This window comes from Moraxella porci DSM 25326 (genome assembly GCF_002014855.1).
Taxonomy (GTDB): domain Bacteria; phylum Pseudomonadota; class Gammaproteobacteria; order Pseudomonadales; family Moraxellaceae; genus Moraxella; species Moraxella porci.
Genome location: NZ_MUYV01000002.1, coordinates 1 through 115,343, shown reverse-complemented (window position 1 = coordinate 115,343; position 115,343 = coordinate 1). Strand labels below are relative to the sequence as shown.

The window sequence follows — 115,343 nt, the reverse complement described above, 5'->3', positions numbered from 1 at the left end:
TTGGTGTCACCAGAGATGGTTTGTTTGACGGCATCACAACCTGCGACTGCAGCCGTTGCCATCATCAGCGCCACAAATGAAAGTTTTTGCATGACTGTCACATCCAAAAAAAGAGCCAAAACAGGTCTGATCATAAAGGTAGTTTATGATAGTGTCAGCCTGCCATCGCGTCAATACTTGGGTACAAAAATATACCAAAGCGCAAGACTTTTACCCAAATCTGCCTTGATGATTGCCAGCAGTGTGCGCTCAACTGCTGCTGGTGAGACGCTCAGAATCTGGATGTAGGCGCATCAGGCATTCTTGTTGGGTGGTGGCGATCAGCTGACCATCTTGCCAAAATTGGCCATGGTTTAAGCCCTTGGAATGACTGGTGGTGTCGCTCCACATGTCATACAGCAAGTATTCGCGGATATCAAAGGGACGGTGAAAATGCATGCTGTGGTCGATGCTGGCGGCTTGCAGTCCACGCGTCATAAAAGTGATGCCATGACCGATCAGCGCCGTTCCCGCCAAATAAAAATCCGACACAAATGCCAACAGCGCCTGATGAATCGCCACAGGCTGCTCACCAATGTCTGCGATGCGCAGCCAATTGGCTTGATGCGGCCGCGCTGGTGCTGGATCGACAGGATCCATCGGTGTGACAGGACGAATCTCCACATGGCGCGGGCGCAGGTAGCGTGCCTGTAGGATCTCTGGGACTTTATCCAGATATTGAGCCTTAAGCTCTTGTTCGGTCTTAAGCGTTTCAGGTGGCGGCACTTGCGGCATGTCTTGTTGATAATTTAATCCGCCTTCCATCGGCGAAAATGACGCAATCATCGAAAAAATCACCTGTTCTTTGGTCACTTTCTCGCCATCATCATTCACTGTTTCAACATATTGCACCGCGATGACCTCGCGCGCTGACAGACTGCGACCATCGCGTAGGCGACGCACTTGATACACCACAGGCAGGCGAATGTCACCGCCTCTTAAAAAATAGCCGTGTAAGCTGTGACAAGGTTTATCATAGCTCAGCGTTTTGGCCGCTGCCAGCAAAGCTTGCGCCAAGACTTGGCCACCAAAGATGCGTGGGCCAACATAATCAAAACTTGCGCCTTGAAACACATCTGGTGACAGCTCGGTAAGCTTGACGGTATTTAAGAGATCCTCGACTTTTGCCTGCATGGCATCGGGCGTCAGTGCGTAGCGTTCAAAAGAAGTTTTCATAAGGCTCTGCCAAGATTAACGGTGAAAGTGATTGGGAAATTTGGATTTAAAAAAATGTAAAATTGCCAAAATTATAACATTTTTTGTCAAAAATTCACCCAAAGAATGATAAAATAAAAGGTCATATTCCTTTGTTGATAGATCGATCGATTTATGTTAAAAATTTCTAATTGGCTCAAAAAAGACCGCGCCCAAGACAAAGATTTAGCATCAACTGGCGCCAATCGCCTGCCCAGCCCTTATCGCCGCGCATCGGCCAAAGGATTGTCCTTGGCGGTCAAGCCAACAGTCATCGGTGAAGTGCCACAGCTTGATCCATCGATTCCGACCTTTTATGTCATCCGCTCGTACTCTCGATCAAACAGCCTGCTTGTCGGGATGCAGACCGATGTGCTTGGTTTGCCATCAGCACTGGCTGAAGTGCGTGCCGATGGCATCCATGAGACTTCGGCGATGATTTTTTTGCGCGATCGCCGATCGGATGCGATCAATGGCAAAGTGCCGCGGCTAGAGCGCTTGATCGCAGCTTGTCTGGCCAATCCACAGCTTGAGATTCAGCTGGTGCCTGTGACGATCTTATGGGGGCGGGCGCCTGATAAGGAAGATTCATTATTTCGCCTATTGATGGCCGATGAATGGGCAGTGCCATCGAAGACCAAGCAGCTGTTTAACATCGGTGTGATGGGGCGTGATACCTTTGTGCGATTTAGCGAGCCTAAGGATCTACAATCACTCATCCGTGATGCTCAAGCAGGCGTGGGCGAGGATCTGAGCGTGACCATCGCCATGCGCCTAAAAGGCTATCTGGATAAGCAGCGCACGAGCATCGTCGGCCCTGACTTATCGGATAAGCGCAATATTGCAGGCACGATCCTGTCATCGCCTGTGGTCGCTGATGCCATCGAAAAGCACGCCGCCGAGACCGGCAAATCCATCGCCGCTGTCAAAGCTGAAGCCCAAGGCTATTTGGGCGAGATCACGAGCGACTATTCGCATTCGGTGGTGCGTTTTTTTGATCATTTCTTGACATGGCTATGGACGCGCCTATATGACGGTGTGGAAGTGCGTCATTTTGAGCGTGTGCGTGCTTTGGCACCTGATTATCAGATTGTCTATGTGCCATGCCATCGTAGCCACATCGATTATCTATTATTGTCTTATGTGATTTATAAGCGTGGTCTGCGCATCCCGCATGTCGCTGCCGGTGAGAACCTAAATATCCCCATCCTAGGCGAGATCTTACGCAGTGGTGGGGCGTTCTTTATGCGTCGTAGCTTTAAGGGCAATGCCTTATACAGCACGGTGTTCAAAGAATATGTGCACAGCCTGATGCAGCGCCAAGCACCGATCGAGTACTTCATCGAAGGTGGCCGCTCTCGCTCGGGTCGTCTGCTGCCACCGAAACTTGGGATGCTGGCAATGACGGTCAATAGCCATCTGCGTGAGCCTGCCAAGCCTGTGGTATTTATCCCGACTTATATCAGCTATGAGCGCATCATGGAAGGGGCGACTTATGTCGGTGAGCTCAAAGGCAAGCCAAAAGAAAGCGAGAATTTATTAGGCTTACTAAAAACTGCCCGTAAGATTGAGCGGATTTTTGGTACGGTGCATTTGGCTTTTGGCGAGCCGTTGTATCTCAATGATTTTATGGCTAAATTCGATGTTGCCATCCAAGATGGTAGTGATGAGAATACCGCCAAGACGCACGCCATGGTACAAAACCTTGGCGTCAAAGTGATGCAAAACATCAACAAAGCCGCCGTGGTCAATCCTGTGTCGCTGCTGGCACTGGTGCTGCTGTCTACACCCAATGCTGCACTTGATGAAGCCCAATGCCTTGAGCAGATCAAGCTGTATCAGCACATCGCCCAAGCGCTGCCTTATGATCCTGATACCCATGTCACCGACATGAGCCCAAAAGAGATCTTAGAATACGGCATTAAGCTTAAGCTTATCGAGCGTACACCACACATCCTAGGCGATATGATCCGTGTGGCGGATAAGCAAGCACCGCTACTGAGTTATTTTAGAAATAATATCTTGCATGTGTTTATCATCGCAAGCTTCCTTGCGGCATTGGTGCAGCGAAATGGCCGTATCTACCGTGAGAAGCTTGAGAGCATCACCGAGCTTTTGTATCCATTTTTACAAAGTGAGCTGTTCCTAAAAACTGCCCTACGCAATATTGCTGATCAAGCCGAACGCGTGCTAAATCTGCTTATCGAGCGTGGCGTCATCGTCGATCTGGGTGATGGCGTGGTCGGCAGCCCCGAGGGCAACTCTGAAGCGTATCAGCAGCTGATGGTACTGGCAAGCCCCGCCCAGCAAAGTCTTGAGCGCTATTTTATGGCACTGACATTGCTGTCTGAGCAAGGCTCAAATCGCCTAAACACCGAGCAGGTAGTCAATCTGTGCTATGTGCTTGGTCAGCGTGTGTCAGTGCTACATGCTGATGATCTGCCAGATATGTTTGATAAGGCATTGTTCACAAGCTTTATCGATACGCTGGTACGCGTCGGCTATGTCACCATCGATGACAAGACGGGGCTCTTGACCTTCGATGAGCGCATCGATAAGATCGCTGAGCATGCCAAGTTCGTCCTGCATCCTGATATGATGCAGCTACTACGCCACACGGCAAGCCTAAGCCGTGATGAGATTACGCTTGCGATGCAGGAGATTAAGAAGAAGCGGTGGCGGTAGAGCTCTGTGTCGAAGCGGTGTATTTTTACAAGCGTGATACAGAAATGTGTATTGGATACATTATTTACACCAAACCATCAAAAAAGTATGCAGATGTTACAATTGGTATCCATAGCTGCTAAATTTATCGAATCTGGTTTAATAAAATTTGCTATAATGAGATATTGAGCCATTGTATCTCTTGGCTAGATTTTGGACTAGAAATCATTCCCATATTTTGGCATACCAACGGCGTATTTGATTTATGCAATATTTAGATAAAACTATTTTTAAGTGCTCCAATTTCTCTGCAAAGGGAATTGTAGGATTGGGCTTGATACTGATTTTGTCAGGCTGTCAAGCAGTGAGTAATTGGCAGGCCAATTCTGGTCCAACACGCGGTCAAATTTTCAAAAATCCGAATGCTGTGATTGTGCCCTCATCTAGCAATCCAACAAATAACCCAAGTGATAATTATGGCTTGCTGGTAATCGATATTGATTCTCAAGTTGCAGGCAGATCAAAAAATCTGACACCTAATGTTGCCTTTTCTAACTATTTTGCCAATGCGCAAACGGCTATGAATCGTATCTCATCTGGTGATGTTGTGGATGTCACGATTTGGGAGGCACCACCAGCGTTATTATTTGGTACGGCGAGTGATTTGAATGGTTTCTCGGGCACAAAAGAAACGAAACTGCCTGAGCAAATGGTTGATAAGTCAGGCTATATCAGCGTACCATTTGTCGGTAAATTAAATGTCATTGGCAAAACGCCACAGCAAGTGCAGGATATGATCATTGCTGGATTGCGCAAAAAAGCAAATCAGCCAAGTGCTATTGTGCGTATCACTAAGAATAACTCAGCCGATGTAACTGTGATTGGCGAAGTGAATAATAGCACAAGAATGCCACTGACAGGCAAGGGTGAGCGTATTTTGGATGCCATCGCAGCGGCAGGTGGTGCCAAGCAAGCTGCGGAGCGAGTGAGCGTGCAGCTAACTCGTGGTGGGCAGGCAAGAGAAATGCTGCTGTCACAGATTATCAACGACGCTCGCCAAAATATCCGCCTACAACAAGGCGATGTAATCTCGGTCAAATACAAAACCAACAGTTATATGGTGATGGGCGCAACCGCCAAAAATGACGAAATTGATTTTGAAGCCAGTGGCATTTCGTTGATGCAGGCTTTGGCACGAGCGGGTGGTTTGAATGACAGCCGTGCTGACGCTCAAGGTGTTTTTATTTTCCGCTTCGAAAACCCGGCAGTCTTGACTGCTGAGCAACTACAAAGCGTCCCAGTGCAATTTCATCATACATCAGTGCCAGTGGTATATCGTCTGAATCTTAAAGATCCATTGAACTACATCATTGCTCGTGATTTTGAGATCCACAACCAAGATGTAATCTATGTCTCTAATGCGCCTGCGGTTGAATTTGGTAAATTCTTGGGCATGATTAGCCAAAGCGTTTATTCCATTGTTAATATTCGCGATCTTGCAAATTAATTAGGAATTGATGACAGTGTATAAAAACGACAAAAGAAGCTTTCTAAAGAAACAAGATCCCTTGTTTTGGTTGTGTGTAGTTTTACCAACTGTATTATTGGCGATTTATTATGGACTTATCGCTTCTAATCAATATGTCTCAGAGTCCAAGTTCGTCATTAGAAGCCCTAATAAGCAATCAACCTCTGGTCTAAGCGTGATGCTACAAAACATCGGCTTTAATGCATCATCGGATGATAGTTATTTGGTACGAGATTATATGACATCTCGAGATGCGGTGGCGAACCTAAATAATGACTTGCAAATCAAAGACAGTTATTCAAGCGATACTATCGATCCCTTTAGTCGCTTTGGTAGTTTTTTTCAAAGTCCAACAGATGAAAACTTCTATAAGTACTTTAATGGCAAGGTAAAAATTGTTTATGATCCTGCATCGTCAATTTCGCAGTTGCAGGTTCAGGCATTCAGTGCCGAAGAAGCTCAAAAGATCAATGAGCAGCTGTTAAAGATGGGTGATGTCGTCATCAATCGCATTAATAATAATGCCAAAAATGACATCCTAAAATACTCAGCCGAAGAAGTAGAGCTCGCCAAACAAAAGTCTAGAGAGGCGGCAGATAAACTGGCTCAGTATCGCACTGATAACAAGCTGTATAACCCTGAAGGGCAGTCAACCATTGCTTTGCAAGAGATTTCAAAACTGCAGGATGCCTTGATTCAAGCACAGTCGCAGTTGGCACAAGCAAAAGCATTGACTCCAGAAAATCCGCAGATTCAGCCGCTGGAGGTGCATATTAAGACGATTGAAAAGTCGATTGCCGAAAAGACGGCCAAGATCACTGGACCCTCTGATGTGTCGTACAGCAACCGTTCTGTTGAGTACCAAGGCCTACAGCTTGAGAAACAGCTCGCTGATAAGCAGCTGGAAGCAGCGATCAGCAGCTATGAATCCGCCAAAAGTGACTTTAACCAAAAGCAGCTTTATCTTGAGCTTTTGGCCAAGCCATCACTGCCTGATGAAGCTGCTAAGCCAGAGCGAATTAAGAATGTCTTATCTGGTTTTGTATTTGGCTTGTTGCTTTGGGGTGTATTAAGACTGTTTGTAGCTGGTGTGAGAGAGCATCGTGATTAGCGATATGAATGAAAAAACATCCTATACAAAAGAAATGGCTGAATTTTTTAAATCATTAAAAATTCAGCTACGGGTGATTTATGCACTACTGATGCGTGAAATCATCACACGCTATGGGCGGCATAATATTGGTTTTGCTTGGTTGTTTGTTGAGCCAATGATTTTCACATTGGGTGTGGCTGCGCTTTGGCATTTCTTAAAAGATGCACATGGAGCTTCATACTCGATTATTCCTTTTGCAATCACAGGCTATTCAACAATCTTGATGTGGCGTAATAGTGCAAATAGAGTGGGCAATGCGGTCGAGGCAAATATTGGCCTTTTGTACCACAGAAATGTAAAAGTTATTGATGTGTTTGTAGCTCGCGCACTGCTAGAGTCTGTAGGAGCAACTATTTCTTTAGTTGTGCTACTCTTGGGTTTTATAGCTATAGGCAGTATTGATTTCCCAAGTAATTTTTTATTGATGGTATATGCTTGGATCTTGCTTTTTTGGTTTACTATTGCGCTATCATTGGTGGTAGGGGCAATTTTTCAATTGTCTGATGTGCTTGATAGGTTGTGGCATGCTGTTACATATTTGTTGTTTCCAGTATCTGGTGCAGGGTTTTTTGTACATTGGTTGCCGGTCAATGTTCAAGAAATAGTTTTGTATTTACCTATGGTTCACACAACCGAAATGTTAAGGCATGGATACTATGGTGATTTGGTGCCCACATATGAAAATCCAAGCTATGTGATTTGGTTTAATATCTGTTTGTCGTTTATCGGCTTGGTTTTGGTAAAACATATTAGTAATAAATTGGAAGCGAGCAGTTGATTAGATTAGAAAATGTTGTAAAATCTTACCCGGTTCAGAGCGGAAGAAGGAATGTTTTGGATGGTGTCAATCTAACCGTAAAAATGGGCGAGAAAATAGGTATCTTAGGTAGAAATGGTGCTGGTAAATCAACTTTGATTAGATTGTTGGGCGGTGTTGAACTGCCAACATTTGGATCAATCACTAGAACTATGAGTATCTCATGGCCATTGGCCTTTAGTGGAGCGTTTCAGGGTAGTTTAACTGGAGCTGATAATGTTCGTTTTGTGTGCCGAGTATATAACACTGATTATGAAAAAGCTATGGAGCTTGTAGATTCGTTTGCAGAACTTGGTAAATATTTATACGAACCCGTTAAGGTGTATTCATCAGGTATGCGAGCAAGATTGGCGTTTGCTATCTCTATGGCGGTTGATTTTGACTGTTATTTGATAGATGAAGTCATCTCTGTGGGAGATGCTAAATTTCATCAGAAATGCCAAGAAGAGTTATTTGAAAAAAGAGCCCATAAGGCAATGATTATTGTTTCGCATGAACTGCATAATATTAGAGATTACTGTGATAAAGTTGCTATCTTGGATAAGGGCAGAATTTTTGTTTTTGATGACATAGATGAAGCAATATCTGTTTATAATTTTTTGTAGAGATTATTATGCTAGTTGAAAATATTATCAATAGTCGATGGGCTATTTACATTAATGGTTGGTATCAAAATAGTAATATTTCTTTTCTAGAAAACGGTACTATTGAAAGTGATGGCACAGAAGGATTTGCGAATTGGCTACATTCTAATGGTGAGCTGATTATTTCTGATGAGCTTAACAAGGTAAGCTACAAGTTGTCTTACATTCAAGAAGCTAATATTTGGTTGAGTGTTTCTAATTTTCGGAAAAGCAATAATAATGTCTTGCTTTCATCTCTAGATCTTGGTGAGCATTTGATTGATACAGCAAACCCAGTTACTTCTGCTATTGCTAATAAAAGCGCTTTATATAAGAGCCCTAAGGGAGAGGTGTGGGGTTCTTTGTTTTTTGGCATAGATGGCAAAATATACAATTATCATAATGACAATGAAAAGTATTGGAAAGTTGAAAATGATAAATTGTATATTTTAAACCAAAATATGGAAAATAACTTGGTTTCTCAAAAAATTACACTTGGGCAAAAAATTTTGTCATTAGCAATGAATCAGATTCATGGGGATGCAAAACACCATTTGACTTTCACTCAAGAATATAACTCCAATAAAGCACTGAATTATTTAAAGGTTGACCTATCTTTTAGTAATAAAAGTGATACCTTGATGGTTATTTTTAATTCTGCCGGAGAGGAGTATAATGGACATAGTGTACAATATGAATTTTTTAACACCCCATTGATGCATGATTTGGATTATATCAGGGTGGCGCAATCAGCACCGTCAAGGTGGTATCTGGATGATATGGACATAATCAAGCAGCTGATAAAATCAAGAGAATATAAAAACATTGTATGTATTGGTATGTCTATGGGTGGATATGCTGCGATGTGGATTGCTGAAACTTTATCCCAAGAGGATAAAATCACTAGTTATCATGCAATTGCCATTCAGGTTTTGTCTTCTATTGATAAGTTATTTTTGATAGACTTGAAGAAAAAAGAGAGTGATGAAAAGCGCTCAAAAACCCCAACATATGATATTGTAGATGACTATGCAAAAGAGGGTGTTGAGCTTGATATTGTTCGTTTTTTAAAAGTAAAAAAGAAAAATGTATCGCATTACGTTGTTTTTGATGCATTGAATGAGACGGAAGAATTTAATGCGCTTAGATTGTTTTCCGATAGGGTAAAAACAATCTCTATGCCCTATGGTACTGATCATTCAGATGGTTGCTATAGGATATATCACGCTGGTGTCGTAGATAAGATATTGGGTAAAATTTTAGAGAGTTGAAAAATGTTTTTGACAATTGTTGCACCTTATTATAATTGCAGTGCGTACATCTATTCGTGTTTAAAAACTATTGATGATACTCTATCGGATTTGGATTTAGAAAAAACACCAGTTGAGATTATTGTAGTAGATGACTTTAATGTTGATACTGAAGTTCGTGCATTAAATGATGCGATATCCATCTTAAGAAATTATGAGTGTTTTCGAGTGCTTAGACCAACTCAAAATCTTGGTTTAAGCGATGCAAGAAATTTTGGTGTACGGCATGCAAAAGGCGAATATATTTTCTTTTTGGATTCTGATGACTATATCAATAAAAATAACCTAAAAGAAATTATAGAGACTCTATTTTCCGTTAGAACTGACATGATTTATTTTGGTAGTCATACATTTTCAAGTGAACATGATTGGAGGGAAATGAGTAAGTTTTCATTTCAGCCAAGATGTATAGTGCAAGTTGATGATTCTGTGGTTGCTCAATATTTGGAAGACTGCACATTTTATGCTTGGAGATTCTTTGTAAAAAGATCTATCATGCAAGATGTTAGATTTCATTCACGATTGTACATGGAAGACATTGCAACGACACCGTTAATTTTATCTCATAGTCAAACTATTTGGTACGAGCCATTGAGTGTTGTTAATTATCGTATCAGACCTAATTCTATTATGACAACATGGAATCCTCAAAAATATATAGATATGGTGAGGGCGCCATCCTTGATTAATGATGATCTTGCTTTGCGTTATGCAGGTTCGCCAGCTATTGCGCACCAATCTAGGATTTTGGGATACAAATTCTTTTATTGGTCAATATCTGATGCTAGAAAGGCCAATAAAGACAAGGTGGATATTCAATATTATAATCAAATCAAAAATTTATATGATCGTAATTTTGGAAGTTTTAATATTGCAAAAGACTTTTTTTTATTAAAAAATACTTTTGATTTCAAAGGTGCTTTAAAGTGGATTTTGCTTTATCGGTCATACTATTTATATCATAGAACAATCACACCAAGCGGGCATCTCAAATATCGTGCTCTTAGAAGAAAAACCCTTAGTTATACAAAATTAGTTGTAAAAGCGGTTTTTTGTTTAATTATTATTCTGCTATTTTTTATGAATGTATATCAGTTATTTTTTGCTTATGGTTAGTCTCTCATGTGGATAGATTCTTTCAAAACATTGAGATTTTATACGAAGCGGTATGCCAAAAACCAGCATTTTGATAAAATCAGACGAAATCAGAGAAGCGCAATAAGGGGCTGTAATACTGAAAAAAAAGTATTAGTGTGTATGCATTCCTTGGATTGGGGGGGAGCGGAGAGATTTGCTTATGAGACTCTACTGTTTCTTAAAAAACACAAAATACCATACTTGGTTTTTATTGAGAAGAAAACAGAAATAGCCGGTCATTTTTTGAGCATACTTGACGCTGCTAAAGCGATTGTTTATGGACAAAGGTATCAAAAATCAGAAAGTCAGTTATTGGAGCTTATTAATTCAACGGAACCAAACTTCATCTTTATCCATCATTCTTTAAGTATGTACCGCGCCTTACCATATATGCCGCGAGATATTTTTATTATAGACTCTTTGCATATTGTTGAGTATCAGACTGGCGGTTATCCATATTTGAGCGCCAAAAATAGTAGATATATCAATGTGCATCATGTAGTTAGCAAGGGGCTTACAAATTATATTATTGAAAATCTTGGTGTCCCTAGACATAAGGTACAACTTGGATATCTTATTAATAAAAGCATTATCAAGAAAAAAAAGCATCAAAAAAATGACAATAAAATAGTGGTAGGTTTTTTAGGTAGACTTGAAAAACAAAAAAGACCCGAATTGTTTGTGGAGCTCGCAAAGAAATTTAGCAAAGATAATAGTGTATCATTTTTGGTTCAAGGCAATGGATCGCTACTAAAAAAGACACAGATTTTGGCACAGCGACACAAGCTTGGGAATATAAGCTTTGGTGGAGCAAGTGAAGACATTGGTTTATTTCATCAAAAAATTGATATATTGGTTAACTGTGCAGAAAATGAGGGTTTGACCCTTGTTGGGTTGGAGTGTTTGCAATATGGAACAATATTTATTAGCAGTAATGTTGGGCAGCAAAATGAAATAACGAGTAAGCACTGTTTGGTCTCTGCTAAACCTAAAGAATTTATCGAGCAGACATCAGAATTAATTCAAAAGATTTCAAAAAATGAAGATTTTAAAAATATGATTTTATCTGAGCAAAATGAGATTTTTGACAATATGAAGCACATTTGTTTTGCTGATACTATTTTAAAAAAGTATATGCTACAATAGTAAGATTGCGATGCTAAATGATGTTGTAGTTTTAATCATCGGTGCAGGTTTCTCAGGTGCGGTTATCGCTCGAGAACTTGCAGAAAACGGTTATCAAGTCAAGGTAATTGACAAGCGTAGCCACATTGCAGGCAATTGTCATACTGAGCGTGATGATGAAACCAATGTCATGGTGCATCATTATGGCCCACACATTTTCCATACCGACGATCAAGAAGTATGGGAGTATGTGACCAAGCATGGTGAGATGATGCCTTATACCAACCGTGTCAAATCCACGGTTGGTGGTCAGGTGTATTCTTTACCTGTAAATTTGCATACCATCAACCAATTTTTTGGCAAAGCGTTTCGCCCGCAAGAAGCCCATGATTTTATTGTCAATGAGCAAGCCGATAAGAGTATTGATGAGCCGCAGTCGTTTGAAGAGCAGGCACTCAAATTTGTTGGTCGTGATTTGTACGAAGCCTTCTTTAAGGGTTACACCCAAAAGCAATGGGGAATGTCACCAACCAAATTGCCAGCCAGTATCCTAAAGCGTTTGCCAGTACGATTTAATTATGATGATAATTATTTCTTTCATAAATACCAAGGCATGCCAAAAGATGGCTATACCGTCATCGTAGAAAGTATCTTAAACCACCCAAATATCACTGTAGAATTAAATCGTGAGTTTGATCACGCTGAGTTAGGTGGATTTGATCATGTATTTTATACAGGACCTTTGGATGGGTTTTATGATTATCGCTTAGGTCGCTTGGGCTATCGCACGCTAGACTTTGAGCGTCATGTAGATGAAGGTGATTATCAGGGCTGTGCGGTGATGAATTATGGCGAAGAGGGTGTGCCATTTACACGCATTGCTGAGCATAAGCATTTCACGCCTTGGGAAAAGCATGATAAGACAGTGTATTTTAAGGAGTATAGTCGTCTATGCGGTGAAGAGGATATCCCTTATTACCCAATACGCTTGGTTGATGAAAAAACCATGCTAGAGCAATATGTAAATCTGGCTAACCAAGAAACCAAAGTAACGTTTGTTGGCCGTCTTGCGACTTATCGATATCTTGATATGGATGTGACCATTCGTGAGGCACTGGATGTGGCAAGAGCATTTTTGACCGCTAAGGAAAAGGGCGATGCCGTTCGTCCGTTTTATGTGAATATGCTGTAATTTATGAAAAAAATTGCTGTTGTTATTACCACTTTTAATTCTGCCAAATGTATTGGGCGACTGATTGATAAGTTATTATCACAGTCATATCCAGTCAGGCGGATTATTATTGTGGATAACAACAGCTCAGATAATACTTGTAGTATTATTAATGGCTATCACAATGATAAAATCTATCTACATCAACTGGGCGCAAACTTAGGCGGTGCTGGTGGATTCGCCAAGGGGTTTGAGATTGCCAAGAATGACGATTGTGATTATATTGTCAGTTTTGATGATGATGCTTATCCCTATGATGAGCATTTTGTTGCTGATATGGTTGCCATCAAACAAACCTATAATCACGATGTTGTTTCGGCATTGGTGGCGGATATGGATAATCACCATTTGTCGGCTTATGAATACAAGGTTAATGGTGAAAAACTGACACAAGTTGACAAGATTAAATACATTGAGCTATTGGATAATGAGATTAAACTGTTTAATGGTGTGTTATTTGATAAAAAAGTGGTAGAAAAAATTGGTGTGCCAAGAGCGGAGTTTTTTATTCGTGGCGACGAACAAGAATATAAAATGCGAATATTAAATGCAGGTTATAAAACAACCGTTTATACCAAGGTAATCGTATTTCATCCCACCTCTGTCAATGAGTATTTTTACCTTAAGGGTAAGCGTTATCATCATTTGGATTCGCCATTTAAACTATTTTATTCCACGCGCAACCAAGCGTATATGCTAAGACTGCGTCAGGACATCAATTTTTTTAAAAAATCCAAGATTGTCTATAAGCATTGGTGGCGATATACTTGGTTTTATTTGGTGTATAAAAAAGATGTTAGAAACTATTGCTTATGGCTGAAGGCATTTATTTATGGACTTGTCGGTTATATGAATAACGATTTTAAAGGTTGAATTATGAAAAAAATCACTCACGCCATTATCCCTGTTGCAGGCTTTGGTACGCGTATGTTGCCATTATCCAAGGCAGTGCCAAAAGAGCTGTTGCCACTGGGCAATAAACCTGCTATCCAGTACGTCATCGAAGAAGCCATCGCTGCCGGGATCAAAAATATCGTCCTAGTCAATCACGCCCAAAAGATGGCGATTGAGAACTATTTTGATATCAATAGCGAGCTGGATACCCAGCTGCGTAGCAAGGGCAAAGATGCACTTGCTGACAGCCTAAGCTTCTTGCCTGATGATGTCACCATCACTAGCGTCCGCCAAGGCAAACCATTGGGGTTGGGTCATGCGGTGCTACAAGGTCGTGCGGTGGTGGGCGATAACCCCTTTGCCGTGCTACTGCCTGATGTGGTGCTAAACCCTTATGCGTCTGGCTATGAGATGCATAACCTTGCCTTTATGATGGCTGAATTTACCAAGACAGGTCGTAGTCAGATTTTGGTCGACCCTGTGGCAATGGCAGACATTCATAAATATGGTATCGCCCGCCTAGCCGACACCCAAACCATTGAAAAATCAGATAACAATATCTGCTTTGATGTCAAAGGCTTTGTCGAAAAACCATCGGCCGATGTCGCACCGTCCAACTTGGCAGTGGTGGGTCGCTATGTGTTTGATAATGCGATTTTTGAGTATCTTGCCAAGACCGCCCCAAGCGTCGGTGGCGAGATTCAGCTGACTGATGCCATTGATGCACTGATTGGCACACAGGGCATGGATGTAGTGACGATGGTGGGCAACAGCTTTGATGCTGGCGATATGACAAGCTATATGCAGGCCTTTGTGTATTTTGCTGATAAATTGGGTGTCAAGTCTGCGAATTAAGGATAATTCATGAGCCATACCACCAATACCGCTTGGCAAGCCCTACAAAATCTTGCTACCACCACGCCAAATATCGGTGAATTATTTGCCGATAGCAGTCGCAGTGAGCAATTTAGTGCGACTGCCTGTGGGATTTATATGGATTATAGCAAGCAGGCACTGGATAATGAGCGTCTGTCGGCATTGATAGCCCTTGCCAAATCCAAAAATTTATCTCATAAAATCAATGAGTTATTATCAGGTGTCAAGGTCAACGACACCGAAAATCGTGCTGCCTTGCACACGGCTCTACGCTTGCCAAAGGGTGAGTCTTTGCTGGTGGATGGTGTGGATGTCGGTGGGCAGGTGCATGATAGTCTAGACAAGTGCGAAGCGATCGTCAGCCGCATCCGTACAGGTGTGTGGCGTGGCTATTCGGGCAAGGCAATCACCGATGTGGTCAATATCGGGGTTGGTGGCTCAGACCTTGGACCACTCATGGCGGCGACGGCACTGGAGGAATGGGCAGATACGGACATTCGAGTGCATTTTGTTTCCAATATGGACGGCACGCAGCTCGACGGCTTGCTTAAGAAACTCAATCCGCAAACGACACTGTTTATCATCTCGTCCAAATCTTTTGGTACGATTGACACATTATCAAACGCCAAAACTGCCAAAGCGTGGCTACTCTCCACCGGTGCCAAAGAACAAAGCCTGCTGCGTCGGCATTTTATCGGCATTTCTACTCGCACCGATAAGATGAGTGCGTGGGGCATTCATACGGACAATCAGCTCTTGCTGTGGGACTGGGTGGGTGGTCGCTTTAGTATGTGGTCAGCCATCGGGCTTGCCATCGCCATTCGTATTGGCATGACTGGCTTTCGTGCACTGCTGGCGGGTGCTTATGCGATGGATACACACTTTGCCACTGCTGACTTTGAGCACAATCTGCCTGTGCTGCTTGGCTTGATTGGTGTGTGGAATTCTACCTTTTTGGGGATCAATGCCCATACGGTGTTGCCTTATGATGGGCGATTATCATTTTTTCCCAATTATCTGACCCAGCTTGAGATGGAGTCCAATGGTAAATCGGTGGCGCGTGACGGCGTGGCGGTGGATTATGCCACCTGCCCGATTCTGTGGGGTGATATTGGTTCAAACGCTCAGCACGCTTTTTATCAGTTACTGCACCAAGGCACGCAAAGGGTGTCGTGCGATTTTATCACGCCGATTCGTCGGTATGACAATCAGCAGCACCATCACGATGCCTATTTAGAAGAACAACACAAATTATCCTTGGCAAACTGCCTTGCGCAGTCGCAGGTGCTTGCCTTTGGTAATGGGGCATTGGGCGAAACCGCTCAAGAAGAATTCAATGAGTTTAAACGCTATCGCGGTAATCAGCCGTCCACAACGCTACTGCTCGATAGTTTAAGCCCATCCACTTTGGGCGCACTAATTGCCCTATACGAGCATAAAGTGTATGTGATGAGCGTGTTGTGGGGGATTAATCCTTTTGACCAATGGGGCGTGGAAGTGGGCAAAGTGATGGCAAACAGTGTGTTTGATGCTCTAAATGATGGCAAGGCGGACGGCTTTGATGGCTCAACCAATGCTTTGCTTGCCAAGATTCTACAGGCTCAAGCCGCGCAAGGGGGTGTGTGATGACTGATTCTATCCTACTGATCGGCTGTACCAATGAGTCCATCAATACTGCTATTTGGCTGGCCAGTCTAAATAAATCGGTGCAGTTACTCGCTGATGACAGTGCGGTGTCGCACACATTGGCAAGCTATAAATTTGACCATCAAATGTCAGCCCTGTGGCAAATGTACACGCAAACAGGGCAAATCACGGTGGTGGATAGGCTTGCTGATATGGCTTATGTGTGGCTGTTTTTGGATGCCCAAGGTGTTGATGAATATTTGTCATCATTGCTTGAGACCACTGCCCAAGTCATTTTAAGTGGCTCGGTGGCTATTGGTGATGTGGCAACTTTGGCAAATGAGTTTGCCACCAGCCAAGTTTGCTATGTGCCGTTTGTCTTTATGAAAGATGGTACGGGTTTTGGTTCGCTGTCGTCACCCGATATGGTGATGATTGGTGAAAAGACCTTGGGTGTGCATACGACCAATGAGCTGCTACTCATGCTGTTATCTCGCACGGATAAGCAGTTTGTGGGTGATATTAAGACGGTGGAATTTGCCCGTGCAGGGATTATGGCGATGCTTGCCACGCGCTTAAGCTTTGTCAATGAGATGGCACGCCTAGCGGATGCCAGTGGCGTGGATATCACCACGGTGCAGACAGTGATGGGACTGGATAAGCGTATTGGCAAGGATTATCTGTCGGCAGGGTGGGGTTTTGGCGGTCAGGCACTACCTACCGAAGTTGAGCTACTTGATCAATTTTTTAAACAAAATCAAGTCCAAAGCCGTCTATTATCCACTGTCTGTCAGATTAACGAAGACCAAAAAGAGCTGATTTTCCGTAAATTTTGGCGATATTTTGATGGTTTTATTGATGGTAAATCCGTGATGATTTGGGGTGCAGGCTATCGCACCAATACGGGACGCACGACCAATTCTGCCATTCATCCACTTCTAAAGCTGTTATGGTCATATGGCATCGAAACCACAGTGTATGCCCCAAATGCAGGCTTTGAGCTGACGCAAATTTATGGCGATGAGCCGTTGTTTGGTCTGTGCGATGATGCTTATCAGCTTTCAGGATGTGATGCCTTGTTTATCCTAAACTGGTCAGAAGTAGTACTGCCAAATATTGAGCAATTAAATCAGTTTGGCTTACCGATTTTTGATGCCAAAAATATCTTGAATAATCAATTGATCGCACAGTATGCGGGCGATTATCATGGTATTGGGCGTAATTATAGCAAAGTGGAAATATGATGAAAAAAATTCTCGTTACCGGTGGTGCAGGCTATATCGGCTCGCATACTTTGATTGAATTGATTGCGGCAGGCTTTACACCTGTGGTGTATGATAATCTGTCCAATTCAAGTCCTGTGGCAATTGCGCGAGTTGAACAGATTACAGGACAGTCTGTAGAATTTATTTTGGGTGATGTGCTAGATAAAGGTTTGCTTGCCAAAACCTTTGCTGAGCATGACTTTTTTGGCGTGATTCATTTTGCGGGATTAAAGGCGGTGGGTGAGTCGGTCGCAAAGCCCATCAAATATTACCAAAACAATGTCGCAGGTACGCTCAACTTGCTAGAAGTCATGCAAGCATACGGGGTGAAAAACTTTATTTTTTCATCATCGGCAACTGTCTATGGCGACCCTGAAGTACTACCAATCGTTGAGACCGCCAAGCGCTCTTGTACCAATCCGTACGGACAGTCTAAATTGACGGTTGAATATATCTTGGAAGATTTGGCAAAATCGGATGATCAGTTCAATGCTGTATCCTTGCGATATTTTAACCCTATTGGTGCGCACAAAAGCGGCTTGATTGGCGAAGACCCAAGCGATATTCCCAATAATTTAATGCCCTATATCAGCCAAGTAGCGGTAGGTAAGCTTGAAAAGCTGTCTGTTTTTGGCAATGATTATGACACCATCGACGGCACGGGTGTGCGTGATTATATTCATGTGGTCGATTTGGCAAAAGGTCATGTGGCGGCACTGGAATATTTGGTCAAGACCCCAAGCGGTGTCGGCTTTTGCCCTGTCAATCTAGGTACAGGTAATGGCACATCGGTATTGCAGCTTGTGGATGCGTTTGTGGCAAATACAGGACAAACTGTACCATATGTCATCACTGATCGCAGACCTGGCGATGTGGCGGCTTGCTATGCCAGCAGTGACAAGGCACGAGAGCTGTTCGGTTGGACGGCAGCACTGGGCATTAATGAGATGTGTGCTGATACATGGCGTTGGCAAAGTGGCAATCCAAACGGTTATCGCCAAAGCTAAAGATAAAGAAAAGATCCTTTGTCAGCAAAGGATCTTTTAATACCATACAGCGATCGCTGGCTTATTCCACCGTCACCGACTTAGCTAGGTTACGGGGTTTATCGACATCGGTGCCACGCACCAAGGCGACATGATAAGACAGTAGCTGTACGCCAATGGTGTGTACAATCGGTGATAGCACACCGACATGGCGTGGGGTGCGGATGACATGGATGCTATCGCCAGCGGTGAAGTCGCTATCTAGGTCAGATAGGACAAACAGCTCACCGCCACGAGCACTGACTTCTTGCATATTGGCTTTGACTTTATCAAGCAGGCCATCATTTGGCGAGATGACGACAACAGGCATATTTTCATCAACGAGCGCCAATGGGCCATGCTTAAGCTCGCCAGCTGGATAGGCTTCAGCATGGATGTAGGTCAGCTCTTTGAGTTTTAGAGCACCTTCTAGGGCGATTGGATAATGAATACCACGACCTAGGAATAGTGCTGATGGTTTGGCAGAGAATTTTTGTGCCCATGCACCAAGCTGCGACTCAAGGTTCAAAGCGTGCTGAATACTGCCTGGTAGTAGGCGCAGCTCTTCGGCGTATTGCTCAGCGGTCTCATCGCTGATATGACTGCGGATTTTACCCAAAGTCACTGCCAAGCCAAATAGTACCACAAGCTGTGTGGTAAATGCTTTGGTACTTGCCACGCCGATCTCAGCACCGGCACGGGTATAGATTGCAAGCGTTGAGTTGCGAGGTAGGGCTGACTCCATCACATTACAGATGGATAGGCTGTATTTGTGCCCTTGGGTCATGGCAAACTTCAACGCTTCCATGGTATCAAGCGTCTCGCCCGATTGGCTGATGGTCACGATCAGCTCGTTTTCATCACCGATGACATCACGATAGCGATATTCGCTGGCGATCTCGACATCGCAGCGGATTTTGGCGATACTTTCAAGCCAGTATTTACCTGTCAAAGCAGCATAATACGAAGTACCGCAGGCAAGAATCTTGATGCTATTGATTTTGCCAAAAATCTCAGGCGCATCATCACCAAAGTTCTCAGCGATAAAACCGCCTTCCAAGAAAATCTCAGCGGTATCCGACACGGCACGAGGCTGCTCATAAATCTCTTTTTGCATAAAGTGACTGTATGGGCCAAGCTCAAGTGAGGCAAGCGATAGCTCAGATGTCTTAATGATACGCTGGGCTTCATTGCCTTCTTTATCAAGCAGTTTATCGATACCATTGGCGGATAATAGGGCGATATCACCATCTTCTAGATAGCTGACGCGACGAGTGAACGCAATCACGGCTGAGACATCTGAGGCGATGAACACTTCTTCATCACCAAAAGCCACCAGTAGTGGACAGCCCATGCGAGCGACAACCATTTGATTTGGCTTATCATTGGCGATGACAGCGATGGCATAAGCCCCATGAAAGCGAGATGTGGCAGTCTGCACCGCACGATATAAATCGCCGCCATTGGCCTCATATTCGTGATGCACGCTGTGGGCAATGACTTCGGTGTCGGTTTGTGATTCGAACACATAGCCGAGCGCTTCTAGGCGGCTGCGTTCAGCTTCGAAGTTTTCGATGATGCCGTTATGCACGACCGAGATCAGTCCTGCTGAGATATGTGGGTGGGCGTTTGGTTCGGTCACGCCGCCATGTGTCGCCCAGCGGGTATGCCCGATGCCGGTATGACCATAGATTTCTTTGTTTTTGGCGGCTTCTTCCATCAATGCCACACGACCAACACGACGCACACGGCGAATCCCTGTTTCGGTCTGCACGGCGATGCCTGATGAGTCATAGCCACGATATTCTAGGCGTTTTAGGCCATCTGTGAGAAAATCAACCACATTATGATGTGCACGAATGGCACCGACGATACCGCACATAAGCTGTTCCTTAGTATCAAATTAGTCAAAGATAACAAAGCACCACTTTATCCCAAATCGTTAGATAAAGCATGCTGATCAAGCCCTTTATTATAGCATGGCGTATTTGGTGGAGCGTGTAAATTTTTTTTAATAAAAAGTAGGCAGCGAAATGGATTGGGGTGGATAATTTTTTCACACTGAATGTTGTCTGTCTTATTTATCGCTGCGTGTAATTTAGCGTAAATAAATGGTTAATTCATGTAAAAACGCTTGTAATACATATTTTGTTACATATAATAGCACTCATAGGATCGGACAGTTGTTCACTGAGTTGATCATTTTATCATCTTTTAAGGACTATGTGATGAAAGCATTATTCAAAACTTTGGCGATGGGTTCTGTTGTGGCGATGGCGTTTGTTGGCACAGCACACGCAGGCGATGTGACTTGTTCATCAACGCTTGGTAAGCAGCGCATCGATGGTGATGTCGTGGTGCGTGGCACTTGTACGCTCAATGGCACAACCGTTGATGGCAATGTCAAAGTTTATCAAGGCGGCAGATTGACCATCAAAAACGCCACCATCGATGGCGATATCCAAGCAGACAAGGCAACCTCGGTGTCAGTCACTGGCGGTGCGGTCAATGGCAATATCCAAGTCAAGCAGTCAAACAGTGTGCGCATCAATGGCGTGCGTGTCGATGGCGATATTCAGCTGTTTGATAATCGTGGCAGTGTACGTGCCGAGCGCAACATCGTCGATGGCAATAAAGAAGATCAGTGCAAAGCGCTATAAGCCTATTTTTGACAAATTAAAACTAAGTCATCTGATGGCTTGGTTTTTTGTTTTATGTGGCAAATGATTTGTAAAATCACCCATCATCCCCATATAACTGGCATCTTATTTATTTGCTAATTTGGATCATATTATGACAACCGATCTCAACAACTACCGTCAGCGTTTTTTTATCAATCATTCTGCCGTGCGTGGTGATGTGGTGCGTCTGACCGATGCTTATCAAACCGTCATCGACCAAAAGGCTTATCCCGCCGCCATCAAGGCATTGCTTGGTGAGATGTTGGTGTCGGCAAGTCTCTTGATCAGCACATTAAAAATCGATGGCAAGCTCTCCATTCAGCTACAAAGCTCCGATGCGCATGCCAAGCTGAACTGGGCGATGGCAGAGTGTGACCACACAGGCGCGGTGCGTGCTTTGGCAGGCTTCGATGCTGGCAGTGAGGATGATCAAGCATTTTGGCAGTCATTGAGCAGCAGTAATCAAGCCTTTGCCCAGCTGGGTGCAGGCGTGCTGTTTATCAGCATCCACCCTGAGCAAGGTGAGGCGTATCAAGGCATCGTCGAGCGCGTCAGTGATGATTTGGGCGAGTGTTTGGCGCATTATCAAAAGCAATCGGCGCAGATCCCAACCATCATCAAGCTTGCTACCAGTGAGGCATCGGCAGGCGGCGTATTGGTGCAGCTGTTGCCGCAGACGGATGCCGACAAAGAAAATGATCCTGATTTGTGGGATCGCTTGATCGCGTTGACCAGCACGCTAAAAGATGAGGAAATTACCGATTTGCCTGCCGATGAGATCTTATATCGCTTATATCACGAAGAAGAAGTGGTGCTGCCAGAGCCGACGCCATTGCATTTTGCCTGTACCTGTTCGCTCGAAAAAAGCCAAGGCGCCATCATGCAGCTGGGCTATGATGAAGCCAAGCAAGCGGTCGCGGCACACGGCGGCGTATTGGTGCTTGACTGCGGTTTTTGTGGTAAAGAGTATCCTTTTGATGAACAGGCCATCGAAGCGCTGTTTGCTGATGCGTGATGCAGTGAGTGATAAGCCCGCCAAGCAGCGGGCTTTTTTTAATGATTCAAATCACTAAGTCATCGGGGCAAAGCTAAACACGATAATCACCGTGATCATCCCTGCGATGATGCCTGCCAGCACATCATCAAGCATAATCCCAAAACCACCTGAGACATGCTTATCTGCCCAGCTGATCGGTGCTGGCTTTAGTATATCAAACAGTCGAAATAACCCAAAACTTAGCACGATAACAATCCAAAAAGTGATGGAATTTGGATAAAAATCACTCAACTGCCCAAACTGATGCAGTACAAACACCGTCGGCAATAAACTTAGCCACATCCCCACCCATTCATCCCAAACGATGTGCGGATCATCGTCGATGCCCATGAGTCTAGATGTCTGACCACAAATAAAGCTACCGACAATCAGTCCGATGAGCGTCACCACTACAAACACCCAAAATCCCGCCCAAATCATAGGCAGGGCAACAACAAGACCGCCCACCGTACCCCAAGTGCCGGCAGCACGGCGTGGCAGTCCTGAACCAAGACCAATACCTAGCCAATAAATGCACTTGTCAAAAGTGCTGGCAGTTGGTGGGCAAGGCGGACAGTGATTGGATTGGTAGATATCGGGTTTGGTTTGGCTCATGAGTTTCCTATTTGACAAAGTCACGCTTATAGGCGATGTGGTTTTTGATGTTATTGACAGCGTCGTTTTCGTCCCAAATTTGTAGTTCCCACGGATAATAAAAGTTACTGGCATTTTTAAAATACACATGGATGCCAATATAGCCATCTACATCTCGCAGATACCAGTTTTTTAGACCGTATTTTTCTTTAAACCGATCCAAATTTTCTAAAATCAGGGCAATGTCTTTGGATGGCAAAACAATACGCGCACCAAAAATATCATTTAAGATATTATTTACAGGATATTGATTTTGCCTCGCTAAATGGCGTGCGATTTTATCTTGGATGCTTTCAGAAGTCTTGACCCGATAATAAAAAGTAATATCTTTGGTGTTGGCAAAGAGTAGATAGTCATTAATCGATTCGTGTAGGTTTAGCCGATAGGATAAAATATGCTCAATCGGCACATTTTTTAGTGTACGACTTAAATTAAGCTTGGTCACTTTGCCTGTTTCAAAATAATCTTGTGAATATTTGGCGTGAATCAGATTAATTTCACGGATTAGGCGTTCGGTTTTTTCAAGATTATCACTCATGTCATCATCCTAAAAATGCTCAAATCCTTTGATATCAAACGCGACCGCTTGCCCATGCTCAAATAACTGCACACCACCATCCGCCACAATCTCACCAATGGCATGGATGGAAAAATGGGGAAAATTAGCCTGAAATTGGTCAAATTTTTCTTTGTTCATCGTAAAGCATAACTGATAATCATCACCGCCATTTATGATATGCTGATATTTTTGGGCAAAGGGTAGATGTTCTAGCAGGGTATGACAGGGGATTTTATCCAAATCAAGTCGGGCGCCGACACCGCTTGCTGCTAAGATATGCCCCAAATCCTGCCCTAAGCCATCTGAGATATCAATCATACTATGGGCATAACCACGCAATGCCTGCCCAAGTGCTACCTGTGGCTCGGGATAATCAAGCTTGTCGCGTAACTGACTGGGCTGATTTTGCAGAATTTGGGATAAGGCAAAACTTGCTGAGCCGATATGACCGCTGACACAAATCACATCATCGACCATCGCACCATGACGCGTGATGGCTTGGTGTTTTGGAATATAACCCACCGCTGTCACGCTAATGGCCGTCGTCGGTGCATAAGTGGTATCGCCACCGATGAGCTTGACGCCATAGCGATCGCAAATCGCATATAGTCCATCGGCAAAGTCTGCCACCCAGGCTTCATCATAGCTTGGTAGGCTTAACGCAAGGGTAATGCTATGCGGTGTCGCCCCCATTGCAGATAGGTCGGATAGATTGACCGCCACTGCCTTATGCCCGATGGCGTGCGCTGGTGTGTCGCTTGGATAATGGCGATTTGCCACCATGGTATCGGTGCAGATGACCAGCTGATGACCGACAGGCACATCGACGACAGCACAGTCATCACCGACGCTGATGGCGATATCATTCGTCGCTTGATGACGGCTAAAATGCTGTGCGATGAGCGAAAATTCGGACATAAGTCAGTTGGCAGATTTTTTGGCTTGGTCGGCGTTGACTTCGGCTTCACGCACGACTTTGGCGTATTGATCCAACACGGCATTGATTAGCTTATGTGCATCGGTTGCTCCAAAGTGAGTGTTCAACTGCATGGCTTCATCAAGGACGACTTTATAAGGAATATGTAGGCTGTGTTTGAGTTCATACGCACCGATCAGCAATACTGCTTTTTCGATGGTATCAAGGCGATCAAAGCTACGATCGATGTAGCTTGAGATGTCGAGCACCAATTGATCTGCTTGCTCTGGAATCTGACGCATCAGCTCATGATAATAGCCCAAATGCACAGTATGCATGGCATTGTCCGCACGAGTACGAGCGGCGATGGTGTGTGGCTCGTTGCCGCCCATCAGATGACGATCGATTTTTGAGAAGCGATAATCGGTCAATAGCCACTCATAAAGACCCTGTAGGGCAAAACGGCGCGCCTTACGCACGGCGGTGTGAGAAGTCTTATAGCCTGTGTCTGATGGGATAATATGGTCTGTCATAAACGATGTCCAGTAATGGCAAAAGGATGCATATGGCTTACTATACCATAAATTCGCCAGTGCATAAATTGGCAAATTAAGCAAATTTGCAAGGCGTGCCAAGCATCCGATTGCAAAGCAAAAGATCAATTGAAGCTATTAAATAGTGCAGAATGATGACTCATTCGTGATGCGTCGCCAAAACGCACCGAGCATACCCACCCAACGATGGATATGCCAAGAGGGAAAAACTTAGATGGCTTTTAGGACTGAGACCATCTCAAGAGCGGTCATCGCGGCTTCATAGCCTTTGTTGCCTGCTTTGGTGCCGGCACGCTCGATGGTCTGCTCGATGTTTTCGGTGGTCAAGATGCCGTTAATGACAGGCTTGCCTAGGCTGAGTGCGACTTGGCTTAGGCCTTTGGCAGACTCATTGGCGACGATGTCAAAATGCGGTGTCGCGCCACGGATGATGGCACCAAGTACGATGATGGCGTCGTATTTGTCCGACTCAGCCAGACGCTTGGCGGTGAGTGGTAGCTCAAATGCACCAGGTACACGCACTACATCGATATTTTCGCCTTGCACACCGTGGCGTACTAGGGCATCGATAGCACCTTCAACCAAGCTTTCGACCAAAAAGCCATTAAAACGGCCAACAGCGATACCGATGCGTACAGCAGTGTTATTGTCCAAAGCGCCTTCGATGTGCGTGATGGCGGCTTTTTGTGCAGTATAAGTTGTCATTGTCTTATCCTAATTTTAAAAATATATGAATGATTGTCATGAAGCTATTGTAGCATACATTGGCTGTGTTTTTAAGCGTCATTTTGCAACCTTTGATTGCAAAATTGCTCATGATTCAGCTGTCTGATTGGCTAATACAAACTGGCTTAACTTGCCTTATCGTGGCTCAACCAATCGCATGGGAATGCCTTGGGCTGCCATAAACTCTTTGGCTTGACGGATGGTATAATCACCAAAATGAAAAATACTCGCTGCCAACACCGCATCAGCACCGCCTAGGGTGACACCATCTGCCAAGTGCTGTAGATTGCCCACACCGCCCGATGCGATCACGGGAATATTGACACGATCAGAAATGGTGCGAGTCAGCTCAAGGTCATAGCCACGGCGTGTACCATCGCCATCCATACTGGTAACAAGCAGTTCGCCTGCACCGCGCTTGGTCATTTCTACCGCCCATTCGATGGCATCGATGCCTGTGGCTTTGCGTCCGCCATGAGTGAAAATTTCAAAGCCTGTGCTACCATCAGGCTTGGTGACTCGCTTGGCGTCGATAGAGGCGACGATGCACTGATTGCCAAAACGAGCCGCGGCATCATTGACCAAATCAGGATTGGTGATGGCAGCAGAGTTGATGCCGACCTTGTCCGCACCGGCATTTAGTAGATTGCGAATGTCTTCGATTTTGCGTACGCCACCACCGACGGTCAGTGGAATGAAGATGGATTTGGCAATCAGCTCAACGGTATGATAAGTGGTGTCACGGCCATCGGAAGTGGCGGTGATGTCCAAAAAGGTGATTTCGTCGGCACCTTGGTCGTTGTAGCGTTTTGAGACTTCGACAGGATCGCCTGCATCTTTGATATCAACAAAATTTACGCCTTTGACGACGCGTCCATTTTCGACATCAAGGCAAGGGATCAGGCGTTTGGCAAGCATGGCGTATCCTATGGCAGATTATGGGCAATGGTTGGCAGTAATTGGCGCTTATGCCAGAAATAATCACTGCTTAATCCTAAAATAACTTGGCAATTTTATCAAAAAATCATTAAAATATCAGCAAGTTTTTATTCTGGGCGATTTGCCCGATGTTGTGTCAATTGTAGGAAATCTTATGTCTGTTTATACCCATTTGTCCGAAGATGAATTTTTTGCGTTTTGTGGTTTGTTTGGCGTGAAATTCAAAAAAGCCATTCCCATCGTCCAAGGCGTGAAAAACTCCAACTGGTTTGTACAGACAGATGGCGACGAAGGCGATGATTTTTCTTATGTATTTACCCTATACGAAGAGCGTGTGCCTGCCGATATCATGAAAATGGCCACCGTCATGCATGCCTTAAAGGACAAATTGCCGATTGCACCACCCTTGGTTAAGCTCACCGCCAAAGGCAATCAAATCGGTGAAGACTGTGTGATGCGTTATGAAAATAAAGCCATTTTGGTTGTGCCAAAATTGGCAGGTAGACATCCAACGCAGACAGATGCCGTGATGTGCTATGAGATGGGTAAGGCATTGGCGGTACTGCATGACACCTTGACCACGCTACAGCCTGCCGAAGACTATGGCGTGCCACTGTATGACTGGGCAAGGGTCAAAGAGCGTGAAACTGCCTTTATGCCGACCGATGAAGCGCGCTTGATGAACGATATTTGGACAGCATATGCCAATTTGCCAAGCGATCTGCCAAAAGGGCTTTGCCATCTGGATATGTTTACTGACAATACCTTGTGGGATTTTAGTGCACAGACGCCACGCTTGACAGGCTTACTTGATTTTACTGAAGTGTCTGTTGAGCATTATTTGATGGACATCGCCATCACTATTAACGATTTTTGTACCACTTGGGGTAATGCCACCAATGGCGAGAGCGTGAATTTTGATACCACCAAGATGGATGCCTTTATCAAAGGCTATGAGACTGTACGAGCATTGACAGCGGACGAAAAACAAGCCCTGCCTGTGATGCTTGCCTATAGCGCGACCATATTTTGGCTACTACGCCTCAATGTCATCTATTATAACCGTGAGCAAGGGCGTACCGGCGATGATATTATGGTCAAAAATCCTGATTTGATGAAACGCTTGGCGAGTTTTCATTGGGGGCGTGTCTAAGCAAGGATCAGGGACGATAAATACGCCAAGATGGATGGATGATGATTGCACCGATTATAAATAGCTTAATCCCATTGGGTCTGTGTATTTTGACAGGCTTTGTGCTAAAGCATCAAGGGTTTTTGAGTGCCAAGACTTGGCAGCAGTTAGATAGGCTCAATTATTATTTGCTGTTCCCTGCGCTATTGTTCCTAAACTTGGCGACAGCGGACATGAACTTGGCGAAGTTTGCGCTGGCGTTGTCTGTGGTGTTGGCGGTGCTGCTGCTGGCGAGTATTGCGATTTTTGTGGCGCATCGAGTATTTGACATTCATCCACAAGACATCGGCGTGTATATGCAAAGCGCCATCCGTTTTAATACCTATGTGGGGCTGGCGCTGGTGGCATCACTGTTTGATGAGGCGGGCATGGTGATCTTTTCGCTGATCATCGCTTTGTTCATTCCGCCGATCAATGTGATCTCTGTCATTGCGCTGAGCCTACAGCATGGCTTTGATGCCCGGTTATTGCTGATGAATGTGCTGAAAAATCCGCTGATTGTGGCATGTGCATTGGCGCTTGCGTTCAATGCCTCATCGCTGACTTTGATGGCAGGCGTTGAGGGATTTTTTGGGCAATTGGCCTCAGCCAGCTTGCCTTTGGGTCTGTTGTGCATCGGTGCAGGGTTGCAATTTCGCCTAAAATCGAGCGAGCTTGGCATCATCATCGCCAACAGCCTGATTCGCCTGCTGTGCATGCCAGTGCTGGCCTATGCGCTGTGTACGATGATGGGTGTGGTGGGCATTGAGCGGCAGATCATCACGCTGTTTTTTGCGCTGCCGACCGCGCCAACTGCATTTTCATTGACCCAAGCGCTGGGCGGCAACCACCCATTGATGGCGAACATCATCAGTATGCAGACGCTGCTTGCGATGCTGACTTTGCCTGTGATTTTATGGCTAGTGCTATAATGTTTTTTTAATTAGAGATTGATTATGTGCCAACTATTAGGAATGAACTGTAACACGCCCACTGACATCGGTTTTAGTTTTGCTGGCTTTCGGCAGCGTGGCGGATTGACCGACCATCACGAAGATGGGTTTGGGATTGCGTTTTTTGAGAAAACGGAGATGGGCGGCATCGGGCTGCGCCAATTTCATGATGATAAACCCAGCCATCAATCACCCGTGGCGGATTTGATCAATAACTATCCCATCCGTGCGATGAATGTCATTGCACACATCCGCAAAGCCACCACAGGCGGACACGGCCTTGCCAACATCCATCCGTTCGTGCGTGAGGTGTGGGGTGAGCAGTGGGCATTTGCGCATAATGGGCAGATGACCGACAGTTTTGTCAAGCGTACCGAGCGACTGATGACCAACGGCAATGCTGAGCATTATGCGCCTGTGGGGACGACGGACAGCGAGCTGGCGTTTTGTTATCTACTAAACCGCCTAAAAGCCACCTTCAAAAGCCGTCCATCGGATGAGGCTTTGTTTACATTTTTGACCGCGCAATGTCGTTATCTGTCTGCCAATGGTTTGTTTAACTGCTTGATTTCTAATGGCGACTGGCAGCTGGGGTATGCTGGCAGCTTGTTGTTTTATTTGACTCGTAAAGCACCTTTTGGTGAGGCCAAGCTATCTGACGGTGAGATGAGCATTAATTTTCAAGATGTCACCACCGAGAACGACAAAGTCACCATCATGACCACGATCCCTTTGACCAATAACGAATCTTGGCAGCAGTTTGCGGTCGATGAATGTTTGATATTCCAAGATGGTGATGTGGTGTTTCGTGATACGCCAAGCAAAAAAACTTATCTAAGCATCGAAGAGGGCATCGCACTGGCACGCTCAGTGGGAGCGAGTGTGTGATGGCATCCATCAGTTTTATTGATGCTTTTGCGACCATTGATAAATCACGCCCTTGGCTGACACCATTGTTGGCGATGCATCAGGCTTATCAGACTGATGGCAAAGTGCCGCTGGCTACATGGCTGAATGAGTATTTCAAAGAAAATAATTTATCACTAACAAGCCACACAGGGCGATCGCTACGCTTTACCGATCAAAGCGATTTGCCACATGGCGTAGCGTATGAGCGCTATATCGGCGAGACTGGCAATATCCCCACTCGGGATAATCTGCATGATTGGTTCGGTGCGTGCATTTGGGCGACTTATCCTAAGTGCAAAGCCATGCTCAATCATCACCATCTAAAGCATCTGGATGATGACAACTCGAGCAATGGGCGTAATCGTGTGCGTGATGCCATCACGGTATTTGATGAAAATGGCATTATCCTAGCGGTGAGTGATGATGCGATCGGGGCGAATATCGCTGAGCGTCTGTGTCAGTTTGATTGGACGGGGTCGCTTGTCGCCCCAAGACAGTTTTGGCATCAGCCAAATACCGATGAGCAAGCAGATGTCCATGCCCAGGCATTTATCTTTGGGCATGCATTATTAGAACAACTGATCCACCCACGCAAAAATCTATGCGGTCATACACTGATTATCCCTGTGGGTGGCTCGTTTTTTGAGATGTCTTTTGCTGAACGCTTGTCGATATTGGATGAGCTTGTCGCACAGAAGCTCAACCATTGGCTATCCAATCCTACCGCTACGCCAAGAGATTTGCAGCCTTTGCCTGTACTTGGCGTGCCGTATTTTTGGGATGGTCAAGATGATGACTTTTATCAGGATAAAAGTGTGTTTCGTGATGGACGCAGACAATGATGAAAATTGCCTTGTTTTTACATTTAATCGGTGCAAGCATTTGGGTGGGCGGGCATCTGTATTTGCTGATTCGCCTGATGCCAAGATTTGTCCGTGATCAAGATGTGGCAGGTTTTTTGAAGTTTGAAAAAAGCTACGAACCGCTTGGCATGACGGCATTGGCAGTGCAGGTACTGACAGGACTGTATATGATGAATGCCATTATACCTGTGGCAACTTGGCTGACACCAATGGGCTATCTGACTGCTTTGATTCATGCCAAATTAACTTGGCTGCTGTTGACCATCATCACCGCACTGCATGCTCGATTTAGGGTGGTAGCGAGGCTTGAGCAGGGTAAATTTACCGATAGTACCCTAAAGGTGATGGCAATTCATGCAGGGCTGATTTGTTTGTGGTCATTATGTTTTCTGGCGACAGGGATGGCATTTCGCTTTTGACTGTACTTAGCTGATCAGCTGACGCGTGATGCGCACTAAGCTGCGCCACAGATCGCCATAAGGCGGCGCGACATAGACCACTGCAGCCAGTAGCGCATAAAGGCAAGCGTATTGTACAGGCTTTTTGCGCTCAAAAAATTTAAACGCACTGCCAGCAGATTTTTTTAGGCGCAGGCCATAGACATTGACGCTATAAATCTCATCCAGCAGCAGGTGGATCATGGCGCCGACAAACAGCACCAAGCCAAACAGCCAGCTGACAAAGGCGGTGAGCTTTAGCCCATAAAACGCCCCGCAAGCCAAAAGCAGCCCAAACAGCGCCATATATGGCACAGAGTGTACCATACCGCGATGCACAGTCAGGCGGCTGAATGTCTCAAACAGCCCAAAGCGCAGCAATAAAAATGCCACCAACCACAAAATCAAAGAATCAAGCACCAGCTGATCGGCGGTATAACGGTTGGCATATAAGATGGTGATGAGTGTCGATGTGATGAGCGAGAAGATTAGAAATCCTTGAGCGGCAGGGCGTGAATGCTCAAGATCGATGTCAGGCAATAGGCTGCCAAGTGTGCCAACGATGGCGCACAGCACCGCTGTTGTCAGACCATACAGTTCAAAATAATAACCAGCAGCAGCGATCACGATGCTGCCAGCAGCGCCGACGCTCAAGTGAGTGGTAAAATTTGCCATAATGCGCCATCCAACACAATCATCACAAACAAAAAAGCCAGTCTGATATAAGACTGGCGATTTGCTCTCTATAGAGAAGAATATTGGCATCCCATAGGGGATTCGAACCCCTGTTACCGCCGTGAAAGGGCGGTGTCCTAGGCCTCTAGACGAATGGGACGCAAGGTTCGTTATTTTATTTTTAATCAATAAAATAACTCAAATTTAAGCGTTTAAGCTTAGAATGTAAGAAAATGCCTAGGTGCTTACATTCCTCATTAGCAATTTGGTGGAGCTAAGCGGAGTCGAACCGCTGACCCCTTGCATGCCATGCAAGTGCTCTACCAACTGAGCTATAGCCCCGTGCTAATGAGTGCGTATTATACAGTAATTTTTGGGAGCGTCAAGACTTTTTTGCAAAAAATTTGCAGATTTGGCCATCGACACCCGTGATTTGGCTCTGTCTTTATCAAATCCAATCACCGATTATTCATCCGCCAAGAAATTTGGCAAAGATTTGTTCTTTTCTTCAAGCTTTTTCAGTTTTTTCTTGCCAAGACCGCCAAGCACTTCGGTAGCATGACGCAGGCGAGCCAGTGTCATATCAGCACCGATGACGAACATAGAGTTCATCACAGGCGTGCTGGATGTGCTACCTGCAATGGCAACAAAAAATGGCTGCATAAAGTCTTTGAGCTTAATCTCAAAATTCGCCGCTAAGCCTTTTAGTACCTTATAGATATTCTCTTCGCTCCACTCAGGTAGGCTCTCAAGCTGCCATGTGGCAAGGTATAAAATCTCAACGAGTTGATCAGTATCCAGTGATTTATGGGCGAAATCTTCGGCAGTGATGACCGGTAAGTTTTGGAAATAAAAGCCTGCCCAGTTCACGGTATCGGAGAGTAGATTGATGCGTGGCTGAATGGCTTTGGCGATGGCAGTAAGTTTGGCATCATCGCTTGCCCAGGCTAGAATGGTATTTTTAAGATTTTCTACATCCATAGCGCGTAGGTATTCGCCGTTTAGCCAGTAGAGTTTTTCGATATCAAAGACAGGGCCACCCAGTGATACACGCTGGATATCAAAGCTTGCAATCAGCTCATCTAGGGTGAATTTTTCTTGATCATTCGGTAGGCTGTAACCCATGCGACCTAGGTAGTTCAGTAGAGCTTCAGGCAAGACGCCTGCATCACGGTAGTAGGTGATGGAAGTGGGGTTTTTGCGTTTTGACAGTTTGGATTTGTCAGGATTGCGCAGTAGCGGCATATGGCATAGCACGGGCATTTCCCAACCAAAATACTGGTATAGCAGCTGATGTTTTGGTGCTGATGGTAGCCATTCTTCACCACGCAGCACATGGGTAATTTGCATCAAATGGTCATCGACGACATTGGCAAGATGGTAAGTTGGCAGCCCATCGGTCTTTAGCAAAACTTGCATATCGACCTGCTCCCAAGGGATCGTGACCTCACCACGCAGCATATCATGAATGGTGCAGACACCTTCGCTTGGCACACGCATACGGATGACATAAGGCTTGCCTTGGGCGACTAGAGCGTCTGATTCTTCACGGCTAAGGTTAGCATAGCGTCCGTCATATTTGACCGGTAAGCCTTGTGCCATCTGTGCTTCACGCATGGCATCTAGCTCTTCGGGTGTGCAAAAACAGCGAAACGCATGACCATCATCAAGTAGCTGCTGGGCATATTTTTTATAAATTTCACTACGCTCTGACTGACGATACGGTGCGTGTGGACCGCCGACATCAGGGCCTTCTGACCAAGTCAGACCCATCCATTTTAGGGCGTTTAAGATCATCTGTTCAGATTGTGTGGTCGAGCGGACTTGGTCGGTGTCTTCGATACGCAGGATGAATTCACCGCCCATCGACTTGGCAAAGGCGAGATTGAATAAGGCGATATAAGCCGTGCCAACATGGGGAAAGCCAGTTGGGCTAGGGGCGATACGAGTACGAACTGGACGAGTCATAATATTCTCAAAATAAAATTTGGATAAAATCTGACTTATGATACCAAATTAGCACGATTTTTGGTAGCTGTCGATGTGATGATGGTGATGAATCGCCAAAGCTGTTTAAAATCAGTAACAAACGCATACAAAAAACCGCCACATTTTCCCCAAAAATACACCAATTACTGCTAAAATAGTAAGGTTATGGCTCCATAAGATTATTAAAGCATACTTGATTTATTTTAAATTTATTAAATTTGTAATTCTGTTAAATAATTTGTGCTGATGATTGATAGACTTTAAGTGGTTCATAAAATCATTGCAAACTTAGCCATAATCCACTAAAACTAGCCAAAAACCTAAGCCAAAAAGGGGCGATATGTCAAGCCAAGCTGTAGCCGAATTTAGTCACACCACTGTCTTACTCGAAGAGACAGTGGCGATGGTGCTTGGCGTCAAGACACTTGCTGATGTGCCAAAGCAGTCGGTCTCGGGCATCTATGTCGATGCGACCTTTGGGCGGGGTGGGCATAGCCGCTTGCTGCTGGAGTATCTGGCCGATGATGCTTGTCTTGTGGTGTTTGATAAAGACCCTGAAGCCATCGCTGTGGCACAGGACTTGGCACAGGCAGATGCGCGCATCAAAGTGGTGCATGACAGCTTTGCAAGCCTATCAGATAGCCTGATGGCACTGGGTATTGATAAGATTGATGGCTTGATGGCAGACCTTGGTGTGTCAAGCCCACAGCTGGATGATGGCGCTCGTGGCTTTAGCTTTATGCGAGATGGGGCGGTGGATATGCGGATGGATACCACGCGTGGCGAGCCTGTGTCGGCGTGGCTGAATCGTGTATCTGCCGATGAACTTGCCGATGTATTGTTTGAATATGGCGAAGAGCGTCATTCACGGCGTATCGCTCGGGCGATCAAGGCGATGGAAAATTATGACTCAACGCTGGCGCTGGCAGAGGTCATCAAACAGGCACATCCAAATTGGCAAAAGGGCAAGCATCCTGCCACCCAAAGCTTTCAAGCGATGCGGATTTTTATCAATAATGAGCTTGGCGATGTCGATGATTTTCTAGAGCAGAGCATCAGGGTGCTAAAGGCAGGCGGTGAGCTTGCGGTGATCAGCTTTCATTCGCTTGAAGATCGCCGTATCAAGCAGTTCTTACAAAGACATAGCCGTGGGCAATACGAAGAAGATGCGCATCTGCCGATGCCGCCTGTGCGTCCCAAATACTTTGGTAAACCAAAGCGCGTCGCGCCCAGTGATGCCGAAGTCAAAGCCAATCCCCGTGCGCGCAGTGCATGGCTGCGTGGCGCGATGCGTAGTGATGTGGCATGGGTGGATGCCTAAGGTCGGCGGATCGGGCAGTGCTTGGTAATATAAACTTAAGATCGATTAAAGATTGATACATTGGATTGAATGGATAGGCGGTAAGTGACATGAGCAATTCTCATCTGACAGCGAAGACGAGCAATGGCAGCATGATTTGGATTCTAAGAGCGGTGCTGGCGATTTTGGTGGTGATGATTTTTGCGACAGCGCTGGGCATCGTCACCCAAACTCAAACCCGTCATGAAACTTACATCGAGCTACAAAAACTTAGCCGTGAATTGAATCTATTAAAAATCGAAGAGCAGCGGCTGATGATTGAGCAGCAGACATTCAGCGCTACCCCACAAGTGGCCAGCCGTGCGGTGAGTGAGTTGGGCATGTTTTTCCCAAGTGCCGATAGCCGCCGCGTAATCACACCCAGTGCCAAACCTGCAACCGAGTCGAGCCAAACAAGTGAGTAAAGCATGAAGTCCCCAAAAAAACCAAAAACCAGCTCGGCCAAGGTCACGGCGCCTTTGCGTAACAACAAAAACAGCAAAAATTTCGGACTGTTCGGCAAAAAACGCAGCAAACAAGCTGGCGCCAATCTCACAGGCGGTAAGCAAGACGCATGGCGCTATGTCGCGGTATGGGCGGTGATGGGTCTGTTTTTTGCTGCCATCGTCGCGCGCGCGGCTTATTTGCAGATTTTTAATGCACAATTTTATATTGAAAAAGGCGATGATCTGATCACCAAAGAACAAATCGAGCCAGCTTATCGCGGTGTGATCACCGATCGCGCTGGTGCACCTTTGGCGGCCAATGCACCGCTTTATACGGTGTTCTTTGATCCTTATGCGTATGCTGAGGAATATTATCGCTTGGTCAATGAAATGAACACCAGTAAAAGCGATGCCACCAAGCAGCGCGCTTTAGAAAAACTCAAAGAAATGGATCTGGTGAAGCTGGCAGGCGCGGCAAATTTCCCACTAGAAAAGCTCGAAGCGGCAGTAAAAATCGATCCGCTGCTTGACACCTCAGACAGCCAAAAAGTCGCTGCAGCGCTGCCAAAGGGAGCAAGTTCGCGCCGCCTTGTGCTGCTCAACCGCGTCTCGCCAGAAGTGGCAAGTTCGGTGACGGATTTGGGGTTGTTTGCCATCGGTACCGAGCGTTCATTTCAGCGGTATTATCTACAAGCTGAGCCCAATGCGCAGATTTTGGGCTTTATGGCGCGCTCTAGCAGCGGCGATGATGGCTACATCGGGCGTGCTGGCATCGAAGCCAAATATAATGAGCGTTTGGCAGGCAAAGATGGCTTGGTGATGATCTTGCGCGGCACTGGCAGACAGCCGATCCAAGAGATTAAGCAGGTCAAGCCACTGATCGAGGGTCAAGACATTCATCTGACCATCGATTCGCGCCTACAATATGTGCTGTATAAAGAGCTTGAGCAAGTCGGCCGCTTGCAGTCGGCGCGCTCAAGTTCGGGTATGGTCGTCGATGTAAAAACAGGCGAAGTCTTAGCGATGGGATCATGGCCATCCTTTAATTCTAATAATCTATCCGAACGAGATGGCGCCAATGAGCGCAACCGCCCTGTGCTGGATGTCTTTGAGCCAGGCTCGGTGATGAAGCCATTTACCGTCGCAGCCGCGCTAGAGTCGGGCAAATACAGCACCAGCTCAGTGATTGACACCAATCCAGGCAGCGTACTGGTCGGTGGCTATACCATTCGAGATGGCGGTAATTATGGCGCCATCACCTTGGATAAACTCATCCAAAAATCCAGTAATGTCGCCTCAACCAAAATCGCGCTAAACCTACCAGCCGACGCCATCGCCAATATGCAAAAAAAATTCGGCTTTGGCACTAAGACGGCGCTGGATTTTCCTGCCGAATCAGCAGGCAAGGTCGCCACGCCCAAAGAGCGTGAGCTGTCACGCCGTGCGACTTTGAGCTATGGCTATGGTCAGCAGGTGACTTTGGCGCAGCTAACTCAAGCTTATGCTGCACTTGGTAATCGCGGCCTAATGCAGCCATTGACTTTGGTCAAAGAGGATAATAAACAAGAGCCAACACAAGTCATCAGTGCCGAACACGCTGAGTCGATCGTCGGCATGATGGAGCTGGTGACTGGCCCGAGCGGTACTGGCCAAGCGGCTGCCATCAATGGCTATCGAGTCGCTGGCAAGACAGGTACCTCGCGTCGCACCAATCCTCAGGGCGGCTACTACACCGATCAACATCGCACCATTTTTGTGGGTCTGGCACCTGCATCCAATCCTCGCTTTGCTGTGGCGATCTTGGTGGAAGATCCGCGTCGCCAGTCTTATGCTGGGCAAGTCTCAGCGCCAGTGTTTCATAATGTGATGAAAGAAGCGCTGCGTCTTTATAATGTGCCTTATGATAAGTCGCTGCGTGTCGCGGCCAATGATTGATTTAATGTGATTAAGGAAAACTCACCCATGTCGCCAGTCAGCATCCGTCAAATCATCGAACAAGCCATCGCCAAAGACCACACAGTCGCCGCCTCACTGGGGATGGCGACGCTCAGCGATTGGTTCGCCCCAATTTTATCGCACAAGATGGCGAATTTCTGTTTGGATAGCCGTAAAATCAGCACTGATGACGGCTTTGTTTTGCTTAAAAGTACAAGTCAAGACACTCAAGCTGCCATTGACAGTGCCAATCGCTATATCCAAGCCGTCAAAGATACTGCAAGCTTTATCATCACTGAGTTTGATGCAGATGTACTTGTGCTTGATGGTGTATCCATTCCTGTGGTGAGCCTGCCAATCATCCGCACCATCTTGGGTGATTTGATCGCTGCTCGTTTTCAGCTTGATGAGTCTGTGATGCTACCGACTGTGATCGCAGTGACAGGCACCAATGGCAAAACGACCGTCAGTCAGCTGATTGCTCAGCTGTGCCAATTATCAGGTGTGCCATCTGCCATCATGGGCACGGCAGGTAATGGACGACTGGGTCAGCTGGTGCAGTCAGCCAATACCACAGGTGATGTGCTGATGGTGCATGAGTTTTTGTACCAAATGGCAAAAGATGGCGTGAAGCTTGTCGCCCTCGAAGCCAGCTCGCATGGGCTTGATCAATATCGCTTGCAGGGCGTGCCCGTGGCGGTCGCAGTTTATACCAATTTATCACATGATCATCTCGATTATCATCGTGATATGGATGACTATCGTGATGCCAAGGCAAAGCTGTTTGAACCAACACTGTTCCCAACGCTACAAGCAGGCGTCATCAATGCTGATGCCAAGTATCAGCTGTTTTGTGACACCAAATCGTACCCAGTATATCGCTATAGCCAAAAAGACAGCGCGGCTGAGTATTATGCCAAGACAGTGCAGCCAAGCCTAGATGGTGTGGCGATCGATGTCAACACAGTGCATGGCGAGATGATGGTACATAGTCCGCTACTTGGCCTATTTAATGTCGATAATCTGATGGCAAGCATGGCGGCATTTTTGGCGTTGTATCCACAAAAGGCGGATACTTTGCCGACTTATATTACCCAGCTTGTCGGTGCTCGTGGGCGAATGCAGCGAGCTGTCTCAAAGACTGGCTCGTTCATCGTCGATTATGCACATACACCTGATGCGCTAGTGCAAGTGCTCTCAAGCCTACGCAAGCACTGTGATGGCAAGCTGATTGCGGTGTTCGGCTGTGGTGGGGATCGTGACCGCACCAAGCGACCTTTGATGACACGAGCAGGGCTTGATTTTGCAGATCATGTGATTTTGACAGCGGACAATCCCCGTTCCGAAGAGCCATCTGCCATCCTAAAAGATATGCAGCAGGGCCTGTCTTGTGAAGATCATTACAAAATTACCATCGAAGCCGACCGCAAAAAAGCGATAGAATTAGCGGTTCGCACAGCCTGTGCCAATGACATCGTGGTCATTGCAGGCAAAGGACATGAGACTTATCAAGAAATCAAAGGCGTGCGTTATGACTTTGATGATATGGCGATTTTGGATGACTATTTGGCCAAGTATGGCAAATAATTTGAGTGTATTTATTTTTTTAAAAGTTAAGGCGATATTATGACCGCTTCCACTGCCGATTTGCCAAGCTATATTTGGCAAGCAGACAATTTACAGCAAGCCACACAGGGCGTTTGGCACAAGCTTGGCGATACTGTCATTCAGGCGACCGCTATCACGACCGATACCCGCAAAATCGGTGCGGGTGATGTGTTTTTGGCAATCAAAGGTGAGCGATTCGATGCGCATGACTTTGTCAAAACTGCCCAAGAAAACGGTGCAGTCGCACTGATTGTCGAGCGTGAAGTGGACTGTGATCTACCGCAGTTGATTGTCAAAGATACCAAGCTTGCCTTGGGGGATTTGGGCAAATATCGCCGTGATCAGCATTCTGATCTGACTGTCGTTGCCTTGACTGGCTCAAGTGGTAAGACGACGACCAAAGAGATGATTGGGGCGATTTTAAGCCAAATTGCGCCGACCTTGATGACGCGTGGCAATCTCAATAACGACCTTGGTGTACCCATGATGCTGCTTGAGCTTAGCGATGAGCATCGCTTTGCGGTGATGGAGTTGGGTGCTAATCACTTGGGCGAGATTGCTTATACTGCCAATTTGGTGCGTCCTGATGTCGCTGTCGTGCTCAATATAGGCACGGCACATTTGGGTGAGTTCGGCGGTCGTGCCAATATCGCTCGTGCCAAGAGCGAGATCTATACCGCTCTACACGCCGATGGTGTGGCGGTACTGCCTTTGTCTGATGAATTTTATCCGACTTTGGCGGATGAAGCTGCCAAATACACCGAGCAGGCATTAAGCTTTGGTGAAAAATCTATCGCCATTGATGAAGCAGGACTGGACGATGCAGATTGCCAAGCACTCAAAGCAGAAGGCGTTGAAAGTGTGCTGATGATGGGCGATTTGTTCGCTGATGATGTTGAAAGTTTTGCAACGCATTGTACATTTACTCTAAATACCAATCTCGATGTGGATGATGTCGAAAGCCTGCCTGTGCATCTACCTTTTATCGGTGAGCATAATGTTGCCAATGCACTGGCGGCAGCGGCGGCGACCTTTGCGCTTGGTGTGGATCTACAGACTATCGTCAAAGGGCTTGAGTCGGCAGTACCGCCAAAAGGTCGCTTGACCCGTATCAGCTTTGGCGAGCATAGCTTGATTGATGATACTTATAATGCCAATCCAGCATCGATGATGGCAGCAGCTCGTGTGCTTGAAGCCGAAGAAAATACCAAGATTTTGGTGCTTGGTGATATTTTTGAACTGGGTGATGCTGCTGATAGTGAGCACGCAAGCTTGGGTAAGGAGTTGGCAGTGCTTGGCATTGACCATGTATTGACCTTGGGGGTGCATATGGCACACACCGCTGATGCCATCAATGCCATCAAGCCGATTGCGACGCATTATCAAGATAAGCCAGCTTTGCTGAAGGATTTGCAAGAATTACTCAACCAAAGTAAAGCCACTGTGCTATTCAAAGGCTCTCGTGGTATGGCAATGGAAACATTGATTAATGAGTTGACCACCGTCTAAGACTATAAGATACTTTAAGGAAAAATTATGCTTTATTGGTTATTGCAACAAACAGACATCGCCATCGGGTCATTGACCTTGCGAGCCCTGCTTGCGGTAATTACAGCATTGGTCATCGTGATCTTAGGCGGTAAGCCTGTGATTAATTATCTGCGTACGCTCAAATATGGTCAAGCGGTGCGTGATGATGGCCCAAAAACTCACCTTGCCAAACAAGGCACACCAACGATGGGCGGCGTGCTGATTTTGGTGGCGATTGGTATTGCGACCTTGGCTTGGGCGGATTTGTCCAATCCTTATGTGTGGATTTTGATGGTGGTGATGGTCATCTTTGGTGCAGTTGGCTGGGCAGATGATTGGCTAAAAATCAAACACAAAAACCCACAAGGTCTGATCGCTCGCAAAAAATATTTTTGGCTGTCGGTCGGCTCACTGTTCGCTGGCGGCTCGCTGTATTATATCGCCACACAACAAGATGCAGCGACGATGATCGCCATGCAAGATATGCTGATTCCACTATTTAAAGATGTGGTCATTCCATTTTCGGCGATTCCATTGGGATTAGGCTTTATCATTGCCACTTATTTTGTGTTGGCAGGCTCATCCAATGCGGTGAACTTGACTGATGGCTTGGATGGTCTGGTAATTTTGCCAGTGGTGATGGTTGCCGCAGGGCTTGGGGTGTTTGCTTATATCTCAGGTTCGGCCAACTATGCAGACTATATGCACGTACCGCACATCGCTTATAATGGTGAAGTCACCATCGTCTGTGCATCCATCATCGGTGCAGGCTTAGGGTTTTTGTGGTATAACGCAGCGCCTGCTGATGTCTTTATGGGTGATGTTGGGGCGTTATCATTGGGCGGTATGCTTGGCACGATTGCGGTGATGACTCGTCAAGAGCTTGCTTTTGCCATCATGGGCGGTATCTTTGTCGCTGAAGCGGTATCGGTGATTTTGCAGGTGGGTTCGTATCGCCTACGCAAAAAACGCATTTTCTTGATGGCGCCTCTGCATCATCATTTTGAAGAAATGGGTCTCAAAGAAACCAAAGTCGTCGCCCGATTCTACATCGTCTGTATTATTCTTGTGGTACTTGGTTTGATGACATTAAAGCTGCGCTGATCTAGATTAACTGTGATAACCCAACACCTGCTGTTGGGTTTATTTATGCATGTTTGATGGGCTTGAGTACGCATTTGATGCCGATTTGCTGAAAATTTGTAAATTTTGATAAATATTTAAAACAAATGAGCGTGTTTTAAGAGATTTTGGGTTATAATATCGCGTTGACCTTGTCAATCGTGCCATATCGGCAACAAGATCAGCTAGCAGATTGGGCTGATCAGAGGGCAGGGCGACACAATCATCGTATCTGACAGGGATCATCACATGACAGCAAGCACATCAAAATATGTCATCGGCAACTGGAAACTCAATCCTGCAAGCTTGAATGAAGCCAAGGCGCTGGCAGCAGCTGTAAAAGCAGCTTTGGCGGATCAAACGCAGGTGCAGCTGGGCTGTGCGCCTGGATTTTTGCATTTGTCTGAGGTGGCAGCTGTGCTGGGCGATTGTGCTATTTGGGCCGGTGCGCAGGATATTTCAGCCAGTACTGGCGTGACAGGCGCATTCACAGGTGATGTATCGGCCGCGCAGATCGTCGATGCAGGCGCGCGCTTTGTGATCTTGGGTCATTCTGAACGCCGCCAATACCAAGGCGAGGATAATCCAGTACTGGTCAAAAAAATCCAGCAAGCCATTGCTGCTGATTTGGTGGTCATACTGTGCGTTGGCGAAACCGAAAGCCAATATAAATCTGGCGAAACGCTGTCAGTATTAGAAAAACAGCTGTCGGTATTGGATGGTTTGGGCGTGCCACGCAGCCAATTGATCATCGCTTATGAGCCTGTATGGGCGATCGGCACAGGGTTGACACCAACGGTCGATGAGGTGGTGGCAGTGCATCGCCATATACGCGCGACGCTGGCGGATAAAGAGCTGCCAGAGGTCTGTGTGCTGTATGGCGGTAGTGTCAATGCCGACAACGCTGCTGCTTTTGCTGAGGCGTCGGAGGTGGCTGGTGCCTTGGTTGGAGGTGCTTCTTTAAAAGCCGATGCCTTTGCTCAGATTGTGGCAGCCTTTGCATCGTGATTTTGATTTTTTTTGTGTATGAGTTTTAATTGAGAAGTTTATGCTTACAGTTCTTTTAGCCATTCATATCATCGTTGCCATCGTGATGGTGGGGTTTATTTTGATTCAGCACGGTAAAGGTGCCGACGCTGGTGCATCGTTTGGCTCAGGCGCGGCAGGTACGGTGTTTGGTGCGGCAGGTTCGGCGAACTTCTTGACGCGCACGACAGCGGTGCTGGCGGCGATCTTTTTTATGACCAGTCTTGCGCTGGCGCATTTCGCCCAAAAACAAGCCGAAGATCAGCTGCGCTTAGATGTACCCGTAGCCACAGGCCAAGCACCTGCCGAGCCGAACAACTGATTTGTCAAATTTGCTTGCACTGGGCGGTATTTTTAGGTAGAATACTCAGCAGTTTTGCGATCGTGGTGGAATTGGTAGACACGCCATCTTGAGGGGGTGGTGCTTCACGGCGTGAGGGTTCAAGTCCCTCCGATCGCACCAAATACGACTTGTAAGTCATTGAAATATATAGAAGTTAGCAAGCCTTGCGTTTTATAGTGTACCACCCAGTGTACCATAAATGCAAGGCTTGTTTTGTTTTTAGCTGTTTTATAGAAGCGTGTTCATTTGGGCTTGCTAGCTTCAACTATCAATTTATTTATGTATTTATCTTTTGATAGACCTTCTGCTTGTGCCAATTTTTCTAAAATCGGCATATTTTTTTTCAGTATTTTAACTAGGCATTCTTCTTTGCTAAGTGATTGACTGTCTCTATGTCTCTTTTGTCTTGATGCATCATAAAGCTGTTTAATATAACTATCTCTTCCTTTGTGGATAACTGTTTTTATGGCAGGTATCGCATATAAAGTTAGGATGCATTCTATAAATCTTGACCCATTTTGCATTGCAGTATCTTGAAAGCTCTCGGGTACTTCCTCGGGGCGTATACCGACCCACATGTATTTGTCAGGATTTATATTTTCACTTAATATATTTTTATCTAAATTATTGAGAATAATCCATCCATCCAAATACGAAAGATTATAGGTGCCACTTACGAGGCATTCAATAATAGAGCATTCACTAATTTGAGACGGTGAATAATGACACTGGTCATCTACCCAATCAACAGAATTTATGGAGGAGATAATTAAACTTATCTTATCTTGAGTAGTGACGGGATGAAAAACACCCTTTAGGATTCTAAGATTATTTTTTTCCAAATTTTCAATAAGGCTGTCTAGCTGCATATCATTGCATTTTTCAAGCCATCTAAATTCTTTGCGTGGTGTTATATGGTTAAGATACCATTTTTTGTATTCTTCAAAACTAAGTGAATAGTATTCCAGATCAAAAGGAGTTGCAAAATTTATGGGGATGTATCTGATAAAACCATCCGCACATCTATTATCGATGGTATGAAATTGAATAAAGTTTATAAAAGCAGATATTAGCTCTTTGCCGCCTCTGAAGGCTCTACCCACAATAGGGTTTCCAGGCATTCTATTTAAGAAAAATAAAATAGCATCAAGATCCTCTGCAATCCATGAATAAGTTCCAACTGGCAATAAGCATACTGATTTAAAGAAAAAGAGTTCTTGTAAATCCTTTGTTGGGTTTGACAAAGAACAAACAATTGATTGCAATTCTACTAATATATCATATTCGGATTTGTAATCAAAATTAAAAATTTTTCCCTTTCTGCTATTGTGAATATAGATGATTTGCTTGGCATCGTTTATGCTTGAATTATCAATTAATCTCATAAATGTTTTATGAAACTTATCATCAATCCAAAGAATTTTATTTGCATATTGCGACTTAAATCTTTCCAAAATTTGAGGTGAGAAGCTTTGGTTGATGGACTGTACGGAGGTTGTTATAGAGGGTGCTGGCAGGTTCATAAAAAATCATCACAGAAGTCTAGTTTAATGTGACAATTATAGCAAATTACTGATACCTTGCAAATCAAAAAGTTATTATTTTTGTCACAAAAACATAACAATACCTATATTTTACAAAGCGTATAGGGATATATTATTATCCAATATAAAACTCGGTCATCATCATGGTTAATTAGATAAAATATTGTCAAAAAAAATGCAAACAGTTGGCTTTCCAAATCGTTCGCTGTAGCCAAGGTTGGTGAATTCTGCTTTGCCTGGCTATACATGCGTCATGGAGCCAATATAAATTTTTTTTGAGTCGAATAAAATAAGAGAGAGGAGATGATTATTATTCGGATATTATAATAAATTATCCATTGACTGTCCAGCATCAAAAAAATTTTCGATTGTCTTTTGCTTAACAAACCTGAACACTCCAATCATTTGACAAAATCAAGCAAAGGATGATTTTTATCATTTTGGTTGCTGTATTTTTTGCCACTAACTTTCCTACCCTGCCACCGTCAATAATTCCCTATATTTTGCTCTGTGACCATCCATGCTACATTGCATTATTAAATTTCCATTTGGCAGGTTATTAATAATATACCCACCCCTATACCTCACCCAAGATATTCACCCTGTAAAAAAATACAACATACTTTTCTGATATGACTTGAAATCAACCAAGGAGTAAGTCATGTCCATCAATCAAAATCCAAATGCTATACTTGTAAAAATCTATCAAATCTGTGAATCATTGCTAAAACCTAATAAAGACGAAATAGCACTACAGGAAATCCAAAACGATCTCAATCGTTGTTATCCTTTATTTATGAGTCAGATGAATGCCGACTGGGAATATTGTACCCCGATACAAAAACTGATCGAAATTTCCCAATCTATTGCCTGTTCGTCTGATTGCTCAGACAAAATACTTTGGGATGATGATTCGGTCAATAAATTAGCTGTACTGTACAATCAAGGGTATAGCCCAAAAGAGTATCAAGAGAAAATATCCAAATCCGAAAAGAAAAACTCACAGTCTTTGGAAAACTATCTAACGGCATTGATCACTAGTTACGCTCGGTTGTTGTTCGTCAGGGTGGACTTAAAATACTGTTCTGATGCCAATGTAGGGGTTGAGCAATTCGCTCAAGATATGTATCGACTAAGATATCAAATTGGCAGGAAGCGATCTTGCTTTAAGCATCTTAAGGGTCATGTCTGGGCAATCGAGCAAAGTAGTAAGACTGGTAGTTATCATTGCCATTTGCTGTTAATTTACGATGGCAATAAAAAGAATAAAGATTGGTATGCTGCAAGCCAAGTTGGTGAGAAATGGAGTGAGATTACTGGCAACAAAGGTTGCCACTATAATTGCCATGATAATGAGCGTATCGACCGATTTAAGCAATTAGGTACGCTTGGCATTGGCATGATACATCGAAGCAATCAAATACAAGTACTCAATGCCATCAAAGCTGCCAAATACCTGACTAAGCCTGACAAATATGACCAACATCCCTTTGTTAAAACTAAAGGCATGAGAACCTTTGGACATGGGACTTTCAAACTAAAACAACATAACCAAAGTGTCCGTGGCTAAGTTATAAGCTTTTCATAGCAAAATTTTTATAGATACATATTACCTTCATGAGCAATGCCGTCAATCCCTAGTGCTTGGCGGTATCAATTAACCATTTGGTCTGCTCTTTGACCAAATCTATTCAAGCAATGGAGTTAATATGAATCCTATCTGTGAAAAATGCTATTCACGCAATACCCATCCCATGACTGGCTCAAGTACCTTTTTTCCACAGTCATTGAACCAAACCTTATTCTCGCCAAGTGTGCTAGCCAGCATTGGTGCATCAATTTGTCGTCACTACCGTGTCAATCCTGCCATCGGTGTCATGACTGGCGTGGTGCTAGGTGGTGCGATCAGCCTTGTGCAAGAGCATCAACGGTTTAAACAGCTTGGTTTTAAGCAGTCGATGTTTTATTGCCAAAATTGTCATCATGTCTTCCAAAAGCGTGATGATGTTGTAAAGACGGCAACTGATTTTGCTGATTTTAAAGAAGTTTGATCATTGATACATTAAGGAGTTTATGATGGCACATCAAGTAGAAACGATGGCTTATGTTGGTGATAAGCCTTGGCATGGCATTGGTCGTGAGTTATCGCCCAATCAACCAATTGATGTTTGGGCAAGGGAATCAGGTATGAATTGGCGTATTGAGTCTGCCGATGTTAGTTATACCGCCAAAAATAGTGCAGGACAAAATATCATCATGCCGTATTGTGACCATAAGGTGCTATATCGCTCAGATACTTTGGATGCACTGTCTGTGGTATCACAGCGTTATCAAGAGGTGCAACCAAGAGAAATCTTGGAGTTTTATCGAGACTTGACCGAAAAAGCCGATTTTGAACTTGAAACTGCAGGCGTTCTAAAAGGCGGTCGCAAGTTATGGGCATTGGCTCGTACTGGTCAATCTGCCACTTTAAAGGGTAAAGATGTCAGTCATGGCTATGTGCTACTTGCTACAGCTTGTGATGGTACGCTAGCCACCACAGCACAGTTCACCTCCATTCGAGTGGTGTGTAATAACACTTTGGCAATCAGTTTGGCTGATAATCGTGGTGGCGTGGTCAAAGTGCCACACAGCACCGTGTTTGATGGTGAAAAAGTCAAAGCACAGCTTGGCTTATCCATCTCCACATGGGATGAACACAATTATCAAATGAAACAATTGTCCGAACGCCGTGTGACTCAGGCTGAAGCTACCAACTTTCTAAACCGAGTGTTTAATGATGCTGATTACAACATCATTCCCTTTGCTACCAATCAACGACAAAACTCAAGCGTCATCCCGAATGCCAAAGCCATGAATCAAATCATGGCAATGTTTAATGGTCAAGGTCGTGGTGCAGATTTGGATAGTGCCAAAGATACCGCTTACGGACTGCTTTGCTCTATCACTGAGTTTGTTGATCATGAACGCCGTGCCATGTCGATGGATCACAGACTTGATTCTGCTTGGTTTGGCACAGGTGCAATGCTTAAACAAAAAGGCTTGGAAGAGGCAATGCGACTGGTGGCTTAAGCAGTCTAGGATAATCAATACAGTCATGATTATTACCATATCAACCACGCTCCCATCACGGGGGCGTGGGTTTATGCCGTCTTTTAATAGCAAAAGTTATTTTAATCAAAAAATCATTTCATCCAAGGAGTTTTTTTATGAATACCTCTTCAACCAATTCTATTAACACCGATACCCAATCCACTGCCATGACTAAGGCTGTCATCACAACTAAGCCAAATAAACCCACACGCCTTGTTGATACTAAGCGACTTAGCTATGAGCAATGGCTAGATGTACGCAAGCAAGGTATTGGCAGTAGTGATGCACCAACTGTTTGTGGTGTAAACCCTTATATGTCACAGCTTGAATTATGGCTTATCAAGACAGGTCGAATTGAACCTGCCAAAGTGAGTACAGATGGCTATGCACCACTATATTGGGGTAAACAGCTTGAGCCTTTGGTTGCCAAATACTACACCGCTAGAACAGGCAATAAAGTTCGCCGTGTCAATGCAGTATTACAGCATCCTGAGCATAAGTTCATGCTAGCCAATCTTGATTATGCAGTGAGCAATCCTGAAGTGGGTGTACTTGAAATCAAAACCGCTGGCATACATGGGGCGAAGCTTTGGCAAAAAGGCGTACCGTTATATGTTGCCTGTCAGGTACAACATCAATTAGCAGTGACTGGCAAACAGCTTGCTCATGTGTGCGTATTGATTGGTGGTCATGAAGCTCGTATGTTTGAGATTAAGCGAGATGAGCGGCTGATTGAATATATCATTGCTCAAGAAAAACGCTTTTGGGAGTATGTCGAAAAAGACATCGCTCCACCTGCTGATGGTAGCGAGTCTGCTCAAAAAGCCTTACAAAGCCTATTTCCCAATAGCAATCAAGACAGTATCGATTTTAGTGATGATCAGACACTCAATGGCTACTTTGATGAGCTGATCGAACAAAAACGATTGATTGATGAGCATGAATCTCGGTTTGACTTTCTAAAGCAACAACTGTGCCAAGCCATGAAAGAACATGAAGTGGCAATATTTCAACATGGCTCAATCAGTTGGAAGAGATCGAAGGATAGCCAAGTCCTAGACAGCAAGGCTTTGTTAAGGGATAAGCCCGAGCTTCTTAGCCAGTATCCGCAGGTGCGTCACGGTAGAAGGCGGTTTGTTATTAATCAGTCGGCATCAACTACTCATGCCAATTAACTAAGTTTCCAAAAACCGCATAAAACTCATGCCCCAAACCGTACGGCATGAGTTTTTTGTTTGTTGGCATCAAATTTATCAAATAAATCAATTTATAAGGAGTTATCCCATGATTAAAGGTTTGACCATTACCCCGCCAGTATTAGGCAGAATCAGCATTGGTAAAGTGATCGAGAAAAATGGTAAGCGAGTACCACAAAAAGACGACCAATTCACCATCACCAGTCAAATCCAAGGCAAAGACGGCTGGGTCAATCATCCCATAGATGAAAAATTACGACAGCATAGCACCAACGGCAAACTACGCCAAATCCCTGTACGGATGTTGTTTAACACGCCAGAGCTGAATTTACGAGCAGAATACACGCTATTTGATCGACAGACAGGCAGACCAATGTGTGTTGGCAATGGCGAGATGTGCCAAAGACGGACAAATAATGGGATAGAAAGCCTAGCTTGCCCAAGTCCAGAGAATTGCCCACTTGGACAAAATGGCAACTGTAAACTGTTTGGACGGCTGTATGTGAATTTGGATGACAGTGATGAGCTTGGTGCATTTGTGTTTCGCACCACAGGCTATAACTCCATTCGTACGCTGATGGCAAGATTGAGCTACTTCAATGCTGTATCGGGCGGTTTGTTGTCTTGCTTGCCGTTGCAGCTGATCATTCGTGGCAAAAGCACAACTCAAAGCTATCGCACACCGATCTATTATGTTGATTTGACCTTACAAGAGGGCATTAGTCTAAAAGAAGCGGTGGAGAACGCCCAAGCAATCTTTAAAGAACAGCAAAACAGTGGGTTTGATCAGCAGGCTCTTGAAGAGATCGCCAAGCAGGGCTATGTCAATTCTGGCTTTGAGACGCAGATAGAGGAGGGTGGTGAGATCGTGGAGGAGTTTTATCCAGTAGACTATTCGCTAGACACTCAACTTCCACCTATCAATGAATCATGGTCGCTAGAAAAAGGCTTGCAACAAAGTGTGGGAGTGGTCACCAATTAGACAATATGAGACGCTATAAAAAAATATGAGACTGGCGATTGATATGAAGCGAATGTTGCTTTATATCAATCAAGGAGTTTATCATGACAACAGCTAATATCAATCAATCACCAAGCCAGATTAATGTACCAGTTGTGATGCCACGACTTATATCGGTCAATGAGGTAATGAAATACACAGGACTTAGTAGAGCATCTATTTATCGCATGAATGACGAGACATCAAAAAGCTATGATGCAACTTTCCCTAAAAAAGTTCAGTTGTCAGAAGTGCGAGTAGCATGGGTGGCGAGTGAAATTGCTGAGTGGATAAATAGTAAAATCGCCAGCCGTCAATGATGGCTAGGAATAAAGCCTGCACAGGTAGCAGGCTTTATTTTTTTATTTGCTTTAATTCTACCCTTATTTTCACAGGATTATCTGGAGGTTAATAGGTGCTTATAGGACAAAAAACTCATCAAGCTATATACTTCAAGGGTTTTCGAGTATTTTTTTTGAATCCTTTCGCACTCTCAAATGGTACTGGCGGTCGGAATTTAATGAGAATCCCAAGCTATTGATATTATTATATTAACTTTGAAAAATTTATTTTTACTCTTATATTGTACGCCTGCCTATTCTCATTCATCAGATGATTTATGCAATCAATCATCGCAAACTCACTTATGTCTGCACTTAGTACTGCTCTGATTAAATTTCCAAGCGATTAAGACTTTATTTTCTTCAGTACGGCTTTAACCAAATCTACCAAGAAAATAATTGCTACAACCAACCCAACTAGTACAAGCAATAAAATAACCCAAAAAAGTAACTTCATTTCTATTTTCCTAAATTTTCAATTTTTGCGTAGAGCTGTTTCAATTTTTTGTTACGGAGATGCTCATCGGACATCTGACTACAGTCTGCCACTAGTTTTTCTTCTTTGGCGAAATTGCCATAACCATCGTTTTTGTTATAGTCGGAATTAAAACTGTTGGGGCTTATGACTTTGGTTTTTTCAGCCACTATTTTGCTCAGTACAAGGCTTAGCTCTCTGATTTTATCTTTTTTCTCATCTTCATATCCACGGAGAGTTAGCTCAATTGCATCACCAAATGTTTTATCCGCAGTTTCTGTATGATGAGCATTGTCACTCTCCATGTCATCATCAGCATCTTCAAGGTCATTATAGAAGTTCACATAGTCCTCATACCGCTTAATTGCAGACGGTAGCCCAAACAGATTTAAACCAGCCTGGATCAGTTGAACGGAAAATTGTTCTGGACTAGTAACGGTCACATCGGCTTTTACTATCTTTTTATTGGATAGTTTTACAGTGACAGTCCTATCAAGAGCAGAAAAATCCACAACTTTGACTTGTTTATTAAATATAACTTTTGCATATAAACCAAACATAGTTTCTCTTTTTTTTGGGCTAATGGACTTAAGTGAGAAAAGGCAACAATGACAAGAATTTTTTTCTTGATGGTGTAATAACCTTAACCTAGTTGCTCATAGGGTGGCTTTTCAATCACAATCCATATACCACCCACACTAATCGCTTTGGCATCACCAATTTCACACCACGACAGACAGCGTGGACAGCGTTGATTGCTTGGTGGTTTAGTCACCAAGCAATCGGAGTTTGGGTTGTAAACTGCCTTATAGCCACAATGCTTGCAATGTACTTTAAGCGGTTTTGGTGGGCGGGACATTGGTTTTTAACTCTCTATTGTGCCTTTAGGTCTTTCTCAATCCGATAAGTACAACTTAGCAATGCCGCTCGAAGCTCTTCTACTTTCGGTGTAAGCTCTGTATGCTTAAGCGTAAGCTTGCAATCGACCAGATCAAGAATGCTATTAATTCTTGGTTCAGTGGCATCTAGGGCATCATAACCGCCGCCTTGCATGATATCCAAGACCAAGGATTTAAATTGTTTTCTTAGGTCAATTATCCATGCTTCATTTTGCTTAATAAGATCTTGATAACCATCAAAGATATTATTGATTTTGGTATGAACACCATTAAAAACAGACTTGGAGAGTTTTCTTGTTGAACTTGGAGTAAGCAAAAATCCAAATCCCTCGTGAGCAATATCCGATGAGCTTTGTGGACTTGACTCCGGCGATGCACAACTGGCTAAAAATTCAAGCAAAGACTGCTTATAATAACCAAGTTCTACTCGTCGGCTTGAGCTATAAAGGCTGATACCTTCATAATCAAGAAATTCAAAATCCAACTTATCTCTGACTTCTTCCAAAATGATCTCTCGATCAGATTCTGATTTAAGATCCGCTTTGTTGATAACAATATATAGCTTGCCTGTAAAGCCGTTAGCTTTGATATCATTGATGAAATCAATATCTGACTGTGGCAAAGTACCTTGCTCGGCACTGACCACCCAAATTAGTGCATCAGACTGCTTGGCGAATTTATGCGCTGTTTTGTGATCAGCTGTCTTTGTGCCAAAATCAGCAGGATTATAACCAGGAGTGTCAATCAAGCACAATTCAGCAAAGATTTCTTTATGCGCCATAGGCAAACCAATGGTGACGCATGATAGCAATCTCTGTAAGTCGATTGGCGAATCCTTTTGAGCTTCATGATCTAGCTGCTTATAATGATCTTGGGTAAGCTCACAGCTACTACCATTTTTGGAATAGGCTCGCATTTGTAGAGTCGGACGGTGAGTCACATAACTGGCTACTGCCGTCACAGGATTGACACCTTCGGTTAGTCGAACCGCTGATGATTCAATAAAGCTATTAATTAAAGCTGACTTGCCACTACTAAAGCCACCACAAATACCAACGATGCTTTTCATGTGGATATCAGGGGAGCCAACGACCATCTGCAACTCTTGAGTGATAGCAGATAGCGTCAGATAATCTTGGCGAGCTGTCGATTGACCCAACGCCTTAGACAGCTCCCAAAAATCTTCTCGTACCAACTTGTCAAATGTATTTAATGAGTCATTTTCAGGCTCTTGCATGGATAGCAAATTGACTATTAGTGACTGCTGATTGACCAAATTAGCGTTTCTCTTCAGCAACCCTAATTCATCTTGGATTTGGGCATTGTCAGCTGTATTGCTTGAAGAACTCATACCAACTCCAATGCAACAAGATCTGCCTTAAAGGTTTCAAGACGATACTTTGATTGGTTGATTGTGTTAAGTGCTTCAAACAAAGATTCACAAGCCTCCATAAAGCTTCTGGAGAATTGGTCACCAAACTGATCTGCTTGTGTCAGTGCTAGCCTAACCCTTTCTTCATACATTCTGATTTCTTTTCTAAATGAATCATGCAAATTGCGAGTAAAGTCCTCCAAATCGCTCAAAAATTCGTCCGCATCATCTCCTACAAGCTTGCCTTTCCCTTTAAGCTGTGATGGGATTTCAGGCATACCTGAGAATTCAGGAACAGCAAACAAGCGTTGGGTGTGTTGAATGGCTAAACGAGCAATGCTTTCTTTAATCAACTCATCATTATTCACTGTCTCACGATAAGTCTTCATGATGTCATGACGAACTTTTTCATTAAAACTTTTTTTGATATTTTTACTGGTGCTGCCAAGCGCATCAGCTATTCGAGTCATGAACTCATACAAGGCTTGCGTACAGTGATTGGCATAAATAGTTGTTTGCTCCACCTGAATAGCTTTAGTACCGCCACCCCATAATTTTCTTGCCAACCAAGGAAAAACGCCACTCTTATCTTTTGTTTCAGTTTTTGTTTCGCTACCGGTATTATGTTCGTAAGCTTTTTGTGTTGAGCTAAATTGCTCATTGACTGCATGAATCATGCGAGTGTCAATTTGTTCCTGTAGATCGGAAATCAAGGTGCTATAACAGCTATTCATCTCTGTACGCACCTTGACTTCAAGCTCTTTATAGTGCTCGATTTGTTTTTCTAGCTGAGTTTTATCGGTTTGTTCCAATTCCAGCATTTTTTGATCGGCTAATTTTAACAATCCATCACGATAACTGGTTAGGTTTTTAAATTTAGTCGCAACAAAAGATTCAATATTCTTTTGGATAATTTCATCTTTTTTCTGACGAACATCGATGAGTACAGAGCGAATATTATCGATATTGGCGATGTCATTTAAACTATGGATAGAAGTTTTGATGTCTTCATCGCTAAAATGATTTGGAAAACTGCGTTTTAGGTTTTCCCATGGTGTTTTTTCGTTTTCGCTCAATTCTTCATGCTTGGCAAGTTTTTGGGCGATACCATAAGCCACACCAGATGAATACAACAAGTTAGATTGACTGTTTTGGATTAGCGCATTAAAAGTAGAGCCTAGCTCGGGATGAGCTTGTTGAAATGCACCGATATCATCTTTGATGCGACTGGCAAGCTTTTCGGTTAATACAGCCAAAGTTTCACTAGGTGTGTCTCGCTTTTCACTAGCGTGGAATGAGTTGTCAATTTGGCTAGCAATGACATAAATCTCTTGGATACCTTCTTTGGTGGTGATACGAGATAGCATATCAAAGTCTTCAGCACTCAAAAATTGACTAGCAGAACTGATAATAAAGATAACATCACATTCATGCAGAAGCTCAACGGTACGAGCTTCACGAGATTGTACTGGGTCATTAAAGCCTGGGGTGTCAATGACTCGAATATCTTTTAGGCTCTCAATAGGTAGGCTGATATTCACACTTTTTGTAAAAGGCATATAGCGACCATTGGCGCCAACATATTCAAGCAGTAACCCTGCTAATTGCTCCATGCTACCAGCTTCGATTACTTCATTGTCACCAGTTGTATTTAACAGCCCTGAAGCCTTCATTCTTTCGTACTGGTCATGAGCAGAAGACAGCGTAGGGTCTTTGATGTCTCGCTTGACCATTTGCTGTATTTTTTCCATCTGCTCGCCAGTTGGCGCTTCGCCACGCTTGTCAGTATATCGCTGAACTTGTTCATTTACCTTGCGATCATAAAGCTCTTGATATTCTCTGTGTTTGCTAGCGATATTAGCAATGTCACTTGCATTATAAAAATCTACCGATGCTTGAAATGACTCACCATAAGTCAATGTCGTCAAAGCAGCTGTCATTGGTGTGGCAGCACTCGGTAGGATATTTTTACCATCAAAAAACAAAGCATTAAGCAGAGAAGATTTACCTGCTTTGACTCGTCCGACAATACCAATATTCATCAGCCTGTCATCATTTTTCTTAGATTCGATAATTTTCGCCAAATCATCGGTGCTGTCGATATTGTTACTGAACTTAAGATTTGAAATCTCTTGACGAATATAGTTATCTGATGCAAAGCCCATCACTAGCTTTTCAAGGCTATCATTTGCTTTAAATAATTGTTCTAGTGTCATAATCCACCCGACTTAGTACAAAGTGTTTTCGGTTAATTGCAATATTTGCTTATAAGCAGCATTTAGGCGTTCTAGCTTATTTTGTTGCAAGTTTTGATTGTTACGCTCAGAAGATTGAAAACTATCAATTTCTTGTTGTTTTTGAACCAACTTTTGCTCAAAGTCTCGTTGTTGATTTGTGCGCAATTGATCAAACCAAGCGGTCACCGAAGCTTGTATCTTATCTCGTACATCGACGCTATACCTAGGAAATTGAGTTTGCTCAAGATGTAAGCGGAACTGATCTTTGCGATAACCAGTCAAAGCAGATTTTAGCTTCTGCGGTAAAATAGTTTCCAAAAAATTTAAAATTTCAGTAACGATTTTTTTGACAATTGATTCATTGATATTGCTTTGATCGCCAAAGACTTGTTGAATACTGTTATTAATCTGTTTTTGATTACTGGCATTCAACTCATTCAACGCCGAATTTTCAATGGTCAAACCACTCAAAGACAGTTGGTCACTGATGGTTGCATTCACCACCTGCGTGCAGATGGTGTTTAACTCAGATCGTAAGCCTGCTCTGTTGTTATAAAATTCACTAAGCCGAGCGGCATTGTCATTTAGCTCAGCATTCAAACGAGTGACGATTTTGCGAACTACATTATCGATATTGAACGATCCAATACTGTTTTGCAGGCGTTGATTGGCGTGTTGCAAATCAAGCAATGCTCTTTGCTGTTCAAATGCTGATTGGGAGCTGATTTGATCGTTATCTTTTAAGGCATTCTTTTGACGATTTAGCTCACTGGTGATGCTATTGGCAAAATCTCGTATCTGACGCAAAAGATCCTGCTCTGTTGTCATATCCTGAGTCAAGATACCATCTTTAAACTGCTTTACATCTGTGGCATCGATCTGATGCTCGGACAAAATCATACCAAGCTGATCAAGATAACCAATGTATTTTTGAATGTTGGTCATGATGGCTCCAATTAGTAAAATGACTCTTCAGCTAAGTTTGAGATAGCTGATTTGACTTCTTTAAGCTTGGCGATCTGATTTTCAATCATTTCTTTATTTTCTTGGCGCTCTTGCTCAAGTTGTTCAATAATGGCTTTTTTCTCATTTAACTCACTTTCAAAGGATGCAGAAACATCTTCAACCATCATTTGAATTTGCTCATTGATGGCTTGTGGTAGATTGCTTGAAAGCTCATTTTTGATTCTAGGAATCACTTCTGACGATACAGCTTGTTTGATTTTTTGGGCTTGCATATATTTGCTAGCAAAATTGATAATATCTGGCAAGAACACGATAACAAGCTCTGCTGCTACTCCGACAACACCTGTTGAGATTGCTAGCACCGAAGTAACTGTACGATATGCGGTAAGGGCGGTAGCGATCTGACTTTCTTTTTTACTTTGGTTTGTTGCATCGGCTTGTTTTGCATCTTGATTTTCATCACCTTTCTCATCTTTTTTGAGACGAGTCTGAATAGCGTTAATAGCCTTACCTGTAATTGAAAATGCCTGTTCCACTTTGCCGGTGATTGATTTTACCCATTCATCATCCATGCCAAAGTCTTTCATGGAGTCGTTCAATGAATGCAAAGTATCAGTTTCAAAGCGGCGGATCACATCATGACCAACCGACTGGAACTCACGAGAAAGTTTAAATGACAAGCCATCACGAATGATGGTAACAATCATTTCTTGGAATAGTTGGTTATTTTTATTGGCAAGGTATGTACCCAATTCATCGGCATGGTTATTCAGCTGTGTGCCGATATAATCCACACAGCGTTTGGCGATGTTTTCACCATGACTATTTTTGATATCTGAAATCATGCGTGTCTTTTGATTTTCGATATCTAGAACGGCTCTAGCTAGCGTAGCGATAGTTTCTTGATTTAGTTCAGTGCTGTTTTTTAGCGTATTGATTTTGATGTTAATGTTATTAATCGCATTATCAGCTTGATTTTTTACCAAATCTTTGAAGTTTTTATCAATGATTTGATTTGGATTGATAGAAGTAAATACTTTGCTTAGCTCATCTTTGTCATTATTACCGATGGCAATAATTTCATGTGGATATGCAAAGCTGAGTTCTACTTGATCGGCAATATAAGCCTTTAGATCGGCTACTTGCTCAGGTGAGCGCAGGTTGGCTTTACTTAGTAGAATGTGAAACTCTCGACCAAGGTTGTCAAATTCACTCAATTGTCGCATCATTGATTGCGTGATATTGCCTTCTTCTGAGCTGGTTACAACAATAAAGTGTGCGCCTTTTGGTAGGTAGTAGTTGATTGCCTTGTTGTGATTGGCAAGTGACGAACCAAAGCCTGGCATATCTACCAAAATCAGTGGTTCAATACGCTGTAATTGCTCGCTATTTAGATAAATTTTTAGATGCGAAAATTCTTGCGCACGAGCTTTAATATCAGCAAACTCTGTCAGTTCAAATCTTGTAACACTTTCGTCTTTTAGTCCAAATGCTTCAACAAATTCTTCTTTGCCGTAGTGTAGTTCGGCAGCCAAATCCGTTTCAGGATTGATGGATGTTGGTAGAATTTCTGCGCCCAAGAAAGTATTTAGCAGTGTACTTTTGCCTGCGCTAAAGCCACCGACCACAGGGATGAGCAGTTCTTTTGTTCTGATATCTTCTGCCAAAACTTCAATTTCATTGGTTGGCATATCAATGGTTTGTAGCTGTGCTTTTAATTCGTCTAGAAAATTAACAAGCTTTTTTTGCGATTGTAGATACATGGTGTATACTCCTTTTGGTTAATTAAATAAATTTCTAAATTAGGAATCAATAGTTGTCGCCAACTCTCCCAATCCCAACTTCTCTAGCTCAGCTTTAAGTTGTTTAATCAGTTTGGCTTGCTGTTTGTGCTCTTGATGATTTTGGATTTTGTCCATTAATGCGCTAAAAATGGCAGGCTTGGTAGCTTTTGGCTGATTTCTTCGCTCAATGGCATGATGACGATCTTTGTCCGACATTGGTCTGGGTAGGCTATCAACCAAATCTTTGAGCAAAATCCCATCGCCACCAGTTAGCCAACTGCGATCCATCAGCATAAATCTCGCCTTAATAAACAATGGTTCAAGCCCATCCATCAACTCGCTTGGCAGATGTTCTTGCAATTGGGTTTCGATCAGTCGAAACGCCAATGCCTGAATGAGTGTCAGCTCTTGCTTTTTACCATCTTGCACTCTTGCCCATCGCCAACCATAGGGCTTGTCATCGGTTCGGCATTCTAATGGAAAAATTTCTTTTAAATCGTTCAAGTCCCTTTGAATGGTGCGAAGTTCTGCTGCAATATTTTTACTTTGCAAATACTGCTTGATGTCTTCAGTGGATAGGTAGTGATCAGTTTTGGTTAATAAATCGATGATGTGCCATTGTCTATTAATGATGGTTTTGGTGGTGTTGCTCATGAATTTATCCTTAATTGGCTATGCTGCTACTTTATCAAATCAATATTCACTTGTTAAGGTCAAGCGTCTTATCGTGTCGCAGCAATTTTGAGCATAGCCTCAGTCGCCATCACTGTGTGTTAGACTAGTACTTAAACACGGATTTACCAATCTAAATAGTACTTAAAGTTCTATTATATAACTTAAACAATCTGTACTTCAAGTGTTAAATGTCTACACTAAGCATTAAAAGCATAGGTGGGCTATATGACACGCAGAACAGATGAGAACTTAAGTCGAGCAATTGGTAAAGCGATTGCCAATCAACGCCAATTGGCAGGCTTTACGCAAGCTCAAGCCGCCGAATATATTGGCGTTAGCGACGATGCGATTTCAAAAATGGAGCGTGGAAGCATTATGCCGACCATCAAGCGATTATCAGAATTTGCAACTTTGTATAACTGTGAGACGACGGATTTTTTGACCAATGCCAATCCGACGATAAATGACGAGGCTCGCTACATCATGAACTTATTAAACCAATTGGATGATCATGAGCGAGCGGAGTTGATTGGGATTATTGAAAAGTTGGTGGAATGGAAGAAAGGATTGCGTATTTGATTTTGCTATTGCTTGTCTGTTAATAAAAAAACAATGGCTGATGCTGCTATTGCTATATTTTGATTTTAAATTAATTTTTATTACCGTGCTATATTGGTGGCAATGTCATCCAATTCTCAACAGCTCATCCCACCGTGTAGTAAATCGCTGACTAATCCGCTCACGGCGCATCTGCCAGTCATCAGACAGCTTTTGCGAACCTAAAATCAGCTTGCCTTTGCCAAATTGCTTATTGATGGTATCCAGTGTTTGCATCAGGTTTTGATTTTCTAAATGCTCAAACTCATCTTGTTGTGCAAATAAATCATACTGCACACGATGGATGGATTCAATCCCACCCAATTCAATACCGCATTTCTTGTAATGACAGCCTTGTTTGTATAGGATTTTAAGCAGTTTTTGGGCATGTTGGTTTAATACTCGAGTATCGTTACTGCCTTTAGTAAGGGTAATGGTCTTTTTGCTATAATACTGCTGATGATTGCCAAATGGATTGGTTCGGATAATGACTGTTAGTGTATGAGCTAGAGTGTTTTGTTCTCTGAGTTTTTGGGCACCGCTAGCGATATGATAAGCGATGGCTGATTGCAATGGCTCAATCTCAGTGATTGCTTTGCCAAAGCTTCTGCTTCTAATGATGTGTTTCTTTGGCTCTTCAATTTCAAGCCCTGCACAGGGTTTGCCATTCATCTCTTGCCATGTTCTTTGGGTGGTGACGCTAAAATGATGCCTGATAAGATGTCTGTCAGCATCGACGAAGTCTTTGGCGGTGGTGATGCCCAGCTGTTTAAGCTGTAGTGCTGTTTGACTACCAATGCCCCATATTTCATCCACGCTTTGGCTTGCCAAGGCTCTGTGTTGAATGTCTTTTGACCAATCATCCCAAACCACCACACCGCCAAAGTGCTGTGGGTAGCTTTTGGCAAGGTGATTGCAGAATTTAGCCAGTGTTTTAGTTGGTGCAATGCCGACACAGGTGGGGATACCAACCCATTGCCAGACTCTGTCTTTGATGGATTTGCCTAAATCAGATAATTGATGCTGATCAATCCCTGTTAAATCCGCAAAACACTCATCAATCGAATAAATCTCAATAGCAGGGACAAGGCTTGCAATGGTGTTCATCATCCGAGCAGAGATATCACCGTATAGCTCATAATTACTTGAAAAGACGATGACTTTACCGCGATGAACAAGCTCTTTGATCTGAAAATACGGCACACCCATTTTAATGCCAAGTGCTTTGGCTTCAGCCGTGCGAGCCACTACGCAGCCGTCATTGTTTGATAGAACAACCACAGCTTTGTTTTTAAGCTTAGGGTTAAAAATCCGCTCACAAGAGCAATAAAAGCTATTGCCATCAATCAATGCGTACATGAAATATCATCTTGAAAAAAGTTACCGATATGATACTGTAAAGTTTATCAGATTGCAATTTGAAATTGGTAACTCTTTTCAACATGAACAAGTTAAGTGATATTGATAGCTTATCGCTTACGCACATCCTTAATCACATGCATCACCACACCGACAATGGCAAGTTCATCACCATCGCTAAAGGTGTAGTTAGGATAACTCTCATCACCACGACTGTTTTCAGAATGTAGTTCGACACATCCATCATCTAAGATGTGTAATCGCTTGATGGTGTATTGAGAACCCAAATCTGCCATGACAATATCTCGATGACTTGGGGTGATAGCACGGTCAATGACGAGTAAATCATCTTTATCAATCCCAGCATCGAGCATCGAATACCCACCACAGCGAGCGATGATGGTCGATGATTGATTACGCACCAAATACTCATTAAAATCCAAATAATCTTCGATATAACCCTCAGCAGGGGAAGCAAAGCCTGCAGGGATTTTCTCTGTGGCGATGGGTAAGTCAAGCTTAGTTGGATTAGGATGTGCGACCAGTGCATCTAATGGTACAGAGCCTGTAGTCAATACCACACCCAGCTTACCTGCTTTATTCTTTTGAATTAAAGACTCTACCATTGGCAATAAGTTTCTAGGAATCTTCTTTGCCACAGGACTACCAAATGGCGATGGCTTACGACCACTGCCTGCACGGCGACCGCCATGGGTGGATTTGGGACGGGATTCGGGTTTGGTATCATCTGATTGGGTCATGGTGGTGTCTTGAAAAAGGTTTCGGTTATCATAATTTATAAATTGCGATTAGTCAATGGGGATTAAAATTGCAATGCGATTGAAATATGTTCAAAGCCAAGAGAGGTCGTATTTGAAGATCAAGCGATTAAGAAACACAAAAATCAAAAATGAAATTATTTGACCATTGCAACATATACTCTCCGCNNGCGGAGAGTATATGTTGCATTTATTCAAGCTAAAATACCTAGATATCAAAATTACTGATTATAATTACTAATATATTATTTTATCATACTTAAAATTTTATCTTTACCAATCTGTTGAAGCAATATCTCAAGCAATTGATTTGGGTCTTTTAATATTCCATCATGCATACGATTTTTAAAGCGTGATACATCTTCACCGCATCGTAGCGCATCAAGATAATCCGCCCAAGTTTGCATCATCTCAGTTCTATCCTCCAAAAATTCAAAACGACCATAAGCTGTACCGTTTTGATCTTTAGTGATATGTCCCAAGCCCATTTCCACGAGTACGGCAGGGTATTTTAATTGTTCTTGAAGCATGGTTTTGGCAGATGCACGAAAGCCGTGAACGCAATGAATGTCTTTATAGCCCATCTTTTTAAGATGTTTGGTAACGGTATTTTCAGACACGACAGGTTGTTTGGTTGCAACAGTGCTATAAAAGACATACTCTTGATGACCGTTGATAGATTGTTGTTGTCTAAGAATATCAATCGCTTGTGTTGGCAATGGCACGATCATTTCTTTAACCATATTTTCCTTGCCTTTACCTTTGATTGGCTGAAATCGCCATTTTGATTCATTAAAGTCCACATCTTGCCATTTCATGTGTCGTAAGTCGCCATGACGAACAAATAATAACGCAGTCAATCGCAGTACATTAATGGTATTTGTATCCACTTTATTTGCCAACTCATCAATATCTCGAAGTAATTTGGCAAAGTCTTCAGGCTTGGTGATGGCAGGGCGATGACCGTAGCGGGGCTTGTCCAACTGAGTTTTGATACCTTCGGCTGGATTATTTTCGCAAAATCCACGAGTTTTAGCATAAATGAAGATGTCATTAGCTATTCCTGCGCATCGCTTGGCTTTATCAGTTGGTTTACCATTCTTTTGCAGACTGTTTTGCTGAATATCCAATAATACTTCCAAAAGCTTAGGTGCGCTGATTTCTTTCAAGGGCATTTTACCGATGTAGCCATTCATCAGAATAATACAATTTTGTTTTCTATTGAGCGTATTGTCTTTTAAGTTGTCTTTTAGTGTGTTAAAATACTGGTCAGCGTGATAGCTAAAAGTATTATCGATACTAAAATTTTGTTTAGTGTCTGCTTTTTTCTGTTCTCGGTGAACTTTTGGATCGATATTCTTGCTTAGCACTTCTGAGTATTCATGCCATAGTTCACAAGCACGCGATAAAGAAACACTTGGATAGATACCAAATGAGATTTTGTCTCTTTTACTTGTCGTTGGTGACATGTAGCGAAAAATCCAAGATTTTGTTTCGTTGGGGCGTACCAACAGATAAAGGTTGGAAAAACCTTTAACGCTGACATGATATTCTTTCTCTTCAGCTTTATGACTGCTAATACTGCGGTCGGTGGTGATGGGTTTGCGAGTTGTCATAAATTTTTATTGCCTTCATCGATGCTCTATTTTTCTAGTGTACCATACAGTGTACCAAGATTGCAGAGCTTGAGTGGTTAAAATGATACAATATGGCACACTAAAATCCTATAACTCATTGATAGATAAAGGTATTTGATACAGTATGGTACACAGTGATCGCCGAGTTAAACTCTCTCCGATCGCACCAAATTTCCTACTGATGAAGTAGGTAAAATTTTTAAAATAATGCTTGACATTGGTAAATTTTACCGTATAATAAGCAGTCTAAATTGATGCGGGGTGGAGCAGTCTGGTAGCTCGTCGGGCTCATAACCCGAAGGTCGTTGGTTCAAATCCAGCCCCCGCTACCACTTTTTTAAATCCTAAATTTGTGTTTTGATGAATTTAGGTGGTTTATTGCTGCAATGGTAGCATAAGCTGTCGGCTGGTATAAAGATTGCCCACCAACGAGAAGTTTTGTGGGTTTTTTTGTATTTATCATTTGCCAAACTTGCACAAAGATTGTGCGCTTTATTTAGGAAACACAATTTAAATCATGAAACCATCGAGCAAAATTGCTGAATTGACTGAATTGATTGCCCCTGCGGTTGCCGCTTGCGGTGTGGATTTGTGGGGCATTGAGTTTATGCCACAAGGACGCAAGTCGCTGTTGCGTATTTATATCGAAACCCTGCCAGAGGCTCGTGCCAATGGCGAGCATGTGACCATCGAAGATTGCTCAGCGGTGAACCATCAAGTCTCAGGCGTCCTAGATGTCCATGACCCCATCGCTGGCGAATATGTGCTGGAAGTGTCAAGCCCAGGCTTTGATCGTCCGCTGTTTAGCCGTGAGCAGGTCGCTGAATATGTCGGCGAGATTGTCAATTTACGCTTAATTCATGCCATTGGTGCTGGTGATGCCAAGCGTCGTAAAGTCGTTGGTCGTTTGGTCGAAGTCGGCACGGACACGATGAAGGTGGTTACCGAAGATAAGCTTGAGTTTGATGTGGTATTTGACAGCGTCGATAAAGCACATTTGGTCTATGAAGACTAAACCGATTTAACCAATTTTATTAAGTTATTATTCATTAACCCAACCCAAAGGATCTGCAGATGAGTCGTGAAATTTTGACCGTAGTCGAGACCGTCAGTAACGAAAAAGGGCTAAATCCTGAAGATATTTTTGAAGCGATTGAGCAAGCGCTCGTTGTTTCTACCAAGAAAAAAGTCTATACCGAACAGCCAGAAGTGGCGATTCGTGTACATATCGACCGCAAAACTGGCGATTATGACACTTTCCGCTACTGGACAGTGGTGGCTGATGAAGATCATGAGATGCCAGCGTGTCAGCTTGCCATCAGTGACTTGGACGAAAACGAATACAAAATCGGCGATATCGTCGAAGAACAAATCGAATCGATCGAATTTGGCCGTATCGCAGCCACCCAAGCTAAGCAAGTCATTATCCAAAAGATTCGCGAAGCTGAGCGTGCGTTGGTGGCGGATGCCTTTGAATCACGCTTGGGTGAGTTGGTAACTGGCGAAGTCAAAAAACAAAGCCGTGATGCGTATATCATCGACTTAGGTGAGGGCGGTGAAGGCTACTTGTCAAAAGATCAAACCCTGCCGCGCGAAAGCCTGCGCCCAAAAAGCCGTGTGACTGCGATTTTGTCTCAGGTGAATCGTGATGGCAGAAGTCCGCAGCTTGTGCTATCTCGCACCAACAAAGAGATGCTGATCGCTTTGATGCAAAAAGAAGTCCCTGAGATCAGCGAGCAGATCATCGAGATCCGTGATGTCGCGCGTCTGCCAGGTTTGCGTGCTAAGATTTCGGTTAAGACCAATGATCACCGCATCGATCCTGTGGGCGCGTGTATCGGTATGCGTGGCACGCGCATCCAAGCGGTGCAGCAAGAGCTTGATGGCGAGCGTATCGATGTCATCGTCTGGAACGAAGATCCAGCCCAGTACATCATCAGCGCGCTAGAGCCTGCCGATGTGAGCGGTCTGGTGCTTGACGAAGATACCAAGACTGCCGATGTGATTTTTGCGACCAATGATCAGTTGGCGCGTGCGATCGGTTCGCAAGGTCAAAATGTGCGCTTGGCATCTGAATTGACTGGCTATAAGCTGAACATGATTTTAGAATCAGAATATAACGAGCGCCAAGAGTCAGAAAACCAAGCTGTCATCGAGATGTTCTATGAGCGTCTGGAGGTTGATCGTGATTTGGCAGAAGTACTGGCAGAGGTCGGCTTTAGTGACATCGAAACAGTGGCTTATGCACCTGTCGAAGAGTTTTATGAGATTGATGGCCTTGATGATGAGACCATCGCTGCGATCCAAGCTCGTGCCAAAGAAGTCATCATCTCAGATGAATTGGCAAAACAACAAAACATCAAAGAGCCAAGCGCTGAACTGCTTGCTCTAGAAGACATGACGCCTGCGATCGCCTATAAATTGGCGGAGCGTGAGATCATTACTTTGGATGACTTGGCGGAACAAGCGGTATTTGATATCGAAGATATCGAAGGCCTAGATGCACAAAGCGCCGGCAAGCTGATCATGCAAGCTCGCCAATCATGGTTCGAGTAATCGTGGGCGCTGCAGTCGTGGGCGCACCACAATGAGTGCGCCGCTGATCAAATAATTTTGCCAAGCCTTGAGGTTTGGCATACAATACATAAAGTGGCGTTTGGCAGCGATGTCAAACCCACTTGCCAAACCAAAAAATTAGGTGATATGAATGGCAAAAACAGTCAAAGAACTTGCACAACTTTCAAAAACAACTCCCGAAACCATCTTAAAACAATTAAGCGATGCCGGTTTGCCAGCGCGTGGTGAAAACGACAGCGTCTCTGATATTGAACAAGAAAAACTGGTGGCCTTTTTAAAACAAAGCCACGGCGAAACTCCCAAATCTCGCATCAGCCTAAAATCAAAAACCACTTCAACCGCTCAAGTCACTGGCACATCAGGCAAAGCCAAGACAGTCAATGTCGTGCGCACCAAAAAAGTGGTATACGAAAAACCCGATCCAGCCAAAATCGAAGCTGAAATTGCGGCTAAAGCGCGTGCAGCCGAAGAAGCTCGCCTAAAAGAAGCCGAGGCCAAGCAAGCTGCTGAGCGCAGCAAAAAAGAAGCAGCTGAGCGTCAAGCAGCGACTTTGGCAGCGATGCGAGCCAGCAGCGCACCCACTGAAAAGTCTGATAATACCAGCAGCGTTGTGGTCAAAAAAGCCAAAAAAGATGATGCTGTAGAAGCGCCAAAAGCAGATAACAAGACTGATAAGAAAAAACCAGTCAAACCGGTCAAGCAAGAATCAGCCGAAGACAAAGCGGCTCGTGAAGCGCGTGAAGCCGAAGAAGAGCGCCTACGCCAGATGGAGGCCGAAACTCGCCGTAAAGCTGCTGAAGAAGCCCAAAAGCGCACCCTTGAGCAGATGAAACAGATGGCCTCGCGCTATAGCGACACCGATGACAATGCCAGCAGCACCATCGTGCGCACCAAAGATGATGCACCGCTGGCAGATGGCTTGGTGGGCGCGGCACTTGAAGAGTCGTTCGAAAAAGAGCGCCGTGAAATTAAGCGCGGCGCCACAGGCACAGCGGGCAAAGGTGCCAAAAAAGGCCGTAAAGGTCAGCAAGAAGAGCGTGAAATTAAAACTCGTTCAAAGGGCTTGAAATCATCACAAGCCAACAAGCATAAGTTTGAAATGCCTGTCGAAAAAATCGTCCACAATGTCGAAGTGGGTGAGAGTATCGTTTTGTCTGATTTGGCTCAAAAAATGGCCGTCAAAGTGCGTGAAGTCATCAAAACCTTGATGAAGATGGGTGAGATGGTGCGTGAATCTGATACCATTGATCAGATGACGGCGGCATTGGTGATCGAAGAATTTGGTCATAACTTTATCCCAGTCAGCGACACACAGCTTGAAGATGATCTACAAGTGGCAGTCGATGAAAAATCGGGCAATGTCCAAACTCGCCCACCAGTTGTGACCATCATGGGCCATGTTGACCACGGTAAAACATCACTACTGGATAAGATTCGTGCGACCAAGGTGGCATCTGGCGAAGCAGGTGGCATCACTCAGCACATCGGTGCCTACCATGTGACAACAGATCGTGGCGTGATTACTTTCCTTGACACCCCAGGCCATGCTGCCTTTACAGCAATGCGTTCTCGTGGTGCGCAGGCGACTGATATCGTTGTCCTAGTGGTTGCAGCCGATGATGGCATGATGCCACAAACTGAAGAGGCGATCGACCATGCGCGTGCAGCAGGTACGCCACTGATCGTTGCCATTAACAAAATGGACAAAGACACTGCCGATCCTGATCGCGTCATCAATGAGCTGTCTGTCAAAGAAGTCATCCCTGAAGAGTGGGGCGGTGATACCCCGATGGTCAAAGTCTCTGCCAAATCAGGCATGGGTATTGATGAACTGCTGGAAGTCATCAGCATTCAAGCAGAATTGATGGAGCTAGAAGCACCTGTCGATGGTGCTGCCCAAGGTGTGGTGATTGAGTCTCGCTTGGACAAAGGTCGTGGTGCAGTCGCAAGTCTATTGGTCAAAAAAGGCACATTGAACCAAGGTGATTTGGTCTTGGCGGGTGAATACTATGGCAAAGTGCGTGCGATGACTGATGAGAATGGTCAGCGTATCAAATCAGCTGGCCCATCGATTCCTGTTGAGATTCTAGGCTTGCCCGAAGCACCGGCAGCAGGTAGCGAATTCTTGGTCGTTTCAGATGAGAAAAAAGCCCGTGAAGTGGCTGATTTCCGTGCCGCTCGTGAGCGTGATCGCATCCTTGAGCGTCAAAACAAGATGCGCCTAGACACTCTATTTGACAGCATGGGTAGCGCAGAAGTTGCCACCTTGAACATCATCTTGAAGACCGATGTGCGTGGCTCGCTAGAAGCATTGCTTGGTGCGCTTGATGAGCTATCGACTGATGAAGTCAAAGTGCGCGTCATCAGCTCTGGTGTCGGTGCGATTACCGAATCTGATGTCATCTTAGCAGAATCCTCAGAAGCGGTACTGCTAGGCTTTAATGTGCGTGCTGACAACCAAGGCAAGCGCAAGGCAGATGAAGCAGGTCTAGACATTCGTTATTACAGCGTCATCTATGGCTTGATCGATGATGTCAAAGCGGCGATGAGCGGTATGCTTGCCCCTGAACATCGTGAGAAGATCTTGGGTATCGCTGAAGTGCGTGAAGTCTTCCGCTCAAGCAAATTCGGTGCGGCAGCAGGCTGTATGGTTCTTGAAGGTACTATCCATCGCAACAAGCCAATCCGTGTCTTGCGTGATGATAAGGTCATCTTCACAGGTCAGCTGCAGTCACTGCGTCGCTACAAAGACGATGTCAATGAAGTCAAAGCTGGCATGGAATGTGGTCTTGCGGTCAAGGGCTATGAGGTCGCTGCAGGCGATAAGATCGAAGTCTTTGAGATCCATGAGGTCAAGCGCGAGCTGTGATAGCCAAATAGCAAACGCCCCAAAAGTCACTGTGCTTTTGGGGCGTTTTATTGGATGACTGATCCAGCGATTAATCATTTGGATGGTTGGCTGGGTCGGCGTGCACCAGCAGATCCGCGCCTTCTTGGATGTCCAAAACTTCTTTTTGAAGTTCGGCGGTGAGGGTGTGCTCTTGCGTGATGGTGTGGGTCTGTAAATTGATGCGTTCGATGGTGTGCGTAGTCTTATGCACTGAGGCCGTCTCGCGTGATAATAAGATCTCAATCGGCGCCTCTTGGCTGACTGTAATCAACTCACCATTGAGCTGGATTTGGGCGCTGGCGCTTGATGGCGCATCGATCACTGGGATTTGTTCATCGATAGGCAGTGAGTCTAGCGGTTGATAGTCGATCACCAAATATTCTTCTGCCAGCGTGACAGGTACATGAACAGTACGCATACGGGTTTGTTTGGATAGTACCACCTTGCCCTTATGAATGCGATGTTTTTGGACTTCTGCACGCTCTTCTAGTAGCTCAAGCGTTTGCACATTTTGATCGGTTGTTTTCATGGTTGTCCTTAATGGCTAAGCCAACAGATGCCATCATCAAGGCGAAGACAGATGCCTCATCGGTGCCATCAAATTTAGCATTGAATTATCTAATAAGTTCAAAAAAAGTCAGAGTAAAACCCTGACTTTTTGATGTCTGTGATCAATCACAGGCCGCGAGCGCGACGCACTTCATCAGCGGTGATGCCATCATAAGTGACGATGTTGCCATCTTTATCTACGACATTACCCAGATCATCGACATTCAGCTCTTCGCGCTGGATGGTCTCTAGGATGGTCTCAGTGCGCGTCTCAGTGGTTTTGCCCAGTGAGATTTCTTCGGTCACATAGGTTTGTTTGGTGACATTGGCACGCTCCGCCTCCAGCTCGACGCTGATGGTGTCAGCACCCAAATCATCACCGATGCGACGATCGGTAGGACGATCCACCGCAGTACGCTCAATGTGCGCATGCTCTTCTTGCAGATCTACTTCAACGCGGCGATCTTCGGTTACCACATGCTTGCCGACGCTCACCACACCAGAGACGATACGATCTTTATTTACGGTCAAACGCTCTTCGAGTAGCTCCAAGGTATTTGGTGCGGTGTAATGCGTTTCGTTCAGATCCAAGCGGCTGTCAGCTGGCAGTGTATCTGCGGCATAAAATGCGCGATCTTTGTCAAATTGCTCTTGGTAGCTGTAGCTGTAATCTGGGTCATACGGCTCCATCGCCTCGACCTGATCTTTGGTCAAGCTATCAAAATAAACATCATCACCCACGATGCGCGACAATCCTGCTGGCACCAGTACTTCTTTTGAGAAGAACCATCCACCTGCATCCACCACCAAATAGCGGACTTTGCCAGTGTCAGCTTCGACCAACACATCTTGGACTTTACCGATTTTTTCTTCCCCTAAGCCATAAGCGGTGCTGCCGATAGGATTGTAATAACCTTCGCCTAAAACTTCGCGATGATTGGCTTCAATGTCATGTAAACGAACTAGCTTGCTCATAATGGTCTTCCTTTTATTTAATTAATATCATCAATGATTAAGTCATTGACCTATGACATCTTACTGATGTCTGATTGTAGCAGGTGTCATCCAAACATGACACCTTGCAAGTTGGCATCACATGTATTCTTGCTCTGTGTGCTTCCTTGGTTTTTAGTATAGGGGCTTTGGAATTTGAAAAATAGGCAAGTTTTGTCAAAAAATGATGCACAGGCGATGAGAATTTGCAAATCAAAGTAAATCAATGTAACGACGGGTAAGCAATCTTAATGCTGTGACAGCGGTGTAAAAAAGCGTTATTTATGCTGTTTTTTTCATAATTTTTCATTAATATGTCAAGTTTGACAAAATGCCGTGTTTGATGGCTAAGAAAAGCCATCGATGATAAAAACTGCCATCTTTTAACTGAATGTAAAATTTAAAAAGTCAGATCATTGGTTTCATCGCCAAAATACGCTATACTTGATAACAATATATCAGTGAATTTTTAGAGAGAAAATATGAGCCAACGCTTACAACGACTTGCTGATCAAATTCAGCGAACGCTAGCCACTTTGATTCGTGATGAGATTAACGATCCACGCTTGACGGGGTTTGTGACCATCTCAAGTGTCAAGGTCAGCCCTGATTTGGGTTATGCTGATGTGTATGTGACCATCCTTGAGCCACATAATGACACAGGCATGAACATTGATAGCCACCGTGAGAGTGTCGCCATCTTGAACCGTGCGTCAGGATTTTTGCGTACCGAATTATCGCACACGATGAAAACTCGCACCACGCCACGCCTAAGATTTCATTATGATGAAGTGACGGCGCACGGCAATCACATGATGGATTTGGTCAATCAGGCGATGAAAAAGACGCACGAAAGCGAGCAGCATTATGATGATGAGACGGCAGAGTGAACACTAAGACCGTCATTTCAGGGATTTTATTATTGGATAAGTCCCAAGGCATCAGCTCGCATTCGGCATTGGCAAAGGCGAAGTTTTTGTTCAAATCAGACAGCCAAGATTCCAAAAAAGCAGGACATACTGGCACGCTTGATCCGATGGCGACTGGGCTTTTGCCATTGGTATTTGGCGAAGCGACCAAATTTGCACAATATGGACTGGATGCTGATAAAGGCTATACGGCGACCATTCGCCTAGGCGTAGCGACCGATTCGGGCGATGCTGATGGACAGGCGATAGATCATCAGGCCGTGCCAAGTTTTGATCAAGCGATGCTCGACGCCATCGCTGATGCTATGACGGGCGCACAAAGCCAAATCCCACCGATGTATTCAGCACTCAAAAAAGACGGCAAAAAGCTCTACGAATATGCCCGAGACGGCATCGAGATTGAGCGTGCGCCACGAGCCATCACCATTCACCATTTGAGCCTAACCAAGCTCGGTGATGATGTCATCTCGCTTGATGTCATCTGCTCAAAAGGCACCTATGTGCGTGTGCTTGGCGAAGATATTGCCAAACGACTTGGCACGGTGGGGCATCTGACACGGCTGCATCGCACGATGACGGGCGATTTTGGTGTGGATGATGCCATCACGACCGATGCGCTAGATGCTTTGCCGATGAGCGAGCGACTGGGTAGGCTGCTACCGATTGATGCCATGCTGACACATCTGCCGACTTTGATGGTGAGTGATGATGAGGCGGCACGGCTAAAGCTCGGTCAACGACTGAATGTCAAAGATCGCGCGCTTTCATTGGCGGCATTTGATGAGACTTGCTTGGTAAGGCTGTATCAAGGCGATGAGTTTATCGGACTTGGTGAAGTGGCAAGCACAGGCAGGCTACAACCCAAAAAATTGGTGGCTTAGCGTTATTCAATTTATAAACTCATCTTTTACAGACCCATCGAATGCGTTCGGTGGGTTTATTTGTACAATTTCTCAGCAAATGTTACAAAATTTTTCAAGAAACTCATCAAATCGCCATGTCAAATACTTGCCTACCATGGGCTTTGGCCGTACAATAAACCAAAATCAACCCCAACGATAAATCAACCCCAACGATAAAAGGTGAAACCATGAAAAAACTGTCTGTACTGGCTTTGGCGATGATCACAGCGACCGCTGCCAACGCATCGATCTATGATACTCCGACCAATGCCGGTCAATGGTACTGGCAGGCTGATTTGGGCTATTCAGAGCTGGATTTTGATTTTGGTGAGAGTAACCGCACCGAAGATGGTGTCGGCGGCCGCATCAGCATCGGCAAGGATAAAGGCAACTATCGCTATGCTTATGACTACAGCTATTTTGGCAATGCTGAAGATAATTACTACTATCGTGATGGCACGGCTTATATCCACGATGAGTATAATGTCTACGCACATTCAATCGGTGCCAGTGCCTTTTATGACTTTAAAAATACAAGCAAGCTAACGCCTTATGTCGGCGCTCGTGTGGGTGTCAATTTCCTAAGCGATGAGCTGCGCCGCTGTGTGTCATCATATAGCTATGGCGGTGAATTCTGCGGCTACAGCGAAGATAATAACACCGATACGCGTGTTGGCGTCGGCGGTATTGTGGGCGTCAGCTACCAAGCAACCCCTGTGGTGGCGGTCAATGTCAGCGGCGAATACAACTATTTGGGCAAAGTAGGCGACATCAAAGTTGACCAAACGGGTGCCAATATCGGCGTGCGTATGAATTTTTAATACATTATTAGGCTTAAGAACCCATCACTCGTTGATGGGTTTTTTCATGGCCTTGAAAAATTTTGTAACATGATTGCTGAATTGTTGCAAAAATTCTTGACAAGTATTGCAGGGGGAGGGTAGAATGAATTTACCCAATATGATAGGGTGTTTATTAAGGAATTGTTATGAAAAAGATCGTACTTGCTACAGCCATCGCTGCACTATCAACCGCTGCATCTGCTCAATACTATGTTCAAGGTGATATTGGTTTGTCAAAGCCTGAATATAAACTTGTGGATGAAGATATCAAATTAAAAGGCAATGATCTAGGTTTTCGTGTCGCCGTTGGTACAGACACTGGCAATGTGCGTTATGAACTAGATTATACCAATTACGGTAAAGCAGACTATTCAGGATCTGGCTCAGAAAGCATGAATGGTATCTCTGCTGATTATAATGAAACACTTGAAGTGAAAGCACAGTCGATTGGTTTGTCGGCTATTTATGATTTTGCATCAATGAATAATTTCACTCCGTATGTCGGTGCTCGCGTTGCTTGGAATAAATTCACGGGTGATGCAATGGGTGATTATAAGATTTATGATTCAGCAACTAACTACATTATTGAGAGCGGATCTTCAAAAGAAGAGATTGTAGATACCGATGAAATTGGCTACGGCGTATTGGCTGGTGTGCAATATACTGTTAGTCCAAAAATGGCGGTAAATGCTGGCGTAGAATACAACTATTTGGGCGAATTTACTGATGCCAAAGCCAATCAATACGGTGCTAAAGTTGGTCTGCGTTATAACTTCTAATCTGACCATTTAGGCGGTATAGCCATCCCAAACCCATCACTCGTTGATGGGTTTTTTGTCAAAAATCACAAAATCAGCTGACATCAGCTTAAAAATCTGTTATAATCCGCGTTTAAGTGCCAATTGGCTTAGGCAAGCTTTAGCAATGCAATGCTTGCCTGAATATCACTGCATTGCTTATTAGGAAATTGTTATGCTAACGAATCAAGATCGTATCGATATCATCGCTAAATACAAGCGCGCTGAAAATGACACTGGCAGCCCAGAAGTGCAAGTAGCACTATTGACTGCTCGTATCAACGACCTACAAGACCACTTCAAAACTCACAAAGCTGACCATCACAGCCGCCGTGGTCTAATCCGTATGGTTAACCAACGCCGTAAGCTACTTGACTACCTAAAAGGTAAAGACCTTAATCGTTATACCGACCTAATCGGTTCACTGGGTCTGCGTCGTTAATTCGCTTTTGTGGCGACAGGTAAGTCCTGTTTACGATAATAAAAAACGGCGTGCTTTTTGCGTGCCGTTTTTTCGTTAATTTTAAGCAAAATTTGGCAGGTATTTAGAACTCTAAGGCATGGCACAAGTTGGATTTCCAATCGGTGTAATGGCTTAGGGCTTTAGATATTGCCAAAGTTCATTCATTAGGAAAAGTTTATGTTTAATACCATTCGTCAAGAATTTCAATATGGCAACCAACAAGTTGTCCTAGAAACTGGCCGTATCGCACGCCAAGCAAACTCAGTGCTTGTGCATATGGGCGGCGTGTCTGTACTGGTTGCTGTGGTTGTGCGTCCAGAAGCTGTTGCTGGCCAAAATTTCTTCCCATTGACCGTCAATTATCAAGAAAAAATGTACGCATCGGGCAAAATCCCAGGTGGCTATGGCAAGCGTGAAGGCCGTGCCAGTGAGTTTGAGACGCTGACATCTCGTTTGATCGACCGTCCAATCCGCCCACTATTCCCAGAAGGCTACTACAACGAAATCCAAATCACCGCCACCACCATCTCATCGGACAAGACCCAAGATGCAGATATCGCAGCGATGATTGGCGCATCAGCGGCATTGGCAATCTCACCTGCGCCATTTAATGGCCCAATCGGTGCCGCTCGCGTCGGCTTTATCAATGGCGAATATGTCCTAAACCCAAATCTGGCACAGATGAAACAAAGTGATCTTGATTTGGTTGTTGCTGGTACCAAATCGGCCGTTTTGATGGTTGAATCTGAAGCGCGTGAACTGTCAGAAGATCAAATGCTGGGTGCAGTACTGTATGGTCATGCACAACAACAAATCGTGATTGATAACATCAATGCCTTTGCTGCAGCTGTTGGCAATGCCAAGCAAGAATTTGTCGCTCCTGCAATTAACGAAGAATTAAACAATGCCCTAAAAGCAGGCTTTACTGACAAAGTGAGCGAAGCTTATACCATCACCGTCAAGCAAGATCGCTATGCTCGCCTAGACGAAATCAAAAACGAAGCCATCGAAGCATTGGCAGGTGACGCTGAGAGCGAAGGCCATGCTGAGCGTGTTGATGACATCAAAGCATTGTTCGAAGAGCTAAAATACCGCACCGTGCGTGACAACATCCTATCAGGCAAACCACGTATTGATGGCCGTGACCTTGAGACTGTGCGCGCATTGGATATCCAAGTGGGTGTATTGCCTTATACACACGGCTCAGCGCTATTTACCCGTGGTGAGACCCAGGCTTTGGTTGTGACCACGCTAGGTACCAGCCGTGATGTAAACTTGGTGGATACTTTGGCAGGCACCAAGCAAGACCACTTCATGCTACACTACAACTTCCCGCATTTCTCAGTGGGTGAGACAGGTCGTGAAGGCGCACCAAAACGCCGTGAGATCGGTCATGGTCGCCTAGCTCGCCGTGGTGTCCAAGCCATGCTACCAGCCGCTGATCGCTTCCCTTATACCATCCGTGTGGTATCAGAAATCACCGAATCAAACGGTTCATCATCGATGGCATCTGTGTGTGGTGCATCACTATCATTGATGGATGCAGGCGTACCGCTAAAAGCACCTGTGGCAGGTATTGCGATGGGTCTGGTCAAAGAAGGCGAGCGTTTTGCCGTACTATCAGACATCTTAGGTGACGAAGACCATCTTGGTGATATGGACTTTAAAGTGGCAGGTACGACCGAAGGCATCACAGCGCTTCAGATGGATATCAAAATCGAAGGCATCACTGCTGACATCATGGAGCAAGCACTTAAGCAAGCACACGCTGGCCGTATCCATATCCTAAAAGCGATGAATGAAGTGATCTCATCAAGCCGCACCGAGATCAATGCACACGCACCAAACTATGCAACCATCAACATCAACCCAGAAAAAATCCGTGATGTGATTGGTAAAGGTGGTGCAACCATCCGCCAGTTGACCGAAGACACTGGTGCGACCATCGACATCGAAGATAACGGCACCATCCGCATCTTTGGCATGGATAAGGCATCGACTCGTGCTGCCATCGCCCAAATCGAAGCCATCACTGCTGAAGTTGAAGTCGGTACGACCTATGAAGGTACTGTGGCTCGCATTGTTGACTTTGGTGCATTTGTGACCATTCTACCGGGTACTGATGGTTTGGTACACATCAGCCAAATCTCTGATGAGCGTGTTGAGAATGTCGCTGACTACCTAAAAGAAGGTCAAGTGGTCAAAGTCCAAGTCCAAGACATCGACAACCGTGGCCGTATCAAGCTGACCATGAAAGGCATTGAGCAATAATTCTTTGCCAATCTTGATCAATCAAAAAACCGCTTTATCGTCGTGATAAAGCGGTTTTTATTGACTTGGTGTTTATAAAATCAATCAACCGCCCCGATGATATGGATGGTTATTGATAATACTCATCGCACGGTACAGCTGCTCCATCAAAATCACCCGCACCAAAGGATGTGGCAGAGTCAGATCAGACATCGACCACTTAAAATCCGCCGCCTGTAGCACATCATCAGCGACACCGTCAGCACCACCGATGACCAAGGCAATATCGGCACCATCTTGCATGGCGATAGAGAGCTTATCGGCAAGCTTTTCGGTGGAGAGCATTTTACCTTTGACTTCCAAGAGCCATAGTAGCTCTTTGGGCTGCTTGGCGTTTAAGATGGTGGCAGCTTCCACCGCTTTGTATTTTTCAATCTCGGCAGGCGACGGGTTTTTGCTGCGTTTGGCGGGAGCAAGTTCAACAAGTTCAACGCTCATCATCGGCTGAATGCGTTTGAAGTACTCTTCAAAGCCAGTCTGCACCCAGTTTGGCATCTTATGCCCGACACTTAAAATTCGTAATTTCATCATTGATTTCCCAAAAATTTGCCAACAGTTTACCCAATTTTCCCCAAAAATTCACCGAAAAAATCATCAATCTATGGCGAAAATGACAAAACTTTGTTATGCTACAATGTGAGCATTGCTGCATGGATGCCATGAGTGATGGGCTGATGCAGCTGTGAGTAATGTCTGTAATATAATCAATGAGGATAAAAAATGACACACGATCCTCGCTTGGATGACAGCGAATATGTGTATGCCGGATTTTGGGTGCGACTGGGTGCGTATGTTGTCGATTCTTTGATCGCCATGCTACTGCTCGCGCCGTTTTATTATTTTGAATATCAGCGCTGGGCGGATGTGCCGATTGAGCAGATGCCTGCTTATACCGTGACTGATTTTGTGCTGACTGTGGTCATTGTGCTATTGGTGGTGTGGCTTTGGGTCAAAAAGGGTGCTACCCCTGGCAAGATGCTGTTTGGTTTACAGATTCGCGATCTTAAGACGGGTCAATTTATTAGTACTCCAAAGGCCTTGCTGCGTTATTTGGTGGGCTACACCATCTCAGCCTTGGTGCTGTGTCTGGGCTTTATTTGGATCGCTTTTGATAAGCGCAAACAAGGCTGGCATGATAAGATCGCTGGCACAGTGGTGGTTAAGCGCATCCGCTGATGGTGCAGTCTGCCAAGAGTGCCAAAACCGCCAAGCGACGGCAGGGCGATGCTTTTGAATGTCAAGCGGTTGAGATATTGCTTGAACAGGGCTACCAGATTGTGGCGACCAATTATACAGCACCCAAGCTTGGCGAGATTGATATTATCGCCACTTGCCAAGTGCTTGAGCGTGGTGTGCTTGTGCCATGCGTGGTGTTCACCGAGGTGCGTAGTCGCAAGGCGTCGGATTTTGGTACTGCGATTGAGAGTATTACCCCTGCCAAGCAAGCCAAAATCTATCGTACTGCTGAGTATTTTTTGGCGAAGCATGAGAGTTATGCCAAGATGGCGACGCGCTTTGATGTGATTGTCTTTGATATCCATCAAGATGGTACAGTCACGCAGGATTGGTTGATATCAGCGTTTTGATTTTAGTTGTTAAAGTTTATAGTCTTTGATAAATGGGAAAGTTGTTATGAAAAAAGTATTTGCCGTATCGATGATTGCTGTGATGAGCATGGGTTTGACTGCGTGTGCCACCAGCGGTGCTGACAGCGTCGGTGCTGATGCGATGGGTCGCACCATTCCTGAGCGCATCAGTGACAGCAGCATTGAGCTGACTGCACGCCGCAACCTTGCCACCATCCCTGGCATCAGCGAGAATAATGTACGCATCGCCATCGACAGCTATCGCCGCGAGGTGCTGTTGACTGGTGAAGTGCCATCTGAACAAATCAAAGTCGAGATCGGCCGCACCATCGAATCGATGAAAGATGTCAATAAGGTGTTTAATTACCTGATCGTCACCGAGACCCCAAAAAGCCAAAGCCATACGGTGCACGAAAACTATCTGCGCTCAAAAATCAATGCGCGCCTACTCACCAATCGCGACATCAAATCCTCACAATATAAAGTCATCGTCCGCGACCGTACCGCCTATGTGATGGGCTATCTGACCCCAGAGCAGCAGACTTATATCTTAGATGCTATCCAAGCCACACCAGGCATGGCGATGGCAGTGACATTGACGACTTTGGTCAGCGACAGCGAGGCGGCAGCGCTACCTGAAGCAGTGAACAGTGCTGTCCCTAGCGACCCATACGGTGGCGTCGCTTCGCAGCCAGATGTGGCCGAGGGCGACTATGCGCTGCAAGAAATCTATCTGCCTGAGGCGAACAATGCTGCACCGCTAAATAGTGCGCCTGTATTTGAGGTGGCTCAGTAAATTTGGACAGACGGCATTAGCGTCCGTTTGTCAATGTCGTCTAACATCCTAGAAAAGCCGATACAAATTGCTGCCATTTTGGCGACATTTTGATGATACATTTTGCTATAATAACAGACCGATAATTTTTGGCGATCTAAGGTCGCGACACTGATGAGAATAAATACATGAATGCACAAGCCTTAATCGAGCTACTTCGCCCACACTTTGCTGATGCCCACATCGATGCGGTCAATGAAGGCAATAAATTTGAGCTGCTTATCGTGGATCATGCCTTTGAGGGTAAGCGATTGGTGGCTCGTCAGCAGATGATTTTTGCTTTGGTCAATGAACATATCCAAAGCGGTGCGATGCACGCCTTGACCATCCATGCATTGACCCCTGCTGAGTATGATGCCCGTAAAGCTTAATTGATTGATAAGAGAAATTCCATGGATAAATTTAAAATCACGGGCAAAAGCCGTATCGCAGGTGAGGTCACTATCTCTGGCTCAAAAAATGCCGCCTTGCCACTATTGGCAGCGATGCTATTGCCAAATGATGAAACCGTACTGCACAATGTACCAACGCTCAAAGACACCGAAACTTTGGTGAAACTGATTGCAGGTACAGGCGTCAACATCAAAAAAGAAGGCAATACCGTCGTGGCCGATGCTCGTACGGTGACCGACTATTATGCACCGTATGAGCTTGTGCGTACGATGCGTGCATCGATTTTGGTGCTTGGCCCATTGCTTGCGCGCTTTGGTGAAGCCGAAGTGTCTCTACCGGGTGGCTGCTCGATTGGCTCTCGTCCTGTGGATCAGCACCTAAAAGCCTTTGAAGCACTCGGTGCGACCATCACGGTTGAGAACGGCTATGTCAAAGCCAAAGCCCCTGCAGGTGGTCGTCTGATTGGCTGTGACTTCAGCTTTGATATGGTGACAGTTGGCGGTACTGAGAATGTCATCATGGCAGCAGCACTTGCTCGTGGCACCACTCGCCTAGAAAACTGTGCGACTGAACCTGAAGTGGTGGATCTTGCCAATATGCTGGTGGCGATGGGTGCGAAGATCAGCGGTATCGGCACGACGACGATGATCATCGAGGGCGTGGATAGTCTGCATGGCTGTGAGTACAGTGTCATCGCTGACCGTATCGAGACAGGTTCATACCTAGCTGGTGCATTGATGAGTGAGGGTGATGTACTAACCAAGAACACATCGGCAGAATTTTTGCACCCAGTGCTCAAGAAATTTGAAGCGATGGGTGCAGTCATCACGACAGGTGATGACTGGATTCGTGCGGTAATGAAAGGCCGCCCAAAGGCGGTGGATATCCGCACCCAAGTACACCCTGGTTTCCCAACGGATATGCAAGCACAGCTGATGGCGGTATGCTGTCTGGCTGAAGGCACGAGCACCATCATTGAAAATATCTTTGAAAATCGCTTTATGCACGTGCCTGAACTACAACGCATGGGTGCCAAAATCCGTGTCGATGGCCATACTGCCATCGTTGAAGGCGTTGAGAAATTCACCCCTGCTCCTGTGATGGCGACCGACTTGCGTGCATCGATGTCGCTTGTGATGGCGGCGGCGTGTGCTGAGGGCGAGAGCATCATTGACCGCATCTACCACATTGACCGTGGCTATGATGATGTGGAGAATAAGCTAAAAGCCTTGGGTGTTAATATCGAACGCATCAAGGGCTAAGATTGCGACGCACCAAGATGATTTGGTGCGTTTTTTCATGATAATGTATAGACAATTATTAAACATTGACACACTGAGAAATTTGTCATGGCTGATCCAATCCAAACCGCTGATTTTGATGGCTTGACCATTGCTTTATCCAAGGGTCGTATCCTAAACGAAACCTTGCCATTGTTTGCCAAAGCTGGCATTGCACCGCTTGAAGATATGGAAAAATCTCGTAAGCTGATTTTTGAGACCACTGATCCATCGGTGCGTTTTTTGATTTTAAGGGCTTCAGATGTGCCGACTTATGTTGAGCATGGGGCGGCTGATATCGGTGTGGCAGGCAAGGATGTGCTGATGGAGTATGATGCACAGGTGTATGAGCTGCTTGACCTTGATATCGCCAAGTGTCGTCTGATGACTGCAGGGATTTCGGGTAAGGCGTTGCCAAATCGCCGCCTGCGTATCGCCACCAAGTATGTCAATGTCGCGCGCGCGTATTTTGCCAGCCGTGGTGAGCAGGTGGATATCATTAAGCTGTATGGCTCGATGGAGCTAGCACCTTTGGTGGGTCTGGGTGATTTGATTGTCGATGTGGTGGATACAGGCAATACTTTGCGTGCCAATGGGCTTGAGCCACTTGAGACCATTTGCCAAGTGTCATCACGTCTGATTGCCAATCCAGTCAGTCATAAGCGAAAACTTGCCAAACTTGAGCCGATTTTACAGATTCTACAAACTGCCGTGAAACAAAACCAATCATAAAGGCAGTCTGATTCATAAGGATAAACGATGAAAAAACTAGATTCAACCAGTGCTGATTTCCAAGATAAATTGGCTGATTTGCTTGCTTTTGAGACGGTGACCGATGCCAATCTAATCACCACTGTTGATGCCATCATCGCTGATGTACGTGCTCGTGGCGATGTCGCAGTGCTTGAGCTGACCCAAAAATTTGACCGCCATCCCGCTCAGAGCATCGATGAGCTATTCATCAGTCAAGATGCACTAAAGGCGGCATTTGATGCACTTGCCCAAGAGGTGCGTACAGCACTTCAGCTGTCTGCTGAGCGTATTTTTGCTTTTCATCAGCATCAAGTCCAAGACGGCTTTCGCTTTAGCGACAGTCTGGGCAATATGCTTGGCCAAAAAATCACTCCGCTTGACAGTGTCGGGATTTATGTCCCTGGTGGCTTGGCAAGCTATCCATCATCGGTGTTGATGAATGCCATTCCTGCCAAGGTCGCAGGTGTGGCGAATATCACGATGGTTGTGCCAGCACCAGATGGGCAGCTCAATCCACTTGTTTTGGCAGCGGCTCACTTGGCAGGCGTGGATACGGTGATTACCATCGGTGGCGCGCAGGCGGTGGCAGCACTTGCTTATGGCACGGCATCGATCGCGAAAGTGGATAAAATCACAGGGCCGGGGAACAAATTTGTCGCTGCAGCCAAGCGAGCGGTATTTGGACAAGTGGGCATCGATATGATCGCAGGGCCGTCAGAGGTGCTGGTCTATGCTGAGGGCGAGGCAGCGGATAATGCGGAGTGGCTTGCGATGGATTTGTTATCCCAAGCTGAGCATGACACCGTGGCGCAGGCGATTTTTGTTACCACCAGTGCTGAGCAATTACAAGCGGTGGAAACAGCGATTGAAACGGCATTGGCACGCTTACCAAAGGCAGACATCGCAAGAGCAGCGCTAAAGAGTCGCGGTGCGTTGATTTTGGTCAAAGACCGTAGTGAGGGCATGGCAGTGATTAATCAGGTCGCACCTGAGCATCTTGAGCTGTCACTGGATGATCCTGAGGCGGTGCTTGATGATATTCGCCACGCAGGTGCGATTTTTATGGGTCGTCATACCCCTGAGGCGATTGGCGATTATTGTGCAGGCAGCAACCATGTATTGCCAACATCGGGCACGGCAAGATTTTCATCACCGCTTGGCGTGTATGATTTTCAAAAGAAATCATCACTGATTTACTGTACCCAGACGGGTGCGGTACCACTTGCCAAGACTGCTGATATTTTGGCCATCGAAGAAAATTTAGAAGCGCACGCATTGTCAGCACGCTATCGCCATCAGGCAAACTGAGCAAGCAACAGCTTTGACCAATAAACAAAAAGGAAACCCCATGACGATTGATACTCGCCTTTGGAGCGACAAGGCAAAAAGCCTGACGCCGTATGTGCCAGGGGAGCAGCCCAAGCATGATAATTTGGTGAAACTTAACACCAACGAAAATCCATTTCCACCCAGTCCACAAGCGGTGGCAGCCATGCAAGCGGTGCTCGCTGATGAAGCGGCGGCACTGCGTCTGTATCCTGAGCCTGAGTCAGATCATCTGCGTGATGCATTGGCGGATTATTATGGTCTTAGTCGCGATGAAGTCTTTGTGGGCAATGGCTCGGATGAAGTGCTGGCACTGGTGTTTGCGTGTTTTTTCAAAAAAACTCGCCCACTGCTGATGCCTGATATCAGCTATAGCTTTTATCCTGTTTATGCCGATACCTTTGGGGTGGATGCCCAAACCGTACCACTCAATGACAGCCTTGGCATTGATATCGATGACTACGACAAGCCGTGCGATGCCATTATCCTGGCCAATCCGAATGCACCGACGGGCAAGCTGCTGCCACTTGATGACATTCGCACGCTTGCCACTCGCCATCCTGATGCGGTCGTGGTCATCGATGAAGCGTATATCGATTATGCCAATGATGTCAAGGCGGCATCAGCAATCGCACTGATTCGTGAATTTGATAATATCGTCGTCACCCAAACTTTCTCAAAATCTCGTGCACTGGCAGGTCTGCGAGTGGGTATGGCATTTGCCAATCCAAGTCTAATCGCAGCTTTGATGGCGATGAAAAATAGCTTTAATAGCTATCCGCTGGATCGTGTGGCGCAAGCAGGGGCGGCGGCCAGCGTGGCAGATTGTGAATATTTTGAGCGTCGTCGCACCGAGGTAATCGAGCTGCGCCATCAGCTGACAGCGGATTTGGCAGCACTTGGTTTTGATGTATTGCCATCGGCGGCGAATTTTGTTTTTGCCACAATCGCAGGTCAAGATGCTGCTGATATCGCTGCCAAACTTCGCAGCAAAGGTGTGATTGTCCGACATTTTAAGCAAGCACGCATCAAAGATTATCTGCGAATCAGTGTCGGCACTGCTGAGCAGAATGCGCGATTGATTGAAGTTTTAAAACAAATTTTATAATTTTTGATATTTTTTCAATCATAGTAATTGACAAATATGGGTGAATTTTTATCATAAATAATGGTAGAATAAATTCATCACAATGGGTCTTGGCGGATGCCAAGATAATATCAGCCGTTTGGCGTGTTTACGCCAAATTCGCCAACAAAGGAAGTCATCATGACCGTAATTAAGCAAGAAGATTTTATTCAAAGTATTGCCGATGCGTTTCAGTTCATCAGTTATTATCATCCGACCGACTACATCGAAGCATTGGTCGAAGCACTAGAAAAAGAAGAAAACCCGGCTGCCAAAGATGCAATGACGCAAATTTTGGTCAATAGCCGTATGTGTGCCGAAGGTCATCGTCCTATTTGCCAAGACACTGGTATTGCAACAGTGTTTTTGAAAGTCGGTATGAATGTTCAGTGGGATGCGACAATGAGTGTTGCTGACATGGTGAACGAAGGCGTACGCCGTGCCTATAACCACCCTGATAATACTTTGCGCGCATCTGTGCTGGCTGACCCAGCGGGCAAACGCGTGAACACCAAAGACAACACCCCTGCGGTCATTCACATGGAAATCGTCGCTGGCGATAAAGTAGAAGTGACCTGTGCGGCCAAAGGCGGTGGCTCTGAGAATAAATCAAAGCTTGCTATGCTAAACCCATCAGACAGCATCGTGGATTGGGTGCTAAAAACCATCCCAACCATGGGCGCAGGCTGGTGTCCACCGGGCATTTTGGGTATTGGTATCGGCGGTACGCCTGAAAAAGCGGCACTACTTGCCAAAGAGTCGCTGATGAGCCATATTGATATCCATGAGCTACAGGCCAAAGCCAAATCAGGCGCAGAGCTAAGCACTGTCGAAGCGCTACGCCTTGAGCTGTACGAAAAAGTCAATGCACTGGGCATCGGTGCACAGGGCTTGGGCGGTCTTACCACTGTTTTGGATGTCAAAATCCTAGACTACCCAACGCACGCTGCGTCTAAGCCGATTGCCATGATTCCAAACTGTGCAGCGACTCGCCATGTGGAGTTTGAGCTGGACGGTTCTGGCCCTGTCGAGCTGACACCGCCAAGCCTAGATGTCTATCCTGATATCACTTATAATCCTGAAAATGGCAAACGCATCAATGTCGATACTCTAACCAAAGAAGAAGTGGCGACGTGGCAGACAGGTGATGTCTTGCTACTCAGTGGTAAGATCTACACTGGCCGTGATGCAGCGCATAAGTGTATGACCGATATGCTCAATAATGGCGAAGCGCTACCAGTGGACTTCACCAATAAGCTGATCTACTATGTCGGCCCTGTCGATCCTGTGCGTGATGAAGTGGTAGGGCCTGCAGGTCCGACGACGGCAACCCGCATGGATAAATTCACTCGTCAGATGCTTGAGCAAACAGGTCTTTTGGGCATGATTGGCAAGTCAGAGCGTGGCGAAGCAGCTTGCCAAGCCATCGCTGATAATAAAGCAGTCTATCTGATGGCAGTGGGCGGCTCAGCTTATCTGGTCTCAAAAGCCATTAAACAAGCCAAAGTCGTGGCATTCCCTGAGCTTGGTATGGAAGCGATTTATGAGTTTGAAGTCAAAGATATGCCAGTGACTGTCGCTGTCGATAGCAGTGGTAGTTCTGTGCACGCCACCGCACCAAAAATCTGGCAAGCCAAAATTGGCAAAATCCCAGTCACTGAAGCTTAATTGATAGGCATTGTCAGCGATATTTTGCTTGATGATGACAAAACACCCAAGTTTATGCTTGGGTGTTTTTTTGTATCAAGCGCTGATGATTTAAGCGACAGATGCGCTTAGTGCCATCTCAACATTACCTGCCACGGCTTTTGAGTACGGGCAGACGGTGTGAGTTTTTTCGACCAAGGCCAGTAGCTCATCTTCGCTAATGTCGGTGTTGGTGGCGACGACATGAATCGCACCAGTCAAGAAGAACTTATCATCGCCTTCTTTATTCAGATCGATGGTCACTTGTACTTCGCTATCAAAGCTTTTGCCAGCGGCTTTTTTGACCAAACCCAATGCCCCATCAAAGCAGGCAGCATAGCCCATGGCGAAAAACTGCTCTGGATTATTGCCATCTTCTTTTGAACCTGGTGAGACCATGTTATAGGTTTTGTCATCATCAGATAATTTGGCGGTGCCGTTGCGAGCGCCGACGACGGATGCGGTGGTGGTGTAGATTTTAGCCATGACAGATTCCTTATGCTTGTTGTTGGATCCATCGCTGAGACAGTCAGCGACTTGTTTTGATTGTAGCAAAAATCGCTGATCAGCCAAGTAAAAAAATGTAGCCTTTTACTTACGCATTTATCAAACTCACCAACAAAAAAAGAGAACCCAAAAGGATTCTCTTTGATTAACCGATAATGATGCAGCGAATGCTGCAAACAATTATTTGGTTTCAGTAGTAGTTGCAGTAGCAGTACCTGCAGCAGCAGCGCCGTCAGCAGCGTCAACAGCAGCGTCAGCAGCTTGTTCAGCAGCAGCTTGTGCGTTTTCAGCAGTAGCTTCAGCTTGTTCTGCAGCTACAGTGTTGCCAGCAGCTTCTTGAGCAACTGCGTCAGCAGCAGCTTGGTTTGCAGTGTCAGCAGCTTGTGCAGCAGTGTCAGCAGCAGCTTGTGCAGTTGAATCTGCAGGTGCAGTGTTTGCAGCAGCTTGTGCGTCAGCAGCAGCTTGGGTAGCTTGTGCAGCAGCTTCTGGAGCTTCTTCAGCTGGCTTTGAGCAAGCAGTTAGAGCTAGAGCAGCGATTAGTGCAGATGCGATTAGTTTAGTTTGCATGATAATCTCCAATTGGGTGGATATTTGACAAAAAATACCTACAGATAGAAGTTGGGTTTTTGATAAAACCAACGATCTGTCCATAGGTCGATACAAATTCGTATCAGTATACAACAATTTAGCACAGATAAAAAGATAATTTGTTCAAAATAACCACAAAGATGTAACAAAATATATCAAAAAATCTGCTTTGCCACTTAAGCAAGCAGCAATAAAATTGCGTTAAGCTTTCGGTGATGCGGTTATGTTAGCACATATTTTTTCATATTACAATCATATGACAGTAATTTTTGTAAACTTGTGAACATGTGTTGCTTTCTAAATAATGCCAAAGCTGATATGCGAAACGATTTAGCTTTGGGCTTTTTTGATCATCTGCTCAAAGAACTCTTCGTTGGTCTTAGAATCTTTGAGTCGCTCAAGCAAAAATTCGGTGGCTTGTGAGTCGTCCATCGGCTGCATCAGCTTACGCAAAATCCATACACGGCGCAGGGTGTCTTCATCAAGTAGGCGCTCTTCACGGCGTGTGCTGGATTTTTTGATATTGATCGCAGGGAAGATGCGGCGTTCGGCCAGATCACGCTCAAGGGTAATTTCTTGGTTGCCTGTGCCTTTAAATTCTTCAAAAATCACGCTGTCCATCTTCGAGCCAGTGTCAATCAGTGCCGTTGAGATGATGGTCAGGCTGCCACCTTCTTCGACATTACGCGCCGCACCAAAAAAACGCTTCGGACGCTCTAGCGCATTGGCATCAACACCACCTGTGAGCACTTTGCCTGATGAAGGAATCACAGTATTATAAGCGCGGGCTAGGCGAGTGATGGAGTCTAGTAGGATGATGACATCTTGTTTGTGTTCAACGAGTCGCTTGGCTTTTTCGATGACCATCTCAGCGACCTGAATATGGCGCTGCGGCGGCTCATCAAAGGTCGATGCGACAACTTCACCACGCACAGTACGCTGCATCTCGGTGACCTCTTCTGGGCGTTCATCGATCAGCAGGACGATCAGATAGCACTCTGGATGATTGCGTGTGATGGATTGGGCGATGGTTTGTAGCAGCACCGTCTTACCTGCCTTGGGTGGGGCGACGATGATGGAGCGCTGACCTTTGCCGATTGGGGCAATCAAGTCAATGATACGACCAGTTAAATCTTCGGTTGTGCCGTTACCTGTTTCAAGTACTAGTTGTTCGGTTGGGAATAGCGGTGTCAAGTTTTCAAAAATCAGCTTGTGACGACTACGATCAGGAGTGTCAAAGTTGATTTCGCTGACCTTAAGCAGTGCAAAATAACGCTCAGAATCTTTGGGCGGGCGGATCTGACCTGCGATGGAGTCGCCTGTTTGTAGGTTAAAGCGGCGGATTTGGCTTGGGCTGACATAGATGTCATCAGGGCCAGCTAGGTACGAGCCTTCAGATGAACGCAAAAAACCAAAGCCGTCAGGCAAAATCTCAAGTACGCCATCACCATAGATGGCTTCGCCGTTACGCGCGTGCGTCTTTAGGATGGCAAAAATGATGTCTTGTTTGCGGCTACGAGCCATATTATCAAGACCCATGGCTTCAGCGATGGCAAGCAGTTCGCCAACGGATTTTCGTTTTAATTCGGTTAGATTCATAGATAGGTAGCGTGTAAGAGTAACGCATCCAGATTGGTGCGGATTGATGAATGGCTTGGGATAAAAAAGAAAAAATGCAATCGAAAGAAGGGGATTGCAGGTGGCATCATATTAAGGGTAAATCACGGCGTTGTCAAGCATTTGTGCATAAAAAGGCGAAATCAATAAAGCCTGTCGTATGCTGACCAAAGGATCACTGATTAGCAGCCAATGAAAAACCCGACTTGATGATCAAATCGGGCAAATCTTAGCAGATGGATTACAGATGCTTATCTAGCAGTGCTGCAAATTCTGATTTTGGACGGCCGCCAACGACCGCTTCAACACGCTCACCGCCTTTGAAAACAAATAGCGTTGGGATGCTGCGGATGCCAAAACGCGCTGCCGATTCTGGGTTGGCATCGACATCGACTTTGACGATTTTGACTTTGCCGGCATAATCATCGGCAAGCTCTTCTAGGATTGGGGCGATTTGACGGCATGGGCCACACCAAGTTGCCCAAAAATCGACCAAAACCACTTCATCAGAACCTAGAACTTCAGCATCAAAGCTGGCATCGGTTGCATTTACGATTGACATAACTTTCTACCTTTTCAAAAAAATCAAAAATATATTGGGTGTAACACATAGATGGTCATGAAGGCGATAAATTTCAAGCCCTACCGCCACCCGTGATGAAAACACGCCTTTTGGCATCAGTCATGCTATAATAACAGGCTTTATCGCCAAAGGCTTGATGGCGGCGATTGAATTTATCAAAGATACCGATTGATTGAATTGATTATGACCCTAACTGATGCTGATATCGCTCAGATGAATGAGCGTGAAAATAGCCAACCGATTGAATTTTTTCAAGATTTTGCCAAATCCATCACCATTTATGAAGATGAGGATATTTGGGTGCTGGATAAGCCTGCTGGACTATTGAGCGTCGATGGGCGACTACTCAAGGTAAGCCTACAATCTCGACTGCTACGAGTAAACCCTGAAGTCAAGCTCATCCACAGGCTAGATATGGACACATCAGGCTTGATTATCTTTGCCAAGCACAGTGATGCACAGACGCATATCAGCAAGCAGTTCATTGACCGCATTCCCCAAAAAGAATATCAAGCGGTGGTCATGGGCAGTATCGTGCTGGATGATAAAAAAGGCGTCATCGATGTGCCAGTTCGCTATGAGCCATCAACCAAGCCGCGACACATCGTGGATATGCATTGGGATAAGCGTGCCTTGACACACTATGAAGTACTGCATCACGAACTACGCCAAGACAGCACTGGCAAATCGCACCCAGTCACTCGAGTGGCGTTAAAGCCCATCACAGGCCGCAGTCATCAGCTGCGCGTGCATATGGTGCATATCGGCCATGTGATGATTGGCGATCCGATTTATGCCGAAGATACCGCCTTGGCACTCTCGCCACGACTCAACCTACACGCCCACAAGCTACGCCTAAAGCACCCCACGCACGGCGTGTGGATGGATTGGCAAAGTGATGTGCCATTTTAGCACCATAGTTATGCCCAAAAAAACGCCTGTCATCTTGTGGGATGCAGGCATTTTTTTGAACAATCATATCAGTCCAGAGATCAAAGCACACTGATACAAGCGTTTGGCTCGTGCGCCTGTTCCACAAAACACCATCACAGGCTTGGGCAGCTCATGAATCAGCTGCGCAAAGCTTGCCACTATTGCCTTATCCACGCATTCTGAGCCATCAATCGGCAGATGTGCATAGCAAATACCCACAGCTTCGGCACTGTGCTGAATGCTCTTATGGCTTGGCTGATGCTCAATTTCATCATCAAAGCGTAAGTTAATCAGGCTTTTGAAACCAAGATTGGCAAGGGTTTGGCATTGGCTTGGGTGAATTTGCTTATACAGTGTGATGGCGTGATGAGACATGGCAATTTTCCGCAAATAAATATTCCAAAAATGACTTTATAATCTATATGATTTTCAATTTTTGAATATATTAGCGAAATCCCAATCGCTTTGCAATCTTGATTTGGCATAAGCTTATGAGCGTTTGAGTGATGCCACCGCCTGATTGACGCTCAAAAATACCTGCCCTGACAGCTGTTCAATCACCGCACTATGTCTAAGCACATCCATCACAGGGCCTTTGATTTCGGCAAAGTGCAGCCGCTTAGCTGCTTTGATACATTCTTGATTAAAATCATAAAGCATCTCTTGGGCGGATAAATCGACATGATTCACCGCTGTCATAATCAGTACAATGTCATCAATCGTCTCATCTGCCATCAGCTGAGTCAGCTGTGCGTGCACGGTTTGGGCATTGCCAAAATACAGGCTCTCATCGATGCGTAATAACAGCAAGCCTGCATAAGTCGTCGCTGTATGCCGATGGATATTGCGAAAATGCTCGCTGTCGCCCACTCGTCCCACCACGGCGATATGCACTTGGTGTGTGCGATATACCATCATCGCAAAACTGGCAAGCAGACCAACCACCAAGCCGACATTGAGCCCAAAGATGATCGCTGTACCAAAAGTCAATACAAAGCATAAAGCATCCGCTTGATCGTATCGCCACGCATCCATCAGCGTCTTGGTATCAATCATACTAAAGACTGAGCTGATAATCACCGCTGCCAAGATGACATAAGGCAGTCCTGCCAAATACTGACCAAAAAACAATAAAATCAATAAGATGCCGACAGCACAAATGAACGATGCTAAAGGCGAATTGGCACCCACCGATAAGTTGAGACTGGTGCGAGAAATCCCGCCTGCCACCACAAATCCACCAAACAGTCCGCTTGCGATATTGGCAAAACCAAGCCCTTTCATCTCTTGGCTGGCATCATACGATTCGCCACGCACTCTAGCATACTGTGCTGAGATGGTGCTGCTTGAGATAAAAGCAATTAAGGCAATCAATAATGCTGATGGCAACAGCTCAATGAGCGTATTGATGCCAAATATCGGCAGTTTTGGCATCATAAGGCCTGTCGGTGGTGCGTCCAACACTCGCAGCCCAAGCTCGCCAAGCTGATACTGCCCGCTCAAATAAATGCTACAGGCAACCAAAAGAATCACAAACAGCCGATTGCCAAAGCCCATCAGTCGTGTCGGTAGCCAGCCCCACACCCACCGCTCGGCATAGCGACTGATGATGAGCAATGCCAATGCTCCAAGCCCAATCGCCAAGGTGAGCTGATGAATCGGCTGCGTATTTTGATAGATGCTGGTCGTCAGTGAAATTAGGCTATCGGTATTGATATTGATGCCCAATAGATTCTTAAACTGACTGATGATAATCAGTACCGCTGAGCCGCTGATAAAGCCTGCCGCCACACCACGACTGACGAACTGCATGATCCAGCCCAAGCGAATCAGACTGCCCAACCACAAAATCACCCCAACCATCAATGCCAAGGTGATGGCAAGTGACACATACTGCAAACTACCCGTGGCATAGTTTGATAAAGCACCAGCGGTCATGATGGCGGTGATTGCGACAGGTCCAACGGCTGAGACACTGCTTGAGCCGATATAAGCATAAACCATCACAGGTACGATGGACGCATACAGACCCATAATGGGTGGCAGGCCTGCTAGGGCAGCATAGCCTAGGCTTTGGGGAATGACAAGCACCGCCATCATCAGTCCTGCATAGACTTCAGGGATGGCGGTGCGAGGTGAGTCGATGAATTGCAAAACCCAGTTGGGTAGTAGATTTTGCAATCTCATGGATTATTCTCCGTAGATTTTGATACCTTGAGCAAAGGCACAGCCTTTTTGGCGAGCGGTGACGATCATCGCATCATGCTCACCGTATAGGCGAGATAGGGTATTTTGCTTGGTGGCACGCTGACTGCTGCCACTACCCATGCCTAGGCTGATCGTTGGGTAGATGCCATGACGACCGCCAGTAATGCCGATGCCGATACCTGTTGATGATAGGCCAATTTGTTGGTTTTGAGTTTGCTCAACCAATTTGGTGACACGAGTGACTTCTGATTGCAAGGTATTGCAGTCATAGTTTTGATAAGTCGTTGGATTGACATATTGCGGAGCAACTTGACCTGTGGTGGCACAGCCTGCCAAAACTGTCGTAGCAGCGATGCCTGCGATGAATAATGCTTTCATAAACACCTTTTGATATCAAGGAAAAAACGCTTGGCATGCATATTAAGCCTACCAAGCCAACACGGGCAATGCCCAAAATAGTTAACGGCGGGACGCACACAGCGGACTGTCAGGCGCCTGCGTCATGCCTGCCCACTCATCAGGCGTATAAGCATGAATCGCCAACGCATGCACCGTACCGCCATTGGCTGTCAGGTACGGGGCGACTTCGGCATAGACTTTTTGATGGCGAGCAGCCAGACGCAGCCCATCAAAGGCTTGACTTACAATCACCAATTTAAAATGGCTTTCTTTGCCCTCAAAGTATCCTGCGTGCATATGGCTTTCGTTTTCTAGCGTCAGATGGGTGGGGCTAAGGCTAGCCATCGCAGATTGTAGGGCAGTGGTGGTGTTTGTCATCGTCAGTCTCGGCTTGGTCGTATTAGCGTTTTGGGGCGGCTTCGTACAGCGGCATCACTGTCGGCACCAAGGCTTGTAAGTTACTGATGCGGTTAGCTGAACTTGGGTGCGTACTCAAAAACTGCGGCATTGAACCACCGCCTGATGCTTGCATCTTTTGCCATAGGCTGATCGCGGCATTAGGGTTGTAACCTGCGCGCGCCATCAGCTCAAGCCCGATGCGGTCAGCTTCGGCTTCTTGGGTGCGTGAGTGCGGCAAGTTCAGACCCAAATCGCCTGCCAAACCAACCAACTGTGCTTGACCGCTGGATAGGCCAAGGGCGCTGGCAGCGATACCGATGGCGCTCGAGGTGGCGACGCCGCGGCTGGCTTTTTCGCGTGAATGTTCGCGCAGTGCATGCGCCATCTCATGACCCATGATGGCAGCGATCTCAGCATCGGTCAGGTTTAGGCGCTCGATGATGCCAGTATAAAAGACGATTTTGCCACCCGGCATCACATAGGCATTGATTTGATTGTCGGTGATGGCATGTACTTTCCAATCCCAACTGGTGGCATCGGGGCGCAATACAGCAGTCTGTGGAATCAGATGATTGGCGATGCGGCGCAGACGCTGCACTTGGGCGTAATTGGTGTCAAGCTTGCCTTTGGCGCGCGCAGCATTGATGGTCTCAAGATACGCTTGATTAGAGAGTTGTAGAATCTGTTGACTTGACACGAGTAACAGCTGCTTGCGATCAGCACCGACTGCGCCTGCACTTGTCGTGCTGCTACAGCCAGCAATGGGCGCAATCGCCGCTGCCGATAAAGTGACAGTCAGTAGGCCTTTTTTTAGTGTATTCATCGTCATCATCCTTTTTTATTTGCCATATGGGCAAGCATCACTGAGTTCATCATACAGATGAACGGTTGTTATCTATTGTAGCGATTATAAACCAAAGCCTGTCATAAATCCTAGCCAAAACAACAAAAATTCACAAATTTATCCAAAGATCTTGTGATGGCTAAAGTTTGATCTTGGTAATCTTGCGTGGTGAGGTGTTGTCATAAAACTGTCATCTAATTTTCACAAAACCGTCATTGATCAGTCATCAAATCGTCATCTGATCTCACTAAAATACGCTTAACTTTAGTGATAACCTCCTTTTTAATTATCCAACTTTATTCATGGAGTCATGATGAAAACCAATCTAAAACTGATCAGCCTGTCTGTCGTTGCAGCCATCGCTTTGAGCGCTTGTGGTAATAACAACACTGCACAACAAGCAACCACAGAGCCAGCACCAGCCACCGCCGCACCTGCTGACAGCGCCCCTACTGCCACCGAGCAAGTCGCCATCAATATCACTGGCGCAGGCGCATCATTCCCGCAGCCTATCTATGCTAAGTGGTCAGCGGATTTCCGTGCAGCCACCAACGGCCAAGTGAACTACCAGTCTATCGGTTCATCTGGCGGCATCAAGCAAATCATCGCCAAGACCGTTGATTTTGGTGCATCGGATGCGCCTCTAACAGTAGAAGAGCTGACCGCAGAAAATCTGGTACAGTTCCCAACTGTCATCGGTGGCGTCGTCCCTGTGGTGAACATCGATGGCATCGAGCCTGGCGCACTAAAATTGGATGGCGAGACTTTGGCGAATATCTACCTTGGTAAAATCACCAAGTGGAATGACGCTGCCATCACTGCACTAAATCCAGAGTTGACCTTGCCAGATGCTGACATCACCACGGTATTTCGCTCAGATGGTTCTGGCACGACCTTTAACTTTACCGATTATCTAAATAAAGTCTCGACCGACTGGGCAAGCTCGGTGGGTGTAGATAAAGCCATCAAATGGCCAACCGCTGCCTCAGGTGCTGCTGGTAAAGGTAACGAAGGCGTGGCAAGTTATGTTGGCCGTATCAAAAACTCAATCGGCTATGTTGAATATGCCTACGCCAAACAAAATGGCATGGCGCATGTGGCACTGAAAAATGCTGCCGGTGAATTTGTACAGCCATCAGCAGACAGCTTCGCGGCTGCCGGTGACATCGACTGGTCACAAGCACCTGGCTTTAACCAAGTCTTGACCAACTCAGCGACCGCAGGCGCATGGCCAATCGCTGCTGCCACTTTTATCATCGTACACAAAAACCCAGAAAATCCTGAGCAAGTCGCTGGTGTGCTGAAGTTCTTTGACTGGGCTTACACCAATGGTGATCAGTCGGCACTGGATCTGGATTATGTTCCATTCAGCGATCAAGCAGTGAGCCTATTTAAGGCCAGCTGGAATGAGATCAAAGATGCCAATGGCAACGCTGTGTACGCACAATAATCCATAATAAATGATCACAATGCGGCTTGTCGTCAGACAGGCCCATTGTCTAAGTGGCAAATCAGTCAGAGGATTTACAGGAAATTTCCACATGACCAACCAACAATCAGCCCTGATGAATAAGCTTGCGCGCCAAAAGCGTCTGGATAGCGCCTTTGTGTGGACGACCAAGCTGTCAGCATTACTGGTGCTTTTGACCTTAGGCGGTATCATGGTATCGCTGGTGATCGGGGCGCTGCCGAGCATTCGTGAGTTTGGCTTTAGTTTTTATACCAGCAGTAATTGGGATCCCGTCGCTGGTGAATTTGGTGCCTTGGCGCCGATTTATGGCACGCTGGTGACCTCGATCATCGCTGTGGTGATCGCTGTGCCAGTCAGCTTTGGGATCGCGGTGTTTTTGACTGAGCTTTGCCCAAATTTTTTGAAAAAACCGCTGGGCATCGCCATCGAGCTGCTCGCTGGCATTCCATCGATCATTTATGGCATGTGGGGTTTGTTTGTGTTCGCCCCTTGGTTCGGTGAAACAGTGCAGCCGTGGTTGATTGATAATTTGGCAAGCTTACCAATCATCGGCCAAATGTTCGTGGGCGCACCGATTGGCATCGGTCTATTTACTGCAGGTCTTGTGCTTGCCATCATGATCATTCCATTCATCGCAGCCACCATGCGCGATGTCTTTATGGTGGTGCCAGATATGCTCAAAGAATCGGCCTATGGCATGGGTGCGACGACTTGGGAGGTGGTGACCAAAGTGGTGCTGCCTTATACCAAAGTCGGCGTCGTCGGTGGCTTGATCTTGGGTCTAGGTCGTGCGCTTGGCGAGACGATGGCGGTGACTTTTTTGATCGGTAATACCTTTAACATCAATGCCAGCTTGTTCACCTCAGGTGTCTCGATCACCTCGGCGCTGGCCAATGAATTTGCCGAAGCCTCTAGCGAGATGCACCTGTCATCATTGCTGCATCTGGGGTTGATTCTATTTGTGATCAGTTTCATCGTTTTATCGGCATCGAAGCTGATGCTGATGAAAATTGACAAACAAGCTGGAAGATGAGGATAAGTACCATGATTAGTGAAAAATCGGCATTCACCAGCCGCATTCATCTACCAAAATATCATCGCCGCCGTGCCATGAGCCGCATTGCCATGAGCCTGACAGCGTTGGCGATGGTGTTTGGCTTGTTTTGGTTGGCTTGGATTTTGGTGACTTTATTTGCTCAAGGCATTCAAGGCTTGATGACGATGCCTGTATTTAGCCTAGATACGCCACCACCGATGGCAGAGGGTGGCCTTAGAAATGCCATCGTCGGTTCGGTGATGATTTCATTTGCAGGCCTTGCGCTGGGTACGCCGATCGGGATTTTGACAGGTGTGTATTTGGCAGAGTTTGATCAAGGTGGCTGGCTTGGTCGTGCCACGCGTTTTATGAATGACATCCTGTTATCAGCGCCATCGATCGTCATCGGCCTGTTCGTGTTTGCATTGATGGTGCAAGGGCGCGGCTTTTCGGGCTGGGCAGGCGTTGTGGCGTTGGCCATCATCGTCATCCCTGTGGTGATTCGTACCACCGAAAGCATGCTGCTACTGGTACCGAATAATTTGCGCGAGGCAGGCTATGCATTGGGCGCACCCAAGTATAAATTGGTCGGCTCGATCACCCTAAAATCAGCCAAAGCAGGCGTCATCACAGGTGTACTATTGGCCTTTGCGCGCATCGCAGGCGAGACAGCACCGTTATTGTTCACCGCGCTTAATAACCAATACTTTAGCACAGACATGTCGCAGGCGATGGCAAACTTACCAAACACCATTTACCAATTTGCCATGAGTCCTTATGAAAATTGGCATGCGCTGGCTTGGGCGGCGGCTTTATTGATCACATTTGCGGTGCTGCTATTGAACATCATCGCCCGTGCATTGTCCGCTAAAGCCCATTAATTCAGCCATAGCGATGCCCGATTTGGGATCGAATTTAGCTACCGTTTGAGGAAAATTATCATGAATACATTCAACCAAAGCATCAATCCTACCATGAATACTTTGTTTACAGGCAGTCAAGTTGACAGCAAAAACCAAATCCAAACTCAAGAGCAGACTGCCGCCAAGGTGCAGGTGCGTAATTTGGACTTTTATTATGGTGATTATAAGGCGCTTAAAAATATCAACTTAGACATCGCCGACAAAAAAGTCACCGCATTTATCGGGCCATCAGGCTGTGGCAAATCTACCTTGCTTCGCACCCTAAACCGCATGTATGATCTGTATGCTGGCATGCGTGCCACTGGCGAGATCATCTTGGATGACCAAAATATCTTAGACAGTCGCATCGATGTCAATTTGCTGCGCGCACGCGTCGGGATGGTGTTCCAAAAGCCAACGCCATTTGCCATGTCAATCTATGACAATGTGGCTTTTGGCGTAAAATTGTATGAAAATTTGTCAAAGTCTGAGCTGGATGACCGCGTGGAATGGGCGCTACAAAAGTCAGCACTGTGGAATGAAGTTAAAGATAAGCTGAAAAAATCTGGCCTATCGCTCTCAGGTGGTCAGCAGCAGCGTCTGTGTATCGCGCGCTCTGTCGCTACCCGTCCAGAGGTTTTGCTACTCGATGAGCCGACATCGGCACTCGATCCGATTTCAACAGGCGCCATCGAAGAGCTGATCCATGATCTTAAACAAGACTACACCATCGCCATCGTCACGCACAACATGCAACAAGCTGTACGCTGCTCGGACTACACCGCTTATATGTATCTTGGCGATATGATTGAGATGGGCAAAACCGAACAAATCTTTAATGCGCCAAAAGTGCAGGCAACCGCTGACTACATCGCTGGCCGTCATGGCTGATTCTCTGTAGCGGCATCCGAAGTTTTTTGCCAAGCGCACTCGGTTCAATGGGATCGAGTGCCGCATCTGCCAACCTTAAAACCAGATTCACACAAATCCTCATTGATGGCTGTCAGGAAAGAAGATTTATGCTACAATCTACCCGATTTCATACACAAAAACCTTATTTGTTGTATCCAAAGGATATGTTAGGGAGTCTGCCCTCTATGAGTGCAAAAATCTTGGTTGTGGAAGATGAGCCTGCCATCAATGAGCTGATCGCCAATACACTGGAGCTGTCGGATTTTTCGGTGGTGCAGGCGTTCGATACCCAAGGCGCTTATATTGCCGTTGTTGATGAGGCGCCAGATTTGATCCTACTCGATTGGATGATGCCGCATGGCGAATCGGGCATCGATTTTGCGCGCAGGCTCAAAAAAAACCCAACCACTGCCGACATTCCCATCATCATGCTCACCGCCAAAGGTGAGGAGGATAATAAGGTCTATGGCCTAGATGCTGGCGCTGATGATTATATCACCAAGCCATTTAGCACGCGTGAGCTGATCAGTCGCATCAAGGCGGTGCTGCGTCGCACGGGCGCTGGCATGGGCAAAGAATCGATGCAGGCAGGCAACCTCACCATCAATACCGCAAGTCAGCGAGTGATGGCCGATGGCGAGGAGGTGGTGATGAGCAGCACCGAATATCGCTTGTTGTGCTTTTTTGTGACACATGCCGAGCGCGCTTATACCCGAGCGCAGATCTTAGATGCTGTCTGGGGCGGCAATGTGTATATCGATGAGCGCACAGTCGATGTGCATATCAGACGCCTGCGTAAGCTGTTGGCGCCGTTTGGCGCTGATACGCTGATCCAGACGGTGCGCGGCACAGGTTATCGCTTTTCGGATCAACGATAATGCGCCAAGCTGATGTCGATTTTAAGCAAGTCTTACACGCACTCAATGATGGCATCACCATCATCAATACGACTGACTGGGCGATTGATTTTATCAACCAAACTGCCAGATCGCTCTTGGGCATTGCAGATGATGATCTGATGTCTGGCATCGATTATTTTGGGGCGGATTTTTGTCAGCAGATTGGTCGATTGACTGCGACCGAGCCATCATTAACTCTCTACCAACATCAGGATCTGACAGGCAGCTTATTGCAGCTGACTGCGATTTATCTGAACCAATCCCAAGTCAGCATCGTCATCAAAGATCACACGCGCATGCAGCAGCTTGAGCAGATGCGCACCGACTTTGTGGGCAATGTCTCGCACGAGCTGCGTACGCCATTGACGGTGATCTTGGGTTATCTTGAAAATTTCACCATGGCTGAGGACATTAAGCCTGCATGGATGCGCGGCCTAAAGCTCATGCAAGAGCAAGCGGTACGCATGAATGATCTGATCAATGATCTGCTCATGCTATCTCGCCTTGAAAGCGATGAGACCAAGCCGATGATGGCAGTGAACATGCCGCGCCTGTTGATGCAGGTATTTGATCAAGCTCAAGCCAGCAATCAAGCAGGGCATCTGATCGATGTGCATCTGGACACCGATAAGAACATCCTAGGCATCGAGGCGTATCTGTACAGCGCGATCAGCAATCTGGTACTCAATGCCATCAAATACACGCCAGCGGGTGGGGAGATTGACATTATTTATGAGGAAGTGGGTGCAGAGGTGCATTTGAGCGTGACGGATAATGGCATCGGCATCAGCGAGGAGCATGTCGGCAGGCTTACCGAGCGTTTTTATCGTGTGGACAGTGGGCGCAGTCGTGCCACAGGCGGTACAGGGCTTGGGCTTGCCATCGTCAAACATGTGCTTAATAAGCACAATGCTAGGTTGCAAGTCATCTCAAAAGAGGGGCAGGGCTCGACTTTTCGCATCATCTTCCCAAGCAGCCACATCATCAGCACACAGACACAGGCGATATGACCCATGCCGTTATCAGACACCCAACGATTTGCCGCTGTTGATATCGGCTCTAACAGCATTCATCTGGCCATCGCAGAGCGACACGGTGATCAATTAAAGCGCGTGGCATCGATGAGCGAAAAAGTGCAGCTGGCGATGGGGCTTGATGCGCACAATCAGCTGTCGCCTGCGGTGATGGAGCGCGGCTTTGAGTGCTTGCAGCGCTTTGCTGGCAGACTTGGGGATGTCAACAGCGCGCATCTGCGTGTGGTGGCGACCAACACCCTGCGCCGTGCGGCAAACAGCCAAGCTTTCATCGCGCATGCCAATGACATTTTGCCTGCACCCATCGAGATCATCTCAGGGCGCGAAGAAGCGCGGCTGATTTATTTGGGCGTGGCGCATACTTGTCCGAGCAATAAGCAGCGACTGGTGGTGGACATCGGTGGCGGCTCAACTGAGCTGATCATCGGCCAGAATTTCACACCGCTGTTGACCGAAAGCACCCAAATTGGCGCAGTCAGCTTTAGTCAGCAGTTTTTTGGGGATGGTGTGATCAGCGCATTGGCTTTTGAAAAGGCGATTTATGCCGCCCAAAAAGAAGTCATCAAATTCGCCAGTCTATATAAAAAAACAGGCTTTGATGAGGCATTGGGTTCATCAGGCACCATCAAGACCATCGGACAGGCGCTGGCTGGCTTTGGCTTGGGTGAAGAGATCACGCTGGCAGGTGTTGAGCAGCTCAAAGCCTCACTCATCGCTTGCGCGCATGTCAATGAGATTGAGATGGAAGGCGTAAAAGCACATCGAAAGGCCATTTTCCCAGCAGGCGTGGCGATTTTATTGGCGATCATGAAGGTCTTTGGGATCCGTCTTTTGCGTTATTGTGATGGTGCGCTGCGTGAGGGTGTGATGTATGACATGTTGTCGCGCATGGATTTTCATGATGTGCGTGATGACAGTGTGGCGGCGATTATTGATCGCTTTGGGGTGGATAAAAAACAAGCCAAACGCGTCGCCAAAACCGCCGCTCAACTATTTAATCAAGTCCAAAGCGCGCTGTCGCTGCCAGCAGACGGCGAGCAAATGCTAAAAAGGGCAGCGCTTTTGCACGAAGTGGGCTTGGCCATTGGTCACAGCGGCTACCATAAGCACGGCAGCTATCTGCTTAGGCATGCCGATATGGCGGGTTTTTCTCGCACCGACCAAGAAAAGCTGTCACTGTTGGTGCGCTATCATCGCCGAGCCATCAATATGGATGACTGCGAGCGAGTCATCAAAGCTGGTGGCGTGGCATTATCCTATCTGGCGCTGCTGCTGCGGCTGTCGGTGGTCGCCAATTATGGCCGCTTTGAGCTGAGTAAGCAGCAGATACAGCTTGCCGTCGATGACAACCACTGGCACATCACCGTCAAGATTGATCGACCTGAGCATCAAGCTTGTGTCATCAACATCCAAGACGAGGCGCATTGGTTCGCCAAATGGGGCATTGAGCTGACTGTGATGGGCGCTTAATATTGCCGCATCACGCTGTAAGCCAATAATTTTGAAAAATTTTCCAAAAAATTAAAAAAAATGCTTGACGCGTGATAATTATCCTGTATAATACGCACCCATACAGCGAATGCTGATCAGCGGGAATAGCTCAGTTGGTAGAGCACAACCTTGCCAAGGTTGGGGTCGCGAGTTCGAATCTCGTTTCCCGCTCCAAATTTTAAAAAGTCCAAATCGAACGGTTTGGGCTTTTTTGTTGTTTAAAACCACAAACACCCTGACTACCCAAGACTTACTAGCCACCGAATACAGTTAAAACAATTGTACCAGTACAGGGCGATGAACATATTAGAATTGCTGGTGCAAGATATAATCGAGGGCTGGAGTTAACAAGGGAAGAAATTATGCAAAATACCTCATACGCAGACAGTATCTTAAAAAGAAAGTCCAGAATAAAAGAGTTGATAAAATGAAAATAATCAATACTGTATTGTCTATTTGCATTTGTTTTCTTATATTTTTCTTTCTAAATAGGTATGATTCTTGGGGTATTTCCGAGGGAATATGTATTTATCAGGACAGCTCCGTAGGTGTCGCCCTACTGTTATCCTCTATTTTGTTTTTGTTAAATTTTTTATTTTTCTTATTTTGGTTTTTCTTTAAACGCAAAAAATCAACCACCAACATTATATTTATTGTTGTCTCCATTTGTCTTTTGATGTATTGGCATCCTGTAACGTACAACTATTCAATAGATGCTCTATTAAAATACACCAATATCCAAATAGAACAACTTGGCGGAGTTGCTAGATGTGAATTGCAACGCAATAATGACGTAAGGTTATATGAGTCGCAAAAACCCTAAACCACGAAATATTCCATCATAATCATCAAGGCGAAACTGTCGCCACAGTTATGGGCAAAACAGTGATTTGGCGTATAATATCGGCACCAGTCTTAACACTGATGTGCACCAGTACAACATTCCCAGACATCGTATAAGAGGTTGTACTACCCCAAACTAGGAGTAACTTCTCATGACAAAACAGCGTAAGCAGTACAGCAACGAATTTAAACTAGAAATGGTCAAACCCATAGAAGAACAAAATCAGCGTGCTGTTGATGTTGCTAAGCAAATCTGTTTCAATGGTGCGTTGTGCACCCTACGCACTCGATGGTTCTGTCAATGACGACAAAATCCAAAAGGCAGGAAAAGAAAACAGGAAACTGAAATGAAAGATAATCTTTTTAATCTAAATGTACTCAGAGATGCCATTATTTACAAATACAAACTCATGGGCTTGGGAGTGAAAGATCTAAGAGAGCTACCATTTGATTTTACTACTGATTGGAATCATAACTTTTGTAATGAGTTTTCCAAGTTAAAAAAAGGAATTAATGACTTTAACAACGCTTATGCTGCAGATAAGACAAAAATAAAGTCAAGCAATTTTACCATGATTCAGGTGTGGTTAGGTCAACTTCAACACGCCCTAGCTTGTATTGTAGAAAGCATGAGAAACCTTGCTTTGCATGATAGAAATTTCCACACTGTTAAACCAATAGAATATGGTCTTGTGGAATTTGATCAGACGCCAATGACTTATAAAGTGTTTGGATTTGAGTATTTTGATTTTCTTATGGACTTCCAGCGTAATCTTATACAAATCATGGCAAGTAATATGCAAAATTCAGACACGAAAGTTTCTGAAGTCACGCATGATTATACATGGTATTTTATGGATTTGGGGTACGGATTAGAAATATTGATCGATGAATGTCGTCTTTTAAATGACTTTATGCTCCTAGATGATGATTACAAGATGTCATATATGCTCTTTAGAATTAGAAATCGTTGTTTTTATCTCGCTCGCACTATGGCTTATATATTAGAAGATGTAGATGAATGCTTTTTTATTGTTGCAAAGAGAGAAGATGAAGAGGTTGGTGTGGAAAGCAATAACGATAATTAAGTGGCAAGGTGCGTACAACGAACCATAAATCTGTTTCAGTGGTGCGTTGTACGCACTACCAGAAAAGGATATGAGAAAGTATTCAGGAATAACCAATAAGACAATAAAGCCATTATTTACAAAATAAATAATATGATGAAATTAGAATTACTGCCATATTTTTATGCATTTTCAATGTGGATTATTATCATTTCTGCATCTATTATATTGGCAAAATTATTTAAAATAAAAATTAAAAATTTCATTTTTTTAAGTTTTGCATTGTTAATAATTTTGTTAATATTCAATATCTTATTGCAGCAAGAATCAAAAAATCAAACACAAACTAGATTTTATTTTTTACTAGAAAATATAGAGCAATATAAAAGTTTGTATGGCGAATTTCCAAACGATCTATCACATCTGCAAGATGTAAATAATGATTACTACTCATGGTGCTCAAAGGATTCATCAAGAAAGATTCCTGGAAGAGGCTTGTGTTATTATCATATCAAGAATGGAGAATTTACTCTTGAGGTAATTGGAAACTATAATGATTGGTATTATAGCAGTGGTACTAAACAGATACTGGAAAATCATTTTGATAGGTGGGGTTTGTAACAATGCCTAGACATAATGGTCTGACCTCAAACGCAGTACAGCAGGGTGCGCACAGCGCACCATTAATCTAGGGTGCGGGTGTCTATGTACTGGTACAAAATGAGGATAAACCATGAGGCGATCAAGACGAAGCTTTGGTGCAGTAGAGCGTGTAACACGCACCGAGTCTGCTTATCATGACTGATAAGTTTGGGCAATAAAAATGCAGGCAATACTTAGTATCACCTGCACATGTCTTTCATCACTTATAATTGCTTGGTGCCAAAGATCTTATCACCTGCATCACCCAGACCTGGGATGATATAACCATCTTCGTTTAGGTGACTGTCTAGAGCAGCGGTGTAGATTTTGACATCAGGGTGTGCTTCATTAACCAAACGCACGCCTTCAGGGGCAGCCACCAGCACTAGGGCTTTGATGTTGGTGCAGCCGTGTTTTTTTAGCATATCGATGGTGGCGACCATGCTACCACCCGTGGCCAACATCGGATCTAGGATCAGGGCAGGGCGGCGATCGATGTCATTGACGAATTTCTCAAAAAATGGCACAGGCTCCAGCGTCTCTTCATCACGCTGTAGTCCGACGACTGAGATTTTGGCAGTCGGTAGCAGATCCAGCACGCCGTCGAGCATACCCAGACCTGCGCGCAGGATCGGCACGACGGTGACGGTTTTGCCTTTGATTTGTTCGCCAGTGATCTCACCGCACCAGCCTTGCATGGTGAAGGTTTCGATTTCAAAATCGCGACTGGCTTCATAGGCCATCAAGCGACCCAGCTCGTTGGTCAGCGTACGAAATTTATAAGTACTGGTGTCTTTTTCGCGCATCAATGACAGCTTGTGGCGCACCAATGGGTGATCGATGACTTGGATATTTAATGAGGTGGTCATAATGTTGCCTTAATAATCATTGACCGCCATCAGTCGGCGGCGTCGCTGCTAATGATACCAACTTTCCCAACAAATTGCACCCTCTGTTTGCTTGGGCGTCGGCATCAACGACCAAGGCTGTGGATCTGGCACGCTTATTTATCCAAGCGCAGATCGCCTGCCTTGATCCAGCCTTTTTTATAAAAAATCTGAGCAATCAGCCAAGTCAGCAGCGCAGGCAGTAGCAGATGAAAGGCGACGATCAGTCCCCAAGTGCCGAGCGTCGCACCCATGGCATCGAGCGTACCGATCTGGCCGACCAGACCGCTGGTACCCATGCCAGCCCCTGAGGGGATGTTGGTCATGCCAAACACTGCTGTGGCAAACGGTGCTAACACAGCGCCTGATAGCGTTGGCGGCAGCCAGATTTTTAGGTTTTTTAGGATATTGGGCATTTGGATCATGCTGGTGCCAAGACCGCACGCCATCGCACCGCCGATGCCATTATCCCGATAACTCATCACCGCAAATCCGATCATCTGAGCCGCGCAGCCCACCGTCGCCGCGCCTGCTGCCAGACCGCCCAAACCCAAGCTAATGGCGATGGCGGCACTGGAGATCGGCAGGGTCAATATCAGCCCCATCGCCACCGCGACGACGATGCTCATCACGATCGGGGACAATTCCACCGCCCACATAATAAACTCGCCCAAAGACACCATCATCTGATCAATGGCAGGACTGATAAAGGCCGCGACCGCCATGCCGGTGATGAGCGTGGTGGCAGGCGTGACGATGATGTCAAGCGGTGCGGTACGATGCACAAATTTGCCAAACTCAGCACCGATCAGTGCCGCCACGAATGCGCCCACAGGCCCACCCATTGCCGCGCCTGCAAAGCCTGTGGTGATCGAGGTGAACAGTACCAAAGGCGGTGCTTTTAGGGCATAAGCCACGCCTGCACCGATGGCAGCACCCATCAAGCTTTGGGCTTGAGTGCCGATGTCGATGAGCCAAGGCAGATTTGTCCATGTGCCGATGTTTTTGATGATCAAGCCCAAAATCAGCGAAGAAAACAAACCCAGCGCCATAAAATTAAGCGCCTCGATGCCGTATCGCTGCCATGAGATGACGATGTTTTGTTGTGCCAAATGGGTTTTGAGTGAAAAATTTGCCATGATAAATCCTTTGTGAATCGTGGGCAGTTGCTCAAAATTTGCTTAAAATTTGTACATTATAAGCCAAATTCTCCAAAAATGCGCATCAATTCTGACAAATTTTTGTTGTTGGATTTTGTGCCGATGGCTGTACAAATATGAAATACGCCCTCAATTTTCTGCTAAAATAACAGCTTTTGATGACTTTTTAATACTTTTTTGATGGCGATCAATAATGACAAAACAGACAAAACAAGCAGATGCTGTGGGCGCACTTGATGATAAGGCGACAGCTGACATCATCGATCAGATGCGTGCTTTGATCGATGTTCTAAAAAGACACAACCACGCCTATTATGTGCTGGACAATCCGACCATCAGCGATGGTGAGTATGATGGCTTAAGACGACAGCTGATCGCCCTTGAGACTGACCATCCCTCACTGATCCAAGCGGATAGTCCGATACAGACGGTGGGCGGTGAGCCGTTGCCGTTTTTTACGCAGGTGGCACATGATATTCCGATGCTGTCATTGGGTAATGTGTTTGATGCTGAGGATTTGGCAGGTTTTTTGCGTCGTGCCAATGAGCGATTGGGCAATACAGTACCTGAATACGAGATGGAGCTGAAGCTGGATGGCTTGGCAGTGTCACTCAAATACGAGCATGGTCAATTTGTGCAGGCGGTCACTCGTGGCGATGGACAAGTGGGCGAGGATATTACGCACAATGTTCGCACCATTCGCAATCTGCCTTTATCTTTACCAAGCTGTGCTGAGATCGCGCTGCTTGAGGTGCGTGGCGAGGTGCTGATGCCAAAGGCGGGTTTTGACAAGCTCAATCGTGACAGCCAAAAGCGTGGCGAGAAGACTTTTGCCAATCCACGCAATGCCGCCGCTGGCTCACTTAGACAGCTCAATCCTGCCATCGCAGCGGCTCGCCCACTGGCGTTTTTTGGTTATTCGGTGAACCAAGGCTTGCCAGAGGGCATCGACACGCAGTCAGGAGCGATGGCTTATCTTAGTCAGCTTGGCTTTGAGACATCACCGTTTGAAGTGGCGACAAGTTTTGATGAGATTCAGCAGTTTTATCAAGACACCATCGCAAACCGTGCCAATTTGCCCTTTGAGATTGATGGCATGGTGATCAAGGTCAACAGCCTAGTTCTACAAGAGCGATTGGGGTTTTTGAGCCGTGAGCCACGTTGGGCGACAGCGTACAAATTCCCTGCAGAGACTGTGCCGACACGCCTACTGGATGTCGAATGGCAGGTGGGACGCACCGGTACGCTGACACCGGTGGGTAAGCTTGACCCTGTCAATGTCGGCGGCGTGACGGTGAGTAATGTGACCTTGCATAATTTTGGTGAGATTACACGGCTTGGTCTGATGATTGGTGATATGGTCAATGTACATCGAGCTGGCGATGTCATCCCCAAGGTCTCAGGCAATATTCTTGAGCTGCGTCCATCGGATGCACGAATGATCAGCTTGCCGAGCGCTTGCCCTGTCTGTGATTCGCCTGTGGCACTGCCTGAGGGCGAGGCTTTGGCTCGTTGCACAGGCGGTCTGTACTGCGCAGCTCAGCAGCAAGAGGCGCTGATTCATTTCGTCGCTCGTCGTGCGATGGATATTGATGGGCTTGGCACATCGTGGCTGATTAAGTTTTTTGAGATGGGGATTGTCAAGACGGTGGCGGATATTTATCAGCTCCACACTCGTGCTGACGAGCTGATGCTCATCGAAGGACTTGGCGAAAAATCCGTCACCAAGATGCTATCTGCCATCGAAGCATCCAAAGCGACGACCTTGCCACGCTTTATTTTTGCGCTGGGTATTCGAGGTGTGGGCGAGAGTACGGCATTGAACCTTGCCCAAGAATTTGGCGACCTTGCGCCGATTATTCAGGCGGATTTGACCCAATTACAAGCCGTGCCTGATATTGGTGAGGTGACCGCAGAAGCGATTTATGAATTTTTCCGAGCACCGCACAATATCGAGGTGCTGGATGCACTGCTTGAGGCAGGGATTCATTGGCCAGTGGTGGATGCCAGTGCCAAGGCTGATTTGCCTTTGGCGGGTGAGACTTGGGTGGTGACAGGCACGCTTGGTAGTATGGGGCGTGATGAAGCCAAAGATAAGCTTGTCGCACTAGGTGCCAAAGTCGCTGGTAGCCTCTCTGCCAAGACCACACGACTGCTTGCCGGCGAAAAAGCAGGCAGTAAGCTTGATAAGGCGACAAGTCTTGGTGTGACGGTGGTGAGCGAAGATGAGTTTTTGGCATTGTTGTCACAATTTTCTTAAGATAAATTCCAAAGACAAACTCAAGGATAACTTGCAAAAACTGCACAGGAGGCACTGATGAAAACATCCAATCAAAGCGTTGCCATGCTTGGGCTTGTGGTTGGCTGTGTGATTTTTGGCATGGGCAGTCTGATCGTGGCACACGTGTCTGTCGGCTCGTATGCGATGGCATTTTGGCGGTTATTGATTTCATCACTGGTGTTTTTATTCCTTGCCAAGTGCTATCGTCAAGCCTTTCCGACACACCCAAAAGCCGTGCTGTTTGCGCTGCTATCAGGGGCGGCATTGGGGGCGGATTTGGCACTGTGGCATGAGAGTATCCATGCGGTGGGGCCAGGGATTTCGACACTCTTAAACTCATTGCAGATTTTCTTTTTGGCGTTCATTGGTTTTGTGTTTTATCAAGAAAAACAAACCAAATTTCAGCTGATCAGTCTTGTACTTGCCGTCATCGGTGTGGGGTTGATTGCCAGTCCTGAGTTTGCACATAATATCCAAGCAGGTTGGGGGTTTGTCTCAGGTATTGTTTCGGGGGCGTGCCTTGCCGTTTCGATGACTTGGATACGCCAGACGCATCAGTATCAGACAGTGGCGATATTGCCACTGATGGCACTGGTGGGTATCGGCGGTGCGGCGGCGGTCGCCCCTGTGATGTGGCTTGTCGATGCTGGGCGTATCATGCCGACGACATGGGCGGATATCGGCTGGATTATGGTCTATGGCACACTGATGCAGTGCGTGGCGTGGGGTTTGATTGCGTATAATATTCCCAAGCTGAGTCTGGCTTTGACAGGATTGCTCTTGCTGTCTGAGCCAGTGGCGGCGTTGGTGCTCGATTATTTTTGGCTGGATAAAGCCATCAGCGGGCTACAGTGGGGCGGTGCGGTCTTGACGATGTTGGCAATTTATCTGGGTTCGCTTAAGGCAAAATCAGCGCATTGATGGATAATCTGGAGTGTGGTATGAAATTTCTAATCTTTTTGGGTTCGGTACGCCAAAGTACGCCGCCGTCGCCATCTCGACTTGGTGAGCGAGTGGCAAAAGCTTGCCAAGCGTGCCTGCAAGCTACTTTTGATGATGTAAGCGTGGAAATTATTGACCCATTGGATTATCCGCTAGAGCCAATTTTTAAGCCACATTTTGCTTATCGTGCCAGTCAGGCGCCTGAGCCATTGCAAATGCTTGCCCAAAAAATTCAATCAGCCGATGCTTATGTGATGGTCAGTCCAGAATATAATCATTCGATGAGTCCTGCTTTGATGGATTTGTTGAATCATTTTGGTAGTTCGTTATTTGGATTTAAGAGCAGTGCTATTGTGACTTATTCAATGGGACAATGGGGTGGTGCCAGAGCGGCGGTGAATATGCGTACCTTTTTGGCAGAATTGGGTTGTTTGCCTGTATCTGCGATGATACACATACCCAAAGCACATGAGGTATTCGATGAGTCGGGCAACTATCTGCAAGGTGTTGATGCGTCATCTTGGCAGCAGTATCTACAGCGGACTTTTTTGCAGCTGCATTGGTGGGCGGTGGCAAGCCAAAATCAGCGTCGCATGACAAATCCGCACAAGCTGACGCCACCATTTGCTCACCGCCCCGATGAGCGAGATGCTCCAGTATCCGAAGACGACCACGAAGCTGATATTTTATAAGCTTACTTAGCCGAGACAATCTCAATCGGCAGCACCAAGCCTTCGGCAAATTTATCGGCAATCACATACTCATGCGTCTCGTTGACGACATCAGGTGTGACTTGGATGATGAGTGCAGGTTTGTCGCCATCGCGAAAGCTGTGGGCGATGTATTTGCCAGTCAGCTGGTCTAGAATTTTACCCAATGCTTCAGGGCTTGCCATGGATAGTGTCATGGCGTACTGTGCTTGTTCTGGGCTTAGGTTATAGGCTTTGGCATAGTTCATCACAGGTTGTGAATCTTTGGCAAAGGGATAAGCAAAACTGCCTGCATCCACACGCTCGGTTTTGGTATCGATATATGACCAGTCAATTTGGGTTTTGCCATCGGCGGTGGTTATGGGTTTGGCGGTCGGCGTATCGGCATCTTGGGTGGTGACATCAGCTGCCTTGAGTTCCTTTAATAACGCATCGACATCGTGCGGATCCGTGCCTTGCTCGGTGTTTGCACTTTGCGTTTCATCATTGGTGCCGGCTGTTGTATGATCAGTACTGACAGCAGCGGCTTGTTGTAAGTTTTTTTCGCTATTATCGGCACAAGCGACAAGCATAAGCGATGCACAGATGATGGCGATGGCGTGTTGACTGATTGACATAATTCCCCCGATTAGATATCCAGCGTAAGTTTGGTGCTAGATTTTACCGAATTCATCACAAATTGGCTATTAAAAGTTGCTACATTATTCTCGCCAGTGAGATTTTGGCGAGTGAATCGGTGATAGTCTTGCATATCTTGATTGGCGACGATCAGCACAAAATCATAATCCCCTGAGATCTCATAACAGCTCATCACCTGCGGATGTGCCGCCATCAGCCGCTCAAAGCGGTGCTGCATTGGCGTGTTTGAATTAACCATCTTAATCAGCACAAGCACAGTCAAAGGGCGACCAACTTTCACCGCATCGACGATGGCGACAGTGCGTTCGATGATTTTGGCATCGGTCAGCTGACTGATGCGTCGTTGTGTGGTGGCGATGGATATGCCAAGTTTTTCGGCGATGGTTTTGAGCGGTAAGGTGGCATTGTCTTGTAACAGATTTAAAATTTTTTTGTCGATGTCATCAAGTGTATGCATAATAGTCACTTTTTTCAAAAATATGAGAAATTTTATCAATATCTATGAATTTTTGCAAAATAAATTCAAATTCTGCCAAAAATATGCTGATAAATTCTCATGATGGCTTGTTACAATAAGCGTCAACTTCGCACCGATAACGAGCCAATTTATGACCACACTGATCCAAAAATACACAGGGAATCTGGCACTGATGCACAAAGTCTCATTGCTCAAGCAAAACACCATCGTCATCGGAGTAATCCTAGCGGTACTGTCCAATGTGCTGTTTGGCGTGCTGTATGCGTATGGCAAATGGATGGCACCGCTGTCAGGGACGCAGGTGTTTTTGTGGCGGATGGTGATGATGTGGGGGTGCTTGGCGTTGTTTTTGGCGATGACGGGCAAGATGGCAGAGTTTCGTGCTGAGATTGGCGCCATCAAGGGCATTAAGTCATGGCTGTATCTGCTTGTGCCGACTCCGATTCTTGCCAGTCAGCTGTGGCTGTTTATGTGGGCACCGGTCAATGGGCAGAGCATTCAGGTGTCGATGGGTTATTTTTTGTTCCCATTGGCGATGGTGCTTGCTGGATTTTTGGTGTTTCGTGAACGCCTAAGCCGACTGCAGTCACTGGCGGTGGTATTGGCAGCGGCAGGCGTGGCGTTTGAGATTTATCGTACGAGTGGGGTGAGTTTTGCGACTTTGTGGGTGTGTGGCACTTATCCGATTTATTATGTGATGCGTCGCAAGCAGGGCATTCGTGCTTTGACAGGCCTATTTTTTGATTTGTCCATCATTGCGCCGATTTGTCTGATCTGGATCATCAGCACGGATGCCATCGATGTGGCGTCAAATGGCGTACTGCTTGCCAAGGCGGTGGGGCTTGGGGCAATCAGCGTGCTTGCGATGGCGACCAATCTACAAGCAGGGCGACTGCTGCCTGTGAGCCTGTTTGGGATGCTTAGCTACCTTGAGCCTGTGCTCTTGTTTTTCTTGTCCATCACGGTGCTGGGTGCGGTGTTTAGCCCATCGATGCTGATTAGCTATGGCTTGATTTGGCTTGCGGTGATGTGTCTGATTATCCAAGGCGTACTTACCAATCGCAAAAAGCATGATGGTAAGCATACTTAAACATCCAAAAAGCCGATTGGTTTGACAATCGGCTTTTTGCTATCAGTAGTTATCACAGCTTACTCATTGATACTTATTTGTCAATTTCGTCATCGACATATTGACTGATCTCGACCAAATTACCATCAGGGTCACGGCAATACACCGAGTGAATCTTGCCCACTGCACCAGTGCGTGGCACGATGCCATTTTCTAGAATCTCAATCTCATGCGACTGCAAAATCGCCATCACTTGATCCAGTGGCGTGTCGGTCAGCAGGCAAATATCAATCGTGCCTGTGTTGGCGTGCTTGGCATTGGGTAGGATTTCGTTGCCTTTTTGGTGTAGGTTGAATTTTTGTTGCCCAAAGCACAATGCCTTGCGATTGTCGCCAAAGGTAGTTAGCGTCATACCAAGCACTTGGGTATAAAACGCAATCGTACGCTCCATATCAGCCACAGTCAGTACGATATGGTCAATGGCGGTGATATTCATTCTGATTCATCCCTGTTCATGAATTTATAGTTTGTCAGTAGCCTTGGTTTTTAAAGCCACGCTGTTTATCACGGGCAAAATCACGATCTTTGAGCGTCGCTCGTTTGTCGTGTAGCTTTTTACCCTTAGCTAGGGCGATTTCACATTTGACACGGCTATTTTTCCAATAACATGACAATGCCACCACCGCATAGCCTTTTTGGTTGACTATACCAAACAGCTTATCAATCTCACGGCGATTGAGCAGCAGTTTACGCGTGCGAATATTGTCAGGATGCACATGCGTTGAGCTGGTCAATAGTGGCTGGATGTGCGCCCCGAACAAAAACGCTTCGCCATTTTTAAAAATCACATAACTTTCGGTAATGCTCATTTTGCCTGCACGAATGGATTTGACTTCCCAGCCTTCAAGCACAAGGCCTGCTTCAAACGTTTCTTCGATAAAAAACTCATGCCGTGCCTTTTTGTTGGCGCAGATTTGATTGCTTGGTTTTTTTGCCATGTGTTATCCTAATACTTTTAAATTTGCTGATTGATGGCATTATAACAAAATTTTTGGCAAATGGGCGAGATTTGCCAAATTCCAATTTGACCAAACCCATGCTTGCATCGATGGGTAAAATTTTGCTAATATGCCATCAACAGTTATCATTCATCATAGTCATCAAGGAAATCCCATGCTAGACAGCAAACCAACCCTGCAAACCCTGCTAGATCACCGCTCAATTCGCAAATACACCGGCGAGCCGATTTCTGATGAGATGCTCACTGCTGTGCTTGAAGCAGGCCGTGCAGTGTCAACATCGATTTTTTGCAGGCAACGAGCATCATCCGAGTTGTCGATCCTGCCAAGCGTACCGCACTGCGTCAGATTTCTTGTGATATGAGCGAAGATCAGTACAATCAAGCACTGGCGGATGGCAAGCGATTGGGCCATGGTTATGTCGAAGACTGTGCTGAATATTTGGTATTTTGTATGGATGCACACCGTCATAATCAGCTGGCGGATGTACAGACCGATTGGACAGAAGTGGCGGTGATTGGTGCGATTGATGCTGCTTTGATGGCACAAAATGTCCTAGCTGCCGCCGAGAGCCTAGGGCTTGGCGGTGTGTTTATTGGCAGTTTGCGTAATGACATTCGCCGTGCAGGTGAAATTTTGGGCACGCCAAAGCACGTCGTGCCGTTGTTTGGTTTGTGCTTAGGCCATCCTGATATGTCATCAAAAATCAACCAATCTCAACGCCCACGCCTACCGCTGGATGTTTTGGTATCGACCGACACTTATCAAGTGGCCAGCGATGAGACCTTGGCGGCTTATAATGAAGTGGTCAAGGGCTACTATAATGGCCGTGGCATCGAGATGGATTGGAAAGACCAAATCGCCAGCACTTTTGGCGGAGATGTGCGTCCGTTTATGCTTGAGTATTTACAAGAGCAAGGTTTTTGCAAACGCTAAGCGTATTGGCTTATCAATCATCATGACAGCTAAGTGCTTTGCTGATTTACCAAGCTAATCAAAATGTACGCAAAAAAGCAGAATGGCACAGTGATCGCCGTTCTGCTTTTTTGTGATAGAAATTGTACCAAAATCATCTGCAAATATTCTCATCATATCCAAAATTTGTTACCATAGTCATTTTATTGATAATCATAAGGCGGCCATTATGAGCCAAACGCCAAGACGCGTGCTGTATCCAGGAACATTCGACCCAATCACCAATGGACATATTGACTTGGTCAATCGTGCACTCAAACTGTTTGATGAAGTGGTGATTGCAGTGGCTTTTGCCCATCACAAAAAACCCTTGTTCGATTTTGATGAACGGGTGGCGATGGTCAAAGCATCCTTTGACAACCCAAAGATTTCAGTTGTGCCATTCGAAGGCTTGCTGGTTGAGTTCGCGCGTGAACAAAAAGCGAGTGCGGTGCTTCGTGGGCTGCGAGCGGTGAGCGATTTTGAATACGAATTTGGCTTGGCAAGCATGAACCGCAGCTTAGATGAGCAGTTTGAAGCGGTATTTTTGACACCGTCGCAGGAATATTCATTCGTATCATCGACACTGGTGCGTGAAGTGGCAAAGCTTGGCGGCGATGTCAGTAAATTTGTCCCGCCTGTCGTGCTTGATGGTTTTGCCAATAAATTTGCCAACAAGGGGTAATTATGGCACTAAAAATCACCGAAGAATGTATCAACTGCGATGTCTGCGAACCTGTTTGCCCCAATGATGCCATCTATGCAGGCGAGGATATCTATGTGATTAATCCAGCACTGTGTACAGAATGTGTCGGGCATCATGACACACCGCAGTGTGTGGATATTTGCCCTGTCGATTGTATCCCAAAAGATCCCGAGCATCCAGAGACGCAAGATGAGCTGATGGCAAAGTACCAAAAACTCACCGCAAACGCCTAATCTGTGCTATAATCAACACTTGGCAGACCAGACAATCGCTGTCCGACCACTCAATTTAATTGGCATGATAAGTTGCTATACCCATGCAAATACAGTTAAATTCAGTGGTCGGAGGGAGGAAAGTCCGGGCTACACAGGGCAGCGTGCTAGCTAACGGCTAGGGGGCGAAAGCCTACGACCAGTGCAACAGAGAACAGACCGCCAACGCCAATCGGCACGGTAAGGGTGAAACGGTGGGGTAAGAGCCCACCGCATGACTGGCAACAGCTCATGGCAAGGTAAACTCCACGCGTAGCAAGACCAAATAGGTGTCCAATCGGTTGCCCGCCGAGGATACGGGTAGGTTGCTCGAGCGTGTCAGCGATGGCACGCCTAGATGAATGATTGTCCACGACAGAACCCGGCTTATCGGTTTGCCAATTTATTTATAGTAGTTTAAAGTGGCGATTACTGGGAAAATATAGCCCAAATCGTCTCTCAACTGTGATGGTTATCCATAACATCACAAAAATTTTGCAAAATCACAAATTTTTGTCAAATTGTTGTTGACAAGGGTAAACTTTGTGCTATAATTTGCGTCCTGTAACGGCGATGTAGCTCAGCTGGTTAGAGCGCACGACTCATAATCGTGAGGTCAAGAGTTCAAGTCTCTTCATCGCCACCAAATATTATAAAAATTTTAAAATTAGTGCTTGACATTCAATTTTAAATCATTATAATAAGCATTCTGACCTGACGAAATTAATTAAATTTCAACAGATCAAAAAATTCAAAAAAAGCT

At 45.6% G+C, this 115,343-nt stretch carries 110 protein-coding genes, 6 tRNA genes, 1 other RNA gene and 1 pseudogene (1 of these 118 running past the window's edge); 77 read left to right on the top strand and 41 right to left on the bottom strand.

Annotation, left to right across the window (positions count from 1 at the left end):
* Positions 1–134, bottom strand: the start of a protein-coding gene (locus B0681_RS03340) for a DUF1615 family protein (protein ID WP_407661952.1). Its footprint begins 1,072 nt before the window's first position; only the first 134 of its 1,206 coding nucleotides appear in the window; its start codon is at positions 132–134; its stop codon lies beyond the left edge, outside the window.
* 115 nt (positions 135–249) lie between these two features.
* Positions 250–1,215, bottom strand: a complete 966-nt coding sequence (locus B0681_RS03335) for an acyl-CoA thioesterase (protein ID WP_078317336.1) — start codon at positions 1,213–1,215, stop codon at positions 250–252.
* Between the two features lie 153 nt (positions 1,216–1,368).
* Here B0681_RS03335 and plsB point away from each other — a divergent pair, with 153 nt between their 5' ends.
* From plsB to galE, 14 genes are all read left to right on the top strand, one after another.
* Positions 1,369–3,918 carry a glycerol-3-phosphate 1-O-acyltransferase PlsB gene (gene plsB / locus B0681_RS03330; RefSeq protein ID WP_078317335.1) on the top strand — a complete coding sequence of 850 codons (2,550 nt, stop codon included), beginning with the start codon at positions 1,369–1,371 and terminating at the stop codon, positions 3,916–3,918.
* A 559-nt stretch (positions 3,919–4,477) separates the two neighbouring features.
* Complete coding sequence (locus tag B0681_RS03325; protein ID WP_158077916.1) at positions 4,478–5,404, top strand: polysaccharide biosynthesis/export family protein; 927 nt, start codon at positions 4,478–4,480, stop codon at positions 5,402–5,404.
* Between the two features lie 199 nt (positions 5,405–5,603).
* Positions 5,604–6,536 carry a hypothetical protein gene (locus tag B0681_RS03320; RefSeq protein ID WP_228143848.1) on the top strand — a complete coding sequence of 311 codons (933 nt, stop codon included), beginning with the start codon at positions 5,604–5,606 and terminating at the stop codon, positions 6,534–6,536.
* Between the two features lie 4 nt (positions 6,537–6,540).
* Positions 6,541–7,356 (top strand): ABC transporter permease, encoded by an 816-nt coding sequence (locus B0681_RS03315; RefSeq protein WP_228143847.1) that lies wholly within the window; start codon positions 6,541–6,543, stop codon positions 7,354–7,356.
* Positions 7,353–8,000, top strand: coding sequence for an ABC transporter ATP-binding protein (locus tag B0681_RS03310; RefSeq protein ID WP_078317331.1), 648 nt, complete (start codon positions 7,353–7,355; stop codon positions 7,998–8,000). Before B0681_RS03315 ends, B0681_RS03310 begins: the two co-directional genes overlap by 4 nt.
* 8 nt (positions 8,001–8,008) lie before the next feature.
* Positions 8,009–9,289 (top strand): hypothetical protein, encoded by a 1,281-nt coding sequence (locus B0681_RS03305; RefSeq protein ID WP_078317330.1) that lies wholly within the window; start codon positions 8,009–8,011, stop codon positions 9,287–9,289.
* 3 nt (positions 9,290–9,292) lie between these two features.
* Positions 9,293–10,444, top strand: a complete 1,152-nt coding sequence (locus B0681_RS03300) for a glycosyltransferase family 2 protein (RefSeq protein WP_078317329.1) — start codon at positions 9,293–9,295, stop codon at positions 10,442–10,444.
* Between the two features lie 141 nt (positions 10,445–10,585).
* Positions 10,586–11,611, top strand: coding sequence for a glycosyltransferase (locus tag B0681_RS03295; RefSeq protein WP_158077915.1), 1,026 nt, complete (start codon positions 10,586–10,588; stop codon positions 11,609–11,611).
* Positions 11,612–11,621: 10 nt separating this feature from the next.
* Positions 11,622–12,782: a UDP-galactopyranose mutase gene (glf, locus tag B0681_RS03290; protein WP_078317327.1), complete on the top strand. Its 1,161-nt coding sequence runs from the start codon at positions 11,622–11,624 to the stop codon at positions 12,780–12,782.
* A gap of 3 nt (positions 12,783–12,785) precedes the next feature.
* Entirely contained in the window at positions 12,786–13,694 is a 909-nt protein-coding gene (locus tag B0681_RS03285; protein WP_078317326.1) for a glycosyltransferase, read from the top strand.
* Positions 13,695–13,697: 3 nt separating this feature from the next.
* Entirely contained in the window at positions 13,698–14,570 is an 873-nt protein-coding gene (locus B0681_RS03280; RefSeq protein ID WP_078317325.1) for a UTP--glucose-1-phosphate uridylyltransferase, read from the top strand.
* 9 nt (positions 14,571–14,579) lie between these two features.
* On the top strand, positions 14,580–16,217 hold the full coding sequence (gene pgi / locus B0681_RS03275) for a glucose-6-phosphate isomerase (protein ID WP_078317324.1): 1,638 nt from the start codon (positions 14,580–14,582) through the stop codon (positions 16,215–16,217).
* On the top strand, positions 16,217–17,461 hold the full coding sequence (locus B0681_RS03270; protein WP_078317323.1) for a UDP-glucose/GDP-mannose dehydrogenase family protein: 1,245 nt from the start codon (positions 16,217–16,219) through the stop codon (positions 17,459–17,461). The genes pgi and B0681_RS03270 overlap by 1 nt, the downstream gene beginning before the upstream one ends.
* Positions 17,461–18,489, top strand: coding sequence for a UDP-glucose 4-epimerase GalE (gene galE, locus B0681_RS03265; RefSeq protein WP_078317322.1), 1,029 nt, complete (start codon positions 17,461–17,463; stop codon positions 18,487–18,489). The genes B0681_RS03270 and galE overlap by 1 nt, the downstream gene beginning before the upstream one ends.
* A gap of 61 nt (positions 18,490–18,550) precedes the next feature.
* On the opposite strand, the gene glmS is transcribed toward galE, so the two are convergent.
* On the bottom strand, positions 18,551–20,389 hold the full coding sequence (gene glmS / locus B0681_RS03260) for a glutamine--fructose-6-phosphate transaminase (isomerizing) (protein ID WP_078317321.1): 1,839 nt from the start codon (positions 20,387–20,389) through the stop codon (positions 18,551–18,553).
* 346 nt (positions 20,390–20,735) lie between these two features.
* Between glmS and B0681_RS03255 the strand changes: the two genes are divergently transcribed.
* Positions 20,736–21,167: a bactofilin family protein gene (locus tag B0681_RS03255; RefSeq protein WP_143821217.1), complete on the top strand. Its 432-nt coding sequence runs from the start codon at positions 20,736–20,738 to the stop codon at positions 21,165–21,167.
* Between the two features lie 133 nt (positions 21,168–21,300).
* The gene (hslO, locus tag B0681_RS03250; protein WP_078317319.1) at positions 21,301–22,203 is read left to right on the top strand and encodes an Hsp33 family molecular chaperone HslO; all 903 of its coding nucleotides are present in this window, start codon (positions 21,301–21,303) and stop codon (positions 22,201–22,203) included.
* A 54-nt stretch (positions 22,204–22,257) separates the two neighbouring features.
* On the opposite strand, the gene B0681_RS03245 is transcribed toward hslO, so the two are convergent.
* The 6 genes from B0681_RS03245 to hisF form a co-directional block, all read right to left on the bottom strand.
* Complete coding sequence (locus B0681_RS03245; RefSeq protein WP_078317318.1) at positions 22,258–22,839, bottom strand: phosphatidylglycerophosphatase A family protein; 582 nt, start codon at positions 22,837–22,839, stop codon at positions 22,258–22,260.
* A gap of 7 nt (positions 22,840–22,846) precedes the next feature.
* Complete coding sequence (locus tag B0681_RS03240) at positions 22,847–23,416, bottom strand: nucleotidyltransferase family protein (protein ID WP_078317317.1); 570 nt, start codon at positions 23,414–23,416, stop codon at positions 22,847–22,849.
* Positions 23,417–23,425: 9 nt separating this feature from the next.
* A complete protein-coding gene (thiL, locus tag B0681_RS03235) occupies positions 23,426–24,355 on the bottom strand; it encodes a thiamine-phosphate kinase (protein ID WP_078317316.1) in 930 nt (309 codons plus the stop codon).
* 3 nt (positions 24,356–24,358) lie between these two features.
* On the bottom strand, positions 24,359–24,886 hold the full coding sequence (nusB, locus tag B0681_RS03230) for a transcription antitermination factor NusB (protein ID WP_078317315.1): 528 nt from the start codon (positions 24,884–24,886) through the stop codon (positions 24,359–24,361).
* Between the two features lie 231 nt (positions 24,887–25,117).
* Positions 25,118–25,612 (bottom strand): 6,7-dimethyl-8-ribityllumazine synthase, encoded by a 495-nt coding sequence (gene ribH, locus B0681_RS03225; RefSeq protein WP_078254621.1) that lies wholly within the window; start codon positions 25,610–25,612, stop codon positions 25,118–25,120.
* Between the two features lie 156 nt (positions 25,613–25,768).
* Positions 25,769–26,551, bottom strand: a complete 783-nt coding sequence (hisF, locus tag B0681_RS03220) for an imidazole glycerol phosphate synthase subunit HisF (protein WP_078317314.1) — start codon at positions 26,549–26,551, stop codon at positions 25,769–25,771.
* A 175-nt stretch (positions 26,552–26,726) separates the two neighbouring features.
* Here hisF and B0681_RS03215 point away from each other — a divergent pair, with 175 nt between their 5' ends.
* The 5 genes from B0681_RS03215 to B0681_RS03195 are packed head-to-tail and all read left to right on the top strand — an operon-like array spanning position 26,727 to position 30,887.
* Positions 26,727–27,725: a homoserine kinase gene (locus B0681_RS03215; protein WP_078317313.1), complete on the top strand. Its 999-nt coding sequence runs from the start codon at positions 26,727–26,729 to the stop codon at positions 27,723–27,725.
* Positions 27,726–27,766: 41 nt separating this feature from the next.
* Positions 27,767–28,675, top strand: a complete 909-nt coding sequence (locus B0681_RS03210) for an AEC family transporter (protein ID WP_158077914.1) — start codon at positions 27,767–27,769, stop codon at positions 28,673–28,675.
* A gap of 24 nt (positions 28,676–28,699) precedes the next feature.
* Positions 28,700–29,584: a class II glutamine amidotransferase gene (locus tag B0681_RS03205; protein ID WP_078317311.1), complete on the top strand. Its 885-nt coding sequence runs from the start codon at positions 28,700–28,702 to the stop codon at positions 29,582–29,584.
* Complete coding sequence (locus B0681_RS03200) at positions 29,584–30,447, top strand: DUF3025 domain-containing protein (RefSeq protein WP_078317310.1); 864 nt, start codon at positions 29,584–29,586, stop codon at positions 30,445–30,447. The genes B0681_RS03205 and B0681_RS03200 overlap by 1 nt, the downstream gene beginning before the upstream one ends.
* Positions 30,444–30,887, top strand: a complete 444-nt coding sequence (locus B0681_RS03195) for a CopD family protein (RefSeq protein ID WP_078317309.1) — start codon at positions 30,444–30,446, stop codon at positions 30,885–30,887. Before B0681_RS03200 ends, B0681_RS03195 begins: the two co-directional genes overlap by 4 nt.
* Positions 30,888–30,893: 6 nt before the next feature.
* Here the strand turns inward: B0681_RS03195 and B0681_RS03190 are convergent, their stop codons facing one another.
* From B0681_RS03190 to gltX, 4 genes are all read right to left on the bottom strand, one after another.
* Entirely contained in the window at positions 30,894–31,580 is a 687-nt protein-coding gene (locus tag B0681_RS03190; protein ID WP_078317308.1) for a metal-dependent hydrolase, read from the bottom strand.
* A gap of 84 nt (positions 31,581–31,664) precedes the next feature.
* Positions 31,665–31,740: transfer RNA gene (locus tag B0681_RS03185), tRNA-Glu, on the bottom strand.
* Positions 31,741–31,846: 106 nt separating this feature from the next.
* A tRNA-Ala gene (locus B0681_RS03180) sits at positions 31,847–31,922 on the bottom strand.
* Positions 31,923–32,045: 123 nt separating this feature from the next.
* Complete coding sequence (gltX, locus tag B0681_RS03175) at positions 32,046–33,548, bottom strand: glutamate--tRNA ligase (protein ID WP_078317307.1); 1,503 nt, start codon at positions 33,546–33,548, stop codon at positions 32,046–32,048.
* Positions 33,549–33,909: 361 nt separating this feature from the next.
* On the opposite strand from gltX, the gene rsmH reads away from it, so the two are divergent.
* The 9 genes from rsmH to B0681_RS03130 all read left to right on the top strand — a co-directional run bounded on the left by rsmH (position 33,910) and on the right by B0681_RS03130 (position 43,038).
* Positions 33,910–34,890 (top strand): 16S rRNA (cytosine(1402)-N(4))-methyltransferase RsmH, encoded by a 981-nt coding sequence (rsmH, locus tag B0681_RS03170; protein WP_078317306.1) that lies wholly within the window; start codon positions 33,910–33,912, stop codon positions 34,888–34,890.
* Between the two features lie 89 nt (positions 34,891–34,979).
* The gene (gene ftsL / locus B0681_RS03165; RefSeq protein WP_078317305.1) at positions 34,980–35,333 is read left to right on the top strand and encodes a cell division protein FtsL; all 354 of its coding nucleotides are present in this window, start codon (positions 34,980–34,982) and stop codon (positions 35,331–35,333) included.
* Between the two features lie 3 nt (positions 35,334–35,336).
* Entirely contained in the window at positions 35,337–37,289 is a 1,953-nt protein-coding gene (locus tag B0681_RS03160) for a peptidoglycan D,D-transpeptidase FtsI family protein (protein ID WP_078317304.1), read from the top strand.
* Between the two features lie 27 nt (positions 37,290–37,316).
* Positions 37,317–38,876: a UDP-N-acetylmuramoyl-L-alanyl-D-glutamate--2,6-diaminopimelate ligase gene (locus B0681_RS03155; protein ID WP_078317303.1), complete on the top strand. Its 1,560-nt coding sequence runs from the start codon at positions 37,317–37,319 to the stop codon at positions 38,874–38,876.
* A gap of 39 nt (positions 38,877–38,915) precedes the next feature.
* Positions 38,916–40,406 carry a UDP-N-acetylmuramoyl-tripeptide--D-alanyl-D-alanine ligase gene (locus tag B0681_RS03150; RefSeq protein ID WP_078317302.1) on the top strand — a complete coding sequence of 497 codons (1,491 nt, stop codon included), beginning with the start codon at positions 38,916–38,918 and terminating at the stop codon, positions 40,404–40,406.
* A 27-nt stretch (positions 40,407–40,433) separates the two neighbouring features.
* A complete protein-coding gene (gene mraY / locus B0681_RS03145; RefSeq protein WP_078317301.1) occupies positions 40,434–41,531 on the top strand; it encodes a phospho-N-acetylmuramoyl-pentapeptide-transferase in 1,098 nt (365 codons plus the stop codon).
* A 267-nt stretch (positions 41,532–41,798) separates the two neighbouring features.
* Positions 41,799–42,557: a triose-phosphate isomerase gene (gene tpiA, locus B0681_RS03140; RefSeq protein WP_078317300.1), complete on the top strand. Its 759-nt coding sequence runs from the start codon at positions 41,799–41,801 to the stop codon at positions 42,555–42,557.
* A gap of 40 nt (positions 42,558–42,597) precedes the next feature.
* Positions 42,598–42,897, top strand: coding sequence for a preprotein translocase subunit SecG (gene secG, locus B0681_RS03135; protein ID WP_078317299.1), 300 nt, complete (start codon positions 42,598–42,600; stop codon positions 42,895–42,897).
* A 56-nt stretch (positions 42,898–42,953) separates the two neighbouring features.
* A tRNA-Leu gene (locus B0681_RS03130) sits at positions 42,954–43,038 on the top strand.
* Positions 43,039–43,160: 122 nt separating this feature from the next.
* Here the strand turns inward: B0681_RS03130 and B0681_RS03125 are convergent.
* Positions 43,161–44,441: a hypothetical protein gene (locus B0681_RS03125; RefSeq protein ID WP_078317298.1), complete on the bottom strand. Its 1,281-nt coding sequence runs from the start codon at positions 44,439–44,441 to the stop codon at positions 43,161–43,163.
* A 682-nt stretch (positions 44,442–45,123) separates the two neighbouring features.
* Between B0681_RS03125 and B0681_RS03120 the strand changes: the two genes are divergently transcribed.
* The 6 genes from B0681_RS03120 (at position 45,124) to B0681_RS03095 (ending at position 50,071) form a co-directional block, all read left to right on the top strand.
* On the top strand, positions 45,124–46,032 hold the full coding sequence (locus tag B0681_RS03120) for a YagK/YfjJ domain-containing protein (RefSeq protein ID WP_078317297.1): 909 nt from the start codon (positions 45,124–45,126) through the stop codon (positions 46,030–46,032).
* A gap of 139 nt (positions 46,033–46,171) precedes the next feature.
* Positions 46,172–46,513 (top strand): hypothetical protein, encoded by a 342-nt coding sequence (locus B0681_RS03115; RefSeq protein WP_078317296.1) that lies wholly within the window; start codon positions 46,172–46,174, stop codon positions 46,511–46,513.
* A gap of 25 nt (positions 46,514–46,538) precedes the next feature.
* Positions 46,539–47,534 (top strand): DUF932 domain-containing protein, encoded by a 996-nt coding sequence (locus B0681_RS03110; protein WP_078317295.1) that lies wholly within the window; start codon positions 46,539–46,541, stop codon positions 47,532–47,534.
* A gap of 137 nt (positions 47,535–47,671) precedes the next feature.
* A complete protein-coding gene (locus tag B0681_RS03105; protein WP_078317294.1) occupies positions 47,672–48,730 on the top strand; it encodes a YqaJ viral recombinase family nuclease in 1,059 nt (352 codons plus the stop codon).
* Positions 48,731–48,839: 109 nt separating this feature from the next.
* A complete protein-coding gene (locus B0681_RS03100; protein WP_078317293.1) occupies positions 48,840–49,733 on the top strand; it encodes a recombination directionality factor in 894 nt (297 codons plus the stop codon).
* A gap of 83 nt (positions 49,734–49,816) precedes the next feature.
* Positions 49,817–50,071: a helix-turn-helix transcriptional regulator gene (locus B0681_RS03095; RefSeq protein ID WP_407661950.1), complete on the top strand. Its 255-nt coding sequence runs from the start codon at positions 49,817–49,819 to the stop codon at positions 50,069–50,071.
* Between the two features lie 480 nt (positions 50,072–50,551).
* Here the strand turns inward: B0681_RS03095 and B0681_RS03090 are convergent, their stop codons facing one another.
* The 6 genes from B0681_RS03090 to B0681_RS03060 all read right to left on the bottom strand — a co-directional run bounded on the left by B0681_RS03090 (position 50,552) and on the right by B0681_RS03060 (position 58,479).
* Positions 50,552–51,127 (bottom strand): hypothetical protein, encoded by a 576-nt coding sequence (locus tag B0681_RS03090; RefSeq protein WP_078317292.1) that lies wholly within the window; start codon positions 51,125–51,127, stop codon positions 50,552–50,554.
* Between the two features lie 313 nt (positions 51,128–51,440).
* Complete coding sequence (locus B0681_RS03080) at positions 51,441–52,535, bottom strand: dynamin family protein (protein ID WP_211271496.1); 1,095 nt, start codon at positions 52,533–52,535, stop codon at positions 51,441–51,443.
* Positions 52,536–52,813: 278 nt separating this feature from the next.
* Positions 52,814–55,054, bottom strand: a complete 2,241-nt coding sequence (locus B0681_RS03075) for a dynamin family protein (RefSeq protein ID WP_078317289.1) — start codon at positions 55,052–55,054, stop codon at positions 52,814–52,816.
* A 12-nt stretch (positions 55,055–55,066) separates the two neighbouring features.
* Entirely contained in the window at positions 55,067–56,020 is a 954-nt protein-coding gene (locus B0681_RS03070; protein ID WP_078317288.1) for a hypothetical protein, read from the bottom strand.
* Positions 56,021–56,031: 11 nt separating this feature from the next.
* A complete protein-coding gene (locus B0681_RS03065) occupies positions 56,032–57,804 on the bottom strand; it encodes a dynamin family protein (RefSeq protein WP_078317287.1) in 1,773 nt (590 codons plus the stop codon).
* Between the two features lie 39 nt (positions 57,805–57,843).
* On the bottom strand, positions 57,844–58,479 hold the full coding sequence (locus B0681_RS03060; protein WP_078317286.1) for a hypothetical protein: 636 nt from the start codon (positions 58,477–58,479) through the stop codon (positions 57,844–57,846).
* 246 nt (positions 58,480–58,725) lie between these two features.
* On the opposite strand from B0681_RS03060, the gene B0681_RS03055 reads away from it, so the two are divergent.
* Positions 58,726–59,079 carry a helix-turn-helix domain-containing protein gene (locus B0681_RS03055; RefSeq protein ID WP_078317285.1) on the top strand — a complete coding sequence of 118 codons (354 nt, stop codon included), beginning with the start codon at positions 58,726–58,728 and terminating at the stop codon, positions 59,077–59,079.
* A gap of 105 nt (positions 59,080–59,184) precedes the next feature.
* Here the strand turns inward: B0681_RS03055 and B0681_RS03050 are convergent, their stop codons facing one another.
* From B0681_RS03050 to B0681_RS03040, 3 genes are all read right to left on the bottom strand, one after another.
* On the bottom strand, positions 59,185–60,456 hold the full coding sequence (locus tag B0681_RS03050; RefSeq protein ID WP_078317284.1) for a Y-family DNA polymerase: 1,272 nt from the start codon (positions 60,454–60,456) through the stop codon (positions 59,185–59,187).
* 110 nt (positions 60,457–60,566) lie between these two features.
* Positions 60,567–61,217, bottom strand: coding sequence for a LexA family protein (locus B0681_RS03045; RefSeq protein WP_078317283.1), 651 nt, complete (start codon positions 61,215–61,217; stop codon positions 60,567–60,569).
* A gap of 263 nt (positions 61,218–61,480) precedes the next feature.
* On the bottom strand, positions 61,481–62,851 hold the full coding sequence (locus tag B0681_RS03040; RefSeq protein ID WP_078317282.1) for a tyrosine-type recombinase/integrase: 1,371 nt from the start codon (positions 62,849–62,851) through the stop codon (positions 61,481–61,483).
* A gap of 276 nt (positions 62,852–63,127) precedes the next feature.
* Between B0681_RS03040 and B0681_RS03035 the strand changes: the two genes are divergently transcribed.
* The 4 genes from B0681_RS03035 (at position 63,128) to infB (ending at position 68,318) form a co-directional block, all read left to right on the top strand.
* Positions 63,128–63,204: transfer RNA gene (locus B0681_RS03035), tRNA-Met, on the top strand.
* 185 nt (positions 63,205–63,389) lie between these two features.
* Positions 63,390–63,887 carry a ribosome maturation factor RimP gene (rimP, locus tag B0681_RS03030; protein WP_078317281.1) on the top strand — a complete coding sequence of 166 codons (498 nt, stop codon included), beginning with the start codon at positions 63,390–63,392 and terminating at the stop codon, positions 63,885–63,887.
* A 59-nt stretch (positions 63,888–63,946) separates the two neighbouring features.
* On the top strand, positions 63,947–65,428 hold the full coding sequence (gene nusA, locus B0681_RS03025) for a transcription termination factor NusA (protein ID WP_078317280.1): 1,482 nt from the start codon (positions 63,947–63,949) through the stop codon (positions 65,426–65,428).
* A 151-nt stretch (positions 65,429–65,579) separates the two neighbouring features.
* Positions 65,580–68,318 carry a translation initiation factor IF-2 gene (gene infB, locus B0681_RS03020; RefSeq protein ID WP_078317279.1) on the top strand — a complete coding sequence of 913 codons (2,739 nt, stop codon included), beginning with the start codon at positions 65,580–65,582 and terminating at the stop codon, positions 68,316–68,318.
* 70 nt (positions 68,319–68,388) lie between these two features.
* Here the strand turns inward: infB and B0681_RS03015 are convergent, their stop codons facing one another.
* Positions 68,389–68,868 carry a YsnF/AvaK domain-containing protein gene (locus B0681_RS03015; protein ID WP_078317278.1) on the bottom strand — a complete coding sequence of 160 codons (480 nt, stop codon included), beginning with the start codon at positions 68,866–68,868 and terminating at the stop codon, positions 68,389–68,391.
* 146 nt (positions 68,869–69,014) lie between these two features.
* Positions 69,015–69,866, bottom strand: coding sequence for a DUF2382 domain-containing protein (locus B0681_RS03010; protein ID WP_211271497.1), 852 nt, complete (start codon positions 69,864–69,866; stop codon positions 69,015–69,017).
* 497 nt (positions 69,867–70,363) lie between these two features.
* On the opposite strand from B0681_RS03010, the gene B0681_RS03005 reads away from it, so the two are divergent.
* The 6 genes from B0681_RS03005 to pnp all read left to right on the top strand — a co-directional run bounded on the left by B0681_RS03005 (position 70,364) and on the right by pnp (position 76,085).
* Positions 70,364–70,771: a ribosome-binding factor A gene (locus tag B0681_RS03005; RefSeq protein ID WP_078317276.1), complete on the top strand. Its 408-nt coding sequence runs from the start codon at positions 70,364–70,366 to the stop codon at positions 70,769–70,771.
* On the top strand, positions 70,768–71,691 hold the full coding sequence (gene truB, locus B0681_RS03000; RefSeq protein ID WP_078317275.1) for a tRNA pseudouridine(55) synthase TruB: 924 nt from the start codon (positions 70,768–70,770) through the stop codon (positions 71,689–71,691). Before B0681_RS03005 ends, truB begins: the two co-directional genes overlap by 4 nt.
* Before the next feature lie 209 nt (positions 71,692–71,900).
* Entirely contained in the window at positions 71,901–72,533 is a 633-nt protein-coding gene (locus tag B0681_RS02995) for an opacity family porin (RefSeq protein WP_078317274.1), read from the top strand.
* Positions 72,534–72,700: 167 nt separating this feature from the next.
* Positions 72,701–73,333 (top strand): opacity family porin, encoded by a 633-nt coding sequence (locus tag B0681_RS02990; RefSeq protein WP_078317273.1) that lies wholly within the window; start codon positions 72,701–72,703, stop codon positions 73,331–73,333.
* Positions 73,334–73,526: 193 nt separating this feature from the next.
* Positions 73,527–73,793, top strand: coding sequence for a 30S ribosomal protein S15 (gene rpsO / locus B0681_RS02985; protein WP_078317272.1), 267 nt, complete (start codon positions 73,527–73,529; stop codon positions 73,791–73,793).
* A 198-nt stretch (positions 73,794–73,991) separates the two neighbouring features.
* Complete coding sequence (gene pnp / locus B0681_RS02980) at positions 73,992–76,085, top strand: polyribonucleotide nucleotidyltransferase (protein ID WP_078317271.1); 2,094 nt, start codon at positions 73,992–73,994, stop codon at positions 76,083–76,085.
* Positions 76,086–76,169: 84 nt separating this feature from the next.
* On the opposite strand, the gene rlmH is transcribed toward pnp, so the two are convergent.
* Positions 76,170–76,652 carry a 23S rRNA (pseudouridine(1915)-N(3))-methyltransferase RlmH gene (rlmH, locus tag B0681_RS02975; protein ID WP_078317270.1) on the bottom strand — a complete coding sequence of 161 codons (483 nt, stop codon included), beginning with the start codon at positions 76,650–76,652 and terminating at the stop codon, positions 76,170–76,172.
* 192 nt (positions 76,653–76,844) lie between these two features.
* Between rlmH and B0681_RS02970 the strand changes: the two genes are divergently transcribed.
* The 9 genes from B0681_RS02970 to B0681_RS02930 all read left to right on the top strand — a co-directional run bounded on the left by B0681_RS02970 (position 76,845) and on the right by B0681_RS02930 (position 85,091).
* The gene (locus B0681_RS02970; RefSeq protein ID WP_078317269.1) at positions 76,845–77,300 is read left to right on the top strand and encodes an RDD family protein; all 456 of its coding nucleotides are present in this window, start codon (positions 76,845–76,847) and stop codon (positions 77,298–77,300) included.
* Positions 77,300–77,710: a YraN family protein gene (locus B0681_RS02965; protein WP_078317268.1), complete on the top strand. Its 411-nt coding sequence runs from the start codon at positions 77,300–77,302 to the stop codon at positions 77,708–77,710. The genes B0681_RS02970 and B0681_RS02965 overlap by 1 nt, the downstream gene beginning before the upstream one ends.
* A 46-nt stretch (positions 77,711–77,756) precedes the next feature.
* On the top strand, positions 77,757–78,506 hold the full coding sequence (locus B0681_RS02960) for a BON domain-containing protein (protein WP_078317267.1): 750 nt from the start codon (positions 77,757–77,759) through the stop codon (positions 78,504–78,506).
* Between the two features lie 167 nt (positions 78,507–78,673).
* Entirely contained in the window at positions 78,674–78,916 is a 243-nt protein-coding gene (locus B0681_RS02955; protein ID WP_078317266.1) for a BolA family protein, read from the top strand.
* Between the two features lie 21 nt (positions 78,917–78,937).
* Positions 78,938–80,200 (top strand): UDP-N-acetylglucosamine 1-carboxyvinyltransferase, encoded by a 1,263-nt coding sequence (gene murA, locus B0681_RS02950; RefSeq protein WP_078317265.1) that lies wholly within the window; start codon positions 78,938–78,940, stop codon positions 80,198–80,200.
* A gap of 87 nt (positions 80,201–80,287) precedes the next feature.
* Positions 80,288–80,950 carry an ATP phosphoribosyltransferase gene (hisG, locus tag B0681_RS02945; protein WP_078317264.1) on the top strand — a complete coding sequence of 221 codons (663 nt, stop codon included), beginning with the start codon at positions 80,288–80,290 and terminating at the stop codon, positions 80,948–80,950.
* A gap of 27 nt (positions 80,951–80,977) precedes the next feature.
* Positions 80,978–82,279 (top strand): histidinol dehydrogenase, encoded by a 1,302-nt coding sequence (hisD, locus tag B0681_RS02940; RefSeq protein WP_078317263.1) that lies wholly within the window; start codon positions 80,978–80,980, stop codon positions 82,277–82,279.
* Positions 82,280–82,319: 40 nt separating this feature from the next.
* Complete coding sequence (gene hisC, locus B0681_RS02935) at positions 82,320–83,405, top strand: histidinol-phosphate transaminase (protein ID WP_078317262.1); 1,086 nt, start codon at positions 82,320–82,322, stop codon at positions 83,403–83,405.
* A 156-nt stretch (positions 83,406–83,561) separates the two neighbouring features.
* Positions 83,562–85,091, top strand: coding sequence for a fumarate hydratase (locus tag B0681_RS02930; protein WP_456080960.1), 1,530 nt, complete (start codon positions 83,562–83,564; stop codon positions 85,089–85,091).
* Between the two features lie 90 nt (positions 85,092–85,181).
* Here the strand turns inward: B0681_RS02930 and B0681_RS02925 are convergent, their stop codons facing one another.
* From B0681_RS02925 to trxA, 4 genes are all read right to left on the bottom strand, one after another.
* Positions 85,182–85,595 (bottom strand): Ohr family peroxiredoxin, encoded by a 414-nt coding sequence (locus B0681_RS02925; RefSeq protein ID WP_078317260.1) that lies wholly within the window; start codon positions 85,593–85,595, stop codon positions 85,182–85,184.
* A 201-nt stretch (positions 85,596–85,796) separates the two neighbouring features.
* Positions 85,797–86,183, bottom strand: coding sequence for a hypothetical protein (locus B0681_RS02920; protein ID WP_078317259.1), 387 nt, complete (start codon positions 86,181–86,183; stop codon positions 85,797–85,799).
* A 351-nt stretch (positions 86,184–86,534) separates the two neighbouring features.
* Positions 86,535–87,803 carry a transcription termination factor Rho gene (gene rho / locus B0681_RS02915; RefSeq protein ID WP_078317258.1) on the bottom strand — a complete coding sequence of 423 codons (1,269 nt, stop codon included), beginning with the start codon at positions 87,801–87,803 and terminating at the stop codon, positions 86,535–86,537.
* A 259-nt stretch (positions 87,804–88,062) separates the two neighbouring features.
* Positions 88,063–88,383 (bottom strand): thioredoxin, encoded by a 321-nt coding sequence (trxA, locus tag B0681_RS02910; RefSeq protein WP_078317257.1) that lies wholly within the window; start codon positions 88,381–88,383, stop codon positions 88,063–88,065.
* A 204-nt stretch (positions 88,384–88,587) separates the two neighbouring features.
* Between trxA and B0681_RS02905 the strand changes: the two genes are divergently transcribed.
* On the top strand, positions 88,588–89,316 hold the full coding sequence (locus B0681_RS02905; RefSeq protein ID WP_078317256.1) for an RluA family pseudouridine synthase: 729 nt from the start codon (positions 88,588–88,590) through the stop codon (positions 89,314–89,316).
* Between the two features lie 63 nt (positions 89,317–89,379).
* Here the strand turns inward: B0681_RS02905 and B0681_RS02900 are convergent, their stop codons facing one another.
* The 5 genes from B0681_RS02900 to B0681_RS02880 form a co-directional block, all read right to left on the bottom strand.
* Complete coding sequence (locus tag B0681_RS02900) at positions 89,380–89,712, bottom strand: beta-lactamase hydrolase domain-containing protein (protein WP_078317255.1); 333 nt, start codon at positions 89,710–89,712, stop codon at positions 89,380–89,382.
* 114 nt (positions 89,713–89,826) lie between these two features.
* Entirely contained in the window at positions 89,827–91,524 is a 1,698-nt protein-coding gene (locus B0681_RS02895) for a SulP family inorganic anion transporter (RefSeq protein WP_078317254.1), read from the bottom strand.
* A gap of 3 nt (positions 91,525–91,527) precedes the next feature.
* A complete protein-coding gene (locus B0681_RS02890) occupies positions 91,528–91,923 on the bottom strand; it encodes a hypothetical protein (RefSeq protein ID WP_078317253.1) in 396 nt (131 codons plus the stop codon).
* Between the two features lie 81 nt (positions 91,924–92,004).
* A complete protein-coding gene (locus B0681_RS02885) occupies positions 92,005–92,322 on the bottom strand; it encodes a BolA family protein (protein WP_078317252.1) in 318 nt (105 codons plus the stop codon).
* Positions 92,323–92,344: 22 nt separating this feature from the next.
* Complete coding sequence (locus tag B0681_RS02880) at positions 92,345–93,166, bottom strand: M48 family metallopeptidase (RefSeq protein ID WP_199174113.1); 822 nt, start codon at positions 93,164–93,166, stop codon at positions 92,345–92,347.
* A 334-nt stretch (positions 93,167–93,500) separates the two neighbouring features.
* Between B0681_RS02880 and pstS the strand changes: the two genes are divergently transcribed.
* The 11 genes from pstS (at position 93,501) to B0681_RS02830 (ending at position 103,463) form a co-directional block, all read left to right on the top strand.
* Positions 93,501–94,637: a phosphate ABC transporter substrate-binding protein PstS gene (gene pstS, locus B0681_RS02875; RefSeq protein ID WP_078317250.1), complete on the top strand. Its 1,137-nt coding sequence runs from the start codon at positions 93,501–93,503 to the stop codon at positions 94,635–94,637.
* A 91-nt stretch (positions 94,638–94,728) separates the two neighbouring features.
* Positions 94,729–95,691 carry a phosphate ABC transporter permease subunit PstC gene (gene pstC, locus B0681_RS02870; RefSeq protein WP_078317249.1) on the top strand — a complete coding sequence of 321 codons (963 nt, stop codon included), beginning with the start codon at positions 94,729–94,731 and terminating at the stop codon, positions 95,689–95,691.
* A gap of 11 nt (positions 95,692–95,702) precedes the next feature.
* Positions 95,703–96,575, top strand: coding sequence for a phosphate ABC transporter permease PstA (gene pstA, locus B0681_RS02865; RefSeq protein ID WP_078317248.1), 873 nt, complete (start codon positions 95,703–95,705; stop codon positions 96,573–96,575).
* Positions 96,576–96,668: 93 nt separating this feature from the next.
* Positions 96,669–97,487 carry a phosphate ABC transporter ATP-binding protein PstB gene (gene pstB / locus B0681_RS02860; RefSeq protein ID WP_078317384.1) on the top strand — a complete coding sequence of 273 codons (819 nt, stop codon included), beginning with the start codon at positions 96,669–96,671 and terminating at the stop codon, positions 97,485–97,487.
* A gap of 206 nt (positions 97,488–97,693) precedes the next feature.
* Positions 97,694–98,386 carry a phosphate regulon transcriptional regulator PhoB gene (gene phoB, locus B0681_RS02855; RefSeq protein ID WP_078317247.1) on the top strand — a complete coding sequence of 231 codons (693 nt, stop codon included), beginning with the start codon at positions 97,694–97,696 and terminating at the stop codon, positions 98,384–98,386.
* Entirely contained in the window at positions 98,386–99,417 is a 1,032-nt protein-coding gene (phoR, locus tag B0681_RS02850; protein ID WP_078317246.1) for a phosphate regulon sensor histidine kinase PhoR, read from the top strand. The genes phoB and phoR overlap by 1 nt, the downstream gene beginning before the upstream one ends.
* Before the next feature lie 3 nt (positions 99,418–99,420).
* On the top strand, positions 99,421–100,911 hold the full coding sequence (locus tag B0681_RS02845) for a Ppx/GppA phosphatase family protein (protein ID WP_078317245.1): 1,491 nt from the start codon (positions 99,421–99,423) through the stop codon (positions 100,909–100,911).
* Between the two features lie 119 nt (positions 100,912–101,030).
* A tRNA-Gly gene (locus B0681_RS02840) sits at positions 101,031–101,106 on the top strand.
* A gap of 821 nt (positions 101,107–101,927) precedes the next feature.
* Entirely contained in the window at positions 101,928–102,080 is a 153-nt protein-coding gene (locus tag B0681_RS10295) for a transposase (RefSeq protein WP_114144940.1), read from the top strand.
* A 42-nt stretch (positions 102,081–102,122) separates the two neighbouring features.
* Complete coding sequence (locus B0681_RS02835; RefSeq protein WP_078317244.1) at positions 102,123–102,863, top strand: hypothetical protein; 741 nt, start codon at positions 102,123–102,125, stop codon at positions 102,861–102,863.
* A 132-nt stretch (positions 102,864–102,995) separates the two neighbouring features.
* Positions 102,996–103,463 (top strand): hypothetical protein, encoded by a 468-nt coding sequence (locus B0681_RS02830; RefSeq protein WP_228143845.1) that lies wholly within the window; start codon positions 102,996–102,998, stop codon positions 103,461–103,463.
* Between the two features lie 245 nt (positions 103,464–103,708).
* Here B0681_RS02830 and upp read toward each other — a convergent pair whose 3' ends face one another.
* Together upp and B0681_RS02820 are read right to left on the bottom strand one after the other, a co-directional pair.
* Positions 103,709–104,353, bottom strand: a complete 645-nt coding sequence (upp, locus tag B0681_RS02825) for a uracil phosphoribosyltransferase (protein ID WP_078317243.1) — start codon at positions 104,351–104,353, stop codon at positions 103,709–103,711.
* A gap of 134 nt (positions 104,354–104,487) precedes the next feature.
* Positions 104,488–105,510, bottom strand: a complete 1,023-nt coding sequence (locus tag B0681_RS02820) for a PTS transporter subunit IIC (protein WP_078317242.1) — start codon at positions 105,508–105,510, stop codon at positions 104,488–104,490.
* 214 nt (positions 105,511–105,724) lie between these two features.
* Between B0681_RS02820 and ligA the strand changes: the two genes are divergently transcribed.
* The 3 genes from ligA to B0681_RS02805 are packed head-to-tail and all read left to right on the top strand — an operon-like array spanning position 105,725 to position 109,446.
* The gene (ligA, locus tag B0681_RS02815) at positions 105,725–107,791 is read left to right on the top strand and encodes an NAD-dependent DNA ligase LigA (protein ID WP_078317241.1); all 2,067 of its coding nucleotides are present in this window, start codon (positions 105,725–105,727) and stop codon (positions 107,789–107,791) included.
* Between the two features lie 57 nt (positions 107,792–107,848).
* Complete coding sequence (locus B0681_RS02810; protein WP_078317240.1) at positions 107,849–108,733, top strand: DMT family transporter; 885 nt, start codon at positions 107,849–107,851, stop codon at positions 108,731–108,733.
* A 20-nt stretch (positions 108,734–108,753) separates the two neighbouring features.
* Positions 108,754–109,446, top strand: a complete 693-nt coding sequence (locus B0681_RS02805; RefSeq protein ID WP_078317382.1) for an NADPH-dependent FMN reductase — start codon at positions 108,754–108,756, stop codon at positions 109,444–109,446.
* A 2-nt stretch (positions 109,447–109,448) separates the two neighbouring features.
* Here B0681_RS02805 and B0681_RS02800 read toward each other — a convergent pair whose 3' ends face one another.
* The gene (locus tag B0681_RS02800; protein WP_078317239.1) at positions 109,449–110,081 is read right to left on the bottom strand and encodes a hypothetical protein; all 633 of its coding nucleotides are present in this window, start codon (positions 110,079–110,081) and stop codon (positions 109,449–109,451) included.
* Between the two features lie 11 nt (positions 110,082–110,092).
* Positions 110,093–110,560, bottom strand: a complete 468-nt coding sequence (locus tag B0681_RS02795) for an Lrp/AsnC family transcriptional regulator (protein WP_228143844.1) — start codon at positions 110,558–110,560, stop codon at positions 110,093–110,095.
* A 151-nt stretch (positions 110,561–110,711) separates the two neighbouring features.
* Between B0681_RS02795 and rarD the strand changes: the two genes are divergently transcribed.
* A complete protein-coding gene (rarD, locus tag B0681_RS02790; protein WP_228143843.1) occupies positions 110,712–111,671 on the top strand; it encodes an EamA family transporter RarD in 960 nt (319 codons plus the stop codon).
* 73 nt (positions 111,672–111,744) lie between these two features.
* Here rarD and B0681_RS02785 read toward each other — a convergent pair whose 3' ends face one another.
* A complete protein-coding gene (locus B0681_RS02785) occupies positions 111,745–112,146 on the bottom strand; it encodes a VOC family protein (RefSeq protein WP_078317238.1) in 402 nt (133 codons plus the stop codon).
* A 34-nt stretch (positions 112,147–112,180) separates the two neighbouring features.
* Positions 112,181–112,648 carry an SsrA-binding protein SmpB gene (gene smpB, locus B0681_RS02780; RefSeq protein WP_078317237.1) on the bottom strand — a complete coding sequence of 156 codons (468 nt, stop codon included), beginning with the start codon at positions 112,646–112,648 and terminating at the stop codon, positions 112,181–112,183.
* 175 nt (positions 112,649–112,823) lie between these two features.
* Between smpB and nfsA the strand changes: the two are divergent.
* The 5 genes and pseudogenes from nfsA to B0681_RS02755 all read left to right on the top strand — a co-directional run bounded on the left by nfsA (position 112,824) and on the right by B0681_RS02755 (position 115,226).
* Positions 112,824–113,605 (top strand): annotated as a pseudogene (gene nfsA, locus B0681_RS02775) (oxygen-insensitive NADPH nitroreductase).
* A 208-nt stretch (positions 113,606–113,813) separates the two neighbouring features.
* Complete coding sequence (coaD, locus tag B0681_RS02770; RefSeq protein ID WP_078317236.1) at positions 113,814–114,308, top strand: pantetheine-phosphate adenylyltransferase; 495 nt, start codon at positions 113,814–113,816, stop codon at positions 114,306–114,308.
* 2 nt (positions 114,309–114,310) lie between these two features.
* Positions 114,311–114,562, top strand: a complete 252-nt coding sequence (locus tag B0681_RS02765) for a YfhL family 4Fe-4S dicluster ferredoxin (RefSeq protein ID WP_078317235.1) — start codon at positions 114,311–114,313, stop codon at positions 114,560–114,562.
* Positions 114,563–114,581: 19 nt separating this feature from the next.
* An RNA gene (gene rnpB, locus B0681_RS02760) (RNase P RNA component class A) lies at positions 114,582–114,986 on the top strand.
* A 163-nt stretch (positions 114,987–115,149) separates the two neighbouring features.
* Positions 115,150–115,226, top strand: a tRNA-Met gene (locus B0681_RS02755).
* Positions 115,227–115,343: the final 117 nt, after the last annotated feature.

What these genes read in the sequence shown, in the direction of transcription:
- B0681_RS03285 (WP_078317326.1), top strand. Translation starts at nt 12,786, where the DNA reads ATGAAAAAAATTGCTGTTGTTATTACCACTTTTAATTCTGCCAAATGT.
- B0681_RS03315 (WP_228143847.1), top strand. Translation starts at nt 6,541, where the DNA reads ATGAATGAAAAAACATCCTATACAAAAGAAATGGCTGAATTTTTTAAA.
- B0681_RS03305 (WP_078317330.1), top strand. Translation starts at nt 8,009, where the DNA reads ATGCTAGTTGAAAATATTATCAATAGTCGATGGGCTATTTACATTAAT.
- pstA (WP_078317248.1), top strand. Translation starts at nt 95,703, where the DNA reads ATGATTAGTGAAAAATCGGCATTCACCAGCCGCATTCATCTACCAAAA.
- B0681_RS03325 (WP_158077916.1), top strand. Translation starts at nt 4,478, where the DNA reads ATGAATCGTATCTCATCTGGTGATGTTGTGGATGTCACGATTTGGGAG.
- B0681_RS03120 (WP_078317297.1), top strand. Translation starts at nt 45,124, where the DNA reads ATGTCCATCAATCAAAATCCAAATGCTATACTTGTAAAAATCTATCAA.
- B0681_RS02885 (WP_078317252.1), bottom strand. Translation starts at nt 92,322, where the DNA reads ATGACAAACACCACCACTGCCCTACAATCTGCGATGGCTAGCCTTAGC.
- B0681_RS02905 (WP_078317256.1), top strand. Translation starts at nt 88,588, where the DNA reads ATGACCCTAACTGATGCTGATATCGCTCAGATGAATGAGCGTGAAAAT.
- rimP (WP_078317281.1), top strand. Translation starts at nt 63,390, where the DNA reads ATGAAACCATCGAGCAAAATTGCTGAATTGACTGAATTGATTGCCCCT.
- B0681_RS03005 (WP_078317276.1), top strand. Translation starts at nt 70,364, where the DNA reads ATGAGCCAACGCTTACAACGACTTGCTGATCAAATTCAGCGAACGCTA.
- mraY (WP_078317301.1), top strand. Translation starts at nt 40,434, where the DNA reads ATGCTTTATTGGTTATTGCAACAAACAGACATCGCCATCGGGTCATTG.
- B0681_RS03040 (WP_078317282.1), bottom strand. Translation starts at nt 62,851, where the DNA reads ATGACAACTCGCAAACCCATCACCACCGACCGCAGTATTAGCAGTCAT.
- B0681_RS03090 (WP_078317292.1), bottom strand. Translation starts at nt 51,127, where the DNA reads ATGTTTGGTTTATATGCAAAAGTTATATTTAATAAACAAGTCAAAGTT.
- rarD (WP_228143843.1), top strand. Translation starts at nt 110,712, where the DNA reads ATGACCACACTGATCCAAAAATACACAGGGAATCTGGCACTGATGCAC.
- secG (WP_078317299.1), top strand. Translation starts at nt 42,598, where the DNA reads ATGCTTACAGTTCTTTTAGCCATTCATATCATCGTTGCCATCGTGATG.
- B0681_RS03155 (WP_078317303.1), top strand. Translation starts at nt 37,317, where the DNA reads ATGTCGCCAGTCAGCATCCGTCAAATCATCGAACAAGCCATCGCCAAA.
- B0681_RS03070 (WP_078317288.1), bottom strand. Translation starts at nt 56,020, where the DNA reads ATGACCAACATTCAAAAATACATTGGTTATCTTGATCAGCTTGGTATG.
- trxA (WP_078317257.1), bottom strand. Translation starts at nt 88,383, where the DNA reads ATGTCAATCGTAAATGCAACCGATGCCAGCTTTGATGCTGAAGTTCTA.
- B0681_RS02845 (WP_078317245.1), top strand. Translation starts at nt 99,421, where the DNA reads ATGCCGTTATCAGACACCCAACGATTTGCCGCTGTTGATATCGGCTCT.
- B0681_RS03055 (WP_078317285.1), top strand. Translation starts at nt 58,726, where the DNA reads ATGACACGCAGAACAGATGAGAACTTAAGTCGAGCAATTGGTAAAGCG.
- pstB (WP_078317384.1), top strand. Translation starts at nt 96,669, where the DNA reads ATGAATACTTTGTTTACAGGCAGTCAAGTTGACAGCAAAAACCAAATC.
- hisD (WP_078317263.1), top strand. Translation starts at nt 80,978, where the DNA reads ATGAAAAAACTAGATTCAACCAGTGCTGATTTCCAAGATAAATTGGCT.
- B0681_RS03215 (WP_078317313.1), top strand. Translation starts at nt 26,727, where the DNA reads ATGTCTGTTTATACCCATTTGTCCGAAGATGAATTTTTTGCGTTTTGT.
- pnp (WP_078317271.1), top strand. Translation starts at nt 73,992, where the DNA reads ATGTTTAATACCATTCGTCAAGAATTTCAATATGGCAACCAACAAGTT.
- hisC (WP_078317262.1), top strand. Translation starts at nt 82,320, where the DNA reads ATGACGATTGATACTCGCCTTTGGAGCGACAAGGCAAAAAGCCTGACG.
- B0681_RS02795 (WP_228143844.1), bottom strand. Translation starts at nt 110,560, where the DNA reads ATGCATACACTTGATGACATCGACAAAAAAATTTTAAATCTGTTACAA.
- B0681_RS02880 (WP_199174113.1), bottom strand. Translation starts at nt 93,166, where the DNA reads ATGAATACACTAAAAAAAGGCCTACTGACTGTCACTTTATCGGCAGCG.
- rpsO (WP_078317272.1), top strand. Translation starts at nt 73,527, where the DNA reads ATGCTAACGAATCAAGATCGTATCGATATCATCGCTAAATACAAGCGC.
- upp (WP_078317243.1), bottom strand. Translation starts at nt 104,353, where the DNA reads ATGACCACCTCATTAAATATCCAAGTCATCGATCACCCATTGGTGCGC.
- B0681_RS03195 (WP_078317309.1), top strand. Translation starts at nt 30,444, where the DNA reads ATGATGAAAATTGCCTTGTTTTTACATTTAATCGGTGCAAGCATTTGG.
- pstS (WP_078317250.1), top strand. Translation starts at nt 93,501, where the DNA reads ATGAAAACCAATCTAAAACTGATCAGCCTGTCTGTCGTTGCAGCCATC.
- nusA (WP_078317280.1), top strand. Translation starts at nt 63,947, where the DNA reads ATGAGTCGTGAAATTTTGACCGTAGTCGAGACCGTCAGTAACGAAAAA.
- B0681_RS02805 (WP_078317382.1), top strand. Translation starts at nt 108,754, where the DNA reads ATGAAATTTCTAATCTTTTTGGGTTCGGTACGCCAAAGTACGCCGCCG.
- B0681_RS02955 (WP_078317266.1), top strand. Translation starts at nt 78,674, where the DNA reads ATGAATGCACAAGCCTTAATCGAGCTACTTCGCCCACACTTTGCTGAT.
- pgi (WP_078317324.1), top strand. Translation starts at nt 14,580, where the DNA reads ATGAGCCATACCACCAATACCGCTTGGCAAGCCCTACAAAATCTTGCT.
- tpiA (WP_078317300.1), top strand. Translation starts at nt 41,799, where the DNA reads ATGACAGCAAGCACATCAAAATATGTCATCGGCAACTGGAAACTCAAT.
- plsB (WP_078317335.1), top strand. Translation starts at nt 1,369, where the DNA reads ATGTTAAAAATTTCTAATTGGCTCAAAAAAGACCGCGCCCAAGACAAA.
- phoR (WP_078317246.1), top strand. Translation starts at nt 98,386, where the DNA reads ATGCGCCAAGCTGATGTCGATTTTAAGCAAGTCTTACACGCACTCAAT.
- galE (WP_078317322.1), top strand. Translation starts at nt 17,461, where the DNA reads ATGAAAAAAATTCTCGTTACCGGTGGTGCAGGCTATATCGGCTCGCAT.
- B0681_RS03080 (WP_211271496.1), bottom strand. Translation starts at nt 52,535, where the DNA reads ATGAAAAGCATCGTTGGTATTTGTGGTGGCTTTAGTAGTGGCAAGTCA.
- ftsL (WP_078317305.1), top strand. Translation starts at nt 34,980, where the DNA reads ATGAGCAATTCTCATCTGACAGCGAAGACGAGCAATGGCAGCATGATT.
- B0681_RS03320 (WP_228143848.1), top strand. Translation starts at nt 5,604, where the DNA reads ATGCTACAAAACATCGGCTTTAATGCATCATCGGATGATAGTTATTTG.
- nusB (WP_078317315.1), bottom strand. Translation starts at nt 24,886, where the DNA reads ATGACAGACCATATTATCCCATCAGACACAGGCTATAAGACTTCTCAC.
- hslO (WP_078317319.1), top strand. Translation starts at nt 21,301, where the DNA reads ATGACAACCGATCTCAACAACTACCGTCAGCGTTTTTTTATCAATCAT.
- B0681_RS02820 (WP_078317242.1), bottom strand. Translation starts at nt 105,510, where the DNA reads ATGGCAAATTTTTCACTCAAAACCCATTTGGCACAACAAAACATCGTC.
- B0681_RS10295 (WP_114144940.1), top strand. Translation starts at nt 101,928, where the DNA reads ATGACAAAACAGCGTAAGCAGTACAGCAACGAATTTAAACTAGAAATG.
- smpB (WP_078317237.1), bottom strand. Translation starts at nt 112,648, where the DNA reads ATGGCAAAAAAACCAAGCAATCAAATCTGCGCCAACAAAAAGGCACGG.
- B0681_RS03240 (WP_078317317.1), bottom strand. Translation starts at nt 23,416, where the DNA reads ATGAGTGATAATCTTGAAAAAACCGAACGCCTAATCCGTGAAATTAAT.
- coaD (WP_078317236.1), top strand. Translation starts at nt 113,814, where the DNA reads ATGAGCCAAACGCCAAGACGCGTGCTGTATCCAGGAACATTCGACCCA.
- B0681_RS02960 (WP_078317267.1), top strand. Translation starts at nt 77,757, where the DNA reads ATGAAAAAAGTATTTGCCGTATCGATGATTGCTGTGATGAGCATGGGT.
- B0681_RS03150 (WP_078317302.1), top strand. Translation starts at nt 38,916, where the DNA reads ATGACCGCTTCCACTGCCGATTTGCCAAGCTATATTTGGCAAGCAGAC.
- ribH (WP_078254621.1), bottom strand. Translation starts at nt 25,612, where the DNA reads ATGACAACTTATACTGCACAAAAAGCCGCCATCACGCACATCGAAGGC.
- B0681_RS02920 (WP_078317259.1), bottom strand. Translation starts at nt 86,183, where the DNA reads ATGCAAACTAAACTAATCGCATCTGCACTAATCGCTGCTCTAGCTCTA.
- infB (WP_078317279.1), top strand. Translation starts at nt 65,580, where the DNA reads ATGGCAAAAACAGTCAAAGAACTTGCACAACTTTCAAAAACAACTCCC.
- murA (WP_078317265.1), top strand. Translation starts at nt 78,938, where the DNA reads ATGGATAAATTTAAAATCACGGGCAAAAGCCGTATCGCAGGTGAGGTC.
- B0681_RS02765 (WP_078317235.1), top strand. Translation starts at nt 114,311, where the DNA reads ATGGCACTAAAAATCACCGAAGAATGTATCAACTGCGATGTCTGCGAA.
- B0681_RS03200 (WP_078317310.1), top strand. Translation starts at nt 29,584, where the DNA reads ATGGCATCCATCAGTTTTATTGATGCTTTTGCGACCATTGATAAATCA.
- B0681_RS02895 (WP_078317254.1), bottom strand. Translation starts at nt 91,524, where the DNA reads ATGAGATTGCAAAATCTACTACCCAACTGGGTTTTGCAATTCATCGAC.
- B0681_RS02890 (WP_078317253.1), bottom strand. Translation starts at nt 91,923, where the DNA reads ATGAAAGCATTATTCATCGCAGGCATCGCTGCTACGACAGTTTTGGCA.
- B0681_RS03050 (WP_078317284.1), bottom strand. Translation starts at nt 60,456, where the DNA reads ATGTACGCATTGATTGATGGCAATAGCTTTTATTGCTCTTGTGAGCGG.
- B0681_RS03100 (WP_078317293.1), top strand. Translation starts at nt 48,840, where the DNA reads ATGATTAAAGGTTTGACCATTACCCCGCCAGTATTAGGCAGAATCAGC.
- B0681_RS03270 (WP_078317323.1), top strand. Translation starts at nt 16,217, where the DNA reads ATGACTGATTCTATCCTACTGATCGGCTGTACCAATGAGTCCATCAAT.
- B0681_RS03205 (WP_078317311.1), top strand. Translation starts at nt 28,700, where the DNA reads ATGTGCCAACTATTAGGAATGAACTGTAACACGCCCACTGACATCGGT.
- B0681_RS03110 (WP_078317295.1), top strand. Translation starts at nt 46,539, where the DNA reads ATGGCACATCAAGTAGAAACGATGGCTTATGTTGGTGATAAGCCTTGG.
- B0681_RS03105 (WP_078317294.1), top strand. Translation starts at nt 47,672, where the DNA reads ATGAATACCTCTTCAACCAATTCTATTAACACCGATACCCAATCCACT.
- rlmH (WP_078317270.1), bottom strand. Translation starts at nt 76,652, where the DNA reads ATGAAATTACGAATTTTAAGTGTCGGGCATAAGATGCCAAACTGGGTG.
- B0681_RS03125 (WP_078317298.1), bottom strand. Translation starts at nt 44,441, where the DNA reads ATGAACCTGCCAGCACCCTCTATAACAACCTCCGTACAGTCCATCAAC.
- B0681_RS02995 (WP_078317274.1), top strand. Translation starts at nt 71,901, where the DNA reads ATGAAAAAACTGTCTGTACTGGCTTTGGCGATGATCACAGCGACCGCT.
- rsmH (WP_078317306.1), top strand. Translation starts at nt 33,910, where the DNA reads ATGTCAAGCCAAGCTGTAGCCGAATTTAGTCACACCACTGTCTTACTC.
- pstC (WP_078317249.1), top strand. Translation starts at nt 94,729, where the DNA reads ATGACCAACCAACAATCAGCCCTGATGAATAAGCTTGCGCGCCAAAAG.
- hisF (WP_078317314.1), bottom strand. Translation starts at nt 26,551, where the DNA reads ATGCTTGCCAAACGCCTGATCCCTTGCCTTGATGTCGAAAATGGACGC.
- hisG (WP_078317264.1), top strand. Translation starts at nt 80,288, where the DNA reads ATGGCTGATCCAATCCAAACCGCTGATTTTGATGGCTTGACCATTGCT.
- B0681_RS02785 (WP_078317238.1), bottom strand. Translation starts at nt 112,146, where the DNA reads ATGAATATCACCGCCATTGACCATATCGTACTGACTGTGGCTGATATG.
- B0681_RS03060 (WP_078317286.1), bottom strand. Translation starts at nt 58,479, where the DNA reads ATGAGCAACACCACCAAAACCATCATTAATAGACAATGGCACATCATC.
- B0681_RS03245 (WP_078317318.1), bottom strand. Translation starts at nt 22,839, where the DNA reads ATGAGCCAAACCAAACCCGATATCTACCAATCCAATCACTGTCCGCCT.
- B0681_RS03115 (WP_078317296.1), top strand. Translation starts at nt 46,172, where the DNA reads ATGAATCCTATCTGTGAAAAATGCTATTCACGCAATACCCATCCCATG.
- gltX (WP_078317307.1), bottom strand. Translation starts at nt 33,548, where the DNA reads ATGACTCGTCCAGTTCGTACTCGTATCGCCCCTAGCCCAACTGGCTTT.
- glf (WP_078317327.1), top strand. Translation starts at nt 11,622, where the DNA reads ATGCTAAATGATGTTGTAGTTTTAATCATCGGTGCAGGTTTCTCAGGT.
- ligA (WP_078317241.1), top strand. Translation starts at nt 105,725, where the DNA reads ATGACAAAACAGACAAAACAAGCAGATGCTGTGGGCGCACTTGATGAT.
- B0681_RS03300 (WP_078317329.1), top strand. Translation starts at nt 9,293, where the DNA reads ATGTTTTTGACAATTGTTGCACCTTATTATAATTGCAGTGCGTACATC.
- thiL (WP_078317316.1), bottom strand. Translation starts at nt 24,355, where the DNA reads ATGTCCGAATTTTCGCTCATCGCACAGCATTTTAGCCGTCATCAAGCG.
- B0681_RS02835 (WP_078317244.1), top strand. Translation starts at nt 102,123, where the DNA reads ATGAAAGATAATCTTTTTAATCTAAATGTACTCAGAGATGCCATTATT.
- glmS (WP_078317321.1), bottom strand. Translation starts at nt 20,389, where the DNA reads ATGTGCGGTATCGTCGGTGCCATTCGTGCACATCATAATGTGGTTGAT.
- B0681_RS02800 (WP_078317239.1), bottom strand. Translation starts at nt 110,081, where the DNA reads ATGTCAATCAGTCAACACGCCATCGCCATCATCTGTGCATCGCTTATG.
- B0681_RS02830 (WP_228143845.1), top strand. Translation starts at nt 102,996, where the DNA reads ATGATGAAATTAGAATTACTGCCATATTTTTATGCATTTTCAATGTGG.
- B0681_RS02810 (WP_078317240.1), top strand. Translation starts at nt 107,849, where the DNA reads ATGAAAACATCCAATCAAAGCGTTGCCATGCTTGGGCTTGTGGTTGGC.
- B0681_RS03160 (WP_078317304.1), top strand. Translation starts at nt 35,337, where the DNA reads ATGAAGTCCCCAAAAAAACCAAAAACCAGCTCGGCCAAGGTCACGGCG.
- B0681_RS02970 (WP_078317269.1), top strand. Translation starts at nt 76,845, where the DNA reads ATGACACACGATCCTCGCTTGGATGACAGCGAATATGTGTATGCCGGA.
- phoB (WP_078317247.1), top strand. Translation starts at nt 97,694, where the DNA reads ATGAGTGCAAAAATCTTGGTTGTGGAAGATGAGCCTGCCATCAATGAG.
- B0681_RS02990 (WP_078317273.1), top strand. Translation starts at nt 72,701, where the DNA reads ATGAAAAAGATCGTACTTGCTACAGCCATCGCTGCACTATCAACCGCT.
- B0681_RS03280 (WP_078317325.1), top strand. Translation starts at nt 13,698, where the DNA reads ATGAAAAAAATCACTCACGCCATTATCCCTGTTGCAGGCTTTGGTACG.
- B0681_RS03210 (WP_158077914.1), top strand. Translation starts at nt 27,767, where the DNA reads ATGATTGCACCGATTATAAATAGCTTAATCCCATTGGGTCTGTGTATT.
- B0681_RS02925 (WP_078317260.1), bottom strand. Translation starts at nt 85,595, where the DNA reads ATGGCTAAAATCTACACCACCACCGCATCCGTCGTCGGCGCTCGCAAC.
- B0681_RS02965 (WP_078317268.1), top strand. Translation starts at nt 77,300, where the DNA reads ATGGTGCAGTCTGCCAAGAGTGCCAAAACCGCCAAGCGACGGCAGGGC.
- B0681_RS02900 (WP_078317255.1), bottom strand. Translation starts at nt 89,712, where the DNA reads ATGTCTCATCACGCCATCACACTGTATAAGCAAATTCACCCAAGCCAA.
- B0681_RS03015 (WP_078317278.1), bottom strand. Translation starts at nt 68,868, where the DNA reads ATGAAAACAACCGATCAAAATGTGCAAACGCTTGAGCTACTAGAAGAG.
- B0681_RS03255 (WP_143821217.1), top strand. Translation starts at nt 20,736, where the DNA reads ATGAAAGCATTATTCAAAACTTTGGCGATGGGTTCTGTTGTGGCGATG.
- B0681_RS03295 (WP_158077915.1), top strand. Translation starts at nt 10,586, where the DNA reads ATGCATTCCTTGGATTGGGGGGGAGCGGAGAGATTTGCTTATGAGACT.
- B0681_RS03335 (WP_078317336.1), bottom strand. Translation starts at nt 1,215, where the DNA reads ATGAAAACTTCTTTTGAACGCTACGCACTGACGCCCGATGCCATGCAG.
- rho (WP_078317258.1), bottom strand. Translation starts at nt 87,803, where the DNA reads ATGAATCTAACCGAATTAAAACGAAAATCCGTTGGCGAACTGCTTGCC.
- B0681_RS03095 (WP_407661950.1), top strand. Translation starts at nt 49,817, where the DNA reads ATGACAACAGCTAATATCAATCAATCACCAAGCCAGATTAATGTACCA.
- B0681_RS03075 (WP_078317289.1), bottom strand. Translation starts at nt 55,054, where the DNA reads ATGACACTAGAACAATTATTTAAAGCAAATGATAGCCTTGAAAAGCTA.
- B0681_RS03045 (WP_078317283.1), bottom strand. Translation starts at nt 61,217, where the DNA reads ATGACCCAATCAGATGATACCAAACCCGAATCCCGTCCCAAATCCACC.
- B0681_RS03190 (WP_078317308.1), bottom strand. Translation starts at nt 31,580, where the DNA reads ATGGCAAATTTTACCACTCACTTGAGCGTCGGCGCTGCTGGCAGCATC.
- B0681_RS03065 (WP_078317287.1), bottom strand. Translation starts at nt 57,804, where the DNA reads ATGTATCTACAATCGCAAAAAAAGCTTGTTAATTTTCTAGACGAATTA.